Raw genomic sequence first — 81,414 nt, 5'->3', positions numbered from 1 at the left:
TTGAACCGTCGCACGGTCGCGGTGTGTCGTTCGCATTCTTCCGAAATGGACTCGAACACTTAAGGGCGTCGTCTCGCGTTTGTCGTGAGAGTGCGAGGCACTCCCCCGACGGGAGACGAGGCGGTTCGAGTTGACTCGGAAGGTGGCGTCCCGGACCTCGGTGGCCCGGGGCGCCCCGCGTATTTCTACGAATGGCAGGGGAACATAAAAGGCCGTCGAACCGAAGCCGCCGCGTCATGCGATTTCATACCCCGTCGCCGGGGAGTTGGAAAGAGGACAGAGCCGTCGCTCGCGGGTCGAGAATATCGCGCGGTCGGAGGCCGGTCGGTCATCCCTCGCGTCTCGCGTCGGGTCGGACCGGGTGGTGTCCGCGCGAGTACGCATCGCCCGGGGACGGACAAAGCCGTGTCGGATGCGTACTCCCGCGTGCGGTGCACGCGCGTGCGAAGAAAAAGGCGAACGTCGCCGTCGTCATCCTCGCTACTCGTCGAGGTGTTCGATACCCTGTTTCGAGACGTTCCCTTTCGTGATGTCGCCTTCCATCCAGTCGGGTTTGTCCCCGGGAGCGTCGTCGACCCAGGCCCACGCGTGGAAGATGTGCACCTTGTCGGTACCCTTCTCGCGGAGATGGATCTCTGTGGCGTGTTCTTTGGCTTCGTCCTCCGACCCCTGCGGTTCGAGACGTCGGGCGGCCTTCAGGGCGGCTTGGCGGGGCATGCTTCCGGAGAAGACGCTCGACTCCGAACCGTCCTCCTCCCGAAGCACGAAGTTTCGCTTACCGTCCTCGCGTACCATGGTTTGTGACCTCCATGGCAACCGAACACAGGGGTCGGCTTAAATATATCGGCAAAATTGGGAGCCGGCGGCGAGGTGCTTATATACGGAGTCGGATTTCGGCCCCGCCGGCCGCGAGCGGAAACCGGAGAGAGGGCGAGGAGACGCCGCGATTCGGAGCCGATTCTGAAGGTCAGCGGTCGGGTAGACAACACTTATGTACGTCCTACGGCGAAGCATCGAACAGAGAGACCCCGATGGTCCGGAAAAAGAAGCTCAGCCCAAGTGGCGCGAAAGACGAGAACGGCGAGTACCACAACGTCCACGTGAACCTCCACGAGGACGAACTCGCCGTCGCCGGGATGGACATCGGCGACGAGGTGTTCGTTCGGGTTCGTGACGGTAAGATCATCATCCAGAAGGCCGACCCGGACGACGTCGAACACGACTTCTGAACCCGCCGGAGTCCGACCGAACGCCGACACACCTACACCCGATGCGAACCCTCTATCGAGCACTGAAACCCGCGCTCTTCTCGCTCCCGCCGGAGACGGCGCACGGACTCGTCCACCGCGGCCTCCGGACCGCACAGCACACCTTCCTCGCCGACGCGTTCGCCGCCCGGTACCGCGTCGACGACGAGAGACTCCGCACCGAAGCGTTCGACTGTTCCTTCGAGAACCCCGTCGGCGTCGCCGCCGGGTTCGACAAGAACGCCGAGGTGCCCGACGTCCTCGGGAGCCTCGGCTTCGGCCACGTCGAGGTGGGCGGCGTCACCGCCGACCCGCAGGACGGCAACCCCCGCCCCCGGATGTTCCGCCTCCGCGAGGACCGCGGCATCGTCAACCGCATGGGTCTGAACAACGAGGGCGCCGACGCCGTCGGCGAACGCCTCGCCGCCGGACCCGACCCGGACGTCACCGTCGGCGTCAACCTCGCCCTCTCGGAATCGACCGACCCCGAGGACGCCCCCGCCGACTATCGCGACAGCTACGAACGGGTGGGCGAACACGCCGACTACGTCGCCGTCAACGTCTCCTGTCCCAACAGCGAGGGCTTCCGCGACTTGCAGAACCGCGACTCCTTGGAGGCCATCCTCGGGGGACTCGTCGACGCAGGCGCCTCGCCCCTCCTCGTGAAACTCTCGCCGGACCTGCCGGACCCCGCCGTCGAGGACGCCCTCGACGTCGTCGACGAGTACGACCTCGACGGCGTCGTCGCCACGAACACGACCACCGACCGGCCCGCCGGACTGCGCAGTCCGAACCGCGCCGAACGCGGCGGCCTCTCGGGCGCCCCCATCGAGGGCCGAGCGACCGAGATGGTCCGCTTCGTCGCCGAACGGACGGACGTGCCCGTCGTCGGCGTCGGGGGGGTCTCCTCCGCGGCGGGCGCGTACGCGAAGATTCGCGCCGGCGCGAGTCTCGTCCAGTTGTACACCGGCCTCGTCTTCGAGGGGCCGACGCTCGCGCGCGACATCAACGAGGGACTGCTGGAGTTGCTCGAACGCGACGGCTTCGACTCGGTGGACGAGGCCGTCGGCGCGGACCTGTAGCGCACCGTTCCTATCAGTTCCCATAGGTTGGCCAGTAGATATTTTCGCGCCGGGCCGGAACCGCGAGCCGTATCAAAATGATTAATCGCAGAGAATTCGCCAAGACGGTCGGCGCGGCCGTCGGGACGGCCGCTCTCGGAACGGGCGCCGTCGCGGCGACGGGGTCGGAATCGGACTCGGGGTCAACCGAGGGGACGGACGGAACGGGAGGCGAGCACTTCGTCGGGACGTGGTCCGCGGCGCCCGCCCCGCCCGCCGAAAGCGGCCTCTCCCGCGCGGGGTTCGAGAATCGGACGGTCAGACAGATGGTCAACCCGAGCGTCGACGGGTCGACCGTCCGCCTCCGCCTCACGAACCGCTACGGCGACGACCCCGTCACCTTCGCGAAGGTCACCGTCGCGGACCGCGACGACGGCGCGAGCGTCGTCCCCGGGTCGACGGAGACGGTGACGTTCGGCGGCGAGGAGTCCGTCTTCCTCCCGGCCGGCGCGGCCGTCTACAGCGACCCCGTGGAGTTCGACGTGGCGGCGGACGAGGACCTCGCCGTGAGTTTCTACGCGGTGGACGCGACGGGGCCGGCGACGCGGCACCCCCTCGCCCTGAAGCGGACGTACTCGGCACTGGGGAACTACACCGAGGCGTCCGGCGGCGACGCGTTCGAGGAGGCGGCGATGTCGTGGTTCTTCCTGAAGGGGGTCGACGTCCTCGCGGACGAGGAGGTGGGAACCGTCGTCGCGTTGGGTGACTCCATCACCGACGGCTTCGCGTCGACGCCGGGCGCGGACCACCGCTACCCGGACTACCTGGCCCGCCGGTTCGTCGCGAACGGCGTCGAGCGCTCCGTCGTCAACGCCGGCATCTCGGGGAACCGCGTGCTCTACGACTCCGTCTCCGGAACCGGGTTCGGCAACAACGCCCTCGCCCGCCTCGACCACGACGTCCTCGCCCAACCCGGCGTGACGGAGGTCATCCTGCTCGAAGGGGTAAACGACATCGGCCAGCACCCGCCGGCCGTCGGCGCCGACCGCATCATCTTCGGACTGAAGCAGATAGCCCGACAGCTACACGCTCACGACATCGACGTGTTCGCCGGGACGCTGACGCCCGCGGGCGGCGCCTCCGAGAGTTACGGCGGCGCCGAGGCCGAGGCGCAGCGACAGGCCGTCAACGAGTTCATCCGGACGACCGACGTCTTCGACGGCGTCGTCGACTTCGACGCGGCCCTGCGCGACCCGGACCACCCCGGACGGATGCTCTCGAAGTACGACAGCGGTGACCACCTCCACCCGAACGACGCCGGCTACCGGGCGATGGCCGAGGCGGTGGACCTCTCGCTGTTCGGCGCGGTCGAGGAGGACGGGGAGGCGAACGAGCGGAACGGGAGCGAAGGAGAAGAGACGACGGAAGCCGGTCGGGAGGAAGGCGCGAGCGACGGGCACTCGGCGCTCCGGACCCCGCGGGCGGACTGACGGCGGCGTCGAGAGCGGGCGGCGGGTGCGACGGAAACGACACGACGTTCGCGTCTCAGCGTCTCGTCGTCTCAGTCGCCGTGCTGGACGATGACGACGGCGTCGCCCGCTTCGAGCATCTCGCCCTCGCCGGTATACCGGCGCTCCTCCTCGATGGTGAACATCTCGGGGTCGAGTTCGGCGCCGCCGGCGCGGAGGCTCCCGTCGACAACCTCGTACTCCTCGGCCTCGATGTCCGCTTCGATGTCCGGCACCTGCGCGCCGAACTCGGGGCCGACCAGCGAGTAGTCGAGGTCGACGCCGGTGACGACGGACTCTATCTGCGGTTCCTCATCTAAGGTTTCCAACTCCTCGACGTGCATCACGCCGCTGATGTCCTCCTCGAAGCCGCGGACGTTCCCGTACACCAGCACGCGGTCGACCGAGGCGTTCATCGAAAGCTGGTTGTCGCTCTTGTACTTGCGGAGGGCGCCGACGACGGCCATCGCCGTCTCGCCGGCCGCGACGTCGGCGTCGACGCCGAGCGGTTCGGGCCACGCGGCGCGGTGGACGCTTTCGGCCTCTTCGCCGTGCATGTCGCGCCACAGTTCCTCCGTGACGTGCGCGAGGACGGGCGCGAACAGTTTGACGAAGCGGCGGTGCGCGATTTGGAGAGTGTACTTCGCGGAGTCGTCGTCCTCCTCGCGGACGCGCTGTTTGGCGATTTCGAGGTAGTCGTCGCAGAACGTGTTCCAGAAGAAACTCCGGAGGCCGTCCCGGGCCTTCGAGAACTCGCGGTTCTCCAGCTTCTCGGAGACGCGCGCTATCTCCTGGTCCAACTCCGCGAGGAGCCAGCGGTCCAGCGCGTGGAGTTCGTCGTGGTCGAACTCCTCGGGGGCGTCATCGGTGAGGCTCTCGACCAGTTTCGAGGCGTTCCAGAGCTTCCGGATGAGTTTCTCGCCCGCGCGGAGCCCCTTCTCGGAGTACGGCAGGTCGTCGCCGACGGCCGACCCCGCGGCCCAGTAGCGCGCGGCGTCGACGGGGTACTTCGAGACGACTTCGTCCGGCGAGACGACGTTGCCCTTCGATTTCGACATCTTCTCGCGGTTCTCGTCGAGGACCATCCCGTTTATCATCACGCTGTCGAACGGCACCTCGCCGGTGTGCTCGTAGCACTTCACGACGGTGTGGAACAACCAGAAGGAGATGATGTCGTGGCCCTGCGGGCGCAGGTCGAACTGGTACAGTTCCGGCCGGTCCAGCGTCGTCTCTCCCTTCTCCGCGTCCCAGCCCCACCCGGCGTTGATGAGAGGGGTGAGGGAAGAGGTGGCCCACGTGTCGAACACGTCGTCCTCGGGGACGAACTCGCCGTGGCCGCACTCGGGACAGGAGTCGACCGGCGGGTCGTCCGCGAGGGGGTCGACGGGTAGGTCTTCTCGCTCCGCGACGACGACGTGCTCGCACTCCCCGCAGTACCAGACGGGGAACGGAATCCCGGAGGAGCGCTGCCGGGAGATGGACCAGTCCCACTGGAGCCCCTCGATCCAGTTCTTATAGCGAGTAAACATCTTCTCGGGGTACCAGTCCATCTGCCGACCCGCTTCGAGGTACTCGTCGGTCTTATCGAGGAGTTCGACGTACCACTGGTCCTTGACGAGGAACTCGACGCTCGTCCCGCAGCGCTCGTGGACGTTCACCGTGTGGGTGATGGCGCGGCGGTCGAGGAGCGCTCCGTCGTTCTCCAGGTCAGAAACGATGGCCTCGCGGGCCTCCGCCGACGACATCCCGGCGTATTCGCCCGCGACGTCGGTCAGCGTGCCCGACTCGTCGATGGCGATGCGGAGATTCAGGTCGTGCGCCTGATACCACTCGATGTCGGTCTGGTCGCCGAACGTACAGCACATGACGATGCCGGACCCGGTTTCGAGGTCGACGCGTTCGTCCTCGATGACGGGCACCTCCTGTCCGAAGATGGGGATGCGCGCCTCCTCGCCGACGAGATGCTCGTTCTCCTCGTCGTCGGGGTGGACGAACACGGCGACGCAGGCGGGCAGCAGTTCCGGGCGAGTGGTGGAGATGACGAACGTTTCGTCCGAATCGACCACGTCGAACTCGATGTCGTGGAAGTGGCTGTCCTGTTCGTCGTCCTCCGTCTCGACCTGCGAGATGGCCGTCTCGCACTCGGGACACCAGATGGCCGGGGCGCGCTGGCGGTACTCCCGACCCTCGTCGTACAGTTCGATGAACGAGAGTTGGGAGGTGCGCTGGACCTCGGGCGAGATGGTCTGGTAGGTCTGGTCCCAGTCGATGGAGATACCGAGCCCCTGCATCTTCTCGGTGAACTCGGCCTCGTACCCCTCGCAGACCTCCCGGCACATCCGCTGGAACTCCCGCCGGTCGAAGTCCTGGTGGCGGACGTCGAGTTCCTCCTCGGTCAGTCGCTCGGAGGCGATGCCGTTGTCGTCGAAGCCGAACGGGAAGAAGACGTTCTCCCCGCGCATGCGCTCGAACCGAGCGACGAAGTCCTGCAGGGTGAAGCCGTAGGCGTGGCCCCAGTGCAGACTGCCCGAGACCGTCGGCGGCGGCGAGTCGATGGAGAAGGCGGTGTCGGGGTCTACGGCGTCCGCGTCGGCGCCCTCGGCGTCGGCGTACGCGTACGTGTCCTCCGAAACCCACCTGTCCTGCCACTTCGCTTCGACCGTCTCGGGGTCGTATTCTCCGCTCGGCATCCTTGTGCAGAAGTACCGCCGTAAGCCGTGTTAAGTCACTCGATTGAACCGGCGAGACTCCCCGACGGGGACGATACCGGGCGGACGGGCCGCCCGAGGCGGCGCGTCACGAGGCGCATCCGCGGCCGCGAGGACTCACCGCTCCGGTGAAACGAGAGCGACCGTCAGAGCGCGTCGAGTCCGGTCGCGAGGTCCGACAGCAGGTCGGTCTCGTGTTCGACGCCGACCGAGATTCGGAGGAGGCTGTCGGTGATGCCGAGGAAGTCGCGTTCGGACTGCGAAAGCGGCGAGTGCGTCATCGTCGCCGGGTGTTCGACGAGCGACTCGACGCCGCCGAGGCTGACCGCCAGCGGGAAGTGGTCGAGTTCGGAGACGAACCGCGCCGTACCGTTCAGGTCCGCGTCCAGTTCGACGGAGAGCACGCCGCCGTAGCCCGACATCTGCCGCGCCGCGAGATCGTGTTGCGGGTGGGAGTCGAGACCTGGGTAGTGGACCGCGGACACCGCCGAGTGCTCCGCGAGGAACTCCGCGACGGCCTGCGCGTTCGAGGCGTGTTTCTCCATCCGGAGCGGGAGCGTCTTCAGGCCGCGGAGGGTCAGGTAGGCGTCGAACGGCGCGAGCACGTTCCCCATGCCGACGCGTTGGAGGAACGTCACCTCCTCGGCGAACGCCGCGTCGTTCGTCGCGAGTGCGCCGCCGACGGAGTCGGAGTGCCCGTTGAGATACTTCGTCGTCGAGTGAACGACCACGTCGGCGCCGAGTTCGAGCGGTCGCTGGAAGTACGGCCCGACGAAGGTGTTGTCGACGCCGAGCAGTGCCCCGTGGTCGTCCGCGACGGCCGCGACGGCCTCGACGTCGCAGAGTCGAAGCAGCGGGTTCGTCGGCGACTCCATCCAGACGAGCGCCGTCTCCGGACGCATCGCCGCCGCGACTTCCGCGGTGTCGCGCGCGTCCACCAGCGACACGTCGACGCCGAGTCGGTCCTCGAAGTACCGCGAGAGCATCGACTTCGTGCCGCCGTACAGGTCGTCGAAGGCGACGACGTGGTCGCCGGGTTCGACGGCGGCCGAGATGGCGGTCACGATGGCAGCGGTTCCGGACCCGAACGCGAAGGCGTGGTCTGCCCCGCAGAGCGCTCCCAAGCGGTGTTCCAAGGCGTTCCGCGTCGGGTTCGACAGCCGCGAGTAGAGGAACTCGCCCGCGTCCGGGTCCAGGGTCTCCAGCGACGCGTCCGGGTCGATATCCGGCACCGCGTACGTCGAGGAGAGGTGGACGGGAACGGCCACGTCCTCGACGCCCTCGGCGGGTCGCTGTCCGCGTTCGCCGTGCGTCACCGCGAGCGTCTCGAACCGCTCTTCAGAATCGTTCATGAAGAATTGCGAGTCGACGGTGTACTAAACATTCCGGTAATTTATCGAGTTATAATTGTAGATAATTTTGCGCCCTTCGAGATTCTTCGGAGTTATGTTCCCCTCGCGCCGGAAGGTAGAGAGGAGCGGAGACGGGGGGGAACTGCGAGACTGTGGGGAGAAAGAGGAGAAGAGGGACCGAATCCGAGCGCTTACCGCAGTGCGTCGAGGTCGAACTCGAACGCCGCGACGGGCAGTTCGAGGTCGTGTTCGACCAGCACTTTCGGATGTATCTCCCCGACGACGCCGACGTTCTCGCCGTCGATTACGACGCTCGCCGCCCGGCCGTCGATGAAGGAGGGGTGCTCCGCCGGCGGCGTCTCCAGGTCGACGGCGAAGTCCCGACAGAGCGTCTGGAGCCGAGATTTCGCGTCCTCGAACGTCGCGTCGTGCCGCGCGAGGACGCCCGCGACGTGCCGTCGCTCCTTCACGCGGGTGTTCACCGAGTCGTCGCGTTCGGCGACGAGGCCGATTTCCGCCAAATCCTGCGGGTACGCCCGGTGGGTGTTGTTCTCCAGCACCATCATCAGCGAGGGGAGCGCCCACGTCCGCAGGACGGTGTAGTCCTCGCTGTACGGCCCCGTTATCTCGGCGGGGTCGCCGCCGCCGAGGTAGTCGTTCCCGGCCTCGACGCCCATGCGGTCCTGAATCTCCGCCTCGCTCGTCATGTGGAAGTTGAGCATGTCCTCGAAGCCCAGTCCGACGAGCGAGTTCCGGGCGGCGTCCTCCAGTCGGGAGCGCTCGTGTCGGCCGCCGACCGTGCCGACGTTCGGGTAGCGCGGTTCGAGTTCGTTGAAGCCGTACGCCCGACCCACGTCGTCGACGAGGTCCAAGGGGTGGAGCACGTCGACGCGGTACGGCGGAATCGACACCTCGTAGACGGTCTCCTCGTCGTCCTCGTCGTCCTCGCCGTCACCCGCCTCGTCGCCGGGTGCGTCGGCGGGACCGGACCCGACCTCGTCGTCCGCGAGTTTCGCGTCCAGTCCCGAGCGCTCGAACAGGTCGGCCACCTCTCGCCGCTCGAACTCCACGCCGAGCATCGTCTCGATTCGCTCGTGGGAGACGCGCTTCGTGTCCACCTCGAAGTCCGGGCGGCGGAGCGTCCCCGACTCGTACTCGACCTCGACCTCCTCGATGGTCGCGCCGCGGGCCGCCAACGCGTAGCAGACGATGTTGCACATCCGGTCGATGGTCCACTGGTCGGTGCCCGTCAGTTCGACGAGCAGTTCGCGCGACTCCGTCGACACCTCCGTCCGGCGGCCGTTGATGACCGGCGGGAACGAGAACAGACCGAGTTCGTCGTAGATGGCCGGGTAGCGGTCGTACTCGCTCACGAGGTCGGCGTACTTCTTCCCGGTCTGGTGCTCCTCCAGCACTTCGGCGGGCGTCATCTCCCGGTCGCCGTCGAGGGGGACGAACGTGTCGCCGTCGGGGTCGACGCCGCGGTAGGTGATGGAGTTCCCGTCCGAATCCTCCCGCAGGGCGTCGCCCTTGAGCATCGTCAGGTCGTGGATGCCGATGGCGCCCTTCGCGCGCTTGCGGCCCATCGTCGCGTGCAGCTTTTCTTGAAGTTGGATGAGCGAGTCGAGAGCGTCCTCGTCCAGGTCGACGCCGCGGATGACCGCGCCGGTGACGTACGGGCGCTCCTCGGGCACGCTCTCGTCAACGACGAACGTGAAGTCGGGGCTGTTCGTGTTCGGGACGTAGACCCCGCGGTCGTCGCCGTACTGGTAGCGCAGCGACCGCGCGACGCCCTCGACGGAGAGCCTGTCGAGTCGGTCGGGACCGAACTCCAGTTGGAACGCCCCCTCTTCGGTCTCGCCCTCGAACTCCAGTCCGAGTGCGAACAGGTCCTCCTTGAACGACTCGTCCGATTTGTCCTCGTGGCCCGTCAGCCGTCTGAGTTCGTCGGGGTGAACGTCGACGACGGGCATTACTTCAGCACCTCCGTCTCCCGCAGCAGTTCGATGTCGGACATCGTCCCGTGCACGTCGCGGATATCGTCGAAGCCGTACATGAGCATCAGCAGTCGTTCGAGGGCGAGACCCCATGCCATCACGTCACACTCCACGCCGAGCGGTTCGAGCACCTCGTCGCGGAACATACCCGAATTACCGATTTCTATCAGTTCGCCCGTCTCGGGGTGCCGCCCGAATAACTCGAAGGACGGCTCCGTGTAGGGGTTGTAGTGCGGTTTGAACTGGATGTCCGTGATGCCGAACTGCGCGTAGAACTCCTCGAAGGTGCCCATCAGGTCGCGCACCGAGAGGTCGTCGGCCATCACCCAGCCCTCTATCTGGTAGAACTCGAGGAGGTGCGTCGGGTCCAGAGTGTCGTTGCGGTACACCTTCTCGACGGAGAAATACCGCTGGGGAGGCTCCAACTCGCCCACCTCGTGCCCCGAGAGGTAGCGCATCGACAGCGAGGTGGTGTGCCCGCGCAGGGCGATGGCGCGCGAGAAGTCCTCCGACCACGGCGAGTGGTAGCCGTCGCCGTCCGGACCGACGCCGCGGCGGTGGGCGTCCTCGACTCTGTCCACCAAGTCCTCGGGCAACTCCTCGATGGGCGGCACGTCGAGGGCGAAGCGGTCCCAGTGGGTTCTGGCGGGGTGATCCTGCGGCATGAACAGGCAGTCGTTGATCCAGAAGTCCGCGTCGGCGTGCGGCCCCTCCATCTCCTGAAAGCCCATGCCGACCAGGACGTCCTTTACTCTGTCAGCGGTCTGTCTGAGGATGTGCGTCTTGCCGCCGCGCGCCTCGGGCGCGTCGGCTTCGACGTTGTACTCGGTGAACTCGACGTCTTCCCACTCTCCAGACGTGAGCATCTCGGGGGTGAGGCGGTCCACCGTCTCCGCCGCCTCGACGCCCTCCATGAGGAGCGTCACGCCCTCGTCGGTGACTGTCACCGAGCGGACCGTCTCTTCGCGCCGGTCGACGAGGTTGCGCGAGACGAGTTGCTCAAGCGTTTCTTCGTCGGCGTCGTCGACATCCTCGCCGTCCGCGAGGGCGACCAGCACCGTCGCTTCGGGGTCGCTCTCGGCGTCCGCGTCCGCGTCGGCCGAGAGTTCGCCGGCGTCGATGGCGCCGTAGCCCTTCCGTCCGAAGTTGGCGAGGGCGATGTCCACCTCCGGGCCGCCGAGGCCCGAGGCGCCGATGACCTGCCCCATCGACACCGGGTCGTCGGCGGCGCCCGCTTCGACGGCGGCGCGGTAGAGGCGCACCTCGGGCAGGCCGTCCGCGACGTACTCGCGGCCCTCCTCGGTGAGTTCGTACTCCACCACCTCCGTCTCCGCGACGGCGACGTAGCCGTCCTCGCGGAGTTCGAAGGCGGCCTGCGTCACCGTCTCCGGTTTCAGTCCCGTCTCGTCGGCGAGACGCTCGATAGTCCGTTCGTCCGTCGCGCTCGCGGCGTTCAGCACCGCGACCTGTGATTCGGGTAATCTCATTAGCTCGGGTTCGCGTCGGTCGTTGTCGTGTCTACTGGCTAAGACCCAGTTAGCAGTTGCGAAGGGCGCGGACGCCCGCGCCCGTGTCGGGTCGGTTCGGACGGGTTCGTCCCCGCGGACGCCGCGGCGGGAGTGCGCCCGCCCCGTCGGTCCTCCGGGAGTCCGCCGTCGTCGCGAGAGCGACCGTAACGGGACGACGGTGGTCGCCGCCGCGAGGGCAGCGACCCCGGCGCGGGACTACGATCGCTCTCGGTTCGAGGTCCGAAAGAAGAAGCCGGACCCGTCGGTCGCGGTCGGTTCGCGCGCGTCGCCTCCGCCGTCGGTGGGTCCGGTCGGCATGGTCGTGAGGTGCCGGTCGCGGGGCAAAACGGTTCCGACTCCGTGCGAGTCGCTGTCGGTGCTTCGGGAGACGAAGAAGGGAGGTCTCACCGCCCGTATCGCCCCCCAGACTCATGTCCGCTCCGTCCGTCCGACCGGACACTATGAGCGGAGAGACACCGACACGCGAGCGCGGCGAACCGGCCGGCCGAACGACAGCGAGGAGGCGGGCGAGATGAGCGGTCTCGGTCTCCTCGCACTCCAGGGCGGCGCGGGGTCGAACGCCGGGTCGCTCGCCGGCGCGGTGCTCGTCTTCGTCGTCAACCTCCTCATCGGCGCCGTCGGCATCCACACCGGCGCGCGACTCATCGTCGACAAGGACGTGGGCTACCGCAGAGCCGTGTTCACGGCCCTCATCGGCGCCATCGTCTGGGCCGTCGTGGCGTTCTTCCTCGGGTGGATTCCGCTGCTCGGACCCCTCCTCGCGCTGGTCGCGTGGATCGGCGTCATCAACTGGCGCTACCCCGGCGGGTGGGGGGCCGCGGCGCTCATCGGCTTCGTGGCGTGGATCGTCGCCGCCCTCGTCCTCTACGCCCTCGCCGCCATCGGCCTGTTCGAGTTCTCGGCGCTGGGCATCCCCGGCTAACCGTCGGGTCGCGGGAGAGGAGAGGCGGCCGATTCGCCGCCGTCGGGTCGTCTGGACCCGTCTTCGGCCGTGCGCTTTATTCGCACGCCGTCCTACGGATTCGCATGGTCAACAAGACGCTCAACGCGGAGAAACTCTCGCGAGAGGAGACGGCCGACCGACTGCGGGCGCTCGCGGACGCCATCGAGGGCGACGACGACGCCGACGTTCGCGTCGGGAACAAGCAGATAACGCTCCGTCCGCGGTCCACCGTCGGCTACGAAGTCGGCGTGCGCGAGCGGTCGTCCGTGCTCCGCGGCAGTCGCGAGAGCGTGACCGTGACGATGGAGTGGAAGGCGCGCAAGGACTGAGAACGGCCCGCTTCTTCGGTTCGATTACGATTCGATTCGACTCGGTTCGACCCGACCCCCCGAGCGACGGCGGCCGACGGTCGACGCCCGAGTGTCGGCGGCCGAGACAGTCACGTCCGACCGGCGCAGGGACTGATACCCCCGGCCCGCGAACGCGCACCCGTGCGAACGATACGAACGGAACGAGAGATAGCGGCCCCGGCGGAGGCGGTGTGGGAGGTGCTGACCGACCTGTCGGCGTACCGCGAGTGGAACCCGCACGTCGTCGACGCCGGCGGACGACTCCGCGAGGGGGAGACGGTGGAGATTCGCGTCTCCCGGTCCGGCGGCCGGGCGCGGGCGCTCCCGGTGCGCGTCACGGAAGTCGACCCGCCGCGGAGACTGTCGTGGGTCGGCCGCGTCCTCGCCGCCCCCCTGTTCGAGGGGCGGCACACCTTCGAGTTGCACGAACTCGGGGAGCGTCGGACGCGACTGGTGAACCGCGAGACGATGACGGGGCTGTTGGTCCCCCTGCTCGTCGCCGCCGACGCCGAGACGGACTACGGGGCGATGAACGACGCGTTGGCCGCGAGGGCCGAGGCGCGCTTCGAGGGCGCGGACGGGAGCGGCGGAGGGGAAGCGGCGTGACCGACGTTCGCGTCCTCTCGGACGGCGACGTGGCCGCCCTGCTGTCGCTGCCGGACCTCCTGCCCGAGATAGAGCGGGCGTTCGTGAAGCAGGGCCGCGGCGAGGTGGAGCGCCCGCCGCGCCCGCACTTCCCAGTGGGGACGGAGACGCCGGGCACCGCGCTGACGATGCCCGCGTACCTGCACGGCGACCCGACGTACGCGACGAAACTCGCCGCGGTCCACGAGTCGAACGCGGAGCGAGACCTGCCGACGGTGAACGCGCAGGTGGCCGTCACCGACGCCGAGACGGGGCTGCCGCTCGCGTACCTCGCCGGGACCCGCGTAACGAGCGCTCGAACCGGCTGTATCGGCGGCCTCGCCGCGCGCGAACTGGCGAACGGGCCGGTCCGACTCGGCGTGTTCGGCGCGGGCACGCAGGCCCGGTGGCAGACGCGCGCCATCGCCGCCGCGACCGACCTCGAACGGGTTCGAATCTACTCCCCCTCCGACTCGCGCGAGGCGTGCGCGGCCGACCTGCGCGAACGACTGCCCGACGTCGACGTGAGCGCCGTCGACGCGCCGGAGGCGGCGCTCTCGGGGTCGAACGTCGTCGTCACCGCGACGACGAGCGCCGAACCGGTGTTCGACGGCGAGGAGTTAGAAGAGGGAACGCTCGTCGTCGCCGTCGGCGCGTTCACCCCCGAGATGCGCGAACTCGACGGGGCGACCGTCAGCCGGGCGGACGGACTGTTCGCCGACGTGCCCGAGGAGGCCGTCGAGACGGGCGACTTCGCGGATCTCGACGTGGAAGCGACGGACCTGACGCCGCTCTCGGACGTGTTCGAGGGTCGGGCAGGGCGCGAGTCCGACGGGGGAGTGCTCGTCGTCGCCAGCGTCGGGTCCGCCGTGCTGGACGCGGCGACGGCGGGGTTCCTCTACGAACGCGCCGAGGCGGAGGACGCGGGGACCGTCGTCGAACTCTGAGTCGGCCCCGTTCGGACCGCTCAGTTGTCGCCGGGGGCGACGCCGCGGCGCGCGGACTCCGTGGAGATGTCGAGTTCGTCGAGCACTTCCTCCATCTCCGCGCGCTTCTCCTGGTGGTCTTCGAGGAACTCCTCCATCAGTTCGGCGGCCTGCTCCTTACATCCGCCGCAGAGGCGTTCGCCGCCGACGCACTCCTCGTACACCTCCGTGGCGAACGCGTCGTCGTCGCCCGAGAGGAGGTAGGCGTACAGTTCGTAGACGGGACATTTGTCGGCCTCGCCGCCGAGTTCGCGCTGTTTCTCGGCCGTCTCGCGGCCGCCCGTCGTCGCGGACTTCACCTTGTCGTAGCCCTCCTCGGGGTCGTCGAGCAGGGAGATGTGGCTCGCCGGAATCGAGGAGGACATCTTTCCGCCAGTCAGCCCGGTCATGAATCGGTGGTAGACCGACGACGGCGCGCGGAAGCCGTAGCCGCCGTGGTCGAGTTCCACTTCTCGCGCGAGTTCGTCCGCCTCCTCGAAGGAGAGTTCGAAGGCGTCGACGTGTTCGTCGTAGCGGCGCTTCTCGCCGTCGACGGCCTCGACGAGGGCCTCGAACGCCGCCTCGGTGGCGTTGGCGTCGAGGAACCGGGTCCGCGGGCGGAGCGGTTCCATGCCGGCGTTCGCCAGTTTCTCCACCGCGGACTCGCGGGCCGAGTCGGCGGCGACGACGCCGTGCGCGTCGAGGTTCGCCGTCGAGAGCCACTCGCCCGCCTCGCCGCACCGCGGCGTCTCGGGGTCCTCGGCGTACTCCTCGCGGGCGTCGTAGGCGGCGGCGACGAGGGGGCGTTCGGCGTCCCGGAGTTCGAAGCTCGCGTACGCCTCGGTCACCTTGAAGAAGCGCATTCTATCCGCTAAGTCGCGCGCGAGGCGGACGTGCGGGTCCTGGTCCGGGCCGACGGGGATGACCGTGGGTTTCGGCTCTTCTAGTTGAGGATAGAGGATGTCCGCCATCTGCGTGACGACCGACTGCACGTGCGAGACGTTGGTGCTCCCGCCGAAGCCGTAGATTGCCTCGAACTCCGAGTAGTTCGCCTTCGACCCGAGTTCGAAGGCGAGGTCCTGCAGTTCTCGATTGTCGGACTGCCGGTAGAGTTCGCCCTCCTCGGGGTCGAACCCGAGCGCCAGAAGCGACAGCAGGTAGTCGCGCGCGTGTTCGTCTATCTCCTCCCACGTCATCCCGCGGGCGGAGTGGGCCTCCAGGTCGGCGATGAGGCCGTACGCGTCGCCGCCCTGCTCTTGATGCCAGATTATCTCGTCGAAGACGAGTTTGTGGCCGATGTGGGGGTCGCCCGTCGGCATGAACCCCGAGAGGACGGCGAAGGGGTCGCCGTCGCGCATCGCTTCCGCGACGGGACGGTAGTCGCGGTGCCCGAAGATGACGCCGCGGCGCATCAGGTAGTGGGGGTCCGGCACCTCCGGCAGCACCGCGTCGAACTCCTCGATGCCGAACTCCTCGAACAGTTTGCGGTAGTCGGAGATGGTCGAGGAACCCCACGGGTCGAGAGACGTATCGTCGGCTCCTTCCGCCGAGGCGCCCCCGTCCGTGCGGGCGTCCTCGCGTGTCGACGCGTCGGTCTCGGTGTGGTCGTCTCGTGTCATGGGGTGAGCCGGGCTACCGAAAGCCAGTCTATCTGTTCGTTGGCGCCGGTGAGCGCAAAAACCATTCGCTTGCGGACCCCGCCGGCGAGGCGGACGTCGAGGGAGAGGTCCCGCGGGAGGAACGCGTGGTCGGGCGCGACGACGCGCACCAGGTCGGCGGAGTGGCTCAGTTCCGAGACGGAGTCGAAGTCGGTGTAGAGTCGGAAGTCCGCCCCGAACTTGAACCCGCTCTTCGGAACCGCGTCGGCGTCCCTGAGCGCCGCGTAGGCGCGCAGGCGGCGGTCGAACCGGTCGCCCTCCACGTCGCGGGCGAGGCCCACCACGTCGGCGGCGTCGACGTCGAGGGCGCCGCGTTCGGCGAGGTACGCGCCCTCGATGAGCGACAGTTGGAGGGGGCCGTCGTCGGCGTTGCGGCCGAACAGGCGCTGCCCGTAGAAGCCGCGCTCGTACACCTCGTCGGGCGACTCGTAGCAGACGACGCGGTCCGAGAGCAGGTCCGCGTCGAGGCCCGTCGGCGGGTCGTAGTCGGCGGTGCCGCTCACGTCCGGGTCGGCGTCGGTGTCGAAGTACGTCAGGTCGCCGTCCTCGTCGACGACGGCCAGAACGACGTCGCCGAGCGACGACGCGGCGACGCGTTCGCGTTCGCCGATGACGCGGACGCGGTGCTCGACGACGCCGTCGGTCGGCCCCTTCCCGCGCGGGTAGACGACGAAGTCGACGCCGTCGGGGTCGTCGACGCCCGGCCACTCCTCGCGGGCGGGCGAGAGGTAGAAGCCCCTGTCTCTGAGGTCCTTGTAGACGACGAACTCCAGCACCGCGCCCGTCTCCGCGAGGAACTCGCGGAAGTCCATCCCGTCGATGCCGTCGAGGTCCCCCCGAGAGAGCAGGTGCGCCGCCTCGACCGGCGCGAGTTCGACGCGGTCCCCGTCGAGGGGGCGGCCGTACCCCCGCGCGTCGTAGAACCGCTGACGCGCGTCGTCGGCCGCCCGAACGACGCCGTCGTGCAGTGTCGCGTCCATGTTCGAGAACGGGGCGGGTGAGGACATAGGGCCTGCGATGCGGCCGCGGCGTCCGGGCGTCGTCCGTCCGGTTCAGCCGTCGGCGAACTCCTCGCACGTCCCGTCCAGACACCGCCGCCCCCGCGCCGTCTCGAAGGTCGGGAGGCCGCAGTCGCACTCGCCGACGACGACGCCCGCGGGAATCGAGAAGGCCGTCTCGCAGTCGGGGTACGCCGAACACCCCGCGAGGAGGCGGCCGCCGCGCCGGATGATTCTGAGGTCGGACCCGCAGTCCGGGCAGGCCCACTCGCCGTCGAACCGGTCGCGCACGGCGTCGTCCAGCGACTCGCAGGCGCGGTCGACGCAGAGTTCGAAGACGGCGCCGCGTTCGGCGCGCATCGTCGGGAGACCGCACTCCTCGCACGTCTCGTCCAGCACCGTCGCGCCCGCCGGGAGTTTGTACTCCGTCCCGGAGTCGAGGGCGACGACGGCGCCGCCGGTTCTGACCAGCGGTTCGCCCGTCGACGGGTGCGACCCGACGGGGGCGCCCGCTTCGGTGACGGGGTACTCCGCCCGCCCGGCGGAGTCGTGGCTCCTGACGCGCAAGACTTGGTCGTCCGCGCGGGCGACCAGACCGAACCCCGAGGCGTCCGTCTCGACGGTCAGGGAGTCGGGGCGGGTGAGCCACGAGACGGGCTGGTAGCCGTCGGCGTCGTGGACGAGGACCGTCCGGTCGGGCTTTACCACGACCACCACGCGGCCGCGCTGTGTGCGGGCGCGCGAACCCTCGAAAGTGGTGGTGCAGTCGCCGGCGAACACGCGAATCGTCTCTGACATGGGGGCGCTGGCCGCCCCATCGGTGATAAACCGTCTCACGAAGGACTTTGAGGGGTGGCGCGCGTTGGACGGAGCATGGAAGTCCCCGACGACGCGGTGTTGTTCGACATGGACGGCGTGTTGGTCGACTCGGAGACGTACTGGTATCAGTTCGAAGACGAGTGGGTGTACGAGGAGGCAATCGAGTCCGGCGACCCGGACCACGAGGAGGTGACCGGGATGAACTACCGCGAAATTCACGACTACCTCACCGAGGAGTACGGCACCAGCGTGACGAAAGAGGAGTTCGTCGAGGCGTACAACGACCGGGCCGAGTCGCTGTACGGCGAAGACGTCGAACTAATGGACGGCGCGAACGAACTGTTCGACGACATCCGCGCGGAGGGGCGAAAGCTCGCCATCGTCTCCTCGGCGCCGCAGGATTGGATCAAAATCGTCCGCGACCGCTTCGGCCTCGACCCTCTCGACATGGTCCTCAGCGCCGACGACATCGACGAACCCGGCAAGCCCGAACCGCACATCTACGAACACGCGGCGGCCGAACTCGGTCTGAACCCCGAGGACTGCGTCGTCGTCGAGGACTCCGTCAACGGCATCGAGTCGGCCGAGCGCTCCGGCGCGTTCACCGTCGGTTACCGCTCGACGCACAACGCCGAGTTGGACCTCTCGCGGGCGGACGTCGTCGTCGACGGCCCCGCGGAACTGCGCGAGACGATTCTCGACTGAGTCGGTCCTCGCTCCTCACTCGACGCGGACGGTCCGCGTCTCCGTGATGGGATGCAGGGGCGCGTCGGGGAACGTCACCTCGACGCGGTAGGTCACTTCGTCGGCCGGCGCGCCGAAGACGCCGACGTGGACCGTCGTCTCGTCGGAGAGATACGTTCGCTTGGTGGTCATCTCGACTTCGTCTCCGCCGTCCGCCACCGCGGAGACGCGGACGCCGACGGCCGCGCCGGCCGCGCCGCCGGCGCGGTTGCGGATTCCGACCTCGCACATCCGATTTTCGCCCGTCGCTATCGAGTCGGGGAACTCCCCCCACGAGATGCGCACGTCCGGAAAGTTCCGCGCGTTCTTCACCACCTGTTCGGCCACCCCCTCCGAGAGGCCGGCGCTCCGGAGTTCTCCGGCGCCGGCGGCCGCCACGTCCCGCGGGGAGCGCAGACCGCCGGTGGCGAGTTTGTTCGCACGGTTCGGTCCGATGCCGTCGACGGCGGTGAGGGCGACGGCCTCCCGGGAGACGCCGTGTTCGACGCGCGCCTCGACGCGCCGGGCGAGGTTCGCCGCCCTCGGACCGGCGAACTCGTCGAGGAACTCCCTGAGCGCCGAGAGCAGTCGAAGCGCGTTCTGGCGGATGACCCACGCGTCCGAGCGGAGGTCCGCGGGGGTGCTGTTCGACATGCTCGCTTGGAGGATGGCGAACACCTTCCGCGGGCCGTCTTCGAGGGTGGTGTCGACGCCCCGCAGCACCGAGTTCACGGCGTCCATCTCCGACTGGCGAGCGGAGACGTCGTGGAACTCCGCCGCGCCGGCGACGGTTTCGAGAATCGAGTCGTCGGTGATGGTGTCGCGTTCGCAGAGCGTGGCGAACCGGCGGGCGGTGTCGAGGCGGAGGTAGTACTTCGAGGCGAGGCGGCCGAGCGTCGTCGCCTCGATGGAGAGGTCCGACCCCATCTCGACGAACCCGCGGGCGACGAGCGATTCGAGCGTTTCGCGCACGCGGTCGCGCAGGCCGTCGAAGTCGTACGCGTCGGGTTTCGAGCGGGCGCGCTGGTAGAAGAACGTCGTCTCCAGCCACGACATCACGTCCTCCAAGTCGCCGATGGTGCCCATCGCTATCTCGGCGTTGAGGTGCGAATCGAGGTCCTCGGCGAGTCGAGACTCTATTTCCTTGCCCTCGCGGAGGAGTTTGCGATACTTGTCGGCGTCCGAACGGTCGCAGACGACCCAGCCGTACCCCACGTCGTCGTAGCCGGGACGGCCCGCGCGCCCGAGCATCTGGAGGATGTCGAGCGGCGAGATGTCGACTTCGCCTTCGAGGGGGTCGTGGTACTTCGTGTCGCGGATGACGACGCAGCGAGCGGGGAGGTTGACCCCCCACGCCAGCGTCGACGTGGAGAAGAGGAGCTGAATCTTCCCCTCCTTGAACCACTCTTCGACCTTGTCGCGGTCGTCCTTCGCCAGTCCGGCGTGGTGGAAGCCGACGCCGTCGGGGGCGGCCTTCCGGAGGGAGTCGTTGCTCAGTTCCTTCGCCTCGTTGTGGAAGTCGTAGTCGCCGCGCGCGCCCATCGGGATGTCGCGCTTGCCGAGTTCGTCGCGGGTCTTCCCGGCGGCGCGGACGGTGTCTTGTCGGGAGGAGACGAACACGAGGGCCTGCCCGCCGTCGCGGATGTGCTCCTCCGCGAGGTCGAGGGCGCGGTAGAGTCGCCGGTACTTGTCCGCGAAGGCGTTGTCGCCGTGCGAGTACGTCTTCACGCCGGCGTGGAGGTCCACCGGGCGGTAGTCGTCGCCGAACTCGAACGTCGTCTCCGGGGGGGCGTCCAGCCAGTTCGCCACGTCCTCGATGTTCGGCATCGTCGCGGAGAGGGCGACGATGCGCGGGTCGCAGATTCGCCGGAGGCGCGAGACGGTGACTTCGAGGACGCCGCCGCGGGTGTCCGAGTCGAGGAGGTGCACCTCGTCGATGACGACGCAGTCGACGTCGGTGATAAAGGAGTAGCGCGCGGAGTCGTGCTTTCGGGTCGCAGAATCGGTCTTCTCGGGCGTCATCACGAGGATGTCCGCGCGTTCGGCGCGGCGGGGGTTCAGGTCGCGTTCGCCGGTGACGACGTAGACGGAGTAGCCGAGCGACTCGAAGCGCTCCCACTCGGCCTCCTTCTCGTTCGTGAGCGCGCGGAGGGGGGCGACGAAGAGGGCGGTGCCGCCGTTCTTGAGGGTGCGGCAGATGGCCAGTTCCGCGAGGGCCGTCTTTCCGCTGGCCGTCGGCGCGGCGGCGACGACGTTGTCGTCGCGTTCGAGGATGGCGGGTGCCGCCTCCCGTTGCATCCGGTTGAACTCGTCGAACCCGAAGGCGTCGGCGAACTCGGGGACGACGGACGCGACTTTCACGGGAGGTGCCTCCGCAGGGACGAGACAGCGAGAGTCATACGCGACACCGGGTTCCACGGACTAAAAGGCGTTTCTCCACGAGGGCGCGCGGACGGACGCCGGTGGTCGGAGGCGACGGGGTGCGACCGGAGAACCGGTGTCCGCCGCGTCTCGGCGGAGCGTGAGACGCCTCGTCAGAGTTATATCGAATCTCGGAGAGAGTCGGCCGTGTTAGAAGATAGCATCATCCTCGCGTTCGTCCCGGCGGCCCTCGTACTCATCGTCTCGCCGGGGCCCGATAGCGTCTACACGCTCACTCGAAGCGTCAGCGACGGGCGGACGGTCGGCGTCACCGCCGCGCTGGGGTCCTCCGCCGGAAGCATCGTCCACACGACGGCCGCCGTTCTCGGCCTCTCGGCCGTCCTTCGGACGTCGGCCGCCGCGTACACCGCCGTCAAGCTAGTCGGTGCAGCGTACTTGGTGTATCTCGGCGTACAGACGCTTAGACGGTCCGAAGAGTTCGAGATTACGCCGGACGGTACGGGTTACACGCCGAACGAATCGTTCAAAAACGCGCTCCTGATCAACGTGTTGAACCCGAAAGTAGCGATATTCTTCCTCGCCTTTCTTCCGCAGCTCGTCCGACCCGGCGGTTCGACTACCCTCCAGTTGTTCGTCTTCGGCGCGTTGTTCGCGACGCTCGGGTTCTGCTATCAAGCGCTCTTGGCGGTCTTCTCGGCGCGGGCCCGACGCGTCATCACGGAACGCGAACTCGTGCGGACGGTTCTTCGCGCGGCGAGCGGAAGCGTTCTCGTCGGATTCGGCGTCAGGTTAGCGCTCGAACGGCGGGTCTCGTCCTGACCACCGCACTCGACGTCGCAGTCTCGACTACGGGAGAAAGCATCGGAGAAGAGTCGAACGGCGCGCGAGGCGCGCACGCTCCCTTACGCAGCGCCCAGAGCGGCGGCGATGAACGACCAGTTCGTGCCGCTCTTGGGTTCTTCTTTCTTCGCTTCTGCGGTCGTGCGGTCGCGGCGGTGTTTCCAGTTCACACCGTTGTTATGGTTTACTCGAACTTGAGTTTTCCGCTTATCTGATATATACGTCACGGTCTTCGATGCTCGATGCGGAACTGTCGTGACGGTTCGGGCGGAATCGTGACGGAAGAAGGCGGCGGGGAGTGCGGAGGGCGGTCCGGGGACCGGAACCGGCGCCGACTCACTCCAGATGTTGTTTCGTCGGTTCGCCGAAGGAGCTCTCGCCCAGTTCGAGGGTGCTCTCGAGGAGGTTCTTGTGTCCGCGGCGGAGTCGCTCGGAGACGGCCTGCTGGGAGATGCCGAGCGTGGCCGCCAGGTCGCTCATCGTGGCGCTGCGCGGCACGTCGAAGTAGCCCTGGTCCATGGCCGTCGTGAGCACTTCGTACTGGTCCTTCGAGAGGCCGTACTGGCCCCGTCCGACGGAGCCTGTCACCTCGTAGATGTGCTTGATGACGAACGTGAGGTTCCGCCCCTCGCAGAACTGGGCCGTCTCGGTGAGCGACTCGCGGTCCGGCAGGAGGACGCGGAGGCGCCAGCCGTCCTGATAGCCGTTCATCTCCAGGACGACGCCCTCCTCGTCCAACAGCAGGTGGACGACGACGAGGATGTCCTCGACCCACTCCATCCGGTACAGGCGTTCGTCGCCGAGGTCGTCGACGAGTCGCCACTCCTGTACCGTCGGGTCCTCGTCCAACGCCTCGCCGAACGAGTCGAAGTCGTCCGCCGAGACGCGGACGTACGGGACGAGAGTGTCACGGTTCGTCGCGGCCACCCGGATGACCTCCAATTCGCCGTTCTCGAGCGTCGGCAGCGACCGGCCGAGCGCGAACTCGTCCACGTCCAGTTCGACTGACGCGATGGTACTCATCACGAGAGAGGGTGCCCGCGACGGATATGAAACCGTCGGCCAGTGACCAACAGATGATAGTGCTACTCGGAAGAGTGTAGTTTTTGGTTTACAGTCGTGTGATCCGTATTCTCGCGGTTATCGCATAAATTTACGGTAGAGGGGTTATAAAATACAAGAATATACAACCACAATCAAGTACGGTGGAGAGGGAGTACTTTATTTCACGACGATGGACCCCTACAACCGACTCGACAGGGGGCAGCTCCCCTATCATTGGCACGTGGTGTCCTCGCGGGACTGCATCGGTTTCAGACACCGCGAGCGGGACGTCACGGTCGAGGCGGTGGAGGCAGACGGCCCTCACCGCGAGTACGAAGGTCGGTGGCAGCTACAGTGTCGGCAGCGGTGCAACGAGGCCGAGTCACAGCGGGTCGTGGGGCACGTGACGACCGAGTCCGAAGCCCTCGACGCGCTGTTCACCTGGATGGAGCGCATCAACACCGCCGCGAACGAGAGCGAGGCCGCCCTCGACGTCGTCGGCCTCGGACGGACCGTCGCGGCGGACACGGCCCCGCAGAGTAGCACGCATTGGGTACCAAGCGAGAACGACGCGACGGAACCGCGCGACCCCGGTCCGAGCACGCGGAACACCCGCGGCGGACCGGAGGGCGTGCACCGAGGCGGTCCCCGCGAGCGAATTCGGAAGTAACCACAGTTCATGGCAAAGACCCCACCGGCCGAGAGTGCGGACGATATTCGTCTGGAGACGGGCGACAGAATAGAGCCGAACGGACGAGCGGACGCCGACGAGACGGCGGAGAGTCGCCACCTCGTCGTCGTCTCCAACCGGGAACCGTATCAGCACCACTACGAGGACGACGGCAGCATCGACGTCGAGGAACCCGTCGGCGGTCTGACCGCCGGACTCGACCCCGTGGTGCAGAAGACGCGCGGCGACTGGGTCGCCTGGGGCGACGGCGACGCCGACGCCGTCGTCACCGACGACGAGGACTGCGTGGCCGTCCCGCCCGGCGACGAGCGATACACCCTGCGCCGGGTGTGGCTGACCGACGACGAGGTGTCGGGCTACTACTACGGCTACAGCAACCGGGTCCTGTGGCCGCTATGTCACGACCTCGTCGACCGCATCGAGATGGAGCCGGCGTACTGGGACACGTACAAGTCGGTCAACGAGTCGTTCGGTCGCGCGGCGGCCGAGCGCGCGACCGAGGACTCGACGGTCTGGATACAGGACTACCACTTCTGTCTCGCGCCGAAGACCATCCGGGAACGGCTCCCGACCGGCGCGAACATGGTGCAGTTCTGGCACATCCCGTGGCCGGCGTGGGACACCTTCCGCGTCGTCCCGAACCCCGAGGAACTCATCGAGGGTCTCCTGGCCAACGACGTGGTCGGCTTCCACGTCGAGCGCTACCGGGACAACTTCCTCGAGTGCGCGGCCCAACTCGACCGGACGGACGTCGACCGCGAGGCCGGCGTCGTCCGCATCGACGGGCGCGAGGTCCGCGTCGGCGCGTTCCCGATGGGCGTCGACGCCGAGCGCATCGAGTCCATCGCCGACGGCTTCGGCCGCGACGATTGGGCGGACCTGGCCGAGCGATACGGCATCGACCCCGACACGCGCGTCGCCGTCGGCGTCGACCGCATCGACTACACGAAGGGTATCCCCCACCGCATCGACGCCCTGGAGACGTTCTGGGAGACCCACCCCGAGTGGCGCGGCGAACTGACGTTCGTCCAGAAGTCGAGCCACAGTCGCTCGCAGATTCCCGCCTACCAGGAGATAGCCGAGGACGTCTGCGAGGCCGTCCAGCGGGTCAACGAGCGGTTCGGCACCGACGAGTGGACGCCCATCGTCCACGTCGACGACTACCTCTCCCAGCGCGAACTGTTCGGCCTCTACCGCCACAGCGACGTGGCGCTTGTGAGTCCGCTCCGCGACGGGATGAACCTCGTCGCCAAGGAGTACGCCGCCGCGCAGGTCGAAGAGGACGGCGTCCTCCTCTTGAGCGAGTTCGCGGGCGCGCACGAGCAGATGACCGAAGCCATCCCCATCAACCCCTACTCTCCGGACGGCTTCGCCGAGTCCATCCACGACGCCCTGACGATGCCGGCGGGGGAACGCCGCCGCCGGATGCGGGCCCTGCGCGACCACGTCCGCGAGGACGACCTGGACGCGTGGGTGGCGGACCTGCTGGAGTCGGCGGGACTGACCGCCACGGAGACGCTCCTCGCGGGAGGACACGATGTCTGAGGCGCGGAGCGCGGCGTTCACCTCGACGGTCGAGGCGCTGGACGCGAAGCTTCGAGAGCGCGAGGAACTGCTCCTCTGCGTCGACTTCGACGGGACCCTCTCGCCCGTCGTCGACGACCCGCAGACGGCGACGATACTCCCGGAGAACCGCACCGCGCTGGAGGCGCTGCAGAGCCACCCCGACGTCACCGTCGCGGTGGTCAGCGGGCGCGAACTCTCCGACGTCCGCTCGCGCGTGGACCTCACGGGCATCACCTACGCCGGGAACCACGGGCTCGAACTCCGCACCGAGGGAACGACGAAGGTACACCCCGTCGCCAAGGAGCGGAAGTCCGACATCGGACGGCTGAGCGCGGAACTCCGCGAGCGGTTCGAGACGGTCAGGGGGGTCCACGTCGAGGACAAGGGCCAGACCCTGACGGTGCACCACCGCCGCGCGGCGGACGCCCACGCCGAACGGGCGCGTCGGACCGTCGCGCGCCTCGTCGGCGAGTTCGGCGGCGAGACGCTCACCGTCAGCGGCGACGAGGAGATAGTCGAGGTGCGCCCCGCCATCGACTGGGACAAGGGCAGCATCGTCTCCTCGCTGCTGCGCGACCACGCGTCGTGTCTCCCCGTGTTCGTCGGGGACGCGCGGACCGACGAGGCGGGGTTCCGCGCCGTCGAACGCGACGGCGTCGGCGTCCGCGTCGGCGACCCCGACGACCGACCGACGGCGGCAACGGAGTTCGTCAGCGACCCCGCGGAGACGGCCGCCCTGCTGGAGTGGTTCCGGCGGACGGGCGTCGACCGACTGGCGGCGCCGCTGGAGGCGACGCAGGCACGGCAAGCGGGGCCGACGGGCGCCTCCTCCCCGTCCCCGTCGCCCTCGGACGACCGACCGGACGCCGCGGACGACTGAGGCGGGTCGAGAAACCGGGCCCGACCGGGTCGATCCGTCGGTCTAATCCTCACGCTTTTCACCTCCGCGCCGAACGTTCTCGTATGAGCGGCAGGCGCAAACCCGACTGGCTGAAGATGCGTCCGCCGTCGGGGCGACGCTTCACGGACATCAAGCAGACGCTCAGAGACAGGGATTTACACACCGTCTGCGAGGAGGCCAACTGCCCGAACATGGGCGAGTGCTGGAGCGGTGCCGACGGCCCCGGCACGGCGACGTTCATGCTGATGGGCGACCGCTGCTCCCGCGGCTGTAACTTCTGCGACGTACAGACGGGCGGTATGGAGCCGTTGGACCCCGAGGAACCCGCGAACGTCGCCTCTGCGGTCGCGGAGATAGGCCTCGACTACGTCGTCCTCACCTCCGTCGACAGGGACGACCTGCCGGACCAGGGCGCCGCGCACTTCGCCGAGACCATCCGGGAGATAAAGCGCCGCGACGCCTCCATCCTCGTCGAGGTGCTCATCCCGGACTTCCAGGGCGACGAGGACGCCGTCCGGAAGATAATCGACGCCGAACCGGACGTCATCGCGCACAACATCGAGACGGTCGAACGCCTCCAGTGGCCCGTTCGCGACAGGCGAGCGAACTACGAGCAGACCCTCTCGGTGCTCGAACAGGTGAAGCGCGAGTCGGACATCTACACGAAGACGAGCGTGATGCTCGGCCTCGGCGAGTACGACCACGAGATATACCGGACGCTGTCGGACCTCCGCGAGGCGGACGTCGACGTGGTGACCCTCGGCCAGTACCTCCAACCCTCCAGAACGCACCTCGACGTGTTCGAGTACGTCCACCCCGACGCGTTCGAGACGTGGCGCCGCGTCGCCGAGGAGGAGTTGAACTTCCTCTACTGCGCCTCCGGGCCGATGGTCCGTTCGTCGTACAAGGCGGGCGAACTGTTCGTCGACGCCGTCCTCCGGGACGGCAAGAGCGTCGACCAGGCGCGCCGCGAGGCCCGCACCGCGGCCGGCGACTGATACCGTATCGCACGACCGCGGCGAGGCGGGACCCCCTCGAACCGGGAATCGGCGTATAATTTTACACATTCGTCCATTATCGTGCGGCGTCAGCCCGAGAGCGGAGATGAATCGAGCGTTGACCGAGTCGGAAATAGAAGGATTCGATTTCTCACCCGGAGAGGATGGACGCTTTTCGTGTGGCCGGCAGTATTTCTTGGCATAGTAAACTATTTACGAAAACACTTTACGCCGGGCGGGTGAGACCCGAACATGAGCAGGTGGGTTCACCCATGAGCGTACTACAGCGAGACCCGCAGGACATGCTCCGCGTCCTCGACGAGGGCGGCGAACCGGTCGGCGAGGTGCCCGACCTGAGCGACGACGAGTTGGTGACGATGTACCGCGAGATGTACCTCGCGCGCCACTTCGACACGCGGGCCGTCAGCCTCCAGCGGCAGGGCCGGATGGGGACGTACCCCCCGCTGTCCGGACAGGAGGGCGCTCAGATCGGCAGCGCGTTCGCCCTCGACGAGGAGGACTGGCTGTTCCCCAGTTACCGCGAACACGGCGCCGCCCTCCACCGCGGCCTCCCCCTGAAGCGGACGCTGCTGTACTGGATGGGCCACGAGAAGGGCAACCGCATCCCCGACGACGTGAACATGTTCCCCGTCGCCGTCCCCATCGCGACGCAGGTGCTGCACGCCACCGGCGCGGCGTGGGCGAAGAAGTTGCAGGACGAGGACGCCGCGGTGATGTGTTACTTCGGCGACGGCGCCACCTCGGAGGGCGATTTCCACGAGGGACTGAACTTCGCGGGCGTGTTCGACACGCCGAACGTGTTCTTCTGCAACAACAACCAGTGGGCCATCTCGGTACCGCGGGAGCGACAGACCGCCTCCGCGACCATCGCGCAGAAGGCCACCGCCTACGGTTTCGAGGGCGTGCAGGTCGACGGGATGGACCCCCTCGCCGTCTACGCGGCGACGCGCGCGGCCGTCGAGAAGGCGAAGAACCCCGAGGAGGGCGAGCGTCGCCCGACGCTCATCGAGGCGGTGCAGTACCGCTTCGGCGCGCACACGACGGCCGACGACCCGACCGTCTACCGCGACACCGACGAGGTCGAAGAGTGGAAGAAGAAGGACCCGATTCCGCGTCTGGAGAAGTTCCTGCGGAACACGGGTCGCCTCGACGACGAGACGGTCGAGGCCATCGAATCGAGCGTGAAGGACGAAGTCGCCGAGGCCATCGAGGCGGCGGAGTCCGAACCGCGACCCGAACCGAGCGAGATGTTCTCGGACGTGTTCGCCGAGCAGACGCCCGAGATTCGGGCGCAGGCGGAGGCGTTCGCGGAGATGTACGAACGACACGGCGACGAGGGGTTCCTCCGGGAGTAATCAATGAGTCAGAGCCAACAGACGCAGAATCTCACGCTGGTACAGGCGGTGCGGGACGGTCTCCACACCGAGATGACGAACGACGACCGGGTGGTCGTGATGGGCGAGGACGTCGGGAAGAACGGCGGCGTCTTCCGCGCCACCGAGGGTCTCTGGAACGAGTTCGGCGACGACCGGGTCATCGACACGCCCCTCGCCGAATCCGGCATCGCCGGCACCGCTATCGGCATGGCGACGATGGGGATGCGCCCCGTCGCGGAGATGCAGTTCTCCGGGTTCATGTACCCCGCGTTCGACCAGATAGTCAGCCACGCGGCCCGCCTGCGCACGCGCAGTCGCGGCCGGTTCACCTGCCCCCTCGTCGTCCGCGCGCCCTACGGCGGCGGCATCCGCGCGCCCGAACACCACTCCGAATCGAAGGAGGCGTTCTACGCGCACGAGGCGGGTCTGAAGGTGGTCATCCCCTCGACGCCGTACGACACGAAGGGGCTTCTCATCTCGGCCATCCGCGACCCCGACCCGGTCATCTTCCTCGAACCGAAACTCATCTACCGCGCGTTCCGCGGGGACGTCCCCGAGGACGACTACGAGGTCCCCATCGGCGAGGCGGCGGTCCGCCGGGAGGGGACGGACGTCTCCGTCTACACCTACGGCGCGATGACGCGCCCGACGATGGAGGCGGCCGATATCCTGGAGGAAGACGGCGTCAGCGTCGAAGTCGTCGACCTGCGAACCGTCTCGCCGATGGACAAAGAGACCATCGTGGAGTCGTTCGAGAAGACGGGCCGGGCGGCCGTCGTCCACGAGGCGCCGAAGACGGGCGGTCTCGGCGCGGAGATAACCGCGACGCTGCAGGAGAAGGCGCTCCTGCACCAGGAGGCCCCCGTCGAACGCATCGCCGGCTACGACGTCCCCTACCCGCTGTACGCCCTCGAAGACTACTACCTGCCCTCCGTCGCGCGGGTCGAAGAAGGTATCCGGAACGCCGTGGAGTTCTGAACGATGGCTATCAAGGAATTCAAACTGCCCGACGTGGGCGAGGGCGTCGCGGAGGGCGAACTCGTCACGTGGCACGTCGCGCCGGGCGACACGGTCGAAGAGGACCAAGTCGTCGCGGAGGTGGAGACGGACAAAGCCCTCGTGGACGTTCCCTCCCCGTACAACGGGACGGTGAGCGAACTCCGCGCCGAGGAGGGGGAGATGGTCCCCGTCGGCGACGTGATAATCACGTTCGAGGTCGAGGGCGAGGACGGAGACGAGGCGGCGAGCGGCGAGCAGGAAGCCGAGTCCGAGTCTGAAGTCGAGTCCGCGGCGGGCGACGCGCAGTCCGCCGACGAGGACGCCGAGGAGACGACCGACACCGCCGAGACGGAGACGCAGTCGGGACGCGTGTTCGCGTCGCCGAGCGTCCGCCGACTCGCGCGCGAACTCGACGTCGACATCGCCTCCGTCTCGGGGTCCGGCCCGAGCGGTCGGGTGACCGAGTCCGACGTGCGGGCGGCCGCCGATTCGGGGGCCGACGAGAGCGACGACTCGAAGTCCGGCGGCCCTCGCTCGGTGTCGTTCTCCGGCAAGTCGGCCGTCTCGAAGCGCGGCGACGCCGAGAACGGCGAAGTCGCGTCCGGGTCGACCGAGGCCGCCGGCCGCGAGAAGACGCTGGCCGCGCCCGCGACGCGCCGCATCGCCGACGAGGAGGGCGTGAACATCGACGACGTGCCCGCGAGCGAGGAACGAGACGGCGAGGCGTTCGTCAGCCCCGAGGCCGTCCGCGAGTACGCGCAGGCCCAACGCGAGGCGCAGGCGGCCGACGCGAAGGCGCTCTCCGAGGAGGCCGAGGCCGGCGAGGCGACGGCCGAAGCCGAGGCGGAGACCGGTGCGACGGCCGGCGGAGCGGACTCGGAGTCCGGTCCCGCGGCCGGCGAACGCGTCCCCTACCGGGGCGTCCGCCGCGCCATCGGCGACCAGATGGAGCGCTCGAAGTACACCGCGCCGCACGTCACCCACCACGACGACGTGGACGTGACCGAGTTGGTGGAACTCCGCGAGGACCTGAAACCCCTCGCGGCCGAACAGGGCGTCTCTCTCACCTACATGCCGTTCGTGATGAAGGCCGTCGTCGCGGCGCTGAAGGAGTTCCCCTACGTGAACGCCCAACTCGACGAGGAGAACGAGGAAATCGTGCTCCGCGACGAGTACAACCTCGGCGTCGCCACCGCGACGGACGCCGGTCTGATGGTGCCCGTCGTCCACGGCGCGGACGGCAAAGGGCTCTCTGACCTCGCGCGAGACATGAGCGAGAAAGTGGAGAAGGCCCGCGAGCGAAAGATTTCGCGCGAGGAGATGCAGGGCGGCACGTTCACCATCACGAACATCGGGGGCATCGGCGGCGAGTACGCCACGCCCATCATCAACTACCCCGAAGTCGCGATTCTGGCGCTCGGAGCGATAAAGGAGAAACCGCGCGTCGTCGACGGCGACGTCGTCCCGAGAAAAGTGCTGACGCTGTCGCTGTCGGTCGACCACCGCGTCGTCGACGGCGCGGTGGCCGCGCAGTTCACGAACAAGGTCAAGGAGTACCTCGCGAACCCCAAACTCCTGATGCTCGAATAATGGTCGTCGGAGACATCTCGACGGGAACGGAGGTACTGGTCATCGGCGCGGGGCCGGGCGGGTACGTCGCCGCCATCCGCGCCGCACAGCGCGGTCTGGACACGACGCTGGTCGAACGAGACGCCTACGGGGGCACCTGTCTGAACCACGGCTGTATCCCCTCGAAGGCGTACATCACGGCGTCGTCGCTGGCGCACGAGGCGGGCAGCGCCGAGGAGATGGGCATCCACGCCGACCCGGCGGTGGACATGTCGCAGATGCGGAGTTGGAAGGACGACGTGGTCGGCCGACTGACCGGCGGCGTCGAGAAACTCTGCAAGGCCAACGGCGTCAACCTCATCGAGGGGACGGCGCGCTTCAAGGACGACTCCTCGGTCCGCATCGAACACGGCGGCGAGGGTCAGGGCTCCGAGACGGTGGAGTTCGAGCGCTGCATCGTCGCCACCGGCTCTCGCCCGGTCCAGATTCCGGGCTTCGAGTTCGCGGACGACCCCGTCTGGTCCTCGCGGGACGCCCTCGCGGCGGAGTCGGTGCCCGACGAACTGCTCGTCGTCGGCGCCGGCTACATCGGCATGGAACTGTCCACCGCGTTCGCCAAACTCGGCGCGGACGTGACCGTCGTGGAGATGCTCGAAGACGTGCTCCCCGGCTACGAGGACGACGTCTCGAACGTCGTCCGCAAACGCGCCGAGGAACTCGGCATCGAGTTCCACTTCGGAGAGGGCGCCAGCGGGTGGTCGCCCGACGGCGACGACGTGGTCGTCGAGACGGAGACCGAGGACGGCGAGACGTCGTCGTACCGCGCCGACAAGGTGCTGGTCGCCGTCGGTCGGTCGCCCGTGACCGACACCGTCGACGCCGAGAACGCGGGATTGGAGACGGACGAGAAGGGCTTCTTCGAGACGGACGACCGGATGCGGACCTCCGTCGACCACATCTACGCCGTCGGCGACGTGGTGGCCGACTCGCCGATGCTGGCGCACGTCGGGTCGAAGGAGGGCATCGTCGCCGCCGAACACGCCGCGGGCGAACCGGCGGCCTACGACGCGCAGGCCGTCCCGGCGGCCGTGTTCACCGACCCCGAAATCGGCACCGTGGGCATGACCGAATCCGAGGCCGAGGAGGCGGGTTTCACCCCCGCCGTCGGCCAGATGCCGTTCAACGCCTCCGGGCGCGCGATGACGACGGGCCACACCGAGGGCTTCGTCCGCGTCGTCGCCGACGAGGACAGCGGGTTCGTCCTCGGCGGGCAGATTGTGGGACCGGAAGCGTCCGAACTCGTCGCCGAACTCGCCCTCGCGGTGGAGATGGGCGCGACGCTGGAGGACGTGGCCGGCACCGTCCACACCCACCCGACGCTGGCGGAGGCGGTGATGGAGGCCGCGGAGAACGCGCGCGGCGAGGCGATTCACACGCTGAACCGCTGAACCGCCGAACGCCCGCCGCTCGGAGGCGGCGTTCTACCTCTTCGGAGTGTCTCTTCCGAGAACCGCTCAGACGCCGAGAACGGCCGGTACGGCGGAAATAGAGCTATTCTCTCCGCACGCGTACCAATCCTGCCCATGAGCGGAACACAACGACAGGTGGGTATCGAGGGACTGCGCATCGTCACGGTCGTCGTCGACGACGTGGACGAAGCCCTGGCGTTCTACACGGAGACGCTGGGGTTCGAAAAGCGGATGGACGACACGTTCGAGATGGACGGCGAGACGGGCCGGTGGGTCACCGTCGGGGTTCCGGGGCAGGAGTTAGAGATAGCCCTCACCCGGGTCGACGAACCGTACTACGACGAGGAGACGCGGGCGCTGCTCGAACCGAAGCGGGGGACCGAGACGTGGTGGACGTTCCGGACGCCCGACTGCGCCGAGACGGTCGAGACGCTCCGCGAACGGGGCGTCGAGATAACTCAGGAACCCGAGACGTACCCGTGGGGCATCGAGGCGATGTTCGCCGACCCGTCCGGGAACGAGTTCAGCCTCTTCGAGTACGCCTCGTAACACCGGACTCGGTCGGTTTTTCGCGTCGTCGGTCGGGCTCAGCCTCGCTCGTCGAGTGCCGCCACGAGCGCCCGAACCTGCTCGGTCCCGTTCTCGACCAGCGCCCAGGGCAGTCGCCGTCGCCCGTTCGCCACGGCGTCCTCGAGCGCCGCGGCGGCCCCCTGGAACACCCCGTCGCCGTGCCCGACGAGTATCCGCTCGGGGTCGTAGCCGTGGAGGAACTTCGGGGTCACGAAGCGCTGGAAGAGGTAGAGACCGAGTCGCTCTCCGTCGACGGTGAACGGCGAGGCGGTGCCGAGCGTGTCCGGCGCGTACAGCGTGCCGTCCGCCGGGCGGTGGGCTATCGCCTCCGACCACCCCGGAAGCGGCGCGTACTCGCGGACGCGGAGGCCGGTGGTTCCGAGTTCGCCGTCGAACCGTTCGACGGGCGCGTCCACGCGCGCTTCGACCCGAGGGAGCCACCGCGGGAGCGACACCGGCACGTCGTAGCGGTCGGCGAACGCCGCGGCGTCGCGCGCGTGGTACGCCGAGAGGACGGCGACGCCCTCGACGGGACCGAGTTCCGCGACGGCCTCGTCGACCCCCGGCGCGTCCAGCGGGTCCAACAGCCAGACGCCGCCGTCGGCGCCGAGGGCGTGACTGCACCGCTCCGCCGTCTCCCCGGGGAACGCGAGCCAACTCAGGCCCCCGTCCCACCGGCGGAGGCGGGCCTCGGTCGACGCCCCGCGGTCGTACATCGTCATGCTACCGTCAGTGGGTCACCGGTGCAAAAAACGTGTCCCGTGCGGGTCGGCGGACGGCGCGTTCGGAGAAATCGGAGAGAGCGAGTCAGCGACGGGAGCGCGGGGGCCGGTCGGGGCGTTCGGACCGGCCGCCGTCCGTCGACATCGGGGCGGCGGAATCGGCCGCCGTCTGCGCCGGCGGCGACGTCGGTTCCGCGGCCGTCGGAGCGTCCGACGCGGCGGACGGGGAGTCCGCCGTCGCTCCGGCGTGGGCGGATTCGCTCACCTCGAAGCGGGCGAGACGGTCGCGGAGCGCCGTCGCCGCCGTCGAGAGGTCGCCGATGCTGCCCGCCGCCTCGGAGACCGAGGCGGTCTGCTCCTCGGAGGCAGCGGTGACGCTCGATATCTCCTCGCTCGTCCGGTCGCCCGCCTGCCGGGCGTCCTCGACCTTCAGGAGGGCGTCCTCGGTGGAGGTCGCCTGCTCGGTCGTCGCGCGGTCTATCTCCTGGATGCCGCCGTTGACCTCCTCGACGCGCGCGGCGATGTCCTCGAGGGCGGCCAGCGCGGACCCGACCGTCTCGGTGCCGGATGTGACCCGGTCGCCGACCTCGCGCATGTCGCCGGCGGTGCCCGCGGCCGACGCCTGAATGTCGGTGACGAGCGTCTCGATGCGGCCCGTGGCCGTCGTCGACTCGCTGGCGAGTTCCTTTATCTCGGCGGCGACGACGGCGAACCCCTTGCCGGCCTCGCCCGCGCGGGCGGCCTCGATGGAGGCGTTGAGGGCGAGGAGGTTCGTCCGGTCGGCTATCTCGGTGATGAGGTCGACGATGGCGACGATTTCGTCGAGTTCGTCGCGGAGCGCCTCGACCTCGCCGACGGTCCGGTCGGTCGTCTCCCGGACGTGGTCCATCTCCTCTAACGCCTCGGTCGCGGACGCGCGGCCGTCCTCGCCGAGTTCGGACGCCTCGCTCGACGTCTCGGCCACCTGCGTCGCCGAGGCCGCCACCTCCTCGACCGTCGCCGAGAGCGTGCTCATCTCGTCGGCGGCCGCCGACAGGTGTCGGTGCTGTTCGTCGGTCTCGCCCGCGACGGCGGTCATCGAGGTGCTCACCTCCTCGCTGGCCATCCGTATCTCGTCGGCGCTGGCGTCTATCTGCGCCGTCGAGTCGGCGACGTCGCCCGCGAACGACTGGATGTTCACGACGGTGGTCTCGAGGTCGGCCATCATCCCGTTGAACGACTCGGCCACGCGGGCCATCGCGTCGCTCTCGCCGTCGCGGTTCATCCTGACCGTGAGGTCGCCCGCGGCCGCGGCGTCCATCACGCGGTCGAACTCGGCGGCGCCGGTCTCCAGCGACTCCGTCAGCGACTCCGCCGCCGCGCGGGAGTCGGCCTCGCGGGCGCGGGAACGCTTCATGTCCTCGACGACGGCGTACGTGCCCGTCGCGCCGACGGCGAAGACGGCGATAGTCGCCGTCAGGAGCGACACGCTGATGATGTCGAACACCTCGCCGGCGACGCCCAGATGTTCGGCGCTGACGACGCCCGCCCAGAAGAACCCGAGCAGGGCCGCCAGTCCGAAGTTCAGCCAGAAACCCGACTCGGCGTCGGCCCGCCGGTAGGTCCGGAACGCGACGACGGCGGTCGCGAGGTAGGCGACGGTGCCGACCACGTCGAAGACCGCGGTGAACGCGACCATCTCACTCGGTCGCCTCGGCGACGACTCGACTCCGCTTGCGGGCCGCGATGAGGAACACGATGCCGGACGCGGCGATGCCCGCACCGTGCTCGACGACGTTGAACAGGTCGCTCAGCGCCAACGCTTCGAGGTTGGTCGCCAACGCGCCCGCGCACAGCAGGAGGTAGCCGCCCATGAACCACTTCGACTGCGAGGAGCGAAGGAGCAACACGGGGACGACCCCCACCAGTGCGATGAGTATCAGTACCAGTTCTTTCGGATCTAATGCGGTAAGTTCTGCCGGCATATATCTGGGACGGAGTAACACGAAATCTGATATAAGCGTGCGCGTCCGGATATCAAATCTGGGAGCCTCGTGGGGCCCGAACTCGTGGGAATCGGATATTCGGCTGAGACGTATCGGAACGAAAACAGGGTGGCGAGAGCGGCGGCGCGGAGTCGTCGGCTTACTGGTCCGGCTTCCGGACGATGCTGTACCCCTCGAACACCTTGCCGAGGCGGTACATCGAGGCGACGACGGCGTCGCAGGAGGGCCGGACGGCGGGTTTCGGGACGAACCCGACGGCGAGGCCGGCGACTTCGAGCATGGGGAGGTCGTTCGCGCCGTCGCCGACGGCGACGGTCCGGGAGAGTTTCACGCCGAGTTCGTCGGCGAGCGATTCGAGGGCTTCGTCCTTCGTCCCCTCGATGAGCGACCCCTCCACCTCGCCGGTGAGACGGCCGCCCCGAACGGGCAGGCGGTTGGCGACGATCGAGTCCACCTCGACGCCCTCCTTCTCCAAGGCGCGTTCGACGCCGCGTTCGAAGCCGCCGGTGAGGATGGCGACGTGGTGACCGGCGTCGCGCAGGCGGCCGATGAGTTCCGCCGCGCCGGGGCGGAGCGTCACCTCGTCGTACGCCTCCTCGGCGTCCTCGGCCTCGAGTCCGTCGAGGAGTTTCGCCCGCCTCCGAAGGCTATCGGCGTAGGATATCTCGTCGTTCATCGCCCGTTCGGTGATGTCGGCCATCTCGTCGGCCACCCCCATCCGGCGGCCGAGCAGCACCGTCATCTCCGAGTCCGAGAGCGTTCCGTCGAAGTCGAAGGCCACGAGTCGCATACTCGTCACTCGTCGGCGGTCGGTTTGAAACCAACTCATCCGCCCTCACGGAGTTCGTCGGGGACGACTAGCTATATCTACCAGCGACGAGACAGTACAGCACGATGACGGATTTCCCCGCGGCGGACGGCGAGGACGACTTGGCGGACGTCGAACAGGAACTTCGCGCGGACATCGAAGAGGAGGGCGGCCGGCCGGGGAAGGCGCTGGAGGCGTTCGTCGAGGAACTCAGAGAGGAGAACGACGAGTCGGTCCGCGGAATCGGATTCTACGACCACGAGGGCGTCGAGATTCTCTACCTGCGCGAGGAGATTCGGGCGGAACTGACCGACGAGGAGATAGACGAGCGACTGAAGACGTTCGCGATGATCGGACTGGCCGAGTCGCCGTCCGACAGCACGCTCGAAGACTACGGCCACCTCGACGCGACGCTCCGGTGGTACGACAACGCCATCGTCGCCGTCTACCCGCTGACGGAGTGGTCGGGCGTCATCGCCACGTTCGAGCGCCGCGCCTCGCCGCTCATCGACGCCGCGATGACGCACCTCTACTGACCTTGACCTACTGAACCAGCGCGTCGAACCTGACCGGCGTCCACGCCCGCGGTCCGAAGTCGGCGCCGCGGACGCGCAGTTCGGTCCGCTCGTCCTCGCGGACCTCCATGACGGCGTCGAACGGTTGGAGCATGATCATCTCCTCGCGTTCGGAGACGACGTTGTCGTCGAGGACGAACACGCCGGAGAACCCCGAGGTGGCGATGCGGCCCGTGACGACGTGGAGGAACTGGAACACCCGCTTGAGGTCGACGTACATCAGCATCGTCGAGAGCGTGTGGAGTCCGATGCGGGCGTCGCGGCCCTCCTCGTGGAACCGCCGCATGAACTCCGTCATCGCGATGCCGATGCCGGTCAGGTCGCCGGGGTCGGAGATGTACCGCCGGCCCGGCGCGGCCTCGGCGAGGCCGAACCCGCCGGAGCGACTCACGCAGTCGACGACCGAGAACTGCCCGTCGGGGACGTCGGCGAGCGACCGGAACTCCCGTTCGATGGTGTCTCCCGGCTTCCGAGTCGTGACGATGGCCGTTCCCCGCGCCGCCGGGTCGCCGGCCGCGAGGAGCGAGTTCATAATCCGGCGCTTGCCGGTCATGACCGGACCGGTGACGAGGAGGCTCCTCCCGGCGGGAATCGAGACGAGGTCCGAGACGGACGCGCCGTCGGTCAGTTCGACCACCGATGAGAGCCCATCACCGGAGGTATGACGTCGGGAATGATAGTTCTAGCGAGTCGGATACGAACCGGAGCGCCGACGCCAAAGCGAAAACGCCGTCGTGAGCCACGAGAGCACCTAACATAACCAATACCGCCGTCGAAGAAACTCTTAACCGGGAACCAGCGGTCGGTAGGGGTATGAAGGTACTCGTCACGGACCCCATCGACGATGCGGGTCTGGAACGCCTTCGTGAGTCGGGTCACGAAGTCGAGACCGCCTACGATGTGACAGGGGAGGCGCTGTTGGACGCCGTCGCGGACGCGAACGCCCTCGTGGTCCGCTCCGGAACCGAAGTGGACGAATCGCTGTTCGAGGCGGCGCCGAACCTCGTCATCGTCGGCCGCGCCGGCATCGGCGTCGACAACATCGACATCGACGCCGCGACGGACCACGGCGTCATCGTCGCCAACGCCCCCGAGGGGAACGTCCGCGCCGCCGCCGAGCACACCGTCGCGATGGCGTTCGCCGCCGCGCGCTCCATCCCGCAAGCGCACGCCCGCCTCAAGGGCGGCGAGTGGGCCAAGGGCGACTACCTCGGCACCGAACTGAACACGAAGACGCTCGGTATCGTCGGCCTCGGCCGCGTCGGGCAGGAGGTGGCCAAGCGACTCGACGGTATCGGGATGAACCTCGTCGCGTACGACCCCTACATCAGCGAGGAACGCGCCGACCGACTCGGCGCCGAACTCGTGGAGTTCGAGGAGTGTCTCAGGCAGGCGGACTTCCTGACGGTCCACACGCCGCTGACCCCCGAGACGGAGGACCTCATCTCCACGAACGAGTTGGAGATAATGGGCGGCGGCTACGTCGTCAACTGCGCCCGCGGCGGCGTCGTCGACGAGGGCGCCCTCGCGGCCGCCGTCGAGAAAGGAACGCTCGACGGCGCGGCCATCGACGTGTTCGCGGACGAACCCGTCTCGGCCGACAACCCGCTTCTCTCGGTGGAGGACGTCGTCGTGACCCCGCACCTCGGCGCCTCGACGGAGGCCGCACAGGAGAACGTCGCCACCTCCATCGCCGACCAGATAGACGCGGCGTTCGCGGGCGAACCCGTGATGAACGCGCTGAACGCGCCGTCGGTCGACGAGGCCGCCTTCCCGCGCATCCGGCCGTACATCGACCTCGCGGAGACGGCGGGCAAGGTGGCCGCCCAACTCCTCGACGGCCGCATCTCCAGCGTCGAAGTCTCCTACGAGGGCGACATCGCCGAGGAGGACGTCGAACTCGTCACCGCCTCGGCGCTGAAGGGCGTCTTCGAACCGCTGGAGTGGCAGGTCAACGCCGTCAACGCCCCGAGCATCGCCGAGGAACGCGGCATCGACGTGACCGAGTCGAAGACGCTCCAGGCGGAGGACTTCCAGAGTCTCGTCACCGTCACCGTCGGCAACGACGAGCAGTCGCTCTCGGTGTGCGGAACGCTGTTCGCCGGCGACGACCCGCGCATCGTCCGCATCGACGGCTACCGCGTCGACGCCATCCCGCACGGGCAGATGCTCGTCGCGCGCAACTACGACAAACCGGGCGTCATCGGGTTCATCGGCGGCGTCCTCGGCGACAACGATATCAACATCGCCGGGATGTTCAACGCCCGCAGGCACGAGGAGGGCGGCGAGGCGATAACCGTCTACAACCTCGACGACCCCGTCTCCGAGGAGGTCCAAGAGAAACTGCTCGCGGACGAACGCATCACCGAGGTCAGATACCTCACGCTGAACGGTACCGGCGAGTAGTCCGGGACGACGCGGGGTCGCCCGTTCGTCTTTCGGTGTTCGTCTCGATTTCGAGCTCTATTTTCCGAGTCGACCGGCGACCCCTCAGAGCCCGGTCTGTCGCTGCCACGCGTTGTAGCGCCGCCGGAGGCGCGTCCACTGCGCGTCGAGTGCGTCGGAGAGTCGCCGCGTGAGCGGTTTCGTCGGCGCGGGCGAGGCGCGCGGCGGCGACGCCGGGGCTTTCGCGTCCGCGTTCACGTCCACCTCCGTCTCCGCCGTCGCCCCCGCTTTCGTCCCCTCCTCGGCGTCGCTCCCGGCGTCGCCGTCGAGCAGTCGCTCGTACCGGTCGATGACGTCCTGCCGTCGTTCGCGGGTCTCGCGAAGCGCCCGTCGCAACTCCTCGTTCTCCGCGCGGAGGCGTTCGACCTCCGCTTCGGGCGTCCGCGGCGCGCCGCCGCGTCCGTCGGTCCGGGCGTTCGATTCGCTCGCGTCCGGGGCGGTCTCGCGGGGACGGTCGAACCGGTGGTCGTCCCGAATCGGGAACGTCCGCGACCCGTTCGACCCACCGCTCACCGTTCCGGTCGGCATGGTTGGCGAGGGCATGTACGTGAGGAGGTACCACGCCGGTATGAAAGTACGTCAGACCGCCGTCATTCGATGGACAGGATAGAAGAAAGTGCTCTTGTAGGATACGTTACTCGGCGCCGATGTGGTCGAGCACCGATTCCGTGGAGTTCGCCACGGGTTCGGGTTCGTTGCCCGCCTCGAACGCCGCGTCGGGGTCTTTGAGCAGGTGGCCGGTGGTGAGACAGACCACGTCCTCGTCGGCGTCGACGACGCCGTCCGAGCGGAGTTTTCGCAGGCCGGCGACGGAGGCCGCGGAGGCCGGTTCGACGCCGATGCCCTCGCGGGCCAGGTCTCGCTGCGCCGAGGTTATCTCCGCGTCGGAGACGGCGACGGCCGTCCCGTTCGTCTGGCGGATTCCGGGCAGGGCCTTCGGCGCGTTGACCGGGTTGCCGATGCGGATGGCCGTCGCGCGCGTCTCCACCTCGTCCCAGCGCTCGGTGTCCTCCCACCCGTTCTCGACGGCCTCGACCATCGGGGCGGCGCCCTCCGCCTGCACGCCGGTGAGTTTCGGCACCTCCTCGGGGTCCAGCGAGCCCGACTGGACGAGTTCGCGGAACGCCTTGTACAGCGCCGCGGTGTTGCCCGCGTTGCCGACGGGGAGGACGATGCGGTCCGGGAAGCGGCCGTAGTCGTCGCGGAACTCCTCTAAAATCTCCAGCCCGATGGTCTTCTGCCCCTCCAGTCGGAAGGGGTTCAGCGAGTTCAGCAGGTACACCTCGCCGCGTTCGGCCAGGTCCTGCACGATGTCCAGACACGAATCGAAGTTGCCGTCGACTTCGAGGATGCGGGCGTCGTGAAGGGCGGCCTGGGCTATCTTGCCGGCGGCGACTTTGCCGGAGGGGAGGAGAACGAGCGTCTGCATCCCGCCGCGGGCGCCGTAGGCGGCGAGGGCGGCGGAGGTGTTGCCCGTGGAGGCGCAGGCGAGGCGGTCGACGCCGAGTTCCTTCGCCACGCGGACGCCGACGGTCATCCCGCGGTCCTTGAAACTGCCCGTCGGGTTCATCCCCTCGTGCTTGATGCGGAGGGTGTTCACGCCGATATCCTCGCGCAGACGGGGCGCCTCGTGGAGGGGCGTGTCGCCCTCGGGGAGGCTGACGCCCTCCTCGAACGGGAGCGCGTCGCGGTAGCGCCAGACGCCGCGGCCCTGCCCCTCGAAGTCCTCGAGGGCGGGCGGGTCGGCGTACTTGACTTCGAGCAGGTGACCGCCGTCGCTGGTGTAGCGTATCTCATCGAAGGGGGCGTACGTCTCGCCCGTCTCGATGCACTCCAGCCACACGCCGTCCTCGGCGACGTCCGGGGCGTCGGGCGCGGGCGCGGTGAGGTCGAGGCTCATTGTCCGATGCGACACGTTCGGCGGGCAAAAGGGGGACGGTTCGGGCGCGTGCTGCCGGACGGACGGAGTCAGGCCCCCGGTTCTCCCTTCCCTTCACCCTCGCTCCCCTCCCCGCTCTCGTCCTCGCGCCCGTACCCCTCGATGCTCGCGTGGACCTGTTCGACCCACTCGTCGAGGGCGGCGTGGAGCATCTCCTTGGCTTCCGGCAGCGGCGTCCCGGTGTACTGGTAGACGTAGCCGCCGGGGTCGAGCAGCCGTCGCTCGCGGTCCGCGAGACCCTTCTCCATCAGCGTCGTCAACGAGCGGTTGACGTTGCTCCGGTCGCGCTCCAAGATGTCCGCGAGTTCGGCGACGGTGCTGCCGGGGTTGTCGAGGAGGGTGAGGTAGGTCCGACTCTCGTGGCCCTGGATGCCGAAGACGCACGCGAGCACGTGCTGGAAACTCGGGTCGTCCGTCTCGATGAGGTCCCCCATGTTTGGCGCGTCGCTCATGTCCGCCCATTGGCCGCCCGGCCGATTAAAACGACCTGCAACCTGCAACCGGTAGCCGTCGCGGGCGCCGCTCCGTCGGCCCCGTCGTTCCCGCCGACTCCGCTCACTTCGCCTCGCCTCGCTCCGCCTCAGTCGCTCCGCGCGTAGCCCATCTTCACGATGCAGTCGCGCATCCCCTCCTCGTCGGCGTGTTTGTGCAGCGTCGTCGGCGTGTCGCAGTAGTAGGTCGTGCCGTCGTGGCGGAGCGACACCTCGTGGACGCCGCCGAGCATCTCCGCCTCGACGACGACGCGGCGGCCCTCCCGGACCGCGTCGATGATCTCTTCGACCGTCAACTCGCCGGACTTCGCGCGGAGCGGTTCGGGCATCGCCCGTACCGACGGACCTCTCGCTAATGAGGGTACCGTCGGCGGAACCCGGCGTCGGCGGGTCGCGTCGCCGATCAGTTCGTGCCGGGGTTCGACTCCGGCTTCGATTCCGGCGGTTCGACGCCCTCGGCCGCCTCCGCGTTCGTCGTCTCCTTCTCGACGTCGACGTGCCAGCGGTCGACGGTGTCGTCGTACTCGCCGAGACGAGTGCTGACGGCGGATTTCAGGTCGTCGTCGTTGATGTTCACCTCGAAGATGAACGTCACCTCCTCCTCGCCGCGGTGAGATTTCTGGATGTTGGCGCTGATGAGTTCGTTGTCGAAGTAGTACGGCGCGAGTTGGGTCATCACCTTCCGGTAGACGGTGTCTTCGACCTTCCGGAGCGCCCGCCGGCCGGCGGAGTCGGCGGCGCGGGCGACGTAGCCGATTGACTCGCTCCAGCGCTCGACGGCGCCGTCGTTGTCTCCCTCGTCCACCTTCTGGTAGGACTCCGAGAGCTTCTCGCCCGCGGTCTGGAGGTCCTCGTTGGGCTCTTTGCCCGCCTTCTCCCCTTCACCCTCGCCGACGCTGGCCTGCGCCGCCGTCTTCTCGTTTACGTCCTCGTTCAGTCGCTCGTGCGCCTTGGGACGCCACTCGTCCCACTGCTCGAACGCGTCGCTCTCGACGCCGGCGTCCCGGAGGGCGCGGGTGATGCGCTCGCCGTGTTCGACGACGTCGCCCCACGACCCCCGAATTTTGAAGCCGGAAACGCTCTCTTCCATCTGGTTGAGGGGTGATAAGTTCGGAGCCGTATAAAACTCTACTTGCGGCTTGCATCCGGTCAGACAGTCACACGCAGTGGCGTCTCGGCCGACGACGGCCGGAGCGCCGCGCTAGCGCGGGCCGTAGACGAACCGCGAGGCGGCGGCGTCGAGGCGGGAGACGAGGTTCGAGAGCCACGCCGCGGGCGAGGTGGCCCGTAGTTCCCGGTCGGAGAGTTCGATGCGGTCGCCGCCGAACGCCGAGGCGCGCGCCCCGTCGCCGTCGGCGTCACCGCCGCCGTCCCCCGCCCCGCCGCTCTCCCCGACGGCGTCGACGACGGTGGACATCGCGCACCGGCCGCAGGATTCGGTTCGTTTCTCCGACATCGTCGTTCACCTCGCACCAAGGACCATCACGATTAAAGCGTTGTGACCGCGGCGGACCCGAGCCGCTTTTCAGAACGTGCGGAGTGTGAACGCGTATGGGATACCGCGTCGTGGACTGCGAGGACGTAGCGCCGAGCGACGACAGGGACTGCGAGATGCGCCGCCTGTCGGAGCCCGCCGGGTTGGACAACGTCGCGCTCAACCGCTTCCGGGCGGAGCCGGGTCAGGAGATTCCGCTGGCATACCACTACCACGAGGAGCAGGAGGAGGCGTTCTACGTCCTCTCGGGGACGCTGTCGGTCGAGACGCCCGAAAAGACGTACGAGGTGGGCGAGAACTGCCTGTTCGCCGTCGACCCGAGGAGCCCGCAGCGAGCGTACAACCCCGCGGACGCCGACGCCGCGGTGAGCGTCCTCGCCCTCGGCGCGCCGCCCGTCTCTGGGGACGCCGTGCCGTACGACCCGGAGGACGAGGAGGAATGAGCGAGGCGGCCGACGACGGGGACGGGGGGGACGACTCGTTCGACCCGAAGGCCGCCGCCGAGGAGGCGGGCGTCGACCTCTCGGCGGTGCCCGACTGGGAGGACGAGTACCTCGACAGGGTGTCGGACCGCTTGATGTTCAACTACGACTTGGAGAAAGACCGTAGCGTCCGCGGCGAACGGTTCGACCTCTTCGGGGAGATGCGCATCGAGTCCGAGAAGCGCTTCTTCCACCCCGCGCTGAACTACGCGAACCACGAGACGCGCGAGTTCCTGTTCGCCCGTCGCGTCCCCACCGCGACGCGGGCGGAGTTGGAACGGCTGGTCGACCTCGGGCACGAACTGGCCGAGGAGTGGGTCGAGGCCGACGAGGAGCACTTCGGCACCGACTTCACGTTCGTCCTCGTCGCCGACGCGGTGCCCGAGGACGTCCGGGCGTTCGTCGCCGAGTTCTCCGACCGGACGCTCCTGAAGTTCGGCTACTACGGCCACTACGAGGTGAACCTCGCCGTCGTCGCCCCCGAAGCGGAAGACGCCGTCGCCAGCGAAGGCGCCGACGCGGCGCGGGCGTTCACCCTCTGGGACGACGTGGACCCGACCGCCGGGTCGGGACGGGGCGTCGTCGGCCGCCTGCTGGACCGTCTGCGCCGCTGAACGGGTGAGAGAACGGAGGAGAGGAAAAGAGAGAAGCGGAGAGGCCGAGGGCGGCGGTTCGCGCGCGGTTCAGTCGTCGCCCGGCGAGTAGCCGCCCTCCTCGGGGAGTTCGCGGACGCGGTTGATATTTCGGTAGCCCATTACCACCAAGGAGAGCGCGAGGTAGATGAGCACGAACGCGATGGCGATTTGGACCACCGCCGACAGCATGGCGAAGGCGGTCGCCTCGGCCATCCACGCGTCGTTGAGGAACTTCGCGTAGACGTTGTCGTGCAGCGCCAGCCACAGGAGACCGATGACCGTGATGAACGTCATCACCGCCATCGGCGCGCCGGTGCTGATGAGCTGTTTGGACTCGCTCCAGTTGGCCAGCCAGACCGTCGCGGTGAGCAGCGCCAAGGCGGCGAGCAGTTGGTTCGCGCCGCCGAACAGTTGCCACAGCGTCAGCCACGAGCCGCTGGTGATGAGGATGTACGCCGGGAGCGCCTGTACGACCGCGTTACCGTAGCGGTCCGACGCGAACGACTGGAACGAGGACTCGGGCGTCCCGATTATCTCCTCCATCATGTACCGGCCCAGGCGGACGGCCGTGTCCGTCGAGGTGAGGAGGAAACTGACGAGCACGAGCGCCATGAACGGCCCGCCGAACGAAGCGGGGATGCCGAAACTCGTCAGGATGATGCCGCCGCCCGTCGCGAACGTCGGCAGGGCGAGACCGATGCCGCCGCCGACTTCGGGGGCGACGATGGCGACGGTGATGAGCGCCACGGTGGCGAGGAGACCCTCGCCGAGCATCCCGCCGTAACCGATGACGCGCGCGTCCGACTCCTGATTCAGCTGTTTCGAGGTGGTTCCCGAGGAGACCAGCGAGTGGAACCCGCTGATGGTCCCGCAGGCGATGGTGATAAACAGGAGAGGGAACAGCGGCGCGCCGGAGCGACCGATGAATCCGTAGTACGGTTCGAGGTTGGTCGTCAGCGGTTGGCTCGGCGTCACGGCCGCGATGCCGAACGTCGCGCCGACGGTGCCGACGATGACGGCGAGGAGCGCCCCGCCGACGCCCGTGTACAGCAGGAACGACGAGAGGTAGTCGCGCGGTTGCAGGAGCACCCAGACCGGAAGGGCGCTCGCGAGCGCCCCGTACAGGAGGATGACGGGCACCCAGGCCGCGGTGTTGGTGCCGAGCGAGGACGCCCCCGGAATCCACGACCCGCCGCTCGCGAACAGCACGATGGTGTCGGCGGGCGCCCGCGAGGCCGGTTCGAAGAGCGCCAGCGGGTACAGCGTGCCCAGATAGACGCCGACGAACATCGCGACGACGAAGGCGACGGTGCCCGGGATGAACGGGAGGTTCAGTTGGTAGAGGTAGACGCCGAAGACGACGGCGAGTCCGATGTATATCAGACTGGCCGTCGCCGCTTCGGGGTAGGCGTTGAACACGATGGCGACCACGAGGGCGAACACCGCCACGACGAGGACGATCGTGAGGAAGGCGAACCACAACAGCATGTTCTTGCCCCGTTCGCCGACGTACTCGCCGATGATGTAGCCGATGGACTTCCCCTCGTGTCGGAGGCTGGCCGACAGCGAGACGAAGTCGTGGACGCTGCCCATCAGCGGGTTGCCGATGGCGATCCACACCAAGGCGGGGACCCACCCCCAGACGACGCCGGCCGTGATGGGGCCGACGATGGGCGCCCCGCCCGCGATGCTCGAATAGTGATGCCCGAGTAAGACCGGCTTCTTCGCCGGGACGTACTCCTGCCCGTCCTCGTACTTGTGAGCCGGCGTCGCACGGCTATCGTCGAGTTCGACGAACCGGGCGAGGTATCTCGAGTAGCCGAGATAGCCCGCCGTGAAGAGTGCGAGTACCGCCGCCACCAGCCAGATAACTTGTACCATGGTATGCCTCGTTAGCTCCACATGAAAAACAGCGATTTAACGATAACGATTATTATCCTCTGAATTCCCGAATAAGCTTGTCGTAACCCCAAAATCCGCGATGAACGGATACCGCGGTTCCGACTCCGGGTCGCGTCGCGAACCAGTGTCCCGTGCGCAATTCTACCGCCCCGACGGTCGTTCGGAGGGCCCCCTCGGCGTCGCGTCTCTTCGGGGCGCCCGCTACGCGGGTCGTTCGGCGGTCGCGTCGATGTCCAACTCCGCGGCCACCTCTTCGAGGAAGTCGCCTTTCACCTCGGAGACGCGGGTGGCTATCTCGGCGACGACCGGGTAGTCGAACGACTCGCGGAGTTCGCGGAGGCGGGCGCGTTCGGTTTCGACCCTGTTTCGGAGGAAGCGCGCGCCGCGGCCCTCCTCGTGCGGTTCGGGTTCCGGCGTGAGGCGGTTGACCGCGAGGCCGCCGACGGTCAGCCCGTAGGATTCGAGGTCGTCGGCCGCCCGGCGGGTCTCCCGCAGGGAGAGTTCGTCGGGGTTGACGACGAGGAAGAACGTCGAGGACCCCCTGAGCGTCTCGCCGGCGAACTCGAAGCGCTCCTTCCTGCCCCGCAGGCGGGCGAGGATGGGGTCGCCGTCCATCACGCGCCGGGGTTCGTTGTTGCCGATGGCCGCCTTCTCGTAGAGGTCGATGGACTTCTCGCGCTTGTGGGCGAGTCGGTCTATCCACCCCTCCAAGAGGTCGGGCAGGGAGAGCAGTCTGAGCGTCCCGCCGGTCGGCGAGGTGTCGAAGACGACGCGGTCGAACGCCTCGGAGGATTTCATCACCTCGATGAAGCGGTCCATCAGCGCCGACTCGTACGCGCCGGGCGTCTGGTGGGCCATCTCGATTTGCCTATCGATTTCGTTGACCATCGCCGGACTCACCTGGTTGTTCAGCGCCCGCTTGGTCTCCATCAGATGCCGTTCCACCTCGCTGTCGGGGTCCACCTCCATCGCAGAGAGGTTCTCCACGCCCTCCACTTCTCGGGGGTCGTTTCCGAACTCTTGGTCGAACACGTCGGAGGTGCTGTGCGCCGGGTCGGTGGAGACGACGAGCGTTTCGAGGCCGGCGCGGGCGCACTTCAGCGCGTAGGCCGAGGAGAGGGTGGTCTTGCCGACGCCGCCCTTGCCGCCGAAGAAGACGAACTTGCGCATCGTCAGAAGTGGTACTGGTGGCCCTTCCGTTCGAGCAGCGACCCGCGGTCCCACATCCGCCGCTCCCACGCCTCGAACTCGTCTTCGAGGTACGGCAGGAGTTCGGCGGTGTAGTAGGAGACGGGACTCGGGATGCCGAACGCCTCGGGGAAGCACGCCAGCATGAACGCGTCCTCCTGGTCTTCGGCCTCCTGCTCTATCTTCTCGTACGCCGGGTGCGAGATGAGTCCGTGGTAGAAGCCGCGAAGCCACTCTTCGAGGGCCGCGCGATAGTCGCCGATGCGGTCCGCGAGCGTCATGCGTTCACGTACCTCCTCTCGCGTGCAAAAGGATGTCGTTCACGGCCCTCGGTCCGTGTCCGGGTCCGGGTCCGAGTCGGTGACCGCTCGGCGCCCCGAACCGGACCGCCGAGCGTCGACTACGCTACCGAGCGTCGGCCGCGGCGGTGCCGGCCGTCTCGGACTCGTGCGTCCAGAGGTACCGTCCGAGGACGACCCACGCGAGGCCGTAGAACAGCATGGGACCGCCCCACGGATCCGCGGCCTCGCCCATCACGTACGTCGTGAATCCGAGCGCGAGGGGGACGCCCACCGGGAGCGCGGCGACGAGAAGCCAGCCGACCGTGCGGGGTATCGCCGTCGTGTCCGCGCGCAGTATCGCGACGCCGAACGCCAGCGCGCCGAGCATCGCGACCAGCAGGCCGAGCAGGAACGCGAGGAACGCCGTCTCGGAGACGGGGGGCATCGTGAGCGTCGTGACGACCAGTCCGACCGTCGCGACGACCCACCCGAGGCTCAGGAGCCAGAAGGTGACCGTCGCGAGTCGGCCGAACCAGCCGCGTTCGTGGGCGTAGAGCGCCGGAAGCGCGAGCGCGAGCAGGACCATCGCGACCGCTCCGAGCGGGTCGACGAACGCGAATTCGAGTTCGTTGAGGACGCTGAACAGCGCGAGGCTCGTCAATACCATGAGCGCGCCGCCGACGATACCGCTGAGTACGCTGAGCCGCGTCCACGACGCCGCGGTCGACCGTTCTATCCCTTGTCGTTCGTACTGAGTCATTGCGATCACGAGATCTCGGGGGAGCGACCATCGCGGTCGCTCCCGGCGGAGATTCGGGGTATAGTTCGCCCGCTGGGAGAATAATCGTTCCGCCGACACGATAGGCGGAACTTCCCGTCGGGCGGTCAGTCCGCGACTCGCCGGTAGCCGTCACGGAGCAGTTCGCCGGCGCCGACGAGGAAAAAGACGCTCGCGCCGACGACGACGCCGAGGTGGACGCCCGGCAGCACCGGAAGTCCGGTGTACCGCCCGGCGAGCAGCAACACGACGGCGAGGAGCCACAGGGCGTACAGTCCGACGGCGATTCGTTTGGAGGGACTCGTCACACTCGAACATGTCGCCGTGCATTCATTGTCTTTCGGGGACCGACCGCCTCACTGACTCGACCGCAGGTTGAAATAGCGAGCCGAACCACTCACCGGTATGAGTTTAGGCGGGTCGGACGCGACACCGGTCACCATCCTCACCGGGAGCCTCGGCGCCGGCAAGACGACGCTTCTGAACCACCTCCTGCGGAACGCGGGCGACCGGAGCGTCGCCGTCCTCGTCAACGACATGGGCGAGTTGAACGTCGACGCCGAACTCGTCAGCGAGGAGTCGGACCTCTCCGTCGCCGACGGCACGGTCGCGGAGTTGTCGAACGGCTGTATCTGCTGTGAACTCCGCGACGACCTCGAAACCGCCGTCGTCCGCCTCGCCCGCGAGCGCTCGTTCGACCACCTCGTCGTCGAGCCCTCGGGAATCAGCGAACCCGCGCCCGTCGCGCGCCTGTTCACGGGCGGGTCGCCCGCGGCCGCCCGCTACGACGTGGACGCCGTCGTCGCCGTCGTCGACGCCCGGCAGTTCGCGGACACGTTCGGCTCCGACGGGGAGCCGACTCGGGCCGTCGCCGAGGACGGCGACGGCGAGCGCAGACCGCTCTCGGACCTCCTGGTCGAACAGGTCGAGTTCGCGGACCTCGTCGTCCTGAACAAATGTGACCTGGTGAGCGACGCCGAACGCGAACGGGTCGAGTCGGTCGTTCGCGCCCTGCGCCCGGACGCCGACATCGTCGCCGCCGAGTACGCCGCGGTGCCGGTAGACCGCCTGTTGGACACCGACCTGTTCGACCCGGGGACGGCGGCCGAACGCGCGGGGTGGCGGCGGGCGCTAGACGCGGACGAGAGCGGTGACCGAGACGGCGGCGTCGGACACGACCACGACGGCCACTCCGACCACGAGCACGAGCACGCCCACCCCGAGGAGGCGTACGGCGTCGACTCGTTCGTCTACCGCCGCCGCCGGCCGTTCCACCCCGCGCGCGTCGCCGCCCTCCTCGCGGACCTCCCCGGCAGCGTCCTCCGCGCGAAGGGGTCGATGTGGGTCGCCGGGCGGGAGGACGCCCACCTCACCTACAGTCGGGCCGGTCCCTCCGCCTACGCCGAGGTCACGGGCCGGTGGGTGGCGAGCCTCCCCGAGTTCGAGCAGGACGCGTATCGACGCAACCGCTCGGACCTCGGGTTCGAGTGGGACGAAGAGTGGGGCGACCGGCGCACCGGACTGGTGTTCATCGGCCGCGGGATGGACGAGGAGGCGCTGGTCGCCGCGCTGAACGACTGCCTGCTCACCGACGAGGAGATGGGCGAGTCGTGGGAGACGTTCGAGAACCCCTTCCCCGAGGAACCGGGCGGGCGGGCGACGCTTTCGGAACCGACGCCGGAGGAGTAGCCCTCACTCCCCCGTCGCGTCCGCGGCGAGAGCGTCGAGGGCGCGTTCGAGTTCGCCGCGGCGCTTCCACGCCGCGAGGCGGTCGGTCAGCGAGGAAAAGGGGAGGCCGAGCGCGACCGACGAACGGGCGGTGACGGAGACGCCGCCGTCGGCCGGGTCCACCGTCACCGTCGTCTCCATCGCCTCGAACGGGCCGGCCTCGCCGTCCTGTTCGTAGCGGAGGCCGTCCTCCGCGGACGCGAAGCGGAGGGCGAACTCGACGCCCCGCGCGCCGACGGTCACCACCGTCTCCGCGCCCTCCTCGCGGACCCCTCGCACGTCGAAACTCCCCTCGTACCGCACCATCGCCTCCGGCGCGAGTCGCCGCAGCACCGTCGGCTTCGACCGCGGGACGAATCGGGAGACCGTGACCTGACGCATACGCTAGCTGGTGGGAACGGCCGCGTATAACTGCCGACTCGGGCCGACGGCGGCCCGCTAGCGAACGCTGTCGAGCGACCGGGCGACAGAGCGGTCGACGGTGATCCACTCCGTCGCCAGCGTTCGCTCGCCGGGCGAGAAGATAGTCAGTTCGGAGGGGTCCGCGCGGTCGTCGTACAACCACTCCAACTCGACGTCGGGCGCGTCGTCGGCGTCATCGGGTACCGGCGTCCGTTTCTCCGAGTTCATCGATTACGCGGTCGCCTCGGCCTTCAAGCAGTTCGCACAGCGGATCTTCCCGCCGCGCGCCTTCCGCGTCGAGACGTACTCGCCGCAGTCGAAGCACCGTACTCGACTGCGCGCGTACTCGGTGTGCGATGCGACGGGCGTGCGTCCACTGCGGTCGGTCATACTCGGGTACATGCGGGCATCGTACAAAAGACCTTTGGAAGAATGGGTTGTTATATCTCCATTTGGTTCCTACATGCGCATCAATTTTGAGCCAATCGTCAAATTCGGGATATTCGTCGCGGCTCGGTGGACGATCAATCAGATACTTCGCGTGAGGTGTCGGACGGCACTATAAGTGTGCGAAGGGGAACTGTTCGGTATGGAAACGGACGCCACCTCGCGCGGCGACCCGCGCGTGCTGTTCGTCATGAACCTCGTCCTCTCGTCGGTGTTCGCGGCGGTGGTCGTGTGGGGACTGGACTTCCTCGGGCTGCTCGAGTTGACGTTCGTGAACGTCGCGTCGTTGGCGCTCGTCGTGATGGCCGTGACGTACCTCGTGACGCGGTGACGCGGCGAGGACACGAATCGTCACGCGCACTGTCTCGCGTGAACCACCCGCACGAGCGCGTCTGCGGGGGATTCATCGGAATTTATGTCGCTGGGCGGTCCGCGTTTCGAACAACATGCCCATCGAAGACCGAGACGACGCGTACCTCATCACGCACGCGCTGGCGAAGGACACGCTGCTGCGACTCCGCGACGTGGAGACGGAGCAGGTGGCGTTCCGCAAGGGCCTCGTGAAACTCGGGCGCATCTGCGGCTACGAAGTCATAGACGGCGTGATGGAGACGGAGTACGTGACGGTGCAGACGCCGCTGACGGAGACGACGGGCGAGCGAGTGAAAGGGCTCGACGACGTCGTCATCATCAACGTGCTCCGCGCGGCGACGCCGTTCGTGGAGGGGCTGCTGAAGGCGTTCCCGCGGGCCAAGCAGGGCGTCATCAGCGCCGGCCGCGACGAGGACGCCGGGATGGACGAGGAGGGGGAGTTCCCCATCACCGTCGACTACGTGAAACTGCCCGAGATAACCGAGAAGGACACCGTCATCGTGGCCGACCCGATGCTGGCGACGGGCAGCACGATGTGCGCCGTCCTCGACCACGTCCTGGAGAGCACCGAGGCCGACCCCGCCGACCTGTTCGTGCTCTCGGCGGTGTCCGCGCCGGACGGCCTCCTGCGCGTCGGCGACCAGTTCCCCGAGGCGGACCTCCTGACCGTCTCCATCGACGACCACCTCGACGACGACGGCTACATCGTCCCCGGCCTCGGCGACGCCGGCGACCGGGCGTTCCGCACGAAGTAACTCCCTTTCTCTCCCTCTCCGCTTGCCGCGACCCCGCCCCGGCCTGTCTCGGCTCAGTCGTCGGCGGGGGCGCGAACGCCGGCGGACGGCGCGTCCGAGGGCTCCTGACGCGCCCGCGCGACCGACTCCCAGCGCTCGGTCGACCCGCGGAGGAGGCCGACGAGCGTCCGGAACACCACGAAGTCGAGGAACTGCCGGTAGCCGACGACGTGGAGCGGGACGTACGCGAGCAGTCGCCAGTCGCTCCCGGACACGTCGAGCGCCGTCGCCGCGACGAGCGAGAGGACGACGACGAAGTAGCCGGTGGCGAGGGCGACGGCGGGGAGGGTGCCGTGGAGCGCCGCGCCGACGAGCGTCGCCGTGACCAGCGCCCCCGCCAACGGGACGAGAAGCAGCGAGCACGCCCACAGGGGGAACGTGAACCGATGCAGCGAACCGTACGCCGGCGTCCAGAGCACGTCGCGGTGCTTGCAGAGCGTCTGGACGTTCCCGCGGGTCCAGCGGAGTCGCTGGTGGAGGAGGTCCGAGACGGAGAACGGCGCCTCGGTGTAGACGACGCCCTCGGACAGTTCCACCCGCCAGCCGGCCTTCAGGAGCGAGAGCGTCAGGTCGAAGTCCTCGGTCACGGTGTCGGGGTCGTAGCCGCCGACGCCGACCAGCGCCTCGCGGCGGAACACGCCGAGACAGCCGGGGACGACCATCACCGACCCGAGGTGGGAGAACGCGCGCCTGAGCGTGTTGATGCCGAGGACGTACTCCAGCGCCTGCACGCCGCCGACGACGCCCTCGGGGTTGTCGATGACGACGGTGCCGGCGACGGCGCCCAGTTCCGGGTTCGCGTCGAGTTTCGCCGCCGCCGTCCGGAGCGCCCCGGCGTCGAGGACGCTGTCGGCGTCGACGGTGACGACGAACTCGCCGCGGCTACACGAGAGCGCGAAGTTCAGCGCGGCGTGCTTGCCGCCGTTCGCGCGGTGGTACACCGACACCCGGTCGTCGTCGCGGTAGGCGGCCGCCTCCGCGTACGTGCCGTCGGTGCTCCCGTCGTCGACGACGAGTACCTCCATCCGGTCTGTGGGGTAGTCGGAGGCGAGTATCGACTCGACGCAGGCGCCGACGTAGTCGGACTCGTTGTACGCGGGGACGAGCACGCTCACGAACGGCGCGTCGCCGCCGAACGTCTCGTCCAGTTCGGGGCGGCCGCGGACCTGCGCGAGCGTCAAGGGAACGACCACCGCGACGATGCAGGAGACGACGAGAAAGCCCGCGAAGACGGCCGCCTCGAACGCCGAGGGGAGGCGTCCGCCGAAGACGAACGCGCCGGTGAGACCGAGCAGCGACAGGACGGAGAGCGGCCACGTCGGGACCCGAAGCCGCGTCGACGCGGCTCGGCGGGCGTTCCCGTCGAAAGCGAGGGCGACGAGCCACGGGAGGCACAGCGACGTGAGCAGGGCGAACGCGGCGGTCTCGGCCGTGAGCCGTTCGGCGACGGTGAGCGCGCCCGAGAACGCGAGAGCGAGGAGCGCCGCGGCGGCGGCCCAGACCGGAACCGGCAGCGATGCGGCGAAGAGTCGGTCGAAGCCGCGAGGCCAGCGCTCGGCGGCGAAGAGCAGGGCCGAGAGGACGAGCGCGAATCCGAGCGGCGCGAGGACGAGACGGGCCGGAAACAGCAGCGTCCCGGCGAGGACAGCGACGAGCAAGAGCAGCAACTGCACCGGGGCGCGGCCGGTCCACCGGGCCGCCCGGTCCGGCGGCGCCGCCGCCATCAGTCGGACTCCGCCGTCCGGGGGAGGCGCGAGGCGAACGAAACCGGCGCGTCGAACCGGTGGTCGCAGGACGAGCAGTCGTACAGGAAGCCGACGCACCGCAGGTCCTCGTCCGCCGGCGCGAGCGTCGCGTCGCACTTCGGACAGACGGCGTTCGGACCGTCGGCGTCGAAGGCGGCGACGACGTCGACAAATCCGCACCGCACGTGCTCGAACGCGCCGACCCGCCGCACCCGACCCTCGCCGCAGTCCGGACAGTCCGGGTCCGCGCGGTGGCTCCGAGAAGCGGACGCGTGTGTTCCATCCAACATACTCCGATAGATGAAATTCAGAGATATTGTTATCGAGTCGGTGACCGAAAACGCGACGGGACGAAATCGGTCGTTTAACCGGTCTCGGACGGTGAAACGACCGGTTTAGCGGGGGAGAAGCCGGGGTAGCGGTGCGCTACTAATGCCGAGTCGGGACGGAAAGCGCGTATGGAACGACGGCAGTTTCTGGGGTTGGTCGGCGCGTCGGCGGGCGCCGCCGTCGGCGTCGCGGGACTGATGCGGACCGCCTCGGAGACGGGAGCGACGCGGACGGGCGGCTTCCTCGCCGGCGTCTCGGTGGAGCGACCGACCGTGGAGACGCTCGACCGCTTCGAGCGCTGGACCGGGAAGCGACACGCCGTCGTCACGCAGTACGCCGCCCTCGGGCAGTCCGACGAGGAGATAGCGTGGACGATGTCGGCGCTCGAAGCCGTCTGGGCGCGGGGACAGGTGCCGATGCTCGTGCTCGAACCGACGTTCGGAACGGAAGAAGAGACGCCGACCACCGTCTCTGCCGACGTGGCCGCCGGCGACCACGACGACCGGGTGGACGCGTGGGGCGAGGCCATCGCCGGGTGGGTCCGCCGCGGAGTCGGCCGCCCGGACCGCCGCCTCTTCGTCGAGTTCGCCCCCGAGATGAACGGCGACTGGGTGAAGTGGGGCGCGCCCGCGGGCGGGTCGACGCCCGAGGACTATATCGAGATGTTCCGCCGCGTGCGCGGCCGCGTGATGGCGACGGGACTCGGCCCGACGGACGTGCAGTGGGTGTGGGGACCGAACGCCGGCGGTCGCGGCGGTATCCCGATTCCGCGCTACTACCCCGGCGACGACGCCGTCGACTGGGCGGCCGTCAACGGCTACAACTGGTGGGAGTGGGCCGGATGGTTCGACCCCCCGGAGATATACTCGAAGGCGTTCGAGCGGGTTCGGAGCGTCACCGACGCCCCTCTCGCTATCACCGAAGTCGCCTGCTCCAGCGAAGTCGAGGGCGGCAACGACCCCGCGCGGAAGGCGGCGTGGATAGCCGACTTCTACGACTACGTCGCCGCCGAGGACGTGAAACTCGTCTCGTGGTTCGAGCACGCGAAGGAGACGGACTGGCGCGTCTTCGACGGCGTCCGCGGCACCGACGAGGCGACGGTGGACGGCGAGACGGTCCACGTATACGACGCCTACAAGCGCGTGATGGAACGGGAGTCGACGCTCGGCGCGCACCCCACCGACCCGCGACGACTAACTGATAGCGAGTTCCGCGGCGAGTTCTGAGTCCGTCCGGACTCGGGGGAGGCGTCCTACTCGTCGTCGCCCGGCAGGTCGCGAAGGAGACCGAACCAAGTCCGGTAGAGCACGGTGCCGACGCCGCGGCCGAGGCCGTAGCCGTGCCGGAACGCGTCCGGGTCCGCGGAGCGCCGTCGGAGCAGGCGCTGCCATCCGACGTTACAGAGGCCGAACAGGAGGCCGCGGCGGCGACTCGTCCGAATGCGGCCGACGTCGCGGTCGTACAGGTTCCGGTGCGCCGCCGCGGTCACCGCCCCCGCGACGAATGCGAAGGGTGAGAGCGGTTCGACGTCTTCGCCGTGCCGGCGCAGGAACCGTCGGAGCCACACCGCGTACCCGAGCGTCGCGAGTCCGACGAGGAGTTCGAGGCGGGCGGTCGTTCTTCGTTTCATTGGGTTGCCATTTAGCCCGCGTACCCATCACTGTTGCGTCGGACCCGCGGGCGCCGATGTCGTCTCCGTTCCCCGTCGACCGCCGGGGAACCCCCTCGCTTCGAATGGAACACGGCCGCAGTCATGCGGTTTTCTTTCGAACCGAACGACACGAAACGGACCACTCGACGGCACCCGTGGGAAACGTAGTCGCGGGTACCTTCCGGGCCGCCGTCGGGTCCCCTCCGCGAACCCCTTCGCTTCGGCTCGAAAACGGGCGACTGCGGTCGGACGGCGGGGCGAGAAGCGGAGCCGAAACAGCCCCCCGGACCGCGCGGTGAGCTATATACTCAACCCGGAAACGAGGTTACTTCGCGTCCTCGTCTTGGTCGTCGCTCTCGGCGGCCGAGAGGCCGTCGTCGCCGCGTTCGAGCGCTTTCGACGCGCCGTGATGCTCGGAGTAGCCGTCGAACCAGCGGACGGTGCGTTCGAGTCTGTCGACGACGTGGGCCGGTTCGCCCGACCGGGAGAGTTCGTGTCCCTCACGGGGGTATCTCACCAGACGGGTCTCGACGCCGTTCTTCTTCATGAACAGGTAGAACATCTCGCCGTTGTTGACCGGGACGCGGAAGTCGTTGTCCGCGTGCATCACCAGCGTCGGCGTCGTCACCTCGTCGGCGTAGGCGACGGGCGACTGCTCCCAGAGGAACTCGGGGTCCTCCCACGGCGTCGAATCGAAGTCGCCCTCGATGAGTTTGAACGCGTCCGTCGACCCGTAGAACGACGAGAGGTCGAACACCCCGCGCTGAGCGACGGCGCCGGCGAAGAAGTCGGTGTGGCCTACGATCCATCCGGTCATGAACCCGCCGAACGACCCGCCGGTGACGAACGCGTTCGACTCGTCGACGTCGTCGCGTTCGCAGACGAGTTCGACGCCGGCCATCACGTCCGTCATCGTCACGTCGCCCCAGTCGGACTCGATGGCCGTGGCGAACGCCTCGCCGTAGCCCGTCGACCCGCGCGGGTTCGACCAGAAGACGGCGTAACCGCGGGCGGCCAGGAGTTGGTACTCGTGCCACATCGTCCCCGAGGCGGTCCACATGGCGTGCGGGCCGCCGTGAATCTCGACGACGAGCGGATGGGACTCCTCTTCGCCGGCGTTCGGCGGCGTCAACAGCCACCCCTGCACCTCCTCGCCGTCGGACTCGAACCGTATCTCCTCGGGTTCCCCCACGTCGACGCCGGCGAGGTAGTCGGCGTTCACCTCGGTCAGACGCGTCTCCGTTCCCCCTTCGAAGGCGAACACGTCGCCGCGGTGGTCCCACTCGCTCTTGGCGTAGGCGACCACCGGGTTTTCGGGGGTGCCGCCGACGGAGACGGTCGTCGCGTGGCCCTCGCCGACGAGGAGTTCGGGGTCTTCGGCGGCGTCGCCCCTGACTCGCCGCGAGACGTAGTGACCCTCGTCGGGCGTGAGGAAGTAGACGAACTCCTCGCCCGGCCCCCACTCGAACCCCGAGAGGTCGACCGTGCGGTCGAGGTTCGCGGTCGGGGTGACAGTCTCGTCCGTCTCGGGGTCGTACACGCGAACATCGGAGCTTCGCATCGACAGTCGCTCCTCCGGCGTGTGGCCGTAGGCGACGCGGCCGTCCGAGGCCACGTCCATCACCAGCGCCCAGCACGTCGTCCGCGTCACGTCCGAGAGGTCGCCGGAGTCGAGGTCCAGCGACCGGATGTCGATGACGACGCTGTCGTCGGGTTCGACCTCCCCTTGCGGGTATTTCACGCCGAAGTACAGCGTCCCGTCGTCGCGCCACGCCGGCGAGACGTGGTCGAAGTCGCCGTCGGTGAGGCGGTCGACGCGGTCCGAATAGGAGTCCGCGTCGCCGCCCTCTCCCACGTCCGCGACGTAGACGTGCGCGACGGTTCCGTCGCGGTAGCGCTCGTGCTGTCGGTAGACGAGTCGGTCGACGACGCGCGGGTCCGGCGTCTCGCGTTCGTACTCCTCGCCGTCGAGGCCGACGTCGATGCCGTCCTCTCGTTCCGTTTCCGTCGTCGCCTGCTGGAAGGCGATTCGCTGCCCGTTCGGACTCCACTCGATGCCGGAGACGCCGCCGGGCACGTCCGTGATTCGCTCGGCCTCGCCGCCGCCGAGGGGCAGCACCCACAACTGCGGCCGGTCGTCGTCGGCGCCGCGCGTGGAGACGAACGCGAGTCGGTCGCCGTCCGGACTCCAGCGAGGTTGGGAGTCGACCCCCTCCGCGATGGTGAGTCGTCGCGGGTCCGCGCTCCCGTCCGTCGGGACGACGTAGACGGTCTGTTCGTAGGACTCCTCGTCCTTCGGTTCCTTGCGGACGAACGCGACGCGCCCCCCGTCCGGCGACACGCGTGGGTCCTCGACCTGCACGATGTCGTGGTAGTCCGTCGCGGCGACGTGAGTCATACTCCGGCTTCGACACCTCCGCTGAAAGCGTTACGCCCACCGGCGGGGACGGCCGCTGACGGGTGTTAACGTGTATCTGAGTTGAGATTAACTTCCGTATTTGCAGATAATCCGGTAATTGATAAAAATCCGTATATACGTGGCGGGGGTAGGTACGGGAATATGGCAGATAAGATGCGGCGCCGTCAGTTCATCGCAGCGACCGGCGCGGCGGGCTTGGTCGGTATCGCGGGCTGTTCGAGCGGCGGCAACGGCGGCGAAGGCGAGGACGAGACGACCACCTCCGGCGGCGAAGGCGAGTCGACGGAGATGGGAACGGACACCGAGACGGAGTCGTCGGGCGGGTCCGGCGGGTCCGGCGGTAGCGGGCGCCTCTCGTGGCACGCCGGCGGGACCGGCGGGACGTACTTCCCGCTGTCGAACGAGTTCAAGACCGTCGTCGAGGGCAACACCGACTACACGCTACAGGTGCAGTCCACCGGGGCGTCGGTGGAGAACGTCGGCAGTCTCGCCCGCGGCGAGGCCGACTTCGCGCTCATCCAGAACGACATCGCCTACTTCGCGTTCAACGGCGAGGGCATCGACGCCTTCCAGGGGAACGCCGTCGAGAGCCTCCGCGGCGTCGCGACGCTGTACCCCGAGACCATCCACATCGTCACGCTCGCCGGAACGGGTATCGAGTCCCCCTCGGACCTCTCGGGGGCGACTATCAACACCGGCGACCTCGGGTCGGGGACGCAGGTGAACGCGACGCAGATCCTCGAAGCGCTCGGCGTCTCGGATTACGAGGAACAGAACACCGGGTTCTCCACGGCGTCCGACCAGTTGAAGAACGGCGACATCGACGCGGCGTTCGTCGTCGGCGGGTGGCCCGTCGGCGCCATCGAGGAACTGGCGGCGACCGAGGACGTCGTCGTCGTCCCCGTCGAGGGCGACAACAGGCAGGCGGTCAAGGACGCCGCGCCGTTCTACGCCGACGACGAGGTGCCCTCCGGAACGTACGGCCTCGACTCCGCCGTCCCGACGGTGTCGGTGCAGGCGATGATAGCCACGACGACGCAGGTGGACGAGGCCACGGTCGAGGAGGTCACGGCGGCCATCTTCGACAACACGGACCAACTCACCATCAAGACCGACTTCATCTCGGCGGAGTCCGCTCAGGACGGGATGTCCATCGACCTCCACCCGGGCGCGCAGGCGTACTTCGGGTAAGCGGTCGGTCGTGACGCCGAGACGAACCGCGCGCTCGCTCGCCGGTCTCGCCGTCCTCGTCCTCCTCGTCGCCGGGGCGGGGGCGGCGACGCCCGACGACCGCGTGCTGACGGTCGAGGACGCCGAGACCGGCGAGACGCTTCTGACCGTTCCCGTCTCCGAGGGGACGCCCGTCGCCCTCGAATACACCCACAGCGTGGAGAAGACGCGCGTGCTGGACGGCTACGCCGTCGACGGGACGAACCTCACGATGACGCGGATGGAGTTCGAGTCCTACGGAGCGGGGCTCCCGGCGCGAGCGGACGTGACCGTCGAGAACGGGACGTTCGTCTTCGACCCCGAGGGCACGTACGAGGAACTGTACGTGAAGCCCGGTCACGTCGCGGGCCACGAACTCCGCGTCGGCGACGAGACGTACGACCTCGTCGCCCTCTCCGACGCCCGGTCGGTCCGGTTGGCGGTCGAGCGCCGGTCCGCGCTCTCGCACGCCCTCTCGCTGGCAGGTAGCAAGCTATGACATCAGACACAGACGACCCTCGGAGCGGTGACGGAGCGGGGACGGACCCCGAGACGAACGCGCGGGTCCGCGCGGTCGCCGACGGCGGCCGGGACCGCGACGGCCGAAACGACGGTCGGGACTCCGGAGACGAAGAAGCGGACGCGCTGAGCGACGAGGAGGCCGAGGAACTCCTCCAGGAGATAGAGCGGAAGCGCTCCCTCTCGGGCTACGCGGCCCTCTTCGTCTCCGTCGTCGGCATCGCCTTTTCGCTGTACCAGATGTGGCTCGCCGCGCGCGGGTTCACCTTCGAGGTGGACCTCCCCCTCGTCGGCGAGGTGGGAGTCGGACAGCTCCAACTGCTCCAAGTGAACGCCGTCCACGTCGCGTTCGCCCTCGTCCTCGCGTTCGTCCTCTTCCCCCCGACCGACGGCTCCGGGGCCGTCTCGCGGCGTCTCGGACGCGTCGTCCCCGCGGCGCGCGCGCGGTTCGGCGCCGACAGCCCGATAGCGCGGGGGGCGACGGCGGTCAGAGGCGGCGTCCGCTGGGCGGTCGTCGACGGCGAGCGGAACCGCGTGACGCCCGCGGACCTCGTCTGTATCCTCCTCTCGGTCGCCACGGCGCAGTACATGGTAACCGAGTGGGACGAGATACAGCAACTCCGCGTGCTGGGGCTGGCGGCGGGCCGGTCCGTCGCGGAGTACCTCGGCCCGTTCGGCGTCCTCGCCGAGGCGGTGAGCGCCGTCGGGATTCCGCTGGCCGACGTCTCCTACCCGTTCTTCCTCGGCGCCGTGGGCGTCCTCCTCGTGTTGGAGGCGACCCGCCGCGCCCTCGGCCTCTACCTCATGCTCATCGTCGCCTCGTTCATCGTCTACGCGCGGTACGGCTACTTTATCGCGCCGGACACGCCGGTCATCGGCGTCCTCTCCATCACCGAGGGGTCGTGGGCGAACATCGTCCAGAACCTCTGGTACAACACCGAGAACGGCGTCTTCGGCATCCCCGTCACCGTCTCGGTGCAGTTCATCTACATCTTCATCCTGTTCGGCGCGTTCCTGGAGATGTCCGGCGCCGGCCAGTGGTTCATCGACCTCGCGTACGCCGCCACCGGGACGCGCCGGGGCGGTCCGGCGAAGGCCTCGATTCTGGCGTCCGGGTTCATGGGGATGATATCCGGTTCCTCCATCGCCAACACGGTCACGACGGGGGCGTTCACCATCCCCCTGATGAAGAAGTCGGGCTACCGCCCGGAGTTCGCGGGCGCCGTGGAATCTTCGGCCTCCTCGGGCGGTCAGATTTTACCACCGGTCATGGGCGCGGCGGCGTTCCTGATGATCGAGTTCATCGGCGTCCCCTTCTCGGACATCATCATCGCCGCGACCATCCCGGCCATCGTGTTCTTCTTCGGGGTCTGGGTGATGGTCCACCTCGAAGCCGTCCGCGCGGACATCGGCGGCCTCGACCGCAGCGAGGTTGTCGACCTCGGAGCGCACCTCCGCGTCGGGTGGTTCTACCTCCTCCCCGTCGGCCTGCTGCTGTTCTACCTGCTGGTCGAGCGACTCACCGTCGCGCGGTCGGCGTGGTTCACCCTGGTCGCCATCATGGCGCTGGTCGCCTTCGTCGCGGCGTACAACCGCCGGACGCGGGTGCCGTTGGTCGGCGCTATCGCCGCACTCACGGCCGCGCAGGTCGTCTCCTACCTCCTGACCGACGTCGGCGTCCTCGCGGCCGCGACGGGCGGCGCGGAGGAGGCGATGGGCCCCGTGGAGGCCGTGTTCGCCGCGGGCGGGGACCTCGGGACTATCGTCGTCGTCGTCAGCCTCGCGTTCCTCCTCGTCCGGCCGCGCATCGACGCGCCGCTGCTCGATTTGGACGCCGCCGTCGACGAGGCCGGCGAGCGAGTCGCGCGGTCGGTCGGCCGGCCGGCGCTCGCCCGCCTGAACGCGTTCCGTTACAGCGTGTTCGTCGGCAAGTCGATGGACTCCGGCGCGCGCACCGCCACGGAAGTCGTCGTCGCCGTCGCCGCCGCGGGCATCATCCCCGGCGTCGTCAGCGCGACGGGTCTCGGCCCCAACCTGACGGCGCTCATCCGCACGACTGCGGGCGGGTCGCTCGTCCTCCTCCTGGTGTTCACCGCCGTCGCGTCCATCATCCTCGGGATGGGGATGCCGACGACGGTGACGTACATCATCCTCGTCTCGCTCCTCGGGCCGGCCATCGCGCAGTCCTCGGACATTCCGCTGCTGGCGGCGCACCTGTTCATCCTCTACTTCGGCGTCATCGCGGACATCACGCCGCCGGTGGCCGTCGCCGCCTACGCCGCCTCCGGGATAGCGAAGTCCGATCCGTTCCAAACGGGGGTGCAGGCGTTCTCGCTGTCGCTCAACAAGGCCATCGTGCCGTTCGCGTTCGCGCTCACCCCCGGCATCCTGCTCCTCCGCGGGAGCGGCGAGTCCGCCCGCGTCCTCACGACGGCCGACGTGACCGACGTGGCGTACTTCCTCCCCGAGGTGGTCATCCCCGTCGCCGGGGTGTTCCTCGGCGTCGTCGCCCTCGGCGTGACCGTCATCGGCTTCCTCTACCGCACCGTCGGCGCCGGCGAACGCGTCCTCTACGCCGTCGCGGCGCTGCTGCTCATGGCGCCGATGCTGCTTCTGAACGCCGTCACCGACGTGCTCGGACTGGTCGGCGTCCTGACGAACCTCGGCGAACCGCTCCTCCTCGACATCGGGATGCGCGCCGCCGGCGGCGTCCTGTTCGCACTGCTCGCGTTCCGGAACCGCCGCGGGGCCGACGAGAAGCCGAACCCGACGGCCGCGACGACGAGCGACTGAGCGTCAGAAGCGGTCGACGGAGAACCGGTCGAGGTCCGCGTTCTCCATCCCCGGCACCTCGCCGCGCACGACGTCGGCGACCACTTTCCCGCTGTACGGTCCCAACTGGAGACCCGTGGGTCCGTGCCCCGTGCAGAGGTAACCCCCCTCCACGCCCGGGACGGCGCCCAAGACGGGCAGACCGTCGGGGGTCAGCGGCCGGAGGCCGACGCGCGAGGCGCGGAGCGAGGCGTCTGCGAGGCCGGGGGCGACGCGGAGCACCTCGTCGAACACCTCGCGCAGGCCCTTCACCGTCGTGTGCGGGACGAACCCGGACCCCGCCTCGCGGGTCGCGCCGGCGGCGACGCGGCCGTCGTCCCACGACACCATGTAGTGACCCCGAAAGGGGCTCACGATGGGCCAGCCGTCGGTATCGGCGTCCACGTCGAGGTGGACGATTTGCCCGCGTTGCGGTTCGACGGGCACCTCGACGCCGAGTTGCGACCCGAACGACTCGGACCACGCGCCGCCCGCGACGACGACGTTCTCGGCGTCGATTCGCTCGCCGGAGTCGAGGACGACGCCGTCGACTTCTCGACTTCCGGCCCCGTTCTCGTCTCCGCCACCTCCGAGAACCAACTCCCCTACGCTCGCCTCGCGTTCGGTCAGCCCGTGCGTCCGGCCGGCCCGCCGGAGCGCCGACTCGAACGTCCGCCCGTCGACTCGGGCCGCGTCGTCGTAGTAGAGCGCGCGTTCCACGTCAGCCAGCGGCGGGAACCGCGCCCTCGCTTCCTCGGCGTCGAGTTCCCGCAGCGACCCCGGTTCGGGGACGCCGAAGCGCTCGCGTCGCTCCTCGATGAGTTCCGTCGTCGATTCGAACGCCTCCACCTCGTCGTCGTCGACGGCGACGCTCAGGACGCCGCGTTCGGCGTAGCCGTGCGGGCCGTCCTGCTCGCGTTCGAGCGCCGCGACCAGTTCGTCGTAGTAGCCGACGGCCTCGATAGCGAACTCGACCCACGGTTCGTTGTCCCTGCTGGTCGTCGCCGGCGAGAGGATGCCCGCGCCGGCGTCGGTCGCCCGGCCCTCGTCGCGCCGGTCCGCGAGGAGCGTCTCGACTCCCTCGCGGGCGAGGTGGTAGGCGACGGACGACCCGACGATGCCCCCGCCGACCACGACCGCCTCGTATCGGTCTGTCATACCGACGGCGACGGAATCGGTTCGTGAGAGTGTGTCGATTCCGGCGGTCCGGGGTGGTGACTGTGTCCGTGTGCGCGGAGAGCGACCGAGACGGGGCGTCGCGTCCACGCACACGGACACAGTCGACGCACCGAGCCCGGGCGGCGGCGGCGGAGTCGGTAGAGTCGAACGCTCTGAACGGAATGTAAGACGGTTTTCAGTTCCGGGCACGGTTCCCGCGTGCTGTTTCTATGGGTAGTTTTGGACACTCTCGTTCGGCGTCAGCGATGGGAACGAGACCAGTATTAGAAATTCGAGGGAGAACAGGCTCGAAGCGTCAGTACTGTTTGAGCGCCGAGATATTCCGAGGCGCGGGCAATCGTGGTTATCTCCGTACATGTTGTACGGAGCGGGGTGAGACGCGATGAGAGACCACGATTCCGAAGGCGCGAGGATGCGGGAGAGTTTCCGCCCCGCGCTGAACCGACGCGCGATGATGAGAGCTCTCGGTGCGAGCGCCGTCCTCCCAGCCGTGGCCGGGACCGCGTTCGCTCAAACCACCGACGATGGCGCCGCCGGGGAGGGCGGGCGGGCGATTCGTCCGGGGTTCGGCTACTCGGACCTCGCGGCGAGGGACCCGCCCGTCGAACCGGACCACGAGGTGGTGCTGGACGTCAGGGCCCCGTCCGAGGCGTTCGAGCAGGGCCAGTGGTTCTTCGACCCGGTGGGGTTGTACATCGAACCCGGTGAGACGGTCCGGTTCGACGTCAGACGGGAGATTCACACCGTATCGTCGTACCACCCCGTCTTCGGATACAAGCTACGCGTCCCCCGCGCAGAGCCCGTGATTTCCTCGCCCATCCTCTGGCCGGGCACCTACTTCCTCTATCGGTTCGAACGTGAGGGCGTGTACGACCTGATGTGCCTGCCGCACGAGTTCCTCGGCATGGTCGTGCGAATCGTCTGCGGGTCGGCGACGGGTCCCGGCACCGACCCCATCACGCCGCCGGAAGAAGTCGGGAACGTCACGCTGTATCCGCCGACGGACGTCGGTGCGAAGGTGCTGCGTGCGCCGCAACTCCGCCCGGAGCGGATAATCGAGGCGGGGCGAATCCGCTGGGACGATATCCCGCCGATGTACAGGGGATAGACGGGCGATAGGTTTCCGAGTCGGGTGAGAACCGGATACGCGGTCGACGACGGTCTCACTCGACGTCCGCGCGTCCGCTGGTCGCGCTTCGAATCCGGTCGCGCAGACCGGACCCGTCCTCGACCGGAACCCGCACGTCGAACGACACGTCGGCCTCGTAGGCGGCGTCGAACTCGACGCCGGCGCTCTCTAAGATGCCCCGGACGGTGCCGGAGTCGTCGTAGGCGACCGTCACTGAGAACGTCTCGTGCGGCACCTCCTCGACGATTCCGGCCGCGTCGACGGCGTCCTTCACGCCGCGGGAGTACGCGCGGGCGAGGCCGCCGACGCCGAGGTTCGTGCCGCCGTAGTAGCGCGTGACGACGGCGACGACGTTTCTGAGGTCCTGCTGGACGAGGACGTTCAGGGCGGGCTTTCCGGAGGAACCGGAGGGCTCGCCGTCGTCCGAGGAGTACTCGCGGAGCATCTCCCCCGACCCCGCCGACTCGCCTCCGGCGGGCACGCGGTAGGCGGGCACGTTGTGCGTCGCGTCGGCGTGTCGCTCCCGCACCGCGTCGACGAACGCCTCCGCCTCCTCGACCGTGTTCGCCCGGTCGACGTAGCCGATGAACTCGGAGCCGCGAATCTCGAAATCGGCCTCGCCGGGGCCGGCGACGGTGCGGTAGGCGTCGGTCACGGTGGGAGGTGGAGCGGGTTCGGTCAAAAGGGTTCGGTCGCGACGGAGGGTGATCGAGGCCTCAGTACGTCTCGACCGACACGCCGAGTTTCTCGAAGTCCGCGACGTTCTCGGTCAGTACGGTGTCACCGAAGACGTCGGCCGTCGCGCCGATGTGCGCGTCGTTCCACCCGACACCCGACGCGCCGCCCGCCTCGTCGTCAGCCCGCGCGAGGAGGAGCCCCGCACGCCGGGCAATTTCCTCGTCCAGTTCGATCCGCGGGTAGCCGAGTAGCCTGTTTCTGAGTTCGGACTCCGTCCGGTCGCTCCTGACGGTCGCCACCCCGTAGAAAGCCTCCGCGACCACGGGCGTCGGGAGCCACTGTATCTCGCCACGTTCGACGAGTTCGGTTCCTTTGTCGAACGCGTCCGGGTCGTCGCGCATCAGATCGAACAGATACGTCGAATCGAGAATCATCCGTCGGAGAACGCCTCGCGCGCCGCGTCTTTCTTCTCGACGTCGCCCTCGCGTCGCCGCTTCACCGCCTCTTTCGCCCGCCGCGCCTCGTCGTCCGTGAGAAAGCCTGCGAGGTCCGACGGGTCCGGGCCGCGCGTCAGTCGCCGGAGCGTCTCCTCCATCGTCTCCCCCTCCCGGTTGTGTGATTTGAGGTACCGGTGGTACTCGTCGGAGACGCGAATCGTCTTCGTCATGCCGTATATTCGAATATACGCTCTCAAGAAGATTGCGCCGACTTCGGAGGGCGCCTTCACGCGATGCTGATACGGCGGACGAAAGGGAGTCCGGAGAGTTCGTTCAGCAGGTCCCCCGGGACCGGTTCGTCGGTGACGACGTAGAGTTTCGGGTCGTCGGTGAACTCGGGGTCCTCGCTCACCGTCTGGCGGATGGAGATGTCGCGGTCTGCCAGCCGAGAGGTTATCTCTGCGACGATGCCGGGGGCGTCGGCGTCCGCGACTTCGACGGTGAGAACCGAGAGGTCCAGCACGGGCGCGAGGTCCATCAGGCTGGGAATCGAGGAGATGTTCTGGAAAATGCGGCGGAGTTGCTCGTCGTCGAGGATGGCGCTGGTGGTGGAGTCGACGACGCGGCGGTCGACGCCGATTTCGCGGGCGATGCCGGTGTTCGGAATCTCGATGCCGCCGGAGACGACGCGCCCCTCGTCGTTGACGGAGAACCCCCGTTCGAGGAGGAGGCGGATGACCTCCTGTTGGCTCGGACTGCCCTCGAACTTCCGCATTATCTCGTCGAACATCGCCTTTCCGGGAGATTGGAAGGCGGCGGCATTAATCCCTCGTTCGCCGCCGGAAGGGGACGACCGCGGGAGGGCCGAAATCGGTCCCGTCCCGCGGCGAGAGGCTTTAACCGCCCGCGGTGAGCATCCCGAACCATGCCCATGCGACAGCTTCGCTCGTGTGACTTCTGCGGCGAGGACGCCAGCGGCATCTACGAGGTCCTGCCCGCGGAACTCTCGCCGACCGAAGACGAACAGCGTCGCGTCGTCCTCTGCGACGACTGCCTCCAGACGCTCGAAACCGTCGTCGACCCCCTCCTGGCCCGTCTCGGCTTCGACGCGGCGGCGAGCAGAGACACCGCCGTCGAGGAACGGGGGCGCGGCGAGTCTCCCGAACCGGTCTCCGCGTCGGGGATGAGCAACCGGGAGGGCGACATCACCGAACGCCCCGTCGCCACCTCGACGGCGAACACGGTGGACGCACCGGACGCACCGGACGCCCCGGACGCACCGGACGCGACGGACGCGACGCCGATGACGACCGAAGCCGGAGACGCGGCCCGGAGCGCCGACGGCGGAACCGACGGCGACGACGGGGACGAAGCGGCCCACGGCGAAACGACCGACGTCGACGACGAGGGGAACAGAGCGACGCCGAACGAGGAGACGAGCGACGAGGAGACGTTCGGTGACCGGCCGGCCGAGGACTACGAGGTCGACGAAGAGACGGTAGCCGAAGAGACGGAGGCCGCGACGGACGCCGAGACCCCGGCCGCGACGGAGGACGGCGCTCCCGCGGCCGACGAGGAGCGTCGAGCGGAGACGAGCGACGAGGAGACGTTCGGGGACCGACCGGCCGAAGATTACGAGGTCGACGACGCCGACAGGCGGCAGTCCGCCGACGACCCCGCCGAGGACTACGAAGTCGAAGACGACGTGGGGGAGGGCGTGGCGGCGGCGAGCGAGGAACTGGACGACGCGGAGGCCATCGAGGCCGAACCGGAGAAGTTCCGGCGGGTGATGCGCCTGCTGAACAACCGCGACCTTCCGGTCGAACGCGACGAGTTCGCCGACGTCGCCGCCGGCGCGTACGACCTCGATCGCTCGGAGGTTGACGCCATCATCGACTACGCGATTCGGCGCGACGTGCTGGAGGAAGAGGACGGACGACTTCAGAAAGCCTGAGCGGGGAGCTAGAGCGCCCCCTTCGTGCTCGGGGTGTCGCTGCGCCGCGGGTCCACGCGCGTCGCGTCGTCCAGTGCGCGGGCGAGCGCTTTGAACAGCGCCTCGGCCTCGTGGTGGGCGTTGTCCCCCTCGATTTCCGTGTGCAGCGTCAGGCCGGCGTGCATCGCCAGCGAGTAGGCGAAGTGCCGGGCCATGTCGCTCGTGAAGTCGCCGATTTCGTCCTGCGAGAACGCGCCGTCGAAGTCGAAGTACGGGCGGCCGCTCACGTCCACGACGACGCCCGCGACGGCCTCGTCTAAGGGGACCTTCCGGTCGGCGTACCGGACGATGCCGCGCTTGTCACCGAGGGCTTCTTCGAAAGCGTCGCCGAGGACGATGGCCACGTCCTCGACGGTGTGGTGGTCGTCGATGTGCAGGTCGCCGTCGCACTGGACGGTCAGGTCGAACAGCCCGTGCTTGGCGAACGCTTCGAGCATGTGGTCGAAGAACCCGACGCCGGTGTCGACGACGCTGTCCCCGTCGCCGTCGACGCGCAGCGTCACGTCGATGGTCGTCTCGGCCGTCTCGCGGGAGATGGCGGCGGCGCGCGAGGCGGCCCCGGCGTCTCGGTCCGGGTCCGCGTCGGAGTCGGCGTCGTCGGTCATACCGGCGTGTCGTCGCGGGGCGGTATCACGGTTGCGCTCTCGGAACAACGGGGTCGTTCGTCGGTCGGTATCACGTCCCGACGTCCGTCACGAGGCGTCGGGGTCGGATTCGACGCCGTCCGAATCGCCGAGGGGGAACAGCCCCGTCGCCATCAGGCGGCGGACGATGGTCACGAGGCCGTTGTCGAACCCGCGTCCGAACACCGCCTGCTCGGGGGCGCTCTCCGTCCCGTCGGGCCGGTGTGCGGTACTCACGAGGATGGTCGAGCGGTCGACTAACAGGAGTCGAGTGATCTCCGTCTCGTCACCCGACATCGCCGGACGCAACCAGTCCAGCCCCGAGACGAACGCCTCAGCGTTCGGGAGCGTTCCGCGTACCTCCTCCTGCAACGCCTCGGAGACGGTCCCGACGATGACGTCGACGCCGCGGTCCTGAGCGGACTCCAGACGGCCGGTCAACTGGTCGGTCAGCGTCTCCTCGGTGCCGACGATGAGGACGACTTCCCGTTCGGCCTCGTCGATGAGTTGCGTCGCCCGAGTCGCGATGGCCGCGTGTCCGGAGAGCGCCCACACCTCGTGCGAGACGTCGACGTCGTCGTCGACGGTGGCCGAGTCGATGCCGCGAAGGGTCTCTCGGAGCGAGTCCGTCCGCGACTCGTACTCGGACCGGAGCGTCTCCGCCGCCTCCTCGATGGGCACCGCGCGAAACCGCTGCGGATTCGAGTGCTGTATCTCGACGAGCCCCTTCGTTTCGAGCACCCTGACCGCGTCGTAGACGCGGGTTCGGGGTACCTCGGATATCTCGCTGATTTGTTTCGCGGTTCCGCTCGGAAGCTGTGAGAGCGCGACGAAGCACTTCGCTTCGTACTCTTTCAGCCCGAGCTTCTGGAGCAGTTCGATCGCTCGTTCGACGTTTGTTAGGTCATCCATGGGTCCCAACCTCATAGACCGGCTATCCAGTCGCTACCTCGCAGTTCAATGTCGCGACGAAAGACGTTTCCGCTCCAGCGCGTCGTCCTCGGAATCGATACGGCGAGTGTCAGAGACGTGTTATCTACGTCGGTGAACGACTTGAAAACTGGGTTCACTCAGATAATCACAGGATTCTTTCTATGAATATCGATGCAGGGGGGGGCACACTGCGTCCCGACGTTCCGTTCACTCACTTAATCACAATACAAATATACCGAAGGAGAACGCAGCGGTAGATAGCGTACGGCCCGACTGGGTCCCAACCTCACTGCGGCCGTGCGCCGAAACTGCCTCCGGGCAGTTTCGGAACGAGAGATCGTGCCACCATGCCCACAGATTCTCCGACCGCTCCGGACGCCGTCGCCGTCGAACAACTCGAAGCCATCGGGCTGAGTAGCTACGCCGCCAGGACGTTCGTGGCGCTGGCCAGCCTCGGAAGAGGGACCGCACGGGACGTCAGCGACGTATCCGACGTCCCCCGAACGCGCGTGTACGACGCCGTCAAGGAACTGCGGGAACGGGGGTTGGTCGACGTACGGCAGTCCTCTCCCAAGCAGTTCTGGGTCGTCTCCTCGGAGACGACCAGACGGCGGCTCGAACGCGAGTACACCCGCCGACTGGACAGACTGATCAACGCGTTGAACGACGTCGAACCGGCGTCGGCGACGGCCGAACAACGCGGCGTCTGGACCGTCACCGGGCGCGAGACGATCGCCGACCGCGTCACCGAGCTCGTCGAGACCGCGACCGACGAAATCGCGATCATGACGGTCGAAGAACTCCTCACCGAGGAGATAGTCGCTCGGCTTCGCGCGGCCGCCGACCGCGGCGTCACTGTCCGGGTGGCCGGACTCTCCGAGTCCGTACAGGGGGATATCCAAGACGCGGTCCCGGACGCAGAACTGTTCGAATCGCTGTGGGTGTGGTCGGAGACCCCCGCCGGTCGGCTCCTGATGGTCGACGGGAAGAAGACGCTCGTGAGCGTCCTCGTCCGAGGGAACGGCGACCACCCGCCGGAACCCCGCGACGAAACGGCCATCTGGGGAGCGGGCGAAACCAACAGTCTAGTCGTCGTACTGAGGGCCATGTTCACGTGGCAGCTCGGAAGCGACGAGAGCGACGAACGCACCCGCGGCTGAGTGCGCGAGGACTCCCGAAGCGACGCTCTCGACCCGCGTCGTCACTATCGGACGAGCGACGCGTCGGCGGGGACCGCCGGCAGACGCGCGTGTACCCCGTCAGTTATCGGGGGGGTTCACGGATTCGTTCCGCTTGGAGCCGCCGAGGTATCGTCCGAGGAGGTTGGCGGTTCCGCGTCGCAGCGTCTGCGAGGTTGCGGTATCCGAGACGTCGAACTCGTCGGCGAGTTCCGTCAGCGGCATCCGCCTCGGAATGTCGAAGTACCCGCCTTCCCACGCCCGTCGGAGCACTTTTCGCTGCGTCGGTGTCAGACGGTCCTCCGACGCGTTGACCGCCGGCTCGGACGCGCTGATGCGATGGATGGTTATCGGATACGCGGAGTCGTCGTACGTCACGTAGAACTTCGACATCGTCACGCGGTCCGGGAACCGAATCGCCAGATGCCACTTCCCGTCGTGCGAACTGGCCCGGAGGAGCGCGCCGTCGAACTCTCGGATACGCTGGAACAGGTCGGGCAACGTCTCGCCCCACGAGAGTCGATAGACCACTCCGTCCTCCACCTCGTCGACGCGGAGGACGTCCTCGACGATAGGGCGCTCCCGGAACGCGGCCGCCGTCGACGCCGCGTCCTCGTCCGAAACGACGACCAAGGAGGTACAGTCCGAAGCGAACACGGTGCGCTCGAATTCGACGGTGAGCGACGGGAGAGACGCCTCGGGAGCGACGAGTCCCAACGCGCCGACCGGTACCGAGAGTTCTAGCAGCATCTCACCACGACTCCGCGGGCAGGGGGAACGCCCCGATCCGGGCGGCGGCGATGGCCGCGTGCGATTCATCCTGGCTGAAGGGGGTGGCCGGCTGTCGACGGCCGGTAACAAGTCTTCGTGGCGACTCGGTCGAGACTGACGTTGTATCGAAGTACATCTGAATTTTTCACCCTGTTCCCGCGGGTACGCTCCGCGACGAACAGTGGTACAGAAGACGTTTACACGTCTGAAGTCCCTGTCGTTACTTCACATCGTCACACTACCGGGTCTCGCATCGTCGGGACATCCGGACGTTCAGTGCATGCCGCTTGCATACCGTCTGACGGGTGTCTGCCGGATATTCATGCGTCTCGGGCCGTCAAGAGAGTAGTAGCCATGCGCATGAAGGGAGCGGCGGTGGCGCTGTACACGCTGACGCTCGGATGCCTCCTGCTGTTCGCGCAGTCCGGCACCGGGACCGCGCTCGGCGTCGCGCTGATCGCCCTCGTGTCGACGGCCGCGGTGGCGAGAGTCACCACCGACCGGCCGGCGCGCGGGAAGCGACGGCGGGACGTGGAGTGACCGGACCGGCGATGCGGCGAGAACAGCGCGCGGCCGCGAGCGCGCGACTCGGCCCCGAACGCGCGACGAGCGGCGAGGACTCCCGTTACTCGCGGCCCGCCGCCTGCGCTTCTCCGAGCGTGAACGTCCCCTCGTAGAGGGCCGTCCCGACGACGACGGCCGCCGCGCCCGCCTCTTTCAGTGCTCGAACGTCGGAGAGCGACGCGACGCCGCCGGAGGCGACGACCGGGATGTCGACGGCGTCGACGACCCGACTCGTCACGTCGGTCTGAACCCCTTCTAACCGCCCCTCGACGTCCACGTCGGTGAACAGTATCGCGCCCGCGCCGAGGTCCTCGTAGCGCGCGGCGGCCTCGGCGGGGTCCAGCCCCGTTCCCTCGGTCCACCCCGAGACGACGACCTCTCCGTCCTTGGCGTCGAGGCTCACCATCACCGAGTCGGGGTGCGACTCGCTTATCTCGCCCACTATCTCCGGCGTCTCGACGGCCGCGGTGCCGAGGATGACGCGTTCGACGCCGAGTTCGAGCAGTTCGACCGCGTCGTCGGCCGACCGGATGCCGCCGCCCAACTGGACGGGCACGTCGACGGCCTCGACCACCGCCTCCACCGCGTCGGCGTTCTTTCGCTCGCCCTCGAACGCGCCGTCGAGGTCGACGAGGTGGAGCGTGCGCGCCCCCTCGTCGACCCAGCGCTCCGCGGCCTCGACCGGGTCGCCGTAGCGCGTCTCGGTGCCGCGTTCGCCCTGCACCAACTGGACGACTTCGCCGTCCTGCATGTCCACCGCGGGGACCACCTCGAACGTCGGAAACGCCTCCGTCATACCGGAGCGTGAACGCCCGGCGCGCGTAAAGTCACCGGAGACGGCTGACGTGCGGGCGCGGGTCGGGGCCGGGTCGACGCGGCCGCCGGGGAGCGGACCGGCCCCGGAACGTCAGCCGCGAGGGGCGAAAACGTGGACATCGTTCGGGAGAGACGCGAGCGATTCGAAGGAATCGATTCGCAACCGCTTTGACGCCGGACGAATCAAAAGGAGGTAATGAAGCTGTTCGGCTCGAGCGGGACCCGGGGCGTGGTGGGTGACGGTCTCACGCCCGAGTTCGTCCTGCGAGTCGCGAAGGCGGCCGGAACAGTCTGGGCGTCGGACCGTGCGGTGGTCGCGCGGGACACCCGAACGACGGGCGAGATGTTCTCCGACGCGGCGACGAGCGGCCTCGCCAGCGTCGGCGTCGACGTGGACGTGCTCGGACCCGTCCCGACGCCGGGCGTCGTCCGCTACTGCGAGGTGGAGGAGGTTCCGGCCGTCGTCGTCACCGCCTCGCACAACCCGCCGGAGTACAACGGCATCAAACTCGTCGGCGACGACGGCGTCGAACTCTCCGTGTCCGACTTAGAGCGCATCGAAGAGCACATCCTCGCGGAGGACTTCGCCACCGCGGCGTGGGACGAGGTGGGCGAGATACGCGAGGTCGACTCCGCGAACCGCGAGTACGTCGAGGACCTCCTCGCCGCGGCCGACCGCGAGGCCATCGCCGACGCCGGCCTGACCGTCGCCCTCGACCCCGGCCACGGCGCCGGGTGTCTCACCAGCCCCGAGTTCTTCCGCGAACTCGGCTGCGAGGTGGTGACCGTCAACGCCAACGCCGACGGCCGCTTCCCCGGTCGCGAGTCCGAACCGGTCGGCAGCAAACTCGGCGACCTCTGCCGCCTCGTGAAGGCCAGCGACGCCGACGTCGGCGTCGCCCACGACGGGGACGCCGACCGGGCCGTCTTCGTCGACGAGCACGGCGAGTTCGTCGCCGGCGAGGCGTCGCTGGCCGCCCTCGCCGCGGCCCACCTCGGGCCGAACGACACCACCGTCGCCGCGGTCAACGTCTCCCAGCGACTCGTCGACGTCTGCGAGGAGACGGGCGCGGACCTCGAACTGACGCCCATCGGCGCGACGAACATCATCACTCGAATCCGGGACCTCTGGGCGCGGGGCGAAACCGTCCCCGTCGCCGGCGAGGGCAACGGCGGGGTCTTCTTCCCGGACTACCGCCTCGTCCGCGACGGCGCCTACACCGCCGCGAAGTTCCTCGAACTCGTCGCCGAACGGCCGACGAGCGAGGTGGTCGCCCCGTACTCCGACTACGTGAACGTCCGCGTCAACCTCCCCTACGAGAGCGACGCGGAACTCGAAGCGATGCTCGACGCCGCCCACGAGTACGCCGAAGCGTCCGAGGCGACGCCGAACACGACGGACGGCTACCGCCTCGACTACGGCGACGCGTGGGTGCTCGTGCGCCCCTCCGGCACCGAACCGAAGGTGCGCGTCTACGCCGAGGCGCGGAACGAAGAGCGCGCCACCGAACTCGCGTCGGGCGCCGAAGAGGCGCTGAAAGACGCGCTCGACCGGGTCTGATTCCGTCACGCGGTCGGAAGAAGCAGCGCGTCGATGGGGCCGGCACCGCGGACGCGCCGACGGCCGAGACCGTTCAGTCCTCGTCGAGTTCGGCGGTCAGGTTCTCGCGCGCCTCGCGGAGTTCGCGCAGGTCCGTCTCGACGGCGCCCGAGCGCAGTCGGTCGAGTTGGTCGTCCGTCAGTTCCGTGCGGGCGCGCGCCGCCGTCCGGAGGCGGTCGTACTCCTCCAACTGAGTCAGTTTCCGAACCTCGCGCAGACGGGCTATCGTCTCCTCGTCCGCGAAACGGTTCAAGACCGAGATGAGTTCGTCCGCGCGGCGACGGAGCGTCTCGGCCGGCGGCGGCGGGAACGACACGCGCAGGGGGTCGGCGTCGAGGCGTTCGAGGTACGTCCGGTGGACGGCGACGGCCGTCTGGAGGGCCGCCGGGTCCTCGGCGTAGTGGTCGAGTTTCGACCCCGTGTAGTCGGCGAACTCCAGCAGTTGCGGAATCGGTTCGTCGGCGTCGGGGCTCTCGCGGACGAACTCCCGGAGGTCCCGCGGCGGCGTCCGGTAGTCGACGAGCGAGTACCACTCGGTCGCCTCGATAGTCGTGACAACCTCGTACGCCGACTCCTCGCGCTTGTACGTCCGGAACTCCTCGGTCACGGCGTCGTTGTACGCCTCGACGGGGTCGCGGAGGCGTTCGACGGGCGCCTCGACGTCCGCCTCGCCGAGTTCGAGCAGTCGCTCCAGTTCCTCGAGGCGGGCGTCGATGTCCTTCCGACGGAGTTTCGCGTCGCGTTGGGCCGACGACAGTTCCTCGCGCGCCTCGCGCCTGCGGTCGAGGCTGTCGACGGCGGAAGCGGCGGGTTCGAGGTCCTCGCGCGCGCCCTCGAAGTCGCGTTCGCGGAGGCGGCGGCGGTCCAGTCGGTCGGCCGCGGCCTCGAACGCGTCGCGGTACGGCAGGTCCTCCGGGAGGTCCTCGACGAGTCCGAGGAACTTGTCCTGGAACTCGACGTACGCCTGGAAGTCGCCGGACCCCACGGCGGAGTCCTCGTAGCGGTCGAGGAGGCGCGTCGCCTTCCGGTAGGCGTCGGCGGCGGCGACGACGGACTCCTCGCCCGTCTCCGCGACCGACTCCTCCGCGTCGTCGCGGGCCTCGCGCGCCGCCGCGAGTCGTTCGCGCAGGTCCTCGGCCTCGGCCGCGGTGGGAGTCGAATGTTCGTCGGTCATCTCGAATCAGTAGACGTCGTCGGGGTCGTACACCTTCTCGCCGACGTGTTCGCCGTCGACGGTGCGGTAGAAACAGGAGCGGTGGCCCGTGTGGCAGGCGCCGCCGGTCTGGTCGACGAGGTAGAGGAGGGTGTCGGCGTCGCAGTCGACGCGGACCTCCTCGACCGACTGGGTGTGCCCGCTGGTCGCCCCCTTCTCCCAGAGTTCGTCCCGACTGCGGGAGTAGTAGTGCGCGCGGCCCGTCTCGCGGGTGCGTTCGAGGGCTTCGGGCGAGACGTACGCGAGCATCAGCACTTCGCCGGAGTCTGCGTCCTGCGCGACCGCGGGGACGAGACCGTCCGCCCCGAAATCGACCTCGACGTCGTCTGTCATCGACTGTGGACACGTGATTCCGGCCGATATGTCTTGTGTACCGGTGGCAGCCCTCGAATCGCGGACTATCGACCGTCAGTCCGCTCCGTCGCTCGCCGCACCGGTGGACTCCGCCGTCGAACCGGAGGCGGCGGTGCCTCGGCGTCCGAGGGCGATGCCGGCGCCGACGGCGGCGAGTACCGCCCCGAAGACGAGGGCGACCAGCGCCCACCGGAGCGAGTCGGGGAGGGGGAGGCCGGCGTGGACGCCCATCGTCCCGACGACGGAGAGGAGGACGGCCGGAACGGCGTTCGCCAGCGAGACGCCCTCGGACCCCCGCGTCCACGTCTCCCGCTCCCGATACGTGAGCGCCCCCGCGACGCCCCAGACGAACGCCGCCGTCGCCGCGAGCAACGGGTCCGGGTACAGGACGTACGAGACGACGCCGCCGAACAGACCGCCGACGAGTGCGACGGCGCGAGTGGTGCGGGACACGTCCGACCGTTGGGGCGCGCGGGAGAAAAGTGTCGCGTCGGCGAAACGTGAGGGCCGCGTTTGCGAGGTGTGCTCAGACCAGACCGAGCGCTCCGACGACGCCGAAGACGATGTCGCCGTAGGTGAACGCGACGACGGTGCCGAAGAACATGGGGACGAGGAACGGGATGCCGGGCGAAATCCACACCTCCTCGCGGGAGGAGACCACCTGCAGACCGTCGCGGAGTTTCTCCGGCGTCGTCCCGTACGCCGTCGAGTCGATGTCTTCGAGGAACGCCTCGGCGCCCCACGGGTCCTCCGCCTCGACGGTCCCGCCGTCGACGGCCATCCCGTCGCCGACGGCGCCGTCCGTCGGGTCGTGCGTCTCGGTGATGCTGTCCGGGTCGCGGAGTCTGTCGGGGCCTTCGCGGAGTTCCGTCAGCGTGAGGCCGCGCCAGCGGAGGTACATCCGCAGGGCGTCGATGTCGAGGCCGTTCCTCGTGTAGCCCGTGGTCGTCTCGAACAGGCGGCCGTGCGCCGTCGACAGCGAGGGGACCGACACGCGGCGGCCGAGGAACATGAGGGGGAGTTCGACGCTCCCGTCGAGGAGGTTCCGGACGCCGAGGGCGAGCGGATATCCCGCCGCGAGCACGACGGTGTTCGTCAGGACGGTCATCGAGAACACGCCGAGCGTCGTTCTGACGACCGGGAGTCCGAACCCCGGCAGGAGGTACCGCGGGAACGTCGGCAGCAGTATCGAAATGGCGATGAGCGCCTTCGCGTCGGCGCCGCCGAACCCGCCGAGTCGCCAGAACACGTACGAGAGGGGCGCGACGAAGAGGAGGCTGATTCCGACGCGGAGGAAGTACAACTGGTCGACGGGCCTGAAGGCGAGATGCCCGAGCGAGTCCCACGCGAGGAGCACCGCGCCGAGGGCGACGAGCGGATACCAGACGACGGAGGGCACCCGCCGCGTCTCGATGTCCCGCCACGCCGCCCACCCGAGGAGGGGCAGAACGACGAGACGGAGGAGGTCCGGTACGGAGGCGAACATACAGGTCGAACGAGTCCGGGGGGAGTTAGCGTTTTGGAATGTTGAGACGCCGGCACCGCGAGGCGGAGGTGCGCCTCCGGGCGTGGCGTTCGGAGAGTGAGTGTCGCACGGGTCCGTCGACGGGGTCGACGGTTCGGCGTCCGCGTAGGAGCGCGGCGTTACGTCGTCGCCGTCACTGCTCGACGGCGACGTGCAGCGTCGACTGAATCCACGCGTGGTGGTTCTCGGTGTCCTGGATGACGGTGACGGTGCCGCCGTCGTCGTTGTACTGGATGTATCTGTAGCGGTCGGTGCGTCCGGGTTCCGTGTCGGTGTTCGTGGGCATCTGGTTGCGTGTGCGTATGCGTTCGCGTTCGTGGTCGGATGCGCTGTTCCCCTTCAGCCGTCGCGCCGACCGTTCTCGCCGTCGTCCATCCACGCCGTCCTGCAGGCGTCGCCGCAGAACAGGTAGACGGTCGAGGAGTCGTCCGGAGCGATGGCGGCCGGATGCCGGCGCGTCGGGTCGACCGCCTCCCCGCAGGCGGCGCACAGTTTCCCGTCCGCGTCGGCGTCCGAGCGGCGACACTCCTCGGCGACTTCGTCGTCCCGGCGGCGTCCCTCCTCGGCGGCTTCGTCGTCCGGATACCGCATCAGCGTCCACCTGCCGACGGTGACGCGTCCGACGCGGAACTCGGTCGACTCGGACCCTCCGTCGGGACGGTCCGTCGAGTTACCGGACGTCGGCATCGCCTCGGCCGCCCGCCGCCGACCCCACGTCGACGGCGGAAGCGGCGGGGTACTCGGACTCGAACGTCGCCGTCGTCGCCGCGCGGGTCGCGGAGACGGTTCCGTCGCTCCCGACGGTCACGTCGCAGTTCTCGTATCGGAACGACAGGCTGGCGTCGTGTCGGACGGTCCCGGACGGCGCGGAGTCGAACAGCGTCTCGACGGCGTCGGTGTCGACGACGGCCCCCAGCGGTTCGAGTTCGAGCGGGTCGGTGGCCGTGAGTTCCGACACGGCATCGATTACGGCGAAACAGACGTCTCCCTCAGAACTGACGCAGACGGTTTGACACTCACTCATTGACAGCTCATACTATCGCGTCCGGCCCCATGTTCCTATGGCGTATCTGGATATCCCCCCGGGCGGTCGGGGCGCTATACTGATTCATCGTCCGGTCGCTGCTCCCCGAACACGAGCGAGAACAGTTCGTACTCGCCCTTCCGAACGTGCCGGTTCACCGTCGGCTGTGAGACGTCGAGGAGTTCCGCGACCTGTTTTCCGGTCGCCTTCCGGGGCCAGTCGAAGAAGCCCGCGAAGTACGCCGTCCGGAGCACCTCCTCCTGTCGGTCCGTGAGGCGCTTGCGGTAGAGCGCGCGGAACTCCGATTCGGTCTGGATGGGCCGTTCGAGTTCGCGGCGGGCGACGAGTTCGACCCCGTCGTACGTCCGGAGGAGCATGTCGAGGAACGCCCGGATGTCGCCGGTCCGCGGGAGTTCGACGGTGAGCGTCGCGCCGTCGGGCGTCGCCGTGAACCCGGTGGGGTGCGCGCCGTAGTCGAGGAGCGCACCGAAGAAGTTCCCGTCCTCCAACGTGGCCTCGTACAGGTGGCCGTCGTCGCGTTCGGAGATGAGGCTCGCGTTCCCGATGGTCGTCAGTTGCGAGGAGACGGACAGCGCCTCGTCGGGGTCGATGCCGTCGACGACGAAGAAGATGCGAACCTCGCCGTCGCCCCGTTCGACCAGCGCGTCGAGTTCGAACGTGCTCTCGGTCTCTCGCGGCAGCGTGACGGGCGGGATGTCCACGTCGTCCATCCGGAACTCCAGTTCCACCGCCCGGTCGCTGACGAGCGCCTTGCGCCGTTCGAGGGCGTTGATGGCGAAGCCGATGGTCTTGCCGAGTTCCTCCAGCACGTTCACCTCCAGGTCGTCGAAGACGCCGGGTTCGCCCGCGTACAGGTTCAACACGCCGTACATCGTCTCCTTGTACACGAGCGGGATGGAGATGGAGGCGCGGAACCCCCGCTGGAGCGCCTTCGCGCGCCACGGTTCGAACGGCGGGTCGGTGTGGAGGTTGTTCTGCACCTGCGGTTCGCGCGTTCGGACCGCCCGACCGGCCGGTCCCCGACCGGTCGGACTGTCGTCGACGGTGACGGTTATCTCCTCTAAGTAGCCGCGGCCGACGCCGGCGGACGCGCGGGGGACGAGGTCCCCGTTTACGGTCTCCTGTTCGCCGATCCAGACGAACCGGTAGGGGTCGGCGTTGGCCAACTGCGTGCAGACGACCTGCTCTATCTCCTCGCGGGAGGTCGCCTCCGTGAGCGCCCGCGTCAGGTCGCGGATGACGGTGTTGATGCGGTTCACGCGCTCTAAGGTCGCCGTGCGCGCCTCCAACTCCGCTTTCTGTTCGCGCAGCGTCTGCTCTCTGTCGGTGCGTTCGAGGGCGGCGCGCACGTTGGCGACGAGGATGTTCGCCAGGACGACGTCCGTCTCGGAGAACGCGCTCGCCTCCGTGCGACCGCTGACGAAGACGCCGTACTTGCCGATGGGGAGGACGATGGCGCTCCGGAGCGGCGACTCCGAGGACTCCTCGGCGGCCAGGTCGTCGTACACCGCGCTGGTGCTGCTGGCGTACACCCGCCACGGCACGTCGGAGTCCGGGCCGAACAGCGACCCGTCGCCGACGTACTCCTCGGCGGCGTCGGTGCGCGCGGTGACGACGAGTTCGCCCCCGTCGTCGTACAGTTTGATGTCCGAGAGGGGGAGTTCCAGCGTCTCCGCGGCCGCCCGGACGGCCAGTTCGCACACCTCCTCGGCCGTCTCGGCGGTCGTCAGCGCCTGCGCCGTCTCGTTGAGCGAGGCGAGTTGCGACTCCCTACGCTGTCGCTCGGTGACGTCGCGGACGACGCCGACGCGGCCGTACGTCCCGTCGCCCAAGGGGAACGGCGAGATGCGCGTCTCCGTGGGGACGTCCCCCCGCGGCGTCGACACCGTCGTCTCGTACGTGACGGCGTTCCCGTCGTTTCGCAGCAACTCCGCCAGCAGCGACTCGACCTCCTCGTTCGTCTCCTCGTCGGATACGGTCGTCGCCGGTTCGCCGAGCAGTTCCTCCTCGGATCGCCCGACGAGTTCGGTGAACGCCCGGTTGACCGCGACGAACCGGCTCCGGTCGTCGAGGACGTACACGCCGTCCTGGACGGTTTCGACCATCGCCTCGTACCGCTCTAAATCGCGCTCGCGGCGCTTTCGCTCGGTGACGTCGCGGGCGATGCCGACGAAGCGTCGCCCGTCCGTCGAGCCGAGTTCGTTGAACGCGAGGCTCAGCCGTACCTCGTGGCCGTCGCGGTGAACGCCCGGGAGTTCGACCTCCCCCCAGTCGAGGCGCCGTTCGCCCGTCTCCAGATAGCGGGCCAGTCCCCG

At 68.4% G+C, this 81,414-nt stretch carries 84 protein-coding genes (1 of these 84 cut by a window edge); 34 read left to right on the top strand and 50 right to left on the bottom strand.

Going from position 1 to position 81,414, the window contains the following annotated elements; all coding sequences use genetic code 11:
- Positions 1-480: 480 nt before the first annotated feature.
- On the bottom strand, positions 481-795 hold the full coding sequence (locus NDI79_RS18755) for a non-histone chromosomal MC1 family protein (protein ID WP_310930207.1): 315 nt from the start codon (positions 793-795) through the stop codon (positions 481-483).
- Between the two features lie 236 nt (positions 796-1,031).
- On the opposite strand from NDI79_RS18755, the gene NDI79_RS18750 reads away from it, so the two are divergent.
- From NDI79_RS18750 to NDI79_RS18740, 3 genes are all read left to right on the top strand, one after another.
- Positions 1,032-1,229 (top strand): hypothetical protein, encoded by a 198-nt coding sequence (locus NDI79_RS18750; RefSeq protein WP_049937926.1) that lies wholly within the window; start codon positions 1,032-1,034, stop codon positions 1,227-1,229.
- Positions 1,230-1,270: 41 nt separating this feature from the next.
- The gene (locus tag NDI79_RS18745; protein ID WP_310930206.1) at positions 1,271-2,329 is read left to right on the top strand and encodes a quinone-dependent dihydroorotate dehydrogenase; all 1,059 of its coding nucleotides are present in this window, start codon (positions 1,271-1,273) and stop codon (positions 2,327-2,329) included.
- 77 nt (positions 2,330-2,406) lie between these two features.
- On the top strand, positions 2,407-3,798 hold the full coding sequence (locus NDI79_RS18740; RefSeq protein ID WP_310930205.1) for an SGNH/GDSL hydrolase family protein: 1,392 nt from the start codon (positions 2,407-2,409) through the stop codon (positions 3,796-3,798).
- 71 nt (positions 3,799-3,869) lie between these two features.
- Here the strand turns inward: NDI79_RS18740 and NDI79_RS18735 are convergent, their stop codons facing one another.
- From NDI79_RS18735 to pheS, 4 genes are all read right to left on the bottom strand, one after another.
- Entirely contained in the window at positions 3,870-6,506 is a 2,637-nt protein-coding gene (locus tag NDI79_RS18735; RefSeq protein ID WP_310930204.1) for a valine--tRNA ligase, read from the bottom strand.
- A gap of 164 nt (positions 6,507-6,670) precedes the next feature.
- Positions 6,671-7,876 carry a trans-sulfuration enzyme family protein gene (locus NDI79_RS18730; protein ID WP_310930203.1) on the bottom strand — a complete coding sequence of 402 codons (1,206 nt, stop codon included), beginning with the start codon at positions 7,874-7,876 and terminating at the stop codon, positions 6,671-6,673.
- Positions 7,877-8,067: 191 nt separating this feature from the next.
- Positions 8,068-9,849 carry a phenylalanine--tRNA ligase beta subunit-related protein gene (locus tag NDI79_RS18725; RefSeq protein WP_310930202.1) on the bottom strand — a complete coding sequence of 594 codons (1,782 nt, stop codon included), beginning with the start codon at positions 9,847-9,849 and terminating at the stop codon, positions 8,068-8,070.
- Positions 9,849-11,360, bottom strand: a complete 1,512-nt coding sequence (gene pheS, locus NDI79_RS18720) for a phenylalanine--tRNA ligase subunit alpha (RefSeq protein WP_310930201.1) — start codon at positions 11,358-11,360, stop codon at positions 9,849-9,851. The genes NDI79_RS18725 and pheS overlap by 1 nt, the downstream gene beginning before the upstream one ends.
- Before the next feature lie 553 nt (positions 11,361-11,913).
- Between pheS and NDI79_RS18715 the strand changes: the two genes are divergently transcribed.
- The 4 genes from NDI79_RS18715 (at position 11,914) to NDI79_RS18700 (ending at position 14,266) form a co-directional block, all read left to right on the top strand.
- Complete coding sequence (locus tag NDI79_RS18715) at positions 11,914-12,324, top strand: hypothetical protein (RefSeq protein WP_310930200.1); 411 nt, start codon at positions 11,914-11,916, stop codon at positions 12,322-12,324.
- A 104-nt stretch (positions 12,325-12,428) separates the two neighbouring features.
- Positions 12,429-12,674, top strand: coding sequence for an amphi-Trp domain-containing protein (locus NDI79_RS18710; protein WP_310930199.1), 246 nt, complete (start codon positions 12,429-12,431; stop codon positions 12,672-12,674).
- Between the two features lie 162 nt (positions 12,675-12,836).
- Positions 12,837-13,301, top strand: coding sequence for an SRPBCC domain-containing protein (locus NDI79_RS18705; RefSeq protein WP_310930198.1), 465 nt, complete (start codon positions 12,837-12,839; stop codon positions 13,299-13,301).
- Positions 13,298-14,266 carry an ornithine cyclodeaminase family protein gene (locus tag NDI79_RS18700; protein WP_310930197.1) on the top strand — a complete coding sequence of 323 codons (969 nt, stop codon included), beginning with the start codon at positions 13,298-13,300 and terminating at the stop codon, positions 14,264-14,266. Before NDI79_RS18705 ends, NDI79_RS18700 begins: the two co-directional genes overlap by 4 nt.
- Positions 14,267-14,286: 20 nt before the next feature.
- Here the strand turns inward: NDI79_RS18700 and NDI79_RS18695 are convergent, their stop codons facing one another.
- From NDI79_RS18695 to NDI79_RS18685, 3 genes are all read right to left on the bottom strand, one after another.
- On the bottom strand, positions 14,287-15,903 hold the full coding sequence (locus tag NDI79_RS18695) for a tryptophan--tRNA ligase (RefSeq protein ID WP_310930196.1): 1,617 nt from the start codon (positions 15,901-15,903) through the stop codon (positions 14,287-14,289).
- The gene (gene endA / locus NDI79_RS18690; protein WP_310930194.1) at positions 15,900-16,922 is read right to left on the bottom strand and encodes a tRNA-intron lyase; all 1,023 of its coding nucleotides are present in this window, start codon (positions 16,920-16,922) and stop codon (positions 15,900-15,902) included. The genes NDI79_RS18695 and endA overlap by 4 nt, the downstream gene beginning before the upstream one ends.
- Positions 16,923-16,994: 72 nt before the next feature.
- Positions 16,995-17,738 carry a topoisomerase DNA-binding C4 zinc finger domain-containing protein gene (locus NDI79_RS18685; RefSeq protein ID WP_310930192.1) on the bottom strand — a complete coding sequence of 248 codons (744 nt, stop codon included), beginning with the start codon at positions 17,736-17,738 and terminating at the stop codon, positions 16,995-16,997.
- 75 nt (positions 17,739-17,813) lie between these two features.
- Between NDI79_RS18685 and NDI79_RS18680 the strand changes: the two genes are divergently transcribed.
- Positions 17,814-18,464 carry an HAD family hydrolase gene (locus tag NDI79_RS18680; protein ID WP_310930191.1) on the top strand — a complete coding sequence of 217 codons (651 nt, stop codon included), beginning with the start codon at positions 17,814-17,816 and terminating at the stop codon, positions 18,462-18,464.
- A 15-nt stretch (positions 18,465-18,479) separates the two neighbouring features.
- Here the strand turns inward: NDI79_RS18680 and NDI79_RS18675 are convergent, their stop codons facing one another.
- Positions 18,480-20,843, bottom strand: coding sequence for a DEAD/DEAH box helicase (locus NDI79_RS18675; RefSeq protein WP_310930190.1), 2,364 nt, complete (start codon positions 20,841-20,843; stop codon positions 18,480-18,482).
- 207 nt (positions 20,844-21,050) lie between these two features.
- Between NDI79_RS18675 and NDI79_RS18670 the strand changes: the two genes are divergently transcribed.
- Entirely contained in the window at positions 21,051-21,683 is a 633-nt protein-coding gene (locus tag NDI79_RS18670) for a LysE family translocator (RefSeq protein WP_310930189.1), read from the top strand.
- A 357-nt stretch (positions 21,684-22,040) separates the two neighbouring features.
- Here NDI79_RS18670 and NDI79_RS18665 read toward each other — a convergent pair whose 3' ends face one another.
- Positions 22,041-22,727 carry a helix-turn-helix domain-containing protein gene (locus NDI79_RS18665; protein ID WP_310930188.1) on the bottom strand — a complete coding sequence of 229 codons (687 nt, stop codon included), beginning with the start codon at positions 22,725-22,727 and terminating at the stop codon, positions 22,041-22,043.
- A 211-nt stretch (positions 22,728-22,938) separates the two neighbouring features.
- Here NDI79_RS18665 and NDI79_RS18660 point away from each other — a divergent pair, with 211 nt between their 5' ends.
- The 9 genes from NDI79_RS18660 (at position 22,939) to NDI79_RS18620 (ending at position 32,887) form a co-directional block, all read left to right on the top strand.
- Positions 22,939-23,418 carry a hypothetical protein gene (locus NDI79_RS18660; protein WP_310930187.1) on the top strand — a complete coding sequence of 160 codons (480 nt, stop codon included), beginning with the start codon at positions 22,939-22,941 and terminating at the stop codon, positions 23,416-23,418.
- A 9-nt stretch (positions 23,419-23,427) separates the two neighbouring features.
- Entirely contained in the window at positions 23,428-24,984 is a 1,557-nt protein-coding gene (locus NDI79_RS18655) for an alpha,alpha-trehalose-phosphate synthase (UDP-forming) (protein ID WP_310930186.1), read from the top strand.
- On the top strand, positions 24,977-25,885 hold the full coding sequence (gene otsB / locus NDI79_RS18650) for a trehalose-phosphatase (protein WP_310930185.1): 909 nt from the start codon (positions 24,977-24,979) through the stop codon (positions 25,883-25,885). Before NDI79_RS18655 ends, otsB begins: the two co-directional genes overlap by 8 nt.
- A 32-nt stretch (positions 25,886-25,917) precedes the next feature.
- Complete coding sequence (gene lipA / locus NDI79_RS18645) at positions 25,918-26,904, top strand: lipoyl synthase (protein ID WP_310930224.1); 987 nt, start codon at positions 25,918-25,920, stop codon at positions 26,902-26,904.
- A 272-nt stretch (positions 26,905-27,176) separates the two neighbouring features.
- Positions 27,177-28,280: a pyruvate dehydrogenase (acetyl-transferring) E1 component subunit alpha gene (gene pdhA / locus NDI79_RS18640; RefSeq protein WP_310930184.1), complete on the top strand. Its 1,104-nt coding sequence runs from the start codon at positions 27,177-27,179 to the stop codon at positions 28,278-28,280.
- A gap of 3 nt (positions 28,281-28,283) precedes the next feature.
- On the top strand, positions 28,284-29,279 hold the full coding sequence (locus NDI79_RS18635; RefSeq protein ID WP_310930183.1) for an alpha-ketoacid dehydrogenase subunit beta: 996 nt from the start codon (positions 28,284-28,286) through the stop codon (positions 29,277-29,279).
- Positions 29,280-29,282: 3 nt separating this feature from the next.
- Positions 29,283-30,890, top strand: a complete 1,608-nt coding sequence (locus NDI79_RS18630; protein WP_310930182.1) for a dihydrolipoamide acetyltransferase family protein — start codon at positions 29,283-29,285, stop codon at positions 30,888-30,890.
- Positions 30,890-32,317: a dihydrolipoyl dehydrogenase gene (gene lpdA, locus NDI79_RS18625; protein ID WP_310930181.1), complete on the top strand. Its 1,428-nt coding sequence runs from the start codon at positions 30,890-30,892 to the stop codon at positions 32,315-32,317. Before NDI79_RS18630 ends, lpdA begins: the two co-directional genes overlap by 1 nt.
- Before the next feature lie 135 nt (positions 32,318-32,452).
- The gene (locus tag NDI79_RS18620; RefSeq protein WP_310930180.1) at positions 32,453-32,887 is read left to right on the top strand and encodes a VOC family protein; all 435 of its coding nucleotides are present in this window, start codon (positions 32,453-32,455) and stop codon (positions 32,885-32,887) included.
- Between the two features lie 38 nt (positions 32,888-32,925).
- Here NDI79_RS18620 and NDI79_RS18615 read toward each other — a convergent pair whose 3' ends face one another.
- The 4 genes from NDI79_RS18615 to serB form a co-directional block, all read right to left on the bottom strand.
- On the bottom strand, positions 32,926-33,630 hold the full coding sequence (locus tag NDI79_RS18615) for a hypothetical protein (RefSeq protein WP_310930179.1): 705 nt from the start codon (positions 33,628-33,630) through the stop codon (positions 32,926-32,928).
- Between the two features lie 85 nt (positions 33,631-33,715).
- Entirely contained in the window at positions 33,716-35,308 is a 1,593-nt protein-coding gene (locus tag NDI79_RS18610; RefSeq protein WP_310930178.1) for a methyl-accepting chemotaxis protein, read from the bottom strand.
- Between the two features lies 1 nt (position 35,309).
- On the bottom strand, positions 35,310-35,594 hold the full coding sequence (locus NDI79_RS18605; protein WP_310930177.1) for a hypothetical protein: 285 nt from the start codon (positions 35,592-35,594) through the stop codon (positions 35,310-35,312).
- Between the two features lie 160 nt (positions 35,595-35,754).
- Positions 35,755-36,444, bottom strand: a complete 690-nt coding sequence (gene serB / locus NDI79_RS18600; RefSeq protein WP_310930176.1) for a phosphoserine phosphatase SerB — start codon at positions 36,442-36,444, stop codon at positions 35,755-35,757.
- Positions 36,445-36,509: 65 nt separating this feature from the next.
- Here serB and NDI79_RS18595 point away from each other — a divergent pair, with 65 nt between their 5' ends.
- The gene (locus NDI79_RS18595; protein ID WP_310930175.1) at positions 36,510-36,959 is read left to right on the top strand and encodes a DUF7522 family protein; all 450 of its coding nucleotides are present in this window, start codon (positions 36,510-36,512) and stop codon (positions 36,957-36,959) included.
- 7 nt (positions 36,960-36,966) lie between these two features.
- On the opposite strand, the gene NDI79_RS18590 is transcribed toward NDI79_RS18595, so the two are convergent.
- Positions 36,967-37,635: a DUF7504 family protein gene (locus NDI79_RS18590; RefSeq protein ID WP_310930174.1), complete on the bottom strand. Its 669-nt coding sequence runs from the start codon at positions 37,633-37,635 to the stop codon at positions 36,967-36,969.
- Positions 37,636-37,811: 176 nt separating this feature from the next.
- On the opposite strand from NDI79_RS18590, the gene serA reads away from it, so the two are divergent.
- Complete coding sequence (gene serA / locus NDI79_RS18585; protein WP_310930172.1) at positions 37,812-39,404, top strand: phosphoglycerate dehydrogenase; 1,593 nt, start codon at positions 37,812-37,814, stop codon at positions 39,402-39,404.
- A gap of 84 nt (positions 39,405-39,488) precedes the next feature.
- Here the strand turns inward: serA and NDI79_RS18580 are convergent, their stop codons facing one another.
- The 6 genes from NDI79_RS18580 to NDI79_RS18555 all read right to left on the bottom strand — a co-directional run bounded on the left by NDI79_RS18580 (position 39,489) and on the right by NDI79_RS18555 (position 43,329).
- Complete coding sequence (locus NDI79_RS18580) at positions 39,489-39,986, bottom strand: tol-pal system YbgF family protein (RefSeq protein WP_310930171.1); 498 nt, start codon at positions 39,984-39,986, stop codon at positions 39,489-39,491.
- 91 nt (positions 39,987-40,077) lie between these two features.
- On the bottom strand, positions 40,078-41,343 hold the full coding sequence (gene thrC / locus NDI79_RS18575; protein WP_310930170.1) for a threonine synthase: 1,266 nt from the start codon (positions 41,341-41,343) through the stop codon (positions 40,078-40,080).
- Positions 41,344-41,411: 68 nt separating this feature from the next.
- Entirely contained in the window at positions 41,412-41,834 is a 423-nt protein-coding gene (locus tag NDI79_RS18570; RefSeq protein WP_310930169.1) for a helix-turn-helix domain-containing protein, read from the bottom strand.
- 128 nt (positions 41,835-41,962) lie between these two features.
- Positions 41,963-42,202 carry a DUF8001 family protein gene (locus tag NDI79_RS18565; protein WP_310930167.1) on the bottom strand — a complete coding sequence of 80 codons (240 nt, stop codon included), beginning with the start codon at positions 42,200-42,202 and terminating at the stop codon, positions 41,963-41,965.
- 74 nt (positions 42,203-42,276) lie between these two features.
- Entirely contained in the window at positions 42,277-42,963 is a 687-nt protein-coding gene (locus NDI79_RS18560) for a DUF5828 family protein (protein ID WP_310930165.1), read from the bottom strand.
- Positions 42,964-43,074: 111 nt separating this feature from the next.
- Complete coding sequence (locus NDI79_RS18555; protein ID WP_310930164.1) at positions 43,075-43,329, bottom strand: DUF8007 family protein; 255 nt, start codon at positions 43,327-43,329, stop codon at positions 43,075-43,077.
- Positions 43,330-43,424: 95 nt separating this feature from the next.
- Here NDI79_RS18555 and NDI79_RS18550 point away from each other — a divergent pair, with 95 nt between their 5' ends.
- On the top strand, positions 43,425-43,811 hold the full coding sequence (locus tag NDI79_RS18550; RefSeq protein WP_310930163.1) for a cupin domain-containing protein: 387 nt from the start codon (positions 43,425-43,427) through the stop codon (positions 43,809-43,811).
- Positions 43,808-44,464 carry a DUF8052 family protein gene (locus NDI79_RS18545; RefSeq protein ID WP_310930162.1) on the top strand — a complete coding sequence of 219 codons (657 nt, stop codon included), beginning with the start codon at positions 43,808-43,810 and terminating at the stop codon, positions 44,462-44,464. The genes NDI79_RS18550 and NDI79_RS18545 overlap by 4 nt, the downstream gene beginning before the upstream one ends.
- A 69-nt stretch (positions 44,465-44,533) precedes the next feature.
- Here the strand turns inward: NDI79_RS18545 and NDI79_RS18540 are convergent, their stop codons facing one another.
- The 5 genes from NDI79_RS18540 to NDI79_RS18520 form a co-directional block, all read right to left on the bottom strand.
- Entirely contained in the window at positions 44,534-46,366 is a 1,833-nt protein-coding gene (locus NDI79_RS18540) for a carbon starvation CstA family protein (protein ID WP_310930161.1), read from the bottom strand.
- A gap of 222 nt (positions 46,367-46,588) precedes the next feature.
- Positions 46,589-47,557, bottom strand: a complete 969-nt coding sequence (locus tag NDI79_RS18535; RefSeq protein WP_310930160.1) for an ArsA family ATPase — start codon at positions 47,555-47,557, stop codon at positions 46,589-46,591.
- A gap of 2 nt (positions 47,558-47,559) precedes the next feature.
- Positions 47,560-47,856 carry a DUF7990 family protein gene (locus tag NDI79_RS18530; protein WP_310930159.1) on the bottom strand — a complete coding sequence of 99 codons (297 nt, stop codon included), beginning with the start codon at positions 47,854-47,856 and terminating at the stop codon, positions 47,560-47,562.
- Positions 47,857-47,980: 124 nt separating this feature from the next.
- On the bottom strand, positions 47,981-48,616 hold the full coding sequence (locus NDI79_RS18525; protein ID WP_310930158.1) for a hypothetical protein: 636 nt from the start codon (positions 48,614-48,616) through the stop codon (positions 47,981-47,983).
- A 125-nt stretch (positions 48,617-48,741) separates the two neighbouring features.
- Positions 48,742-48,942 (bottom strand): hypothetical protein, encoded by a 201-nt coding sequence (locus NDI79_RS18520; RefSeq protein ID WP_310930157.1) that lies wholly within the window; start codon positions 48,940-48,942, stop codon positions 48,742-48,744.
- Positions 48,943-49,039: 97 nt separating this feature from the next.
- Here NDI79_RS18520 and NDI79_RS18515 point away from each other — a divergent pair, with 97 nt between their 5' ends.
- Complete coding sequence (locus tag NDI79_RS18515) at positions 49,040-50,323, top strand: GTP-binding protein (protein ID WP_310930155.1); 1,284 nt, start codon at positions 49,040-49,042, stop codon at positions 50,321-50,323.
- A 3-nt stretch (positions 50,324-50,326) separates the two neighbouring features.
- On the opposite strand, the gene NDI79_RS18510 is transcribed toward NDI79_RS18515, so the two are convergent.
- The 3 genes from NDI79_RS18510 to NDI79_RS18500 are packed head-to-tail and all read right to left on the bottom strand — an operon-like array spanning position 50,327 to position 51,154.
- Positions 50,327-50,743 (bottom strand): SRPBCC family protein, encoded by a 417-nt coding sequence (locus NDI79_RS18510; RefSeq protein WP_310930154.1) that lies wholly within the window; start codon positions 50,741-50,743, stop codon positions 50,327-50,329.
- Positions 50,744-50,800: 57 nt separating this feature from the next.
- Positions 50,801-50,992, bottom strand: a complete 192-nt coding sequence (locus NDI79_RS18505) for a hypothetical protein (RefSeq protein ID WP_310930152.1) — start codon at positions 50,990-50,992, stop codon at positions 50,801-50,803.
- A gap of 3 nt (positions 50,993-50,995) precedes the next feature.
- The gene (locus tag NDI79_RS18500; RefSeq protein WP_310930151.1) at positions 50,996-51,154 is read right to left on the bottom strand and encodes a hypothetical protein; all 159 of its coding nucleotides are present in this window, start codon (positions 51,152-51,154) and stop codon (positions 50,996-50,998) included.
- Positions 51,155-51,353: 199 nt separating this feature from the next.
- Between NDI79_RS18500 and NDI79_RS18495 the strand changes: the two genes are divergently transcribed.
- Complete coding sequence (locus tag NDI79_RS18495; protein ID WP_310930149.1) at positions 51,354-51,542, top strand: DUF8107 family protein; 189 nt, start codon at positions 51,354-51,356, stop codon at positions 51,540-51,542.
- 115 nt (positions 51,543-51,657) lie between these two features.
- The gene (upp, locus tag NDI79_RS18490; RefSeq protein ID WP_310930148.1) at positions 51,658-52,338 is read left to right on the top strand and encodes a uracil phosphoribosyltransferase; all 681 of its coding nucleotides are present in this window, start codon (positions 51,658-51,660) and stop codon (positions 52,336-52,338) included.
- A 53-nt stretch (positions 52,339-52,391) separates the two neighbouring features.
- Here upp and NDI79_RS18485 read toward each other — a convergent pair whose 3' ends face one another.
- Entirely contained in the window at positions 52,392-54,101 is a 1,710-nt protein-coding gene (locus tag NDI79_RS18485) for a glycosyltransferase family 2 protein (RefSeq protein ID WP_310930147.1), read from the bottom strand.
- Complete coding sequence (locus NDI79_RS18480) at positions 54,101-54,412, bottom strand: TackOD1 domain-containing metal-binding protein (RefSeq protein ID WP_310930145.1); 312 nt, start codon at positions 54,410-54,412, stop codon at positions 54,101-54,103. Before NDI79_RS18480 ends, NDI79_RS18485 begins: the two co-directional genes overlap by 1 nt.
- Before the next feature lie 168 nt (positions 54,413-54,580).
- Between NDI79_RS18480 and NDI79_RS18475 the strand changes: the two genes are divergently transcribed.
- A complete protein-coding gene (locus tag NDI79_RS18475) occupies positions 54,581-55,678 on the top strand; it encodes a glycoside hydrolase family 26 protein (protein WP_310930144.1) in 1,098 nt (365 codons plus the stop codon).
- A 26-nt stretch (positions 55,679-55,704) separates the two neighbouring features.
- Here the strand turns inward: NDI79_RS18475 and NDI79_RS18470 are convergent, their stop codons facing one another.
- Together NDI79_RS18470 and NDI79_RS18465 are read right to left on the bottom strand one after the other, a co-directional pair.
- Positions 55,705-56,082, bottom strand: coding sequence for a DUF8097 family protein (locus NDI79_RS18470; RefSeq protein ID WP_310930143.1), 378 nt, complete (start codon positions 56,080-56,082; stop codon positions 55,705-55,707).
- Between the two features lie 346 nt (positions 56,083-56,428).
- Positions 56,429-58,501: a S9 family peptidase gene (locus tag NDI79_RS18465; RefSeq protein WP_310930142.1), complete on the bottom strand. Its 2,073-nt coding sequence runs from the start codon at positions 58,499-58,501 to the stop codon at positions 56,429-56,431.
- A gap of 162 nt (positions 58,502-58,663) precedes the next feature.
- On the opposite strand from NDI79_RS18465, the gene NDI79_RS18460 reads away from it, so the two are divergent.
- The 3 genes from NDI79_RS18460 to NDI79_RS18450 are packed head-to-tail and all read left to right on the top strand — an operon-like array spanning position 58,664 to position 63,043.
- Positions 58,664-59,713 carry a TAXI family TRAP transporter solute-binding subunit gene (locus NDI79_RS18460; RefSeq protein WP_310930141.1) on the top strand — a complete coding sequence of 350 codons (1,050 nt, stop codon included), beginning with the start codon at positions 58,664-58,666 and terminating at the stop codon, positions 59,711-59,713.
- Between the two features lie 10 nt (positions 59,714-59,723).
- A complete protein-coding gene (locus tag NDI79_RS18455) occupies positions 59,724-60,230 on the top strand; it encodes a DUF1850 domain-containing protein (RefSeq protein ID WP_425499631.1) in 507 nt (168 codons plus the stop codon).
- A complete protein-coding gene (locus NDI79_RS18450) occupies positions 60,227-63,043 on the top strand; it encodes a TRAP transporter permease (RefSeq protein ID WP_310930140.1) in 2,817 nt (938 codons plus the stop codon). Before NDI79_RS18455 ends, NDI79_RS18450 begins: the two co-directional genes overlap by 4 nt.
- Before the next feature lie 3 nt (positions 63,044-63,046).
- On the opposite strand, the gene NDI79_RS18445 is transcribed toward NDI79_RS18450, so the two are convergent.
- On the bottom strand, positions 63,047-64,219 hold the full coding sequence (locus tag NDI79_RS18445) for an NAD(P)/FAD-dependent oxidoreductase (protein WP_310930138.1): 1,173 nt from the start codon (positions 64,217-64,219) through the stop codon (positions 63,047-63,049).
- A gap of 472 nt (positions 64,220-64,691) precedes the next feature.
- Between NDI79_RS18445 and NDI79_RS18440 the strand changes: the two genes are divergently transcribed.
- Positions 64,692-65,348 carry a cupredoxin domain-containing protein gene (locus tag NDI79_RS18440; RefSeq protein WP_310930137.1) on the top strand — a complete coding sequence of 219 codons (657 nt, stop codon included), beginning with the start codon at positions 64,692-64,694 and terminating at the stop codon, positions 65,346-65,348.
- A 55-nt stretch (positions 65,349-65,403) separates the two neighbouring features.
- Here NDI79_RS18440 and NDI79_RS18435 read toward each other — a convergent pair whose 3' ends face one another.
- From NDI79_RS18435 to trpY, 4 genes are all read right to left on the bottom strand, one after another.
- The gene (locus NDI79_RS18435) at positions 65,404-66,024 is read right to left on the bottom strand and encodes an IMPACT family protein (protein WP_310930136.1); all 621 of its coding nucleotides are present in this window, start codon (positions 66,022-66,024) and stop codon (positions 65,404-65,406) included.
- Positions 66,025-66,085: 61 nt separating this feature from the next.
- Entirely contained in the window at positions 66,086-66,481 is a 396-nt protein-coding gene (locus NDI79_RS18430; RefSeq protein ID WP_310930134.1) for a PIN domain-containing protein, read from the bottom strand.
- Positions 66,478-66,714, bottom strand: coding sequence for an antitoxin VapB family protein (locus tag NDI79_RS18425; protein ID WP_310930132.1), 237 nt, complete (start codon positions 66,712-66,714; stop codon positions 66,478-66,480). Before NDI79_RS18425 ends, NDI79_RS18430 begins: the two co-directional genes overlap by 4 nt.
- 56 nt (positions 66,715-66,770) lie before the next feature.
- Complete coding sequence (trpY, locus tag NDI79_RS18420) at positions 66,771-67,274, bottom strand: TrpY family transcription regulator (protein ID WP_310930131.1); 504 nt, start codon at positions 67,272-67,274, stop codon at positions 66,771-66,773.
- A 135-nt stretch (positions 67,275-67,409) separates the two neighbouring features.
- Here trpY and NDI79_RS18415 point away from each other — a divergent pair, with 135 nt between their 5' ends.
- Positions 67,410-68,438, top strand: coding sequence for a hypothetical protein (locus tag NDI79_RS18415; RefSeq protein WP_310930130.1), 1,029 nt, complete (start codon positions 67,410-67,412; stop codon positions 68,436-68,438).
- 8 nt (positions 68,439-68,446) lie between these two features.
- Here the strand turns inward: NDI79_RS18415 and hisB are convergent, their stop codons facing one another.
- Together hisB and NDI79_RS18405 are read right to left on the bottom strand one after the other, a co-directional pair.
- Positions 68,447-69,082 (bottom strand): imidazoleglycerol-phosphate dehydratase HisB, encoded by a 636-nt coding sequence (hisB, locus tag NDI79_RS18410; protein ID WP_310930129.1) that lies wholly within the window; start codon positions 69,080-69,082, stop codon positions 68,447-68,449.
- Positions 69,083-69,169: 87 nt separating this feature from the next.
- Entirely contained in the window at positions 69,170-70,012 is an 843-nt protein-coding gene (locus NDI79_RS18405; protein ID WP_310930128.1) for a TrmB family transcriptional regulator, read from the bottom strand.
- A 368-nt stretch (positions 70,013-70,380) separates the two neighbouring features.
- Here NDI79_RS18405 and NDI79_RS18400 point away from each other — a divergent pair, with 368 nt between their 5' ends.
- Positions 70,381-71,193 (top strand): TrmB family transcriptional regulator, encoded by an 813-nt coding sequence (locus NDI79_RS18400; protein WP_310930127.1) that lies wholly within the window; start codon positions 70,381-70,383, stop codon positions 71,191-71,193.
- A 99-nt stretch (positions 71,194-71,292) separates the two neighbouring features.
- On the opposite strand, the gene NDI79_RS18395 is transcribed toward NDI79_RS18400, so the two are convergent.
- On the bottom strand, positions 71,293-71,961 hold the full coding sequence (locus NDI79_RS18395) for a helix-turn-helix domain-containing protein (protein ID WP_310930126.1): 669 nt from the start codon (positions 71,959-71,961) through the stop codon (positions 71,293-71,295).
- 375 nt (positions 71,962-72,336) lie between these two features.
- Between NDI79_RS18395 and NDI79_RS18390 the strand changes: the two genes are divergently transcribed.
- Positions 72,337-72,522, top strand: a complete 186-nt coding sequence (locus NDI79_RS18390; RefSeq protein WP_310930124.1) for a hypothetical protein — start codon at positions 72,337-72,339, stop codon at positions 72,520-72,522.
- Between the two features lie 85 nt (positions 72,523-72,607).
- On the opposite strand, the gene hisA is transcribed toward NDI79_RS18390, so the two are convergent.
- On the bottom strand, positions 72,608-73,342 hold the full coding sequence (gene hisA, locus NDI79_RS18385; protein ID WP_310930123.1) for a 1-(5-phosphoribosyl)-5-[(5-phosphoribosylamino)methylideneamino]imidazole-4-carboxamide isomerase: 735 nt from the start codon (positions 73,340-73,342) through the stop codon (positions 72,608-72,610).
- Positions 73,343-73,558: 216 nt separating this feature from the next.
- On the opposite strand from hisA, the gene glmM reads away from it, so the two are divergent.
- Positions 73,559-74,923: a phosphoglucosamine mutase gene (gene glmM, locus NDI79_RS18380; protein WP_310930122.1), complete on the top strand. Its 1,365-nt coding sequence runs from the start codon at positions 73,559-73,561 to the stop codon at positions 74,921-74,923.
- A gap of 73 nt (positions 74,924-74,996) precedes the next feature.
- Here the strand turns inward: glmM and NDI79_RS18375 are convergent, their stop codons facing one another.
- From NDI79_RS18375 to NDI79_RS18340, 8 genes are all read right to left on the bottom strand, one after another.
- Complete coding sequence (locus tag NDI79_RS18375) at positions 74,997-76,136, bottom strand: DUF7118 family protein (protein WP_310930120.1); 1,140 nt, start codon at positions 76,134-76,136, stop codon at positions 74,997-74,999.
- 6 nt (positions 76,137-76,142) lie between these two features.
- Positions 76,143-76,508 carry a phosphoribosyl-AMP cyclohydrolase gene (gene hisI, locus NDI79_RS18370; protein WP_310930119.1) on the bottom strand — a complete coding sequence of 122 codons (366 nt, stop codon included), beginning with the start codon at positions 76,506-76,508 and terminating at the stop codon, positions 76,143-76,145.
- A 75-nt stretch (positions 76,509-76,583) separates the two neighbouring features.
- Complete coding sequence (locus NDI79_RS18365; protein WP_310930118.1) at positions 76,584-76,982, bottom strand: hypothetical protein; 399 nt, start codon at positions 76,980-76,982, stop codon at positions 76,584-76,586.
- A 73-nt stretch (positions 76,983-77,055) separates the two neighbouring features.
- Positions 77,056-78,015 (bottom strand): A24 family peptidase, encoded by a 960-nt coding sequence (locus NDI79_RS18360; RefSeq protein ID WP_310930117.1) that lies wholly within the window; start codon positions 78,013-78,015, stop codon positions 77,056-77,058.
- A gap of 172 nt (positions 78,016-78,187) precedes the next feature.
- Complete coding sequence (locus NDI79_RS18355; RefSeq protein ID WP_310930115.1) at positions 78,188-78,340, bottom strand: hypothetical protein; 153 nt, start codon at positions 78,338-78,340, stop codon at positions 78,188-78,190.
- A gap of 53 nt (positions 78,341-78,393) precedes the next feature.
- Positions 78,394-78,741, bottom strand: a complete 348-nt coding sequence (locus NDI79_RS18350; RefSeq protein WP_310930114.1) for a DUF7576 family protein — start codon at positions 78,739-78,741, stop codon at positions 78,394-78,396.
- On the bottom strand, positions 78,725-79,078 hold the full coding sequence (locus NDI79_RS18345) for a HalOD1 output domain-containing protein (RefSeq protein WP_310930113.1): 354 nt from the start codon (positions 79,076-79,078) through the stop codon (positions 78,725-78,727). The genes NDI79_RS18350 and NDI79_RS18345 overlap by 17 nt, the downstream gene beginning before the upstream one ends.
- Positions 79,079-79,152: 74 nt before the next feature.
- A protein-coding gene (locus NDI79_RS18340; protein WP_310930112.1) for a bacterio-opsin activator domain-containing protein crosses the window boundary here: on the bottom strand, positions 79,153-81,414 show its 3' portion. 663 nt of this gene lie beyond the right edge of the window; the window shows 2,262 of its 2,925 coding nt (coding positions 664-2,925); its start codon lies off the right edge, out of view — the gene reads right to left on this strand; it ends in the stop codon at positions 79,153-79,155.

Source organism: Halogeometricum sp. S3BR5-2 (assembly GCF_031624635.1).
GTDB lineage: Archaea > Halobacteriota > Halobacteria > Halobacteriales > Haloferacaceae > Halogeometricum > Halogeometricum luteum.
This window is presented reverse-complemented; position numbering and strand designations above follow the sequence as displayed.

What these genes read in the sequence shown, in the direction of transcription:
- NDI79_RS18545 (WP_310930162.1), top strand. Translation starts at nt 43,808, where the DNA reads ATGAGCGAGGCGGCCGACGACGGGGACGGGGGGGACGACTCGTTCGAC.
- serB (WP_310930176.1), bottom strand. Translation starts at nt 36,444, where the DNA reads ATGAGTTGGTTTCAAACCGACCGCCGACGAGTGACGAGTATGCGACTC.
- NDI79_RS18465 (WP_310930142.1), bottom strand. Translation starts at nt 58,501, where the DNA reads ATGACTCACGTCGCCGCGACGGACTACCACGACATCGTGCAGGTCGAG.
- NDI79_RS18495 (WP_310930149.1), top strand. Translation starts at nt 51,354, where the DNA reads ATGGAAACGGACGCCACCTCGCGCGGCGACCCGCGCGTGCTGTTCGTC.
- NDI79_RS18665 (WP_310930188.1), bottom strand. Translation starts at nt 22,727, where the DNA reads ATGAGTACCATCGCGTCAGTCGAACTGGACGTGGACGAGTTCGCGCTC.
- NDI79_RS18715 (WP_310930200.1), top strand. Translation starts at nt 11,914, where the DNA reads ATGAGCGGTCTCGGTCTCCTCGCACTCCAGGGCGGCGCGGGGTCGAAC.
- NDI79_RS18660 (WP_310930187.1), top strand. Translation starts at nt 22,939, where the DNA reads ATGGACCCCTACAACCGACTCGACAGGGGGCAGCTCCCCTATCATTGG.
- NDI79_RS18485 (WP_310930147.1), bottom strand. Translation starts at nt 54,101, where the DNA reads ATGGCGGCGGCGCCGCCGGACCGGGCGGCCCGGTGGACCGGCCGCGCC.
- NDI79_RS18635 (WP_310930183.1), top strand. Translation starts at nt 28,284, where the DNA reads ATGAGTCAGAGCCAACAGACGCAGAATCTCACGCTGGTACAGGCGGTG.
- NDI79_RS18560 (WP_310930165.1), bottom strand. Translation starts at nt 42,963, where the DNA reads ATGGAAGAGAGCGTTTCCGGCTTCAAAATTCGGGGGTCGTGGGGCGAC.
- NDI79_RS18565 (WP_310930167.1), bottom strand. Translation starts at nt 42,202, where the DNA reads ATGCCCGAACCGCTCCGCGCGAAGTCCGGCGAGTTGACGGTCGAAGAG.
- upp (WP_310930148.1), top strand. Translation starts at nt 51,658, where the DNA reads ATGCCCATCGAAGACCGAGACGACGCGTACCTCATCACGCACGCGCTG.
- pheS (WP_310930201.1), bottom strand. Translation starts at nt 11,360, where the DNA reads ATGAGATTACCCGAATCACAGGTCGCGGTGCTGAACGCCGCGAGCGCG.
- NDI79_RS18555 (WP_310930164.1), bottom strand. Translation starts at nt 43,329, where the DNA reads ATGTCGGAGAAACGAACCGAATCCTGCGGCCGGTGCGCGATGTCCACC.
- NDI79_RS18570 (WP_310930169.1), bottom strand. Translation starts at nt 41,834, where the DNA reads ATGAGCGACGCGCCAAACATGGGGGACCTCATCGAGACGGACGACCCG.
- NDI79_RS18730 (WP_310930203.1), bottom strand. Translation starts at nt 7,876, where the DNA reads ATGAACGATTCTGAAGAGCGGTTCGAGACGCTCGCGGTGACGCACGGC.
- NDI79_RS18755 (WP_310930207.1), bottom strand. Translation starts at nt 795, where the DNA reads ATGGTACGCGAGGACGGTAAGCGAAACTTCGTGCTTCGGGAGGAGGAC.
- NDI79_RS18655 (WP_310930186.1), top strand. Translation starts at nt 23,428, where the DNA reads ATGGCAAAGACCCCACCGGCCGAGAGTGCGGACGATATTCGTCTGGAG.
- NDI79_RS18500 (WP_310930151.1), bottom strand. Translation starts at nt 51,154, where the DNA reads ATGACCGACCGCAGTGGACGCACGCCCGTCGCATCGCACACCGAGTAC.
- NDI79_RS18480 (WP_310930145.1), bottom strand. Translation starts at nt 54,412, where the DNA reads ATGTTGGATGGAACACACGCGTCCGCTTCTCGGAGCCACCGCGCGGAC.
- NDI79_RS18415 (WP_310930130.1), top strand. Translation starts at nt 67,410, where the DNA reads ATGCCCATGCGACAGCTTCGCTCGTGTGACTTCTGCGGCGAGGACGCC.
- NDI79_RS18475 (WP_310930144.1), top strand. Translation starts at nt 54,581, where the DNA reads ATGGAACGACGGCAGTTTCTGGGGTTGGTCGGCGCGTCGGCGGGCGCC.
- NDI79_RS18515 (WP_310930155.1), top strand. Translation starts at nt 49,040, where the DNA reads ATGAGTTTAGGCGGGTCGGACGCGACACCGGTCACCATCCTCACCGGG.
- glmM (WP_310930122.1), top strand. Translation starts at nt 73,559, where the DNA reads ATGAAGCTGTTCGGCTCGAGCGGGACCCGGGGCGTGGTGGGTGACGGT.
- NDI79_RS18605 (WP_310930177.1), bottom strand. Translation starts at nt 35,594, where the DNA reads ATGCCGGCAGAACTTACCGCATTAGATCCGAAAGAACTGGTACTGATA.
- NDI79_RS18535 (WP_310930160.1), bottom strand. Translation starts at nt 47,557, where the DNA reads ATGCGCAAGTTCGTCTTCTTCGGCGGCAAGGGCGGCGTCGGCAAGACC.
- otsB (WP_310930185.1), top strand. Translation starts at nt 24,977, where the DNA reads ATGTCTGAGGCGCGGAGCGCGGCGTTCACCTCGACGGTCGAGGCGCTG.
- NDI79_RS18505 (WP_310930152.1), bottom strand. Translation starts at nt 50,992, where the DNA reads ATGAACTCGGAGAAACGGACGCCGGTACCCGATGACGCCGACGACGCG.
- NDI79_RS18355 (WP_310930115.1), bottom strand. Translation starts at nt 78,340, where the DNA reads ATGCCCACGAACACCGACACGGAACCCGGACGCACCGACCGCTACAGA.
- NDI79_RS18540 (WP_310930161.1), bottom strand. Translation starts at nt 46,366, where the DNA reads ATGGTACAAGTTATCTGGCTGGTGGCGGCGGTACTCGCACTCTTCACG.
- NDI79_RS18615 (WP_310930179.1), bottom strand. Translation starts at nt 33,630, where the DNA reads ATGACGATGTACGACCGCGGGGCGTCGACCGAGGCCCGCCTCCGCCGG.
- NDI79_RS18440 (WP_310930137.1), top strand. Translation starts at nt 64,692, where the DNA reads ATGATGAGAGCTCTCGGTGCGAGCGCCGTCCTCCCAGCCGTGGCCGGG.
- NDI79_RS18620 (WP_310930180.1), top strand. Translation starts at nt 32,453, where the DNA reads ATGAGCGGAACACAACGACAGGTGGGTATCGAGGGACTGCGCATCGTC.
- NDI79_RS18390 (WP_310930124.1), top strand. Translation starts at nt 72,337, where the DNA reads ATGCGCATGAAGGGAGCGGCGGTGGCGCTGTACACGCTGACGCTCGGA.
- hisI (WP_310930119.1), bottom strand. Translation starts at nt 76,508, where the DNA reads ATGACAGACGACGTCGAGGTCGATTTCGGGGCGGACGGTCTCGTCCCC.
- NDI79_RS18725 (WP_310930202.1), bottom strand. Translation starts at nt 9,849, where the DNA reads ATGCCCGTCGTCGACGTTCACCCCGACGAACTCAGACGGCTGACGGGC.
- NDI79_RS18510 (WP_310930154.1), bottom strand. Translation starts at nt 50,743, where the DNA reads ATGCGTCAGGTCACGGTCTCCCGATTCGTCCCGCGGTCGAAGCCGACG.
- NDI79_RS18695 (WP_310930196.1), bottom strand. Translation starts at nt 15,903, where the DNA reads ATGACACGAGACGACCACACCGAGACCGACGCGTCGACACGCGAGGAC.
- NDI79_RS18445 (WP_310930138.1), bottom strand. Translation starts at nt 64,219, where the DNA reads ATGACAGACCGATACGAGGCGGTCGTGGTCGGCGGGGGCATCGTCGGG.
- NDI79_RS18745 (WP_310930206.1), top strand. Translation starts at nt 1,271, where the DNA reads ATGCGAACCCTCTATCGAGCACTGAAACCCGCGCTCTTCTCGCTCCCG.
- NDI79_RS18595 (WP_310930175.1), top strand. Translation starts at nt 36,510, where the DNA reads ATGACGGATTTCCCCGCGGCGGACGGCGAGGACGACTTGGCGGACGTC.
- NDI79_RS18740 (WP_310930205.1), top strand. Translation starts at nt 2,407, where the DNA reads ATGATTAATCGCAGAGAATTCGCCAAGACGGTCGGCGCGGCCGTCGGG.
- NDI79_RS18525 (WP_310930158.1), bottom strand. Translation starts at nt 48,616, where the DNA reads ATGACTCAGTACGAACGACAAGGGATAGAACGGTCGACCGCGGCGTCG.
- NDI79_RS18750 (WP_049937926.1), top strand. Translation starts at nt 1,032, where the DNA reads ATGGTCCGGAAAAAGAAGCTCAGCCCAAGTGGCGCGAAAGACGAGAAC.
- NDI79_RS18460 (WP_310930141.1), top strand. Translation starts at nt 58,664, where the DNA reads ATGGCAGATAAGATGCGGCGCCGTCAGTTCATCGCAGCGACCGGCGCG.
- NDI79_RS18395 (WP_310930126.1), bottom strand. Translation starts at nt 71,961, where the DNA reads ATGCTGCTAGAACTCTCGGTACCGGTCGGCGCGTTGGGACTCGTCGCT.
- pdhA (WP_310930184.1), top strand. Translation starts at nt 27,177, where the DNA reads ATGAGCGTACTACAGCGAGACCCGCAGGACATGCTCCGCGTCCTCGAC.
- NDI79_RS18610 (WP_310930178.1), bottom strand. Translation starts at nt 35,308, where the DNA reads ATGGTCGCGTTCACCGCGGTCTTCGACGTGGTCGGCACCGTCGCCTAC.
- NDI79_RS18350 (WP_310930114.1), bottom strand. Translation starts at nt 78,741, where the DNA reads ATGCCGACGTCCGGTAACTCGACGGACCGTCCCGACGGAGGGTCCGAG.
- NDI79_RS18685 (WP_310930192.1), bottom strand. Translation starts at nt 17,738, where the DNA reads ATGTCAGAGACGATTCGCGTGTTCGCCGGCGACTGCACCACCACTTTC.
- NDI79_RS18360 (WP_310930117.1), bottom strand. Translation starts at nt 78,015, where the DNA reads ATGTTCGCCTCCGTACCGGACCTCCTCCGTCTCGTCGTTCTGCCCCTC.
- NDI79_RS18405 (WP_310930128.1), bottom strand. Translation starts at nt 70,012, where the DNA reads ATGGATGACCTAACAAACGTCGAACGAGCGATCGAACTGCTCCAGAAG.
- NDI79_RS18450 (WP_310930140.1), top strand. Translation starts at nt 60,227, where the DNA reads ATGACATCAGACACAGACGACCCTCGGAGCGGTGACGGAGCGGGGACG.
- NDI79_RS18425 (WP_310930132.1), bottom strand. Translation starts at nt 66,714, where the DNA reads ATGACGAAGACGATTCGCGTCTCCGACGAGTACCACCGGTACCTCAAA.
- NDI79_RS18680 (WP_310930191.1), top strand. Translation starts at nt 17,814, where the DNA reads ATGGAAGTCCCCGACGACGCGGTGTTGTTCGACATGGACGGCGTGTTG.
- NDI79_RS18400 (WP_310930127.1), top strand. Translation starts at nt 70,381, where the DNA reads ATGCCCACAGATTCTCCGACCGCTCCGGACGCCGTCGCCGTCGAACAA.
- NDI79_RS18580 (WP_310930171.1), bottom strand. Translation starts at nt 39,986, where the DNA reads ATGCCCTCGCCAACCATGCCGACCGGAACGGTGAGCGGTGGGTCGAAC.
- endA (WP_310930194.1), bottom strand. Translation starts at nt 16,922, where the DNA reads ATGGACGCGACACTGCACGACGGCGTCGTTCGGGCGGCCGACGACGCG.
- NDI79_RS18345 (WP_310930113.1), bottom strand. Translation starts at nt 79,078, where the DNA reads ATGAGTGAGTGTCAAACCGTCTGCGTCAGTTCTGAGGGAGACGTCTGT.
- NDI79_RS18630 (WP_310930182.1), top strand. Translation starts at nt 29,283, where the DNA reads ATGGCTATCAAGGAATTCAAACTGCCCGACGTGGGCGAGGGCGTCGCG.
- lpdA (WP_310930181.1), top strand. Translation starts at nt 30,890, where the DNA reads ATGGTCGTCGGAGACATCTCGACGGGAACGGAGGTACTGGTCATCGGC.
- thrC (WP_310930170.1), bottom strand. Translation starts at nt 41,343, where the DNA reads ATGAGCCTCGACCTCACCGCGCCCGCGCCCGACGCCCCGGACGTCGCC.
- NDI79_RS18470 (WP_310930143.1), bottom strand. Translation starts at nt 56,082, where the DNA reads ATGAAACGAAGAACGACCGCCCGCCTCGAACTCCTCGTCGGACTCGCG.
- NDI79_RS18430 (WP_310930134.1), bottom strand. Translation starts at nt 66,481, where the DNA reads ATGATTCTCGATTCGACGTATCTGTTCGATCTGATGCGCGACGACCCG.
- NDI79_RS18375 (WP_310930120.1), bottom strand. Translation starts at nt 76,136, where the DNA reads ATGACCGACGAACATTCGACTCCCACCGCGGCCGAGGCCGAGGACCTG.
- serA (WP_310930172.1), top strand. Translation starts at nt 37,812, where the DNA reads ATGAAGGTACTCGTCACGGACCCCATCGACGATGCGGGTCTGGAACGC.
- NDI79_RS18710 (WP_310930199.1), top strand. Translation starts at nt 12,429, where the DNA reads ATGGTCAACAAGACGCTCAACGCGGAGAAACTCTCGCGAGAGGAGACG.
- NDI79_RS18735 (WP_310930204.1), bottom strand. Translation starts at nt 6,506, where the DNA reads ATGCCGAGCGGAGAATACGACCCCGAGACGGTCGAAGCGAAGTGGCAG.
- hisA (WP_310930123.1), bottom strand. Translation starts at nt 73,342, where the DNA reads ATGACGGAGGCGTTTCCGACGTTCGAGGTGGTCCCCGCGGTGGACATG.
- NDI79_RS18530 (WP_310930159.1), bottom strand. Translation starts at nt 47,856, where the DNA reads ATGACGCTCGCGGACCGCATCGGCGACTATCGCGCGGCCCTCGAAGAG.
- hisB (WP_310930129.1), bottom strand. Translation starts at nt 69,082, where the DNA reads ATGACCGACGACGCCGACTCCGACGCGGACCCGGACCGAGACGCCGGG.
- trpY (WP_310930131.1), bottom strand. Translation starts at nt 67,274, where the DNA reads ATGTTCGACGAGATAATGCGGAAGTTCGAGGGCAGTCCGAGCCAACAG.
- NDI79_RS18550 (WP_310930163.1), top strand. Translation starts at nt 43,425, where the DNA reads ATGGGATACCGCGTCGTGGACTGCGAGGACGTAGCGCCGAGCGACGAC.